Source organism: Sorangium sp. So ce834 (assembly GCF_051521425.1).
GTDB lineage: Bacteria > Myxococcota_A > Polyangia > Polyangiales > Polyangiaceae > Sorangium > Sorangium cellulosum_D.
The window spans coordinates 6502844-6618186 of the sequence record NZ_CP150351.1 but is presented as its reverse complement, the minus strand read 5'-3'; the positions used below and the strand labels follow the sequence as shown (position 1 = coordinate 6618186).

The window sequence follows — 115343 nt, the reverse complement described above, 5'->3', positions numbered from 1 at the left end:
GCCGTCGCGGTCGAGCGCCATCCGCACGCCCGAGCCCGGCGGCGCGCAGGTGTACGTCAGCGCTCTCCCCGCGGCCGCGAGCTGGCGCAGCGCCGCCGCGCCGATCGCCGCGCTCCCCGCCCGGTTCCGGCGGAACGTGCCGTCGCCCTGGTAGAGGAAGCCCGCCTCGTCGCCGTTCACGCGGCCCCTCACCACGAGATCGCACTCGCCCGCGCCGGCGCGCGCGATCAAGAGGTCCACGCGCTGCTCGGCCGCCGTGTCGCCGGCGCCGGCGAGCGTCGCCTGCTGGCCCACGATGGGCGCCAGGTTTGTATCGAACGCGTGCAGATACGAGGTCACCTGCCGGCGCAGCACGTCGCCCGCCTCGCCCGGAGGGAACCCGGCGACCCCGGGCGCCTCGTTGAAGCCGCGCTGATCGTGGAAGCGGAAGATCGTGTCGACCGTCCCGTCGTGGGCGAAGCCGAACCCGCGGATCTGGTCGCCCTGGAACTCGGTGTCTCGATCGTTGAAGCGGGGGTTCTGCACCATGCCGAACATCCCCACCTTCTGATAGACGTTGCGCAGCTGGGCGACCTTGAAGCTCTGGAAGATGAAGTCGAACGTGTAGCGCCCGTCGGTCCCGAAGAAGCCCGGGAATGCAACCCCATGCTCGGCGTTGCCCGCTGGATCGAGCACGTGGCACGTGCTGCACGCGCCGCCCGGCTCGATGAAGAAGGCCTTGCCCGCCTCCTGGTCGGGGGTGAGCGTGTTGTCCAGCCGGCGGATGGGGTTCGGCGGATACATCACCTGGAGGATGAAGTCGGTGAACGCCTGCATGTCCGCTTGAGGGATGGGCGCGCTGCGCCCGAGCAGCCCGACGAAGGCGACGTTGAACTTCTTGAACGCCGCCTCCTCGTCGAAGGTGCCGCTGTCCGGCTGCGCGCTCGGCGCGTCGTTCCCGCCGGTGCGGTCCCCCCGCCAGTGCATCGGGCCGTGGTTGGCCATGCCGCGCAGGCTCTGCGTCGTCATCGGCCCCTTGAGCGCGGCGAACTCGGCGGGCTGGCCGAAGAGCGTTGGATCGAGCACGAAGGGCCCTGGCATCGGCGTGGTCGTCGCGTCGGGGTCGCCGAGGTCCCACGCGAGGCTGTCGACGTCGCCGAAGACATGGCAGCTCGCGCAGGCCGAGTCGCCGTGGCTCGACGAGAACGAGGCGTCGTAGAGGAAGCGGCGGCCGCGGACCACGCTCTCCGGCTCCGGGCTGTACATGGGCACGTGCGCGATCTCGGCCTGGGCGTCGAGGTCGATGACCGCGATGGAGTTGTCGAACCGCGTGAGGGCGTAGAGCTGCTCGCGCGCCTCGTCGAGCACCACGCCGGTCGGCCCGCCGCCGGAGACGGGGATCTGGCGCGCGCGCCTGGGCACGAAGGTGTCGGCTTCCAGCGCCGCGGTCGAGAAGACGCCGATCTTGTCGGAGCCGAGCGCGGCCACGTAGAGCTTCTTTCCGTTCCGCGAGACGGCCATGCCCTGCGGCAGCGCGAGGCTCTTCCGGCTCTCGGCGTTCGGGACCGGGGCGCAGCACGCGCTGTAATCGATGTGCTTGTTCAGGTGCCGCGGGGCCACGCCGCCCGTCGCCGGATCGAGCACCGTGATGCGGTTGTGGTTGAAGCGGCCGCGCACGCTGTGGCCGGCGAAGACGCCGGGGCCCTCGAAGCGCTGCTCGTTGAACGCCTCGGTGTTGGCCACGTAGACGCGCCCGCTCACCGGGTTGACGGCCATGTTGTAGAGGACCGTGCCCACGCCCTGGAAGGCGCCCGCGGGGCCCGCGACCTGCGCGGGCGGGTCGGCCATGGCGTCGAGGACGAAGACGTCCTTGTCGGGCAGCGCGAAGCTCACCTTGTCGTCCCAGGCTCGATTCAGCTCGTCCACCCAGTGCTGGCCGTCGAATTTGACGATGAGGGGCGCCGACGGCTGCGCGGCCCCGGCGGCGTTGGTGGTCGGCGGGGGCAGGCCGAGGCCCAGGTTCACCACGTTGGTCTCGACCACCGTGGTGCGGTTGCCCGAGTGGAAGGCCGCCGCGTAGACGCGCGCGCCGTCGGGCGTGGCGGCGAGCGCGCGCGGCGTGTCGCTGAACAGGGTGACGATGGTCAGCGGCGCGGGGCTCTGGCTCGCCGCGGAGAAGACCCAGACGTCGGCGCGGCCCACGCCCGGCGTGGTGAGCGCCGGGTCGACAGGGCTGTTCTGGCCGCGGTGCGCGGTGGTGATGAAGGCGCGGTCCTTGCCGGGGCCGGCGAAGACGATGTCGCGAGGCTCGTCGCCGACGAGCAGCGTGCGCACCACGCGGGGCTTCCTGGGCCTCGAGACGTCGACCACGCTCACGCTGTCGGAGAGGTGGTTGACGACCCAGACCTCGTCGTCGCTGCGGGCCGCGACCGCGACGGGCTCCAGGCCGACGGCGACCGAGCCGCGGTGCACGAGCGCGCCCCGCTTGACCTTGAAGATCTCCAGCCGGTTATCGGGCGTGTTGACGGCGAAGAGCGTCGAGCCGTCGGGCGAGAGGGCGAGAGGGCGAACCTGGCCGCTCTCGAAGAGGGTGTAGGGCCGGGCGGGGGCGAGGGCGCTCGGGGCGCTCGCGGCTGCTCGGGGTTCGTCCACGGATGCGCCGGTGTCGCCGCAGGCGGCGAGGGCGAGCGCCGAGAGCGACAGGAGAAGGAGCTTCATGATGGGCACCTCGAAGGTTACGGGAACATTCAAGGATACCACCGAAACACAGACACCGAGCAATAGCGCCGAGTCAGAATGAGATTGGATTGTTTGGCAAGACACCTTTCAAGGGCGAGCGCTCCTCGTGGATGGATCGCTCCACAATGTGCTACAGGTCCTCTGCGGTAGGGGCCTGACCCACCGAGACGATGCGGTCGCGAAGACGCCCTGTCGCGGTGGTGAGGGAGGGGGCATGTCGCGGCGCGCCTCGGCTCGGGCGGCGAGGATCAAGCCGCGGCGAGCTTGGCCGGGCGGCGCATCAGCGAGAGGGCGACGTAGACCACGAGCGAGATCGAGAAACCCGAGAACCACGCGTAGTGGTAGAAATCCATCCATGCGGCGGAGACCGTCAAGACATCGATGGTGCCGAGGAAGCCAGGCAAATTGGGCAGGACACCGGCGACGAGGGCGACGATCGCGATGGGGTTCCACCCGTTCGTGTACCAATAGGGCCCCTCCCGCTTGTAGAGCTGGGCGAGATCGAGCTCGGTCCTGCGGATCACGTAGTACTCTGCGATCAGGATCGCGCCGACGGGGCCGAGCAGCGCGGAGTAGCCGACGAGCCAGGTGAAGATGTACCCCGTCGGATCGCTGACGAGCCGCCAGGGCTGCATCAGGATCCCGATGACGCCGGTGATGAGGCCGCCCGTGCGGAAGGAGATCCGCGACGGCCAGAGGTTCGAAAAGTCGTTGGCGGGGCTCACCACGTTCGCGGCGATGTTCGTCGCCAGGTTGGCGATGCTGAGCGCCGCGAGCGAGACGATGAGGACGACGGGGCTCTCGAAGCGAGTGATGAGGACAACGGGGTCCCAGATGGTCTCCCCGTAGATGACGACCGTGGCCGACGTGACGGCGACGCCGATGAACGAGAAGAACGCCATGGTGGGCGGCAGACCGACGGCCTGCCCGAGGGCCTGATCGCGCTGTGAGCGCGCGTAGCGGGTGAAGTCGGGGATGTTGAGCGCCAGCGTGGACCAGAAGCCGACCATCCCCGTGAGCGCAGGGAAGAAGAACCTCCAGAGCTGGCCGTCCTTGGGCTGCCCCGCCGCGAAGGCCGAGGGCTTCTCGAGCATCGGGCCGAACCCGCCGGCGCGGCCATGCGCCCAGAAGAGCAGGAGCAGGCCGAGGGCGACCAGGAGGGGCGCCTTGATGTTCAGCAGGATCCGGATCGACTCGATGCCCAGGTGAATGATCCAGACGTTGATGCCCCAGAACAGCAGAAAGCAGGCGAGCTGGGCCGCGTTGATGCCGAGCGGCGTCGCCGGCATCTGCTCGATCGACGGCATGAAGACGGCGACGATCTTGTAGATGGCCCACCCGCCGAGCCATGTCCCGATTCCGAACCAGCCGCACGCCACGAGGGCCCGGAGCACCGCCGGCACGTTGGCCCCTCGGACGCCGAACGCGCTCCGGCAGTAGACGGGGAACGGAATGCCGTACTTCGTGCCCGCGTGCGCGTTCAGGATCATGGGCAGGAGCACGATGACGTTGCCGAGGAGGATCGTGAGCTCGGCCTGACCCCAGCTCATCCCCTCGGCGATCAGACCCGAAGCGAGCATGTACGTGGGAGTACAGGCGCACATGGATATCCACAGTGCGGCGATGTCCTTCATCCCCCATTTGCGCTGGTCCAGGCGCACGGGCGCGATGTCCTCGTTGATGTAGCGGGAGTCGACCTCCCCTTCCATCCGAGGACCGCCGCTCTCTCTCGCGCGTCGAGGAGCGGGCTGCGCGTCGCGCTGGACGGTCGTGTGCGCCATGGTCCATGACGCTACACGAGTCGATGTGAGACTGGATAGAGGGCTAGCGCGACGGAGGTCGAGGTCCGGCGGGGCCGCGCTTCAGCGCGAACGCGATACCCTCCTTCAGGGTCCGGAGCGTCACGACGCCGCCTACACCGACGCCCAGCTCGACCAGCGTCTGCGCGATCCGCGGCTGGATGCCGGTGAGCACCACCTGCGCGCCGAGGAGCCGCACCGCCTTGGCCAGCCGGATCATCGCGTCCGCTACCTGGGTGTCGATCACCACCACGCCCGTGATGTCCAGGACCACGGTGGTGGCGTTGTGCGCGATCACCCCCTGGAGGAGCGTCTCGAGCGCCGCCGCGGCGCGGGCGCTGTCGAGGAAGCCGATCAGCGGCATCGCGATGACCTGATCCGCCACCGGCATGAGCGGGGCCGACAGCTCGCGGACCATCTGCTCGAGCTTCATCGTCTTCTCCGCCACGCGCAGCTCGAGCTCGGCGTTGAGCCGCCGCACCTCCTCCTCGGCCTGCCGGCGATCGGTGACGTCGACGCCGATCGCCTGGAACTCGGCGCTCGCGCCCCCCTCGCCGAGCGGGGCGCGGTTGGTCCAGTGCAGCCAGCGGATCGACCCGTCGGGGCGCACGATCCGGTGCTCGGTGTGGACGATCGGGTTGTCGGGGCCGAGCTTCGCGAACTGGCGATCGAGGGCCGGCCGGTCCTCGTCGGGGACGAGCGGCGTGAAGTGATGACCGACCAGCTCCTCCCGCGTCTTCTCGAAATACCGGCAGTACACGTCGTTGACGAAGGTCAGCGTGCCATCCATCCGGAAGCGGCAAATGAGCTCGGTCTGGTCCTCGACGATGCCCCGGTAGCGCGCCTCACTCTCCCGCAGGGCCGCCTCCACCAGCCGTTTCTCGGCGAGCTCCCGCTCGAGCTCGGCGTTGCGCCGGCGGAGCATCTCCAGTTCCACCTCCGCTGTACTGCCACTCCTTGCTTCGCCATCGTTCATGATCCAGTGGCCCTTCGAAGCGCCGACGGACGGCGCCGTTCTCCGTCAGCGTACCAAAACCACGGTCGCCGCGGGTGAACTTCGTACGTGCGGTCGACCTGCGCAGCGCCTCCGACCCCGTACGACCCGCATATTCGATCGACGCACGCGAGCGCACCGTCACCCAGCTTCGTGGCTCACGGCGGCCGTCCCCTACCGAGCTTTGTTCGTTTCCTATGTTCGCTGCTTTACCTTCTCAGCCGCGCCGTCCTTCTCGAGGGCTGTCGACGTCGACGACAGCGCCGGTCCTCGCGACAGGGGACGGCGCTGGCCCGAGGACCAGCGCCGTCGCCCGGCGCCCATCCAGCGTGAGCTCCGGGGAGGGGATGGCCCTCCCATCCACCAGTTGGCCGATCCAGTCCACCGACACGAGCAGCCCCCTCGCGGGCCAGCCCCATCCACTCGATGGCCAAGGCCTCGAGGCAGCGGCCGGGATCCCTCTTGTGGAATTTTTGTTCCGGTTATTGCCCATGTTTAGAAAATATGTTCCAATGTCAACATGTCCACCAAGTTCCGCAGCCCCCTGCACGAGATGGCCTCCACCACCCCCACGGACTTCTGGTGCGACTCGTGCGCGGTGGGCGAGCTCAAGTACGCCCTCGATCACGGCGCGGTCGGCGCCACCAGCAATCCCACCATCGTCGCCAGCGTGCTCAGGACCGAGTTCGGCGACTGGAAGGCGCGCGTGGAGGAGCTGATTCAAGCGCAGCCCACGTGGACGGAGGCGCACATCGCCTGGGAGCTGATGGAAGAGATCTCCGTGAAAGCTGCCAGCCTGCTCACGCCCGTGTTCGAGCAGACGGGAGGCAAGAGGGGCTGGTTGTCGATTCAAACCAACGCGGAATTTCACAGGAGCCCCCACGCGCTCGTGAGCCAGGCGCTCCGTTTCGCGTCGCTCGCCCCCAACCTGCAGGTGAAAATTCCGGCGACGGCGGCCGGCATCCAGGCCATCGAGGAAGTGACGGCGGAGGGGGTCAACGTCAACGCCACCGTCTCCTTCACGGCGCCGCAGGCCGTCGCCGTCGCCGAGGCCGTCGAGCGAGGGCTCAAGCGCCGTGAGGCATCCGGACATTCCACGGCCAACATGGTCCCGGTCTGCACCATCATGGTCGGCCGCCTCGACGACTGGCTCAAGGTCGTGTGCGAACGACAAGGCAAGGTGCCGACCCCCGGCACGCTGGATTGGGCCGGCATCGCGGTGTTCAAGAACGCGCTCAAGACGTTCAAGCAGTCCGGATACCGCACGCGCCTGCTCGCCGCCGCCTATCGTCATCACCTCCACTGGTCGGAGCTGGTGGGCGGGGACGTCATCCTCACGATTCCGCCGGAGTGGCAGCGCAAGTTCAACGCCTCCACGATCCCGGTCATCCCGCGCATCGACAACCCGGTTCCGCAGCAAGCCATGGCCGAGCTCTCGGAGCAGCTCGAGGACTTCCGGCGCGCCTACGACCCCAAGGGAATGAAGGTGGGCGAGTTCGACGACTTCGGCGCCACCCGCCGCACGCTGCGCACTTTCCTCGATTCGTATTACGGGCTGCTCAGCTTCATCCGCGACCTGCGCATTCCGAATCCAGACACGTGAGCTGACAGCGCCGGCCGGCAGCTGGAGCGGGTGGGCTGCCGCGTCGCAGCTCGCCCCGCGGGCCGCCCCCGCGTCGCCGTCCCCCTCCGCGACCGCTCGCCTGACGCCTGGCGGTGCGCGGAGCCGTCAGGTCTATCGCTTCGACCTCTTGCCGTTACCGTGGCTGCGCTTGGCTTCCACGGCGCGGCCGAGGCCGACGATGAGCGTGACGGCCAGCGTCATGGTGACGGCGAGCGAGCGGAACATGCCGACCGAGGCTTCCTGTACCTCCAGGCTCACGTCTGCGTGCTCGGCGAGCGGGCTGAGCGGGCTGTCCGTCAAGGCGACGATCTTGACGCCACGCTGCTTGGCTTCACGCACGACCTGCGCCACGTCCGGCGAATACGCCTTGGAGCTGATGGCGATGATGACGTCGCGGTTCGTGGCATGGCCGACCTGCTGCATGAACATGCCGCCCACGCCGTCCACCAGCACGTTGCGCACGTTCATCTGGCTGAAGGCGTAGGCCAGGTAGCAGGCGATCGGGAAGGAGCGGCGGTGCGCCACCACATACACGATCTCGGAGTCCGTGATCAGCTTGTAGGCTTGGTCCAGCAGCGGCCCCATCCGCCTCTGCTGCTGCAGCCGGCGCAGGCCGACGATGTCCGCTTCGACGAACTGGTCGAGCAGCGCGCTGGCGTCGCCCTTGGCCTCTTCGCTCGGAGCGCCCTCGGTGCCGTTGAGGGAGCGCAGGCGCTCTTTGTAGTCCGGCATGGCGTCGGTCAGCCGCGTGCGGAACACGCGCTGCATGTCGCTGTAGCCGGAGAAGCCGAATTCCTTGGCGAAGCGGATGAGGCTGCTGGGTTGCACACCGGCGCGCTGCGAGACCTGCGCGATGGTATCGAGCGCGAGCTCACTGGGATTGTCGAGAGCGTGGCTGGCGATCTGCTGGAGACGTTTGCTCAGGCTGGGGAATTGTTTGATGATCGCTTTTTCCAGCTGATCGTACGTCTCCGGATGCGTAGCTTCGCTCTTCTTCATTCATTTCACCGTAGGCATGGCGAAGCTCGCCCCGACGCTGGCCCCTCGCGGCCAGCGCGACGTGACGGTCTTCAGGCGCGTGAAGAATCGGACACCCTCCGGACCGTGCATGTAGTGATCGCCGAACAGCGAGCCCTTCCAGCCGCCGAAGCTGTGGAACGCCATCGGCACGGGGATCGGCACGTTCACGCCCACCATGCCGATCTGGATGCGCTTGGTGAACTCATCCGCAGCCTCGCCGCTGCTGGTGAAGATGGCGCCGCCGTTGCCATAGCGGTGGGCATTCACCAACTGGATGGCGGCGTCAAGCGTCGGCACGCGGACGACGGCGAGCACCGGGCCGAAGATCTCTTCCTGGTAGATCTTCATGGACGAGGTGACGTGGTCGAACAAGCAACCACCCAGGAAGAAGCCGCTCTCGGATCCGGGAACTTTGAGGCCGCGCCCGTCGACCACCAGCCTGGCGCCTTCCTTGACGCCGAGGTCCACGTAGCCGGAAACCTTCTCGAGGTGCTGCTTGGTGACCAGGGGCCCCATGTCCAACCCCGGCTGGTCGCCGGGTCCGATCTTGAGCGCCTTGATCTTGGGGATGAGCGCATCGACCAGGCGGTCGCCCGTTCCGGGGCCGACGGCGACGGCCACCGAGATGGCCATGCAGCGCTCGCCGGCCGAGCCGTAGGCGGCGCCCATCAGCGCGTCGACCGTGTGGCTCAGGTCGGCGTCGGGCATGACGATCATGTGGTTCTTGGCGCCGCCCAGCGCCTGCACCCGCTTGCCGGCGCGCGTCGCGCGCTGATAAACGTCCTCGGCCACGGGCGTGGAGCCGACCAGGCTGATGGCCGCGACGTCCGGATGCTCGATGAGAGCGTCGACGACCTCCTTGTCGCCGCTCACGACGTTGAACACGCCCGGCGGCAGCCCAGCCTGCGTCCACAGCTCCGCGAGGCGCAGCGACAGCGACGGCACCTTCTCCGACGGCTTCATGATGAAGGTGTTGCCGCAGGCGATGGCGATCGGCGCCATCCACAGCGGGATCATGGCCGGGAAGTTGAACGGCCCGATGCCGGCGCACACACCGAGCGGCTGGCGAAAGGACCAGCTGTCGACGCCGCGCGCCACGCCCTCCGAGTACTCACCCTTGAGCAGCTGCGGAATACCAGCGGCGAACTCGACGACCTCCATGCCGCGCGTCACGGAGCCGCGCGCGTCGTCGAGCACCTTGCCGTGCTCGGCGGTGACGAGCGCCGCCAGCTCGTCCACGTGCCGGTCGATCAGGCTCTTCAGCTCGAACATGACGCGCGCGCGCCGCACCGGCGGCGTCGCCGACCAGCCCGCGAAGGCCTGCTTGGCGACCAGCACGGCGCTCGACACCTCGCCGGCCGTCGACATCGGCACCTGGCTCGAGACGGCGCCGAGCGCTGGGTTGAAGACGTCGCCCCAACGCTGAGTGGAGCTGTCCGTCATCTTGCCGCCTACGTAGTTCTGCAGTTTCTTGATCATGGCTTCATTACCTATCGAGGCTCGTGCCGCGCTATTGGCAGGCCGTCAGGCCTCCGTCCACGTACAGGATCTGCCCGGTCACGAAATCGCTGCCGGGGCCGCAGAAGAACAGCGTCGGTCCGACGACGTCCTCCGGCTCCGCGACCCGTCCGAGCGGGATGCGATCGAGCAGCTTGGCTCGTTGCTCAGGGGTGTTGAGTACATGTTGCGCCATTTCGCTCTGCACGAAGGTCGGCGCCACGCCGTTCACGTTGATGCCATGCGGCGCGAGCTCCACCGCGTGCTGTCGGACGATCATGGCCAGGCCGCCCTTGCTCGACGTGTAGGCCGAATAGCCTTTACCCTGCAGGGCCAGGGAGGCGCGCACGGACAGGATTTGCACCTGGCGCCCGCCCTGACCTTGCTGCACTTGACGCCGCGCGACGGCCTGCCCCAGGAACATGGCCGCCTTCAGGTTGAGGTCGATCACGCTGTCGAAGCTCTCCTCGGTCGCCTCGAGCACGCGCTGCTCGCGATGGATGCCGACGGCGTTCACCAGGATGTCGCAGCGCCCGAAGTAGTCGCAGACCGCGTCGACCGAGCGCCCGATGTCCTTCACCGAGCGGGCGTCGAAGGCGACTCCCCTGGCCTCCGCCCCGGTAGCGAGCACCGAGCCTGTCACCGCGCGCAGCTTGCGCTCGTCGGTGCCGCCCACGACCACCTTGGCGCCGGCGTGGCCCAGGCCGCGCGCGATCGCCGCGCCGAGCACTCCGGTGCCGCCAGGTACATAAGCGACCTTGTCGAGCAGGGTCCTCGAGAACTGGTGCGCGGTGGTCGTCATGGTGGCCTCAATCCAGGTGTAAACCGCCGTTGATATCGAGCAGCTCCCCGGTGATGAAGCCAGCCAGGGGCGACGACAGGAACACAACGGCGTGCGCGACCTCCTCCGGCTCGCAGAAGCGACCGACGGGGATCTGCTCCAGCGTCCGCTGCCGCTGCTCCTCCGTGAGCTGCTCGGTGATCATCTTGGTCTTCACGTAGGCCGGCGCGATGGCGTTCACGGTCACGCCGTGCGGCGCCAGCTCTCGCGCGAGCGAGAACGTGAGTCCGCCGAGCGCGCCCTTGGACGTGGTGTAGGCGGTGCCGGCCGTGAGCCCGCCGGTCTTCATGGCCACCGAGCACATGTTGATGATGCGGCCCCACCTGCGCTCGCGCATGGAGGGCGCCCACTCGCGGCTCAGGTGGTACGGCCCGTCCAGGTTGACGGCCATGATCTTGCGCCACTCCTGCGGAGTGGTCTCCGCCAGCTTGTGATTGGAGAGCACGCCCGCGTTGTTGACCAGGATCTCCACCGCCCCGACGCGCTCGCGCACGTCGGCGCACGCGGCCTTGACCTGCGCCGAGTCGCTCAGATCGAACAGGATCGGGTAGGCGCCATCGCCCAGGGAGGCCGTCACGGCATCGAGCGCCGCGCGATCCGCGTCCGCCAGCACCACGCGGTGGCCTTCGGCGAGCAAGAAGCGCGCGATCGCCGCGCCCATGGCGCCGCCGGCGCCCGTCACCATCGCGACGCGGCTCGGGTTGTTTGTCTTGTCCTTCGTTTCGATTCTAGTTGGAGTCATCTTCTTTGCTCAGCAATCCGCGAGCGCGCCCAGGTAGTCGCGCACGCCCGTATGTTCCAGCAGCCTGCCGTACGTCGGCAGCTCCGCGACATGACCACCGGCCACGAACAGGAAGCGCTCGCAGTGGTCACGCATGATGTCGATGTGAAACGGCTCGTAGGGATGGACGCACAGCATGACCACGCGGCCGCTGGCGCGGAGCTGCTTGAAGAAGCTCAGCATGAAGCCGATGTAACCGTCTTGCGTGCTGAACTGCGGCTCGTCGAAGATGTGCACCAGCGGGTAGTCGGACCCCGCCGGCTGAAGCATGAAATCGGGCTTGGTCTTCTTGACCGAGCGCACCTGATACGACTGGTGATAGTGAATGACCAGGCGGTCACGCTCGCGGTACTTCACCGTCTGTATGTCGCGCCCGCCGCACAAGATTTGACCGCTGGTCGGCACGTCGCTGCCCGACAGCATCTCGAACAGGGTCGTCTTGCCGGCGCCGTTCGGCCCCATCACGCCTATGATCTCCGGCCCTTCGATCGCGAACGAGGCGCTGAGGCTGAACGTCTGCTTCCTGGCGAACAGGCCGCGCGAGTACGTCTTCTTCAGGTTCCGCACCTCGAGGACCGGCGTCGTCATGACAGCTCTCCCAGCAGGCGTGCGTTCTCTAGCAGCGCCTTGGCCGGCCCGTGGTGCACGACGCGGCCGCCGCGGATGACGTACGCGCGATCGCACACCGCCAGCGCGCTGCGCACGTTTTGTTCCACCACCAGCACGCCGATGCCCTCGTCGCGCAGGCGCGCGATGGTCTTCATGACGTCCTGCACCAGCTTGGGCGCCAGGCCTTGCGACGGCTCGTCCAGCAGCACCAGGCCGGGACCGCCCAGCAGGGCGCGGCCGATGGCGACCATCTGCATCTCGCCGCCGGAGAGGTTCTCGCTGTCGCGATCGAGCAGGTACTCCAGCGCGGGGAACAGGCCGAACACCTCCTTCTCGCTCCAGCTGCGGAACGCCGTCTTCTTCTTGCCCAGCTGAAGGTTGGTCCTCACCTTGAGCGCGGGGAAGATGCGGCGATCATCCGGCACCCAGCCGATGCCGGCGCAGGCGATGTCGCTCGTGGCCGCGCGCGTGATCTCGCTGCCGCCGAAGCGGATTGCCCCGCGGCGAGCCGGCGTGAGACCGAGGATGGAGCGCAAGACGGTCGTCTTGCCGGCGCCGTTCGGCCCCAAGAGCGCCACGGCCTCGCCCGTGCCGACGCTCAGATCGACGCCGAACAGCGCCTGCGTCTCGCCGTAGAAGGTCTCGATACCCTGGATTTCAAGCATCCGCCGGCGCTCCCAGCTTCGCCCGGCGCACCCACGGATCCGAGCGCAGCTCGTCGGGCGTGCCCTGCGCGATCACCTGGCCCCAGTGGATCACCGATACGCGATCGGCCAGTCGGAACAAGAAGTCCATGTCGTGCTCGATCATGACGATGGTGAAGCGGCGCTTGAGCGTGAGGATCAGCTCCAGCAGCCGGTCGCGCCCTTCGGCGCCCATGCCTTGCGTCGGCTCGTCCAGGAAGAGCACGCGCGGCTCCGCCGCGACCGCCACGGCGATCTCGAGCGCGCGACGCTGGCCGTAGGGCAGGTCGATCGATTTGCTGTCGAGGCGCTGGCCGAGCCCCACCTGCTCGACGACGCGGATCGCCTTGTCCATCGCGGCCGAGTCGGCGGCGACGCTCTTGAACGGGTTCATGCCGGAGCGGCGCATCTCCGGCACGGCGAACAGCACGTTCTCCAGCACCGTGAACTCGTCGAACAAGCTCATGATCTGGAACGAGCGTGCCACGCCCCTCTGCGCGATCTGCCGCGGCGACAGGCCGGTGATGTCCTGTCCATCCAGCAGCACCTGCCCGCGATCCGGCGGGAAGTGACCGGTGAGCACGTTGAAGCAGGTCGACTTGCCGGCGCCGTTCGGGCCCATGATGCCCGCCAGCTGGCCCTGTTCGAACGACAGCGTGATGTCCTCCAAGACCACCCGGTCGCCGAAGCGCTTGCTCAGGTGGATGGCCTCAAGCAGAGCCATTTTCAGCCTCCGTGGGCAGCCGCTCGGATCCCGCCGCGCGAGATCCGCGCGAGAGCTTGGCGCGGTAATGCTGAAACGCGCCGGCGATGCCCTCGGGCTGGAACAACACCACCGCCATGAAGAGCAAGCCGTACCAGAGCAGCCAGGTCTCGGTCGCCGCGCCGAGCAGGTCGCGCGCGACGATGAACACCAGCGCGCCCAGCACCGGCCCCCAGAAGCTCACGGTGCCGCCGCCGATCAGCACCGCCATGACGATGAAGCCGGAGCTGTGCACGTTCATCACGTCCGGATAGGCGCTCTCTTGCGCCACGGCCAGGAGCCCGCCGGCCAGCCCGGCGAACACGCCGGAGAGCGCGATCACGGCCCATTTCGTGAGCCACACGTCGTAGCCGACGAAGCGCGCGCGAGACTCGTTCATACGGATGGCTTGCAGCGCCTTGCCGAACGGCGAGTGCACCAGGCGCCACAGCGCCACGATCGCGAGCGCCAGGATGGCGAGCACCACGTAGTACAGCGTGGCGTTGTCCTTCAGATCGAGCCCAGCCAGCGCCGGCCGGCGAATGTCGAGCAAGCCGTCCTCCCCGCCCGTGATCGAGTGCGCCTTCATGGCGACGAACCAGAACACCTGCCCGCAGGCGATGGTGAGGAGGGCGAAGTAGATGCCGCGCCGGTGCGCCACGAGCGCCCCGACGAGCGCAGCGCCGAGGCCGCCCGCGGCCGCGCCGAGCGCCAGGCAAACCAGCGGGTTCTGCGACCAGCTCAGGTAAGACAGGCCGTAGGCGTAGGCGCCGACGCCCAGGAACGCGCCCTGGCCGAACGCGGGCAGGCCCGTGTAGCCCATGAGCAAGTTGTAGCCGAGGGCGTACAACATCCAGATCGCGACCTCGATGCCGAGGTACTGGTAGAGCCCGACATGCTCGGCCCAGAGCGGGAAGCTCGCCATCGAGGCCAGCGTGATCAGCATGGGCCTCGTGACCCAGGCTTGCCCGCGATCCTTCCGGCCTCTGGTGGTGACGGGTGTGTAAAGCGGCATCGATCAGGCCTCGAGCGCGCTCTTCTTACCCATCAGCCCGCGCGCGCGGACGCTGAGCACCAGGATGAGCAAGAGGTACATGGACATGACCGACCACTCGGCGGCGTATCCACCGGTGATGCCGACCGTGATGCCGACGAGCAGCCCGGCGAGCACGGCGCCCCAAAAGCTACCGACGCCGCCGAGCACGATGATGAGAAACGAGGGGATCACCGCGTCCACGCCCACGTGCGGGCGCAGGCCCCAGATCGGCGTCAGGACGATGCCGGCCAGCGCCGCCAGACCCGCGCCCATGGCGAACACGAACAGCCGCAGTCGACCGATGTTGATGCCGAGCGCGCGCACCATCTCGGCGTCGTGCGCGCCGGCCTTCACGCGGGCCCCGTAGGGCGTCTTCTCAAGGAACAGCCACACGAGCGCCATCATCACGACGCCCAGAGAGGCGGCGAAGAACCGATACCTGGAGTAGACGAGGTCACCGGCCATGAACGCGCCGTTCACGGCCTCCGGCACCGGCAGCTTCTTCTCGCCCGGGCCCCACACGATGCGAATGCCTTCTTCGAGCACCAGGGAGGCGCCGAAGGTGAGCAGGAGGCCGTACTCGGGTTTCTTCCCGTACGTGCGGCGGACGCAGCGCTCCAGGCCCATGCCCACGACCCCGAGCAGGAGCGGCGCCACGATCAGCGCCAGCGCGTACCTGAGCGCCAGCGGCAGCTCCAGGTACGCGCCGGCCGCCTCGCCCATGAACCCGGGATTGATGATCTCCACCGCCAGGTAGGCGCCGAGCGCGAACAGCGAGCCGTGCGCCAGGTTGATCACCTCCATGACGCCGACGATGAGCATGAAGCCGAGCGCCAGCAGCCCGAACAGAATGCCGAGCGAGACGCCGTTGATCAGGTGGGGCAGCACGGCTTACGGCTCGTAGACGGGCGTCGACTCGAGCGGCTCCAGCTTGCACTTGGCGTCCGCGTCCTTGTCGACGACCTGGCTCGGATCGGCGTGGCTGAGGATCTTGAACAGCGCGTCGGGGTTCTGGGAGTCGAGGTCGGCGGTGGCCAGGTAGATGGTCTGCTGCAGCTGGTGCGTCGCCGGGTTCATGTAGGCGTCGTGGTGCTGCATGCGGTCTCTGGCTGAAATTTTCAGGCCCTCCAGCTCCTTGATCACCGCGTGGTTCTTGGTGGTCTTGGCGCGCTCGACCGCCTCCAGCAGCGAGCGGGTCGCCCAGTAGCCGTTGTAGAACACGTTGCCCGGCGTCTTGATCTTGGACTCGGGGTTGGCCTTGGCGTACCTGGCGTTGAACTCCTTGACCCCGGGCAAGTCGAGCCCCTGGTACCAGGTCGTGCCGAACACGCCGAACAGGTCCGTGCGCGGCAAGCCGTAGATGTCCGGCCAGTCCTGCTGGTTGTTGATCCAGGCGTACTTGTCGCCCAGCTTCATCTGCGCGACCTGCGCGCGCAAGGCCTTCAGGTCGTCACCGCCGACGGCAGCGGCGATGACGTTCGGCGCCTTCTGCTGCACCTTGAGCAGGATCGCGCTGAAGTCACGCGTGCCTTGCGGCACGAGGATCTCGTCGATGATCTCGCCGCCGCTCTCCGTCACCACCTTCTTGGTGGCCTTGGCGGTGTCGTGACCCCACACGTAGTCGTTGGTGAGCAAGAGCCACCTCTTGCCGAACGCCTCGATCGCGCCCTTGGCGGAAGCCTGGGTGAAGTTGCTGCCGTTGGCGTCCCACACGAACTTCACGCGGTGGCAGTTCTCGCCGGCCTCCGTGGCGGAGCTGCTGTTCGTGTTGAGGTAGATGACGCCGTACTTCTGCGCCACCTGCGAGATGGCGTTGGCCACGCCGGAGCTGACGCCGCCGACGAGGAAGGCGACCTTGTCCTGCTTGATCATGCGCTCGGCGACGCGGGATCCCGTCGCCGGCGTCGTCTCGGTATCCATGTGCACCCACTTCACGGGCCGACCGAGCACGCCGCCCCTGGCGTTCGCCTCTTCGATCGCCATGATGATGCCGCGCTTGTCGGAGTCGCCGCTGTTCGCATACTGCCCGCTGGCGTCCGCCGTGATGCCGATCAGGATCGGCGGCTTGCCTGATTCCGCCTGCGAGGACGAGGCGCCCTCGGCACCCGCCTTCTTGCTGCACGCCGCCGCGAGCACGCACAGCGCGCCCACCGCCGCCAGGTTCAGGGTGCGAGAGGTCATTTCCCGAGCTCGACGCCGTTCTGCTTGCAGTGGGAGGCGACCATGTGTCCGACCAGCCCGTCCGAGTAGCCGGAGTTGAGCGCGGACACGAGCGAGTTGAGCACCGCCGGCCCCATCGGCGCCGTGAGCGGAACGTCCGCCACCATGCGGTTGTAGTAGCGGAGATCTTTGGCGGCGTTGGCGAGCGTGAAGTTGAGCCCGCTGAAGTCGCCGCTCTCCAGGATCTTCGGCACGATCAGCTGGAAGATGCCGCTGTTGGCGCCGCCGCTGCCCACCACCTTGGCGAATTTGCCGAGGTCGACGCCCGTGGCCGCGCACGCGCACAGCGCCTCCGCGATCAGCGCCGCGTGCCCCATCGTGATGAGGTTGTAGATGAGCTTGGTGCGGGCGCCGGAGCCGACGTCGCCCATGTAGAAGATGTTCTCGCAGAACGCTTCCAGCACCGGCCGCACCTCAGCGAACGTCTGCTCGTCGGCGCCGACCATGGTGTTCAGCTTGCCGGCCTCGGCGTCCTTCGGGCTGCGCGCCAGCGGTGCGTCGGCGTAGGACGCGCCGAGCGCCGCCAGATCGTTCGCGACGCGCTCGCTCATGGCCGGCTCGCTCGTGGAGCAGTCGAGCAGGATCATGCCTCTCTTGAAGGCGCCCAGGATCCCGTTCTCTCCGTACACGACCTGCTCGACCTGCGGAGCGCCGGTCACGCACAGGATGACGAGGTCGGAGGCTCCGGCGATGGCGCGCGGCGTCTTGGCCTCGCTCGCGCCTTGCGCGAGCAGGTCTTCGATCGGCTTGCGATTCCTGTGAGCCATCACGGTGACGGGGAAGCCCTTGGCCAGGAGGTTCTTGGCCATGCCGTGTCCCATCAAACCCACTCCGACGAACCCGATCTTCTTTGCCATGATGGACTCCTACCAGGGCGCTGATCGCAGGATCTTCGCCTCCACGCGCTCTGATTTGCTCTCGCCAGCGGCTCTGGCCCAGGGAGCTCCGTCGTAGAATATTTGTTCTATTTTGTCAACCGTTAGAACACGGTCCCACAGCTGTTTTCAGAGGGGGTCTGGTACAGCCCCGAGCTTGCCCGCAGAGCTCGTGGCACAGGATGTGCCTGGGCGCTCGCATGGGCGCCGACGGCCTCAGGGCGAGCGCGTGAGCGCCTCTAAATATTCAATAACAATCATGATTTCATGCGCTCATGCTGTTTGAGCTGCAGTGAGTTTGCAACTTTATGCACTTTGATGCGCTCGCCCTCCGCCTACAGCCTCGACCTGCGCCGGCGAATCGTTGATGCCCTGCGCCAATGTCGACAGGAGCTTGGCGAGCGCGTTGCCGCCGCTCCGAACGCCGTTCAGCAGCGCTTGTTAGAATTTTTATTTCAAATTTCCTCGTCTTGGACTACTCGTTCCTGTCGCTGCGTGCGCCGCCGGCTGCGCTCCACGCCGGCCTTCGTTCGAGATCCAGGCAGAGGAGATCGACAAGCGTGCTTCATTCAAAGAGAGTCGTGCGAGCCCTCGTGGTCTGCGCGGGCCTCGTGCCCGCGCTGCTGTCGTCGTTGCCGGCGCGAGCCGAGATCTTCCTGCTCAAGAAGGAGAAGGCGGACGACTGGGAGGTCTCGACGAGCGGCCGCGTCGACGCCTACCTCAACTGGATCGGTGGCGAGACGATCGACGCGGATGGCCTGGGCAACAAGGTCGACCCCGACGACCCTGCCTCGACCGATCGGTACATCCTGGTAGGACCGCAGATCTCGATCCGCGGCAACCCGACGCCCGCTGGCGCCGTCGGCAACACCGTCACTGACACGGATCTGAACACGTTCCGCATCCGCGGCGGGTTCGCCAGCACGATCCTGGCGTTCAACGTCTACAAGCAAGTTTTGCCGGACGTGAAGCTCACCATCAAGCTGGCGTTGTGGGCCGGCATTCAGAACGCCCAGAACAACAACGTGCGCCAGTTCAACGACGCGGCCTCGGTGGACTTCCGCGAGCAGTATGTGGACCTGTCCGGCAGCTGGGGCGCAGCGTGGGGCGGCCGCCGCCTCGGCCTGTTCAATCGCGGCGGCATGAGGATGAACTGGACTCTGATCCACCAGCACGGCGTGGGTCACCCGTGCAACGTGGACTCGTCAGGGGCGGCCACCTGCGGCCACACCGGCGTGGGCTCGATGTTCCCGTCTCGTCACGCGCAGCTCGGCTACGCCACGCCGGAGCTCGCCGGCGTGCAGCTCTCGGTGGCGGCGCTCGACCCGGCCATGATCGACGCCTCCTGGAATCGCACGGTCGCGCCCCGCTTCGAGGGCGAGCTCACCCTTCGCAGGGTGCTGGACGACAAGCCCGTCGTGAAGGACGAGGTCAACGCCTGGATCAATGGCCTGACGCAGATGGTCGGCCGCACCAAGGAGTCGCCGAACAACCCGGACACGCAGGACCCTGGCATTCCAGCGGACGCGGTGCGCAACGTGTGGGGCGCCGGCGGCGGCGCCTGGGGTCGTTACGCCGGCTTCGGCATCGGCGCCACGGGCTGGTTCGGCGAGGGCCTCGGCACCGCGTGGGCGCTCGGCAACACGGCCATCGACAGCGTCGGCGAGCTGCGTACGCATTACGGCTACCTGGCAGCCGCGAACTACCGCGCGGGTAATCTCGAGGTCGCGGTCACCTACGGCTCCACCAACGTGGTGGAGACGGATTGGGACAGGGCCGCCTCGAATCCGGTCAAGATCAGCGTGATCGATGAGGTGCGCGGCATCGGCGGGAAGGTCGCCTACTACATGAACCCTGTGGTGTTCTCGATCGACGGCATGAATCTGAAGCACACCTGGCATCGCGGTGAGACGCAGAACGCCAACGTCGTCAGCGCCGGCGTGCTCGCAGAGTGGTAGCTGGAAGCATCGCGTCGCCTCCGCACACCAGCGTGCGGAGGCGTCATGAGGCGCTCGCCGGTTCGAATCCACCCGAGGCGAGCGCGGGGAGGAGCTCGGCGAGACGATCGAACGTCTCGCGCATGCCGGCCTCCATGCCGGACTGCAGGTGCGCGTCGCGATCGGCCTGGGACTGGTAGACGATCCGGCTCGTCAACGTCGTCTTCCCGTCGCGCTCATCGTACGTCGCCGTGGCGAGCATCTCGTGGCCCGGACCGAGCGGCTCGTAGTTCTCGGTGCACACGACCCGCTCGGGCCGCACGATCTCTCGGTACACGCCCGTGAACCCGTGCTCGCTCCCGTCGGGCGCGCGCAGGACGTAGCGCCACCTTCCGCCCACGCGCAGGTCGATCTCGCAGACCGACATCGTGAGGACCCGGAGGCCGTACCAGCGCTTCACGTACTCTGGCTTCGTCATCGCATCGAACACGATGCTCCGGGGCGCCGCGAACGTGCGGGTGATGACGATCTCCCGCTCTGACCTGACTTCAAGGTTCGTCGTCTCCATCTTCACCCTTTCTCTTCGTTGCGTTGGATCTCGGCCAGAAAATCGTCGAGCTGCTCGAAGCGCTCGTCCCAGATGTCCCGGAAGCGCTCGAGCCACGCGCCGAGCTCGCGCAGCGGCGCCGCGCGCAGCCCGTAGATGCGCTGCTGCGCGCGGGGCTGGACGCCGACGAGGCCGGCGTCCCGCAGTACGCGCAGGTGCTTCGAGACCTGAGGCTGCGGGAGCGGCAGGCGGTCGCAGATCTCGCCGACCGCCAGGGGCCCGGCGCGAAGCAGCTCGACGATGCGCAGGCGGGTCGGATCGGCGAGCGCCGCGAACGTCTGCATCATCGACGATATATATTCCATTTACGGTATATTCTTGTCAAGGAATATACGTCGGAAGGTCCTGGAATTTGGCTTGCGCCAACTATGACCGATCGACGCTTGACCAAATTTCGAAATCAGTCATTTTTTTCAAGGCGAGGAGGGCGAGGGTGGCCGACGGAGATTTCTCGAAGCAGCGGCAGCGGGCCGAGCGGATCCTGGATGCGGCGGCGGAGCTGGTGCTCCGCTGGGGGTACAAGCGCGTCACCATCGACGAGGTCGCCAAGCGGGCGAACATCGGCAAGGGCACGGTCTACCTGCACTGGAAGACCCGCGAGGCGCTCTTCCTGGCGGTCCTCGCGCGCGACGCCCTGCGCATGTTCGACAGGTTCGCCGAGGTCATGCGCGAGGATCCGGCGGAGATCCTGCTCCACCGCGTGATGCGGCGCAGGCTCCTCCTCCTGGAGGAGTATCCGCTGCTGCAAGCGCTGTTCTCCCGCGACACCGAGGTGCTCGGCAGCCTCGTCACCGACAGCACGGCGCGCCCGCTCCAGGCGAACAAGTTCGCTTACCTCCGCGAGTACTGCGGGCTCCTGCGGTCGCACGGGCTGCTGCGCACCGACGTGGATCTGGACGCCCAGATCTACGCGATCAACGCGGCCGTGCTCGGCTTCTACATGATCGATCCGCTGCTCGTGGCCGAGCAGCGGCGGCCGATCGAGGAGCGGGCCGACATGGTCGCCATGATGGTGCGCAGGGCCTTCGAGCCCCCCGAGCCCCCCGATCCCGGCGTCGTGCGCGCGCTCGCGCCCGCGATCGTCGACCAGTTCGACCAGCTACGCGCTCACTACGCGCGGTTCGCACACGGCAACATCACCTCAACGCGGGAGAGCCCCGAGGAGTGATCCGATATGAGCACGACCGACGTGACCACCCAGCCGAGCCAGCCCACGCTGGACGCCTTCCTCACGTGGCTGCGCGACGCGCGCGAGTCCACCCCCGTTCTTCACGACGAGAAGCAGCGCAGCTGGCAGCTCTTCCGCCACGTGGACATCCTCCGCGTGCTGTCCGATCCGGCGACGTTCTCGTCGGACATGTCCAAGTTCATCCCGCCTCAGGCCGACTTCGACCTGTTCTCCAGGGGCAACTTCGTCCGGATGGACCCGCCCAAGCACCGGAAGCTCCGCGATCTCGTCAGCCAAGCGTTCACGCCGCGCGTGGTGGCGGGGCTCGCGCCGCGGATCGCGGCCGTCACCGGCGAGCTGCTCGCCGACGTCGGCGACGCCGAGCGCTTCGACCTGGTCGGGAGCGTGGCCCATCCGCTGCCGGTGATCGTCATCGCCGAGCTGCTCGGCGTCCCCGTCGCGGACCGCGGGGCCTTCCGGACCTGGGCCGACTCGATGCTGTCGCGAGAGAGCCAGGGCCCGGGCGAATTGCCGGATCAGGCCATGATGGACCGCCTCGGGTCGGTGCTCGGCGAGATGAACCGCTACCTCCTGGCGCACATCCAGCAGCGCCGCGCGCGCATCACCGACGATCTCATCGGCCAGCTGGTGCGCGCGGAGGTCGACGGGCACCGCCTGGAGGACGAGGAGATCGTCGGCTTCGTCGGCCTGCTGCTGATCGCCGGGCACATCACGACGACCGCGCTCCTCGGGAACGCGATCCTCTGCCTCGATGAGCACCCCGCCGCCGCGGCGGAGCTGCGGGCCGACCCGGCGCGGATCCCGGCGGCCATCGAGGAGGTGCTCCGTTACCGCTCTCCGTTCCCGCGGCTCGCCCGCCGGACCACGAGGGAGGTCGAGATCGGCGGGGAGCCGGTCCCCGCCGATCAGGTGATCATGCTGTGGATCGCCTCGGCCAACCGGGACGGCGCCCACTTCCAGGACCCCGACACGTTCGATATCCACCGCAAGCCGAACCAGCACCTGAGCTTCGGGCACAGCATCCACTTCTGCCTCGGCGCCCCGCTGGCCAGGCTCGAGGCCAAGATCGCGCTGGAGATCCTCCTCGACCGGTACCGGATGATCGCGGTGGCCCGCGACGATCGCTGCGAGCTCCACAATCCGTGGAACATGATCAGCGCCCGGCGACTTCCCGTGGACGTCCAGCGAAGCTTGCGCTGAAGAGGGGGCAGCGCGCGCCGGCCGAAGCGCTTCCCGCCGGGCCGGCGCGCCCGCCCTGCGTCCGCCCTACAGGAGGAGCTCCGCCCTCGAGGTCGAGTCCTCGAGATCGCGGGTGATCCGGAAACCGAGCTTCTGCGCGACGCGCTGCATCTCGACGTTCTCGGCGAGGATATCGGCGCTGATGCGGGAGAGCCCCTCGTCCCGGGCGATCTGCACGAGGAGGCCGAGGAGCCGCGACCCGAGCCCCTTTCGCTGGTGCTCGTCGCTGATCAGCAGGGCGAACTCCGAGTCGTTGGTGCCGGGCAGCTTGCTCAGCCGGCCCACCCCGATGATCTCGCGATCGGCGCCGTCCGCGGGCGGCTTCTCGACGACGAGCGCCATCTCGCGGTCGTAGTCCACGAAGCAGACGCGCGTCAGCCGCTCGTGCGCGGTGCGCAGGTCGAGCTGCATCGGGTAGAAGTACCGGAGCCGCACGGTGCGCTCGGAGAGCGTCTGGTGGAACTTGACCAGCAGCGGCTCGTCCTCGGGGCGGATCGGGCGGATCGTGAACGCCTGTCCGTCTCGGCCCTTCAGCTCCGTCACGTACTGCGTCGGATACGCGCGGATCGCCGACCGGGGGAGCGCCGACGCGGGGGTGTCCGCCGGGTGCAGGACGACGCGGGCGTCGAGGGCGATCATCCGCTCGGCGCTCACGGCCAGCGGGTTGATGTCGATCTCGCGGATCCACGGCTGCTCGATCACCATCTGCGAGAACCGCACGAGCAGGTGCTCGAGGGCCGCGAGGTCCACCGGCGCGCGGCCGCGCACGCCCTTGAGGGCGCGGTAGATCTTGGTCTGCTCCATCATGCGCCGGGCCAGCGTCGCGTTGAGCGGCGGCAGGGCGAGCGCGCGGTCCTTGAACACCTCGACGAGCTGCCCGCCGGCCCCGAACAGGAGCACCGGGCCGAACTGCGGATCGATCGAGCTGCCGAGGATGATCTCGTAGGCGTCCTTCAAGGCGATCATCGGCTGCACCGTCACGCCCTGGAAGTGCTCCGCGCCCGCCTTCTGCGAGACGCTCTCGTGGATCTCCGCGAACGCCCGGCGGACGGCGTCGTCGTCGCGCAGGTTGAGCTTCACGCCGCCCACGTCGGTCTTGTGCGTGATCGTCGCGCTGTACAGCTTGAGGACGGCCGGATACCCCATCTCCCGGGCGATGGCCGAGGCGTCCTCGACGCGCTGAGCGACGGCGGTCTGCACCGTCGGGATGCCGTACGCCGCCATGAGCTGCTTCGACTCGAACTCATCCATGAGCGTCCGGCCCGACGCGCGGACGCCGGCGACGAGCGCCGCCGCCTTCTCGTGATCGATGTTCTGCGCGCGCTCATCCAGGCTCGGCGTCTCGTACAGGCCGCGCAGGTTGTACGTGTAGCGGTACATGGAACAGAACGCGCGCGCGGCGGTGTCGGGGTACTCGAAGGTCGGGATCCCGGCGCGGTTCAGGATCGACTTGCCCGCCTCCACCTCGGCGCCGCCCATCCAGCTGGCCAGGACCGGCTTGCCCTCGACGTGCGCGTGCTTGCGCAGGGCCTCGGCGGTCTCGGTCGATTGGGTCATGTCCTGCGGCGTGAGGATGACGAGCACGCCGTCGTTGTTCGGGTCCTTGGCGCAGATCTCCAGGGCCTTCTGGTAGCGGTCGGCGCCGGCGTCGCCGAGCACGTCGACCGGGTTGTTGCGGCTCCACGCGGCGGGGAGGAAGCTGTTCAGCTCGCCCAGGATCTCCGCCGAGATCGGCGCCAGCTCGCCGCCGTGGGCGACGAGCGCGTCGGTCGCGAGGACGCCCGGGCCGCCGGCGTTGGTGACGACGCACAGGCGGTTATTGCGGGGCCGCGGCTGCTTGGCCAGCGTCTCGGCCATCGAGAACAGGTCCGCGATGTCGTTCACGCGCAGCACGCCCACGCGCCGGAACGCCGCGTCGAGCACCTCGTCCGAGCCGGTGAGCGAGCCCGTGTGCGAGGCGGCCGCCTTCGCCGCCGCCTCGCTGCGGCCGGGCTTGATCACGATGATCGGCTTGTTCAGGGCCACCTCGCGGGCGGCCGACAGGAACGATCGCGCGTCGCCGATCGATTCCATGTAGATGAGGATGCTGTTCGTCTTGGGGTCGTTGCCGAGGTAGTCGATGAGGTCGCCCCAGCCGACGTCGAGCATCGAGCCGACGCTGACGAACGCGCTGAAGCCGACCTGTTCCTGGAGGCTCCAGTCGAGCACCGCGGTGCAGAGCGCGCCGGACTGGCTGATGAACGCCACCTTGCCCGGCCGCGCCTGCCCCTTCGCGAACGTGGCGTTGAGCCCGCCGATCGGGTTCATGACGCCGAGGCAGTTGGGGCCGATGATGCGCATCTTCCCGCGGGCGCGCTCCATGATCTGCCGCTCGAGCGCGACGCCCGGAGGGCCCATCTCCTTGAAGCCGGCGGAGATGACGATGGCGCCGGGGACGCCGGCGTCGACGCACTCGCCGAGCAGGCCCGGCACGCTCGCGGCCGGCGTCACGAGGACCGCCAGGTCCACCTTGGCGGGGACGGCCGCGATGCTCGGGTAGGCCTTGATGCCGAGGACGCTGGACCGCTTGGGGTTCACCGGGAAGACCGTCCCGCCGAACGGGTTGCTGATCAGGTTCCAGAGGAGGGTGCGGCCGACGGCGCCGCTGTTCTCGGTCGCGCCGATGACGGCGACGTTCCGCGGCTTGAAGATCGGGTCGAGGCTCTGAAATTCCTGACGAAGCACGTCGTGGGCGCGGTCGGTCGTGGGCAGGGGATCAGGCATGACGCTCCTCGGGAGGCTCTGTTTGGCGGTGTCGCCGCGGGTGCTCCTCGGCGCGTCGCCCGGCGGCGACGGCGGCTGTCTTGCCACGCGGCCGGGCTCGGCGCACCGGCCGTCTCGTGGAGGATGCGAGAAGCAGATTCCGTGCCCAGAGCAGGCTCTGCTCGGCCGGCGGGCTCAGCCAGCGAGTTGTGGGGGTTCACCACCGGACCCATCGCGATATGCGCTTGACGCGTGTGTAGCCGCTCCCGTCGACGTGCAGTCCCAAGCGCTGCGCAGACGCTGAGTGGAGGTGTGGACCCCAGCCACCGTCGTCCACCGGACTGTCCGCGTCAGAGCCGAGGCTGTACCTCCAACAGCTGCTGTAATGCTGCGTCACGCGCGAATATTTCACGGAGCAGTTCTCGGGCCAGGTATCGCCGTCGAAGTCCGAGGACGACCAGCCAGCGGCGAACTGAGCTGCGTAGATCTCGGATTCGCCGGATACGAGCTCCGGAGCCTTGAAGTGCAGGGTGTCTGGCTCGATGCCGGCCGACCTCGCGTGGAAGAGCTGGGCGACCTTCCCCTGAATGTCTTCTACCTCGTCGCGGTACTCGGTCCCCTGGTGGTATAACCACCCTTGATAGACGTTGGTGTCGAGCGATGGCTCCCCTTTGCTGCCGAATCGACGGAGGTACGGAATGTCCCAGAAGGCCATCGTGGTCCCCTGGTCCGAGCCGACGCTGTTGTAAAGGAGCGCCCAGCCGCCGCCTTCGGACTCCATGTCGCAGTAGACCGCGGGCGCTTCGGCGGCGCCGGAGGCACCAGGATCGTGAAGGTACACGCCGCTCGGCGAGCCGGCCGGAACCTCGGCGCAGCTCGGATAGATACACCCCTCGTTGACGGTTCCGTCGCAGTTCTCGTCGGCTGGCGTATCGCACAGCTCGATCGCAGGTTGGATCTGACCCTCACATGGGCCATACTCCGTCCCCTCGTCATTGCAGGTCCTCGCCCCCGCCTTGCATAGGCCAGCACCCATCGTCGATGGCGGTCCGCCGTAGCAGAGCTCCTGCGTTCCAGGCTCGCAGATTTTGTCCTTGCCGCCCGTCGCCCCAGCCGCGCCACCGGCGTCGCGATCGAACCCCCGCGTTTTCGAAGAACAGGCCGTGCTCATCGCCAACATAGTGGTCGCCGCGCAGAACGTACGTGCTCTCGGCATGACGCGCAGAAGCATCCCGCACCTCCCCTCGGTACCCACGTGATCACGAGCTTGACGGCGCGGCGTCCTTGACGATCGCTCCGACGCCCGGAGAGCTCTAGAACCACCCAGGTCGGTACCCAATCTTGATGCCGCAGGAGATGGTGCGTTTCCCGAATTGTCTGGCGCTCGCGCAGCGCGGCGCCACGATGAAATCGAGACGGAAGCAGGGATGTCAGGGGCGATGTGTCAGGCAGTGCCAGGGCTTTGTACGATGAACAATGTAGTCAGGCGGTCAGCGCCTCGAACCCGAGCGCGGCGGCGCTGAGCGCCGAGGCGGACTCCCCGCAGTCCTCGCAAGAACCCACGCCCTCCTCGAAAGCGCAGCACGACGACATGATCCCCACGCAGAGCGCAGCTGACGCGTACGAATAACGCATTCGGCCTCAGGCCCGGCCTTCGCCCGGGCCGCCGCGCCGCGCCGCGATCAGGAGCGAGACGGCATCGAGGATGCGCTCCACGCCGAAGTGAAATGCGTGCTCCGGGCTTGACGCCCCTTGATAGGCCTGACCCGCGGATTGTCCGACGCGCGTCGCCACGGGGAACCGCTTCGCGTCGACGACCTTGTCGAGCAGCGGGGCGGTGGCGACCCACCACTCCACGTCCGTCATGCCGCTCTCCTGCCGCGTGCGCCGCGCGCTCGCCTGCGCTCGCGCCGTGCCCTCGACGTGCGTGAGCAGGAGGGTGAGCACCGAGTCCATCTCCACGTCGGTGAGGCCCAGGCCGTCGAGCGGCCGCAGCTCGGCCTCGTACTTGAGCGAGGCGTTCGGCCCGATCACGGGGCGCGCGCTCACGATCTCGAGCAGCCACGGGTGCCGCTGGTAGAGCTCCCAGTTGCGCGCGGCGATGTATCCGAGCGACGCGCGCCACCCGCCCGGCTGCCGCGAGGGCGCGTCCACGTCGTCGTAGAGCTCGCCGCAGACCGTGTCGATCATGAGATCGGTCAGCTCGGCCTTGCTGGGAACATGCGTGTAGAGCGACATGGTCCCGACGTTCAGCTGGTCGGCGAGGTGCCGCATGGAGACGGCCTCCAGCCCGCGCGCGTCGGCGAGCGCGATGGCCGCCGTCACGATGGCGCGCACCGTCAGCCCCGACCTCCCGGGCTTGCCGTGAGAGCCCCAGAGCAGCGCGAGGCTCCTCGCCGGGTCGGCAGCGCGCCCTTCACCCTCGCGCGGCGCGCGCTGGCTGGCCGGCTTCGCGGGGCCCTTCCTCATCGAGACGCCCTCGCGCCCTCGGGCCCGACAGCGGCCCGCCGAGCCGCGCCGTGTGTGGTACACATCACGGAACGCCGCATCGGCGGGAGTATGGGCGGGAGCGAAGCGGCACGTCAACGCAAGACGTCGCCGCCGGGCCGACCGCGGCGCGGCGGCGCCAGCGATGAGAGGCCTCGTGGCGCAGCCGCCTACGCTCGGAGCGCCCGGAGCCACCAGGCCGGGCGTGTCACGCGCGGCTTCCCGTGCCCGGCCAGCGGGTGTAATAGCGGAGCGTGTCTCTCCTCACTTCTGTCCAGCTCCCGCTCGTCGCCGCTCGCCGCGCCTCCAGCGGCGATCCCGGCGGGGGCTCCGGTCCGAGCGGCGCGGGCGCAGCCGGCGGCGGTGCCGGCACGGGCGCCGCCGGCGCAGGGGAGGGGGAGACAGAATGATTCGAGGATGTCAAGTCGAATCACCGCGCCTGCAGCGCGCGACCGGAGATCCCTTGTGCGGGCCGCTCGCCTTCCCGGAAGAGGATTGGGCCATCGATGATGTCTCCACGCCTCGAGGGGCCCGCCTCCGGTCGACCGCGCGCGGCGGCCGGCACCTCCCGAGCTCGGGAGTGACGAGCACGTGAGAGAGGACAAAGGCGGGGAATCCGGGCGGCGCGCCGAGCAGCGCAGAACCTGGCGAGCTGCCGCTTCGGAGAGGCCTTTTCGCGCGCCGCAGGCGGCGCTGGCGCGATGAGGGGCGTGTCGCTCACCTCCTGCCACGGAAGCGCCGATGGTGAGATCAGAACGGACCTTGGCGGGAATAATAACAACGCCTAGATCTCATCAAGTTCGTCGGGTTACTTACGGGCTCGAAGGCTGACACTGTTGGAAGAAATTTCCAGCCGTGGTCGACAGGTCCGCGGCTCCGTTGATTCAACACGAAGCGGACCACTGCAGGCGCACGTCTTCGAGGGATATCGGTCAATGCACAGGAGCGGCCTGCCTCGGCGCCGGATGACACGGCCGGCGCTCGGCGCGGGCGAGCCGACCAACACCGGTCAGCCGCATCAACGAGGAAAACACCGTCATGAGCTATGCACGCATTGCCATCAGGAAGGGTCGAATCGGACCCTCGCTACTCTGCTTGTTGCTCCCCCTGTCGCTCGCCACGTTGACCGCCTGCGGGTCGGACGCCGAGAAGGGCGAGCCGGGCGAGCAAGGCCCGCCGGGCGAGCAGGGGCCGCCGGGAGAGCAGGGGCCGCCGGGAGAGGACGGTAATCCGGGAGAGAACGGCGCGTCGGACGGGCCAGGGGCCGACCCGGGCAAGTACGTCTCGACCGAGGGCGGCGCGGGTCGCTTCGCCCTCGCCGTGAACGGCGAGGTTCCTCCGCTGGTCGTCAGCGCCGACGATTACGAGGGCGTGCGCCGCGTCGTGGACGACCTCGCGGCGGACATCCGGCGGGTGACCGACGCCCCGGCGCAGGTCGAGAACGAGATCCCCGCGTCGGCGACCGAGGTGGTCATCATCGGCACGCTGGGCAAGAGCCCCCTCATCGATCAGCTGGAGGAGAGCGGGAAGCTCGACGCCTCGGCGCTCACCGGGAAGTGGGAGACGTTCGTCACGCAGATCGTCGAGGACCCGGTGGAGGGCGTGGAGCGGGCGCTCGTGATCGCCGGCAGCGATCAGCGCGGCGCCATCTTCGGCGCGTACGACCTCTCCGCGCAGATCGGCGTGTCGCCCCTGTACTGGTGGGACGACGTCCCGCCCCAGAAGAAGCGCGCGCTGTACGTGCTGCCCGGGGCCCACACCCAGGGTGAGCCCGCCGTGAGGTACCGCGGCTTCTTCGTCAACGACGAGAACCCCGCGACCGGCAACTGGGCGGCGAAGATGTTCGGGCCGGGCAAGGCGCCGGGCTTCCCGGGCGGGCTCAACCACCTCTACTGGGAGAAGGTCTTCGAGGCCGCGCTCCGCATGAAGGCGAACTACATCTGGCCGGCCGTGTGGGGCCGGGCGTTCGCGGAGGACGACCCCGAGAACCACAAGACGGCGACGCGCTACGGCATCGTGATGGGCACCTCGCACGAGGCCCCGATGATGCAGGGCATCGAGGAGTGGAATCGCCACGTCGTCCCCGAGGTGAAGGACGCCCAAGGCAACGTCGTCACGCCGAAGACGGACCCGTACGGCGGCACCGGCGACTGGCGCTTCTCCGTCAACGCGGAGGCGCTGAAGAAGCACTGGACCAAGGGCATCCAGCGGATGGCCGACGAGGACATCGAGGGCGTCGTCACGCTCGGCATGCGCGGCCCCGGCGACGTGAGCCTGCCCCCGGAGGACGGCATTCCTCTGATGGAGCAGATCATCGCCTCCCAGCGGAAGATCCTCGCGGACATCACCAAGAAGGACGTGGAGACCATTCCCCAGGTCTGGACGCTCTACAAGGAGATCCAGGGGTACTGGGACGCCGGCATCCGCGTGCCGGACGACGTCACGGTGGTCTGGGCCGACGACAACTGGGCCAACATGAAGCGCCTGCCGGCGCCCGGCGAGCAGCGGGCCGGCGGATACGGCCTGTATTACCACTTCGATTACGTCGGCGGGGGCCGCAACTACAAGTGGGTCGACACGACGCTCCTGCCCAACGTCTGGGAGCAGCTCCACCTCGCCTACAACTACGGCGTGGATCGGCTCTGGGTGGTCAACGTCGGCGACTTCAAGAACGAGGAGCTCCCGCTCCAGTTCTTCCTGGACTACGCCTGGAACCCGGAGCGGTGGCCGGTCGAGCGCATCGGCGAGTGGTACGAGCGGTGGACCGAGCAGCAGTTCGGCCCGGACTACGCGGACATCATCGCCGACATCCTGCACGGCTACTCGCTGCTCCAGTCGGATCGCAAGCCGGAGCTGACGAACCGGAAGATCACGGTCGATTACGACCTCCTGTACTCCGATCCGACGACCCAGCAGCCGGACCCCGACACCGCGGCCGTCACGTACGACGACAGCGCCAGCCCGTTCAGCCTCACCAACTACCAGGAGCTCGAGCAGGTCGCCGGCGAGTGGGAGTCGCTGGCCTCGCAGGCGGAGTTCGTGGCCAAGCTCCTGCCGCACGAGGCGCAGGACGCCTACTTCCAGCTCGTGCTCTACCAGGTGAAGGCGACCGCCAACCTGTACGCGCTGCGCCTGGCGGGCTTCAAGAACAAGCTCTACGCGGCGCAGGGGCGGGCGGCGACCAACGACATGGCCGCCGTCGCGGAGGCGCGGCTCCAGGACGACCTGGCGCTCTCCTACTACTACAATCACGATCTCACCGGCGGCAAGTGGGAGGGCTTCCAGACGCAGCCGCACATCGGCTACGGCGCGCCTGGCAACCCGTCCTGGCAGCAGCCCGAGTACCAGTACAACAACATCCAGGAGTTCATCTGGCCTGAGCTCGTGTCGATCGAGGTCCCCGCGGCGGCGGAGCTCGGCGTGGCGATCGACGGCTCGAGCAACTACTGGACGGCGGGCGGGGGCAGCGAAGAGGAGCCCGTGCTGCCGGCGTTCAGCCCGTACCAGACGGCGCCCGAGCAGTACATCGAGGTGTTCAACCGCGGCAGCGAACCGCTCGAGTACACGATCGAGGCCAAGCTGCCCGTCGACTGCCCCGCCGGCTGGGCCAGCTGGGGCGGCGGCGCCCCGTGCCCGCCCTGGCTGACCATCTACCCGAGCCACGGCGTCGTCGACAAGGAGGTGCGCGCCACGGTGCGGGTCGACTGGACCATGGCCCCCACGACGTTTCCCAACCCCGAGGATCCGTCGCAGCAGCTGCCGCTCCAGTTCCCGCTCGAGATCCCGATCACGGTGAGCGGGTCGGACGGCAGCTCGGTGGTGGTCAAGGCGCACGTCGAGGACCCGAGGAAGCTCGACTGGAAGCCCAACCGCTACATCGAGGCCAACGGCTATGTGTCGATGCAGGCGGAGCGCTACAGCCGCGCGATCGAGACGGACGAGATCTGGTGGAAGCAGATCCCGGACATCGGCCGCACCGGAGACGGCATCACGCCGTTCCCGGTCACGGCGGCGGCCCAGCAGCCCGGCGGCAACTCGCCTCGGCTCGAGTACGACATGCACCTCACCAGCAGCGGCCAGGTGAACGTCTATGTGTACGTGTCCCCCAGGAACAACTTCCAGAACTGGAAGGACGGGATGCAGTACGGCGTGTCGATCGACAACGGCGCGATCCAGCGGGTCAACATGACCCACGCCATCGAGCTCAACGGCAATGGCAACAAGATCTGGGAGCGGCACACCTCGGACAACGTCAACATCATGCGCACCAAGCACACGATCAACGCGCCGGGGGATCACGTCCTGAAGTTCTGGATGGTCCATCCTGGCGTGATCCTCCAGAAGATCGTGGTGGACACGGGCGGCGTGAAGGACAGCTACCTGGGCCCGCCCGAGAGCTACCGGATGGGCAACGGGACGGAATAGTCGCACGTCGGCTGTAAGCGACCTCGGAGGGCCCGCTGCGCACGGGGTGCGCGGCGGGCTCTCGCCGTTTGTGGCGCCCCGCTCTCGGCGCCCGCGAACCCTTTGCCCGGCTTGCGGCTGGTTGTACGATGCCGGCGCTCGCAGCGACGAGACCGCGCGGCTCTGCCCCGGATCTACCCCGGATCGAGGCCGCGCCGCGCGCTCCCGCGCGCCGCCCGAGGAGACCGCAACGATGAAGATGACCTTTCGCTGGTACGGAGAGAACGATCCCGTCAAGCTGGAGTATATCCGCCAGATCCCGGGCATCTACGGCATCGTCTCGGCGATCTACGACGTGCCGGTGGGCGAGGTGTGGCCGGTCGAGAAGCTGGAGGCGCTCCGGGCGCGCATCGAGGGCGTCGGGCTGAAGTTCGACGTGGTGGAGAGCGTGCCGGTGCACGAGGACATCAAGCTCGGCAAGCCGGCGCGCGAGCGTCTGATCGACAACTTCTGCCAGAACATCCGCAACTGCGCGGCCGTCGGCGTGAAGGTGATCTGTTACAACTTCATGCCGGTCTTCGACTGGACGCGCACCGAGATGGCCAAGGAGCTCTCCGACGGCTCGCTGACCCTGGCCTTCGACGCCGGGGCCGCGGCGAGGATCGACCCCGAGCAGGGCATTGCGCTGCCCGGCTGGGACACCAGCTACAAGCCCGAGGAGCTCCGCGCCGTCCTCGGCGAGTACAAGAACGTCGATGAAGAGGCGCTATGGGCGCACCTCGAGCACTTCCTCCGGCGCATCATCCCGGTCGCCGAGGAGGTCGGCGTCCGCATGGCCATGCACCCGGACGACCCGCCCCGGCCGATCTTCGGTCTGCCGCGCATCGTCAAGAACCGCGACGACCTGATGCGCCTCGTGAAGATCGTCGACTCCCCGGCGAACGGCATCACGCTGTGCTCCGGCTCGCTGGGCGCGGACCTGTGCAACAGCATCGTGTCGCTGGTGCACGAGTTCGGCGGCATGGGCCGCGTCCCGTTCGGGCACATGCGCAACGTGGCGGTCCAGGAGGACGGCACGTTCTTCGAGTCCGCCCACCTGTCCTGCGAGGGCTCGCTCGACATGGCCGCCATCGTGAAGGCATATCACGACGTCGGCTTCGACGGCTATGTGCGCCCGGACCACGGCCGCATGATCTGGGGCGAGACCGGCAAGCCGGGTTATGGTCTGTACGACCGCGCGCTGGGCCTAGTCTACCTCAATGGCCTGTGGGAGGCGACGTGCAAGCTCTCGCGCGGGAGCGGCGACGAGGGCGTCGGTCCAGCGTGAGCGGGCAGGGGAGGCCCGCGGATGCCGACCGAGTGCGCTCCTCGTCCTCGATCGCCACGAGCTGCTCGACCACCCTCGGCGCGTGCGTCGTCCTGTCACAGCGGCATCGGGCGCGTGCCAGTCGCGCCCCGACCCGGGTCGGCTCGACCCGCCGCGCTCCAGGGCTCAGGACGAGCCGCTCGCGCCGTCGGGCCTCTTCATGCCCCAGGCCAGATCCTCGCGCACCCAGCCCTTCCCGCCCTTTTCGTCGATGATCTGGAGCCAGCGCCCCTTGCGATCGAGGACCTTGAACACCTCGCCGCGCTCGGCCTGGAACGCGACCTCCGCGGAGGTCGTCGGCGCCTCGCGGATGTTGCCCCGCGTCGCCTTGATCACGATCGTCTTGACCCGGGCCAGCAGCCGATCGGCCACCCACGCGAGATCGCCCTCGAAATCCTTGATCTTGCACCACCCGCCCTCGCGCTCCAGGACCTTGACAGGGTAGTACCGGGTCGCGGTGAACTCGACGGGCTCGCGCGTGGACGGGCCCGCGCGGAAGTTCGCGACCGGGACCTTGACGCTGAGCATCTCGGCCTGCGCCGCGCTCGGGAGCGCGACGACGAAGAAGAACAGAACTGGCACCATCGGCCGGATGTTCACGTTTGCCTCCTCTGTTGATGGTCATGCGGCCGCGACGGCCTTGGCGCGGAGCGATGCTGTCATGGGCTCGAGCCCGGTCGCCGCGAGCGCCCGCGGCGATGCGCACCGGCGCGCGCCCGCGCCGGCCGGCCTCGTCCGAGGCGGGCGGCGCGGCCGCGGCCGCCGTCGTGGGCAAGCGTCGCGCCATCGAGCGGCGTGGCTGTCCCGCCGTCCGCCGTCGCCGCGGGCATGAGCGCGGCGCGGCCAGCGGCGCGGCCGATTCGCGTCGGCGGCGGATGGCACGGAGACGCGCAGCGCCTGGAAGACGTGAAGCGCTGGTCGATGGCTCGCGGAAGACCACCGTGCTACCGTCTGAGCGGAATGAACGCCCGCCTCCACCTCGAGTCGTGTTCGCGGCCTCGCCGCGGCGCGCGCGGCGCGTTCCTTCCCCTGCGCACCCGGCTGCTCTGTCCGAGGTCGCCCGCACGCTCGTAAGGGAGCGGTCTTTCGGCGCTTTTCGCCGGCCGCTCCCGGGATGAAGCGCGGGTGTCGTCGAGCACGCCCGCGTCCGGACGAGCTGGACGGGCGCGCCCGCCGGCCTGCTCGCCCCGCGCGGGCCGCCGGCCGCGGCCTGGCTCGAGTCGACAACACAAGGAGATCCTGCTCATGGCACCTCATACGAACCCCATCATCATCACCGAGTTCGACCGCCAGCGGCTCATGCGGTTGCTCGAAGCGCTCCGCGAACGGCCAGGCGCGGAATCCCCGAACCTGGAGGCGCTCGAGATCGAGCTCGAGCGCGCCGACGTCGTGAAGCCGCACGAGATCCCGCCGAACGTCATCACCATGAACTCCAGGGCCCAGCTCGTGGACCTCGACACGCAAGAGGAGCTCTGCGTGACCGTTGTGTTCCCCGGGGCCGCAGAGGTGAACAGCGGGCGAATCTCGGTGCTCGCGCCGATGGGGCTCGCGCTGCTCGGCTGCCGAGAAGCAGAAGAGGTGGAGTGGCCCACGCCGAGCCGAACGCGCCGCCTCCGGATCGACCGCGTCGTCTACCAGCCCGAGGCGTCCGGTCGCTTCGATCTCTGAGGCCGCTCCGAGCGCCGCACGATCCCCCGTGCCCGGGGCCGGCGCGAGCCCGCGGCGCTGGCCCCAGCACCTCGGCGAGCTCGACGCCCGGGTGCACGACCCCTGCGACAATTCGACTCCTCTGCGACATCGTGTCGCACCGTCCCGCGCGCGGCGCGTCCGCCGCGTCACCGCGCGCGCCCGCTGCCGGACTTCGCGCCCCCCGAGCTCGCTGGCATGTGGGTTGCGGGCGTCATGCGGAAGAGGTGCCATCGCCCATGCCGCAGCTCGACTCCTGGCTCGACGTCACATCCTGGCGGGACGTTCTCCGGCGCGCCGTCGCGTGGGTCATCCACGCCTTGCCCACCGCGCTGCTGCTCCTCTTCGTCACGCTCGTGCTGCTCAAGGGGCTCCACCTCCTGTGCAGGCGCGTCGAGGTGTCGTTGATGAGGCGCAGCCGCAGCGGCGACGTCAAGTCGGTGCGCGAGATCGAGAAGCGCTCCGAGGCGCTGCTCGGCATCATCCGGACGACCGGGAGGGTCGTCATCGGGGTCGTGGTGGCGATGATCCTCCTCGTCCAGCTCGGGGTCGACATCGCGCCGCTCCTCGTGGCCGCCGGCATCGCCGGTCTGGCCATCGCCCTCGGCGCGCAGGAGCTCGTGCGCGACGTCATCTCCGGCTTCTTTCTGCTCCTCGAGAACCACCTTCGGCCCGGCGACGTGGTGATCGTCAACGGAACCTCGGGTGTCGTGGAGCACATCGGCCTCCGCACGGTCTCGCTGCGCGACGACGCCGGGGTGGTACACGTCTTCCAGAACGGGAAGATCGACGCGCTCTCGAACACGACCAAGGAGTGGTCTGCCGTGATGTTCGACGTGGCCGTCGCCACCACGGAGGACGTCGACAGGGCGATGCGGGTGATGCGCGAGGTCGCGCGCGAGCTCCAGGAGGACAGGCGCTACAAGGCGAGCCTCCTCGAGCCGCTGGAGCTCCTCGGCGTGGAGTCGTTCGACGAGCGGGCGGTGGTCGTCCGCGCGCGGATCAAGACGCAGCCCGCCGAGCAGTGGCGGGTGGGCCGGGAGTACCGGAGGCGCCTCGCGAAGGCGTTCGGCGCGCACGGCATCGAGATGCCGCCCGTCGACCGGACGAGCCACGCGGCCCAGGCGAAGCCTCCGCCCAGGGCCGACGCGAGGGCGGCGAACGGCGCGGCGAGCGGCGAAAGCGGCGCGCGGCTCGAGGGAGCCGGCGCGCAGGGGTGACGCGCGCCGCGGCGCGCGGAAGATCCCCGGACGCCGCGGCGCGCAGGCCGAGGCGGCCGGCCGCGCGGTGTCTGCGCGTGAGCTGCGCCTGATTTGCAGCCGGGCGCCCTTCGACCTACCCTGCTCCGCCTTGGAAGGCGAGATCGTCGACCGCAAATACCGCCTTACCCGCTTGATCGGCGAGGGAGGGATGGGCTGCGTCTACGACGCGCGGCAGATCGACTCCGGCGAGCGGGTCGCGGTGAAGCTCATCAGCTCGCAGAAGCGCCGGGAGAGCGGCACCGCGCTCGGCCGCTTCCAGCGCGAGGCGCGCGCCGCGGCCGGCATCGAGACCCCGCACATCGTTCGCCTGCTCGACGCCGGGACGGATCCCGCGACCGGCTCGCCGTACCTCGTGATGGAGTACCTCCACGGAGAGGACTTCGGGCAGCTCTTGCACCGCCTCGGGCCGCTCCGGCCCGACGTGGCGTTGCGCATCGTCGTCCAGGCGTGCCTCGGCCTGCAAAAGGCCCACGAAGCCCGGGTGATCCACCGGGACATCAAGCCGGCGAACCTGTTCCTGGCGCGCTCCGACGACGGGGAGATCGTGGTCAAGCTCCTCGACTTCGGGATCGCGAAGATCAAGCCGTCGGAAGGCGGCGTGACGACCGGGCTGACCACGACCGGGAAGATGCTCGGATCGCCGCTCTTCATGGCGCCGGAGCAGATCGAGGACATCCGCACCGTCGATTACCGCACCGACATCTGGTCGCTCGGCGTCGTCCTGTACGCCGCGCTGGCGGGGAACGCGCCTCATCATCACATCGCCTCGATCGCGCGCCTCTTCGTCCTCCTGTGCACGGAGCCGGCGCCGCCCATCCAGGACGCCGCCCCGTGGGTCCCGCGCGAGATGGCCGCCGTGGTGCACCGCGCGCTGGAGCTGAAGATGGGCGATCGCTTCCAGAGCGCGGAGGAGATGCTCGCCGCGATGCTCCCGCTGCTGCCCGGCGGCCACGCGCTGCGGGAGGAGATGCTCGTGGCCGTCACGGACGAGGAGCGCGCCGTGCTGGCGCCGAGGCTCGACGTCGGCCCCGCGGCGCGCCGGGAGGGTGGCCTGGCGAACGCCGGCGAGAGCCGCCCGAGCGACTCGACGGCGGACGGCGGGCGCGGCCGCGCCGTGAGCGCGACGTCCGGCGCTCCGACGACGAGCGGCGCGGCGGGCGGCGCGTCGGCGAGCGGCGCCGCGGCGCGGTCCCGGGCGCCGGCGGTCCTGCTCGCCCTCGGCGTCGCCGGCGCGATCGCGTATTTGGCGGCGCCGCGCGCGGCGGAGCCGGGCGCCGACGCCGCCGTGGCCGCCAGCGCGGCGGCCAGCGAGGCGGCGAGGGCAGCGCCTGCGGCGAGCGACGTCGCGGCGCCCAGCGCGTCGCCTGCGGCCAGCGCGTCGCCTGCGGCCAGCGCCGCGTCCGCGACGCCGCCCGAGGCGACCGATCCTGCGCCCGTCGCCCTCAGGCGGGTCGTCCTGGCCGTCGCGCCCGGCGACGCCGCCGTCGAGGTCGACGGGGCGCCCGCCGAGGTGCGCGGCGGGCTGGTCGAGATCTCCGGTGTGCTCGGCAGCAAGCATCGTGTGCGCCTCGTCCGCGCGGGGGCCGAGCGGGTGGAGGAGGTCGCCGTGACCGAGAATGGCGCGTCTCCGGCGCGGATCGCCCTCGATGTCCCGGCGGCTCGAGCGACCGGCGCGCCGCCCGGCAGACCGCAGCCGCCGCGCCGCCCGGCGCCGGCGAAGGAGCCGTCGGCGGCGCCCAAGCCGCCGGCGGACCCGCTCGTCCCGAGCACGCTTCAGTAGCCGGCGTCGCCCCGAACCAGGTTGCGGGAAAGGGACAGGGTTCCTGTAAGCTGCGGGCGTCGCAGCCTCGACCATGCGAATCCGGATCTGTCCTCCCCGACGCGCCGCTGCGGCCGTCGCATTGCTCCTCGCCGCGTGGTCGGCGCCGCTCTTCGCGCAGGGCGCCGGACGCGCGCAGCCCGCCGCCAGCAGGCCTTCGGCCGCGGCTCCCGCCGCCAGCGGGCCCGCAGCCAGCGCGCCGTCCACCACGGCACCCGCTGCCACCGCGCCCGCCGCCGGCGCGCCTCCTGCCGGCGCTCCAGCCGCCGCGGCCGCCGCGAAGGCGGACGCCGAGGCCCGCTTCCAGCGCGGCCTGCGCATGTACAGGGCCGAGGCGTGGGAGGCCGCCGCGGCCGAGTTCCTCGAGTCGCGCCGGCTCTTCCCGACGTGGGGGGCCACCTCCAGCGCCGCGCGCTGCTTGCAGAAGCTCGGGCGCCCCACCGAGGCGCTCGAGCTGTTCGAGTCGCTCCTCGCCGACTTCGAGGACGTGCTCCCGGCCGACGCGAAGCAGGCGGCGCTCGCCGAGGTGGAGCAGCTGCGCGAGCTCGTCGGCGCGATCGCGATCGAGGGGGGCGCGCCCGGCGCGGTGGTGCTCGTCGACGGCGAGCGCCGCGCCGAGCTGCCGCTCCCGGCCCCGCTGCGCGTCGCGGCGGGCGCCCACGCGGTGCGCATCCAGAAGGACGGCTTCGAGCCGTTCGAGGCGCGCGTCGACGTCCTCGGCCGAACGACGGCGCGCGTCGCGGCGAGCCTCAAGGCGATCGAGACGCGCGGGCGCCTGCGCATCTCCGAGATCACGGGCAAGCAGCTCGGCGTCGCGCTCGACGGCGTGCGCGTGGGCACGACCCCCTGGGAGGGCAAGGTCGAGCCCGGCGCGCACGTGATCGTGCTGTTCGGCTCCGACGGCTTCGGGACGCCGCCGACCACGGTCTCCGTCAAGGCGGGCAAGGTCGTCGACGCGCCGCTCCGGGCGGTGAAGGCGCGCCCCATCCTCACCGCGGCCGACCCGGTCGAGCTCGACTACAAGAAGGGCGACCCCATCCCCCTCGGGTACCGTCTCGAGACGAACGCGCGCGGCGGGCTCATCTCCGCGGGAGCGACCATCCTCGGCGTGGCCTATACGCCGTTCTCGGTCTCGGGCACGCTCATCGGCTACCCGATCCTCGCCGTTCCGGTGGCCGGTCCGCTGATCCACGCGGCGCGGGTGGCGGACAGCGGGGACGAGGCGATCTTCGTGATCGACGGCGTCTTGCAGGCGGCGGGCCTCGCGATGATCGCGAGCGGCATCCTGGTCCGGAAGACGACGCTCGTGCGCGAGGACGTCGCGCGCTCCGGCCCGCGCCTCCTCGGCGCCTCGCCCGCCCGGCTCGGCCGCGACGGCCTCGGCGTCCAGGTGGTCGGTGGCTTCTAGTTCCACCCACCAGGAGTCGGGCCAGGGATCCGGAGAGAGAGAGTTCAACGCAAAGGCGCAAAGACGCAAAGACGCAAAAAAGATTTGTAGTTTTGCGCCTTTACGCCTTTACGCCTTTGCGTCTTTGCGCCTTTGCGTTGAATTTCTCTTCGGACGCGACGGCGCTCCCGCCTCGCTCCGCCGCTTCCCGCGCGCTCAGCCCGGCGCCGGCGCTCCGTACCCGCCGCCCCCGGGCGTCTCGATCACGAACACGTCGCCGACCCCCATCTCGACCGACCCGATGTGCGGCAGCACCTCGGTCGAGCCGTCCGCGCGGACCACGAGGTTGCGCCCGGGCGCGCCCGCGCCCCCGCCGGCCAGGCCGAACGCGGCCGTCGAGCGCCCGTTCGACAGGATCGACGCCGTCATCGGCTCGAGGAAGCGCACGGCGCGCGTGCCGCCGTCCCCGCCCGGAAAGCGCCCGGCGCCCCCCGAGCCCGCGCGGATCTCGTAACGATCGATCCGCACCGGGAACCGGTGCTCGAGCACCTCGGGGTCGGTCAGGCGCGAGTTCGTCATGTGCGTCTGCACGACGCTCGTGCCCGGGAAGCCGCGCGCTCCGCCGGCGCCGAGCTCGACGCCCGCGCCCGAGCCGCCCGAGATCGTCTCGTAGTACTGGACCCTGTCGTTGCCGAACGTGAAGTTGTTCATGGTCGGCTGGCTGCTGGCCAGCACGCCGAGGGCGCCGTACAGCGCGTTGGTGACGCAGGTCGACACCTCCACGTTGCCGGCCACCACCGCGGCGGGCGGGCGCGGGCTCAGCATCGAGCCCTCGGGGACGATCACCTCGATGGGCTTCAGGCACCCGGCGTTCAGCGGGATGTCGTCGTCCACGAGCGTGCGGAAGACGTAGAGCACGGCGGCCATCGTCACCGCGCGGGGCGCGTTGAAGTTGTTGTCCATCTGCGCCGACGTGCCGGTGAAGTCCACCACCGCCGAGCGGCGCGCGCGGTCGATCCGGACGGACACCGCGATCGTCGCGCCGTTGTCGAGCGGCAGCGTGAAGCGCCCGTCGCGGAGCAGCGCCGGGTCGAGCCGCGCGATCGCGAGGCGCACGCTCTCCTCGGCGTTGTCCTGCACGTGCTTCATGTAGGCGTGCACGGTCTCCAGCCCGAACTGGGCCACCATCGCCGAGAGCTCCTGCGCGCCCTTCTCGTTCGCCGCGATCTGCGCGCGCAGGTCGGCCAGGTTCTGCTGCGGATTGCGCGCCGGATACGGGCCGCCGCCCAGCGCCGCGAGGATCTCGGCCTCGCGGAGCCGCCCGGCCTCGACCAGCATCACGTTGTCGAGCAGGACGCCCTCCTCGTCGATCGTCCTGGAGAACGGCGGCATGGAGCCCGGGGTGATGCCGCCGATGTCGGCGTGATGCCCGCGCGAGGCCACGTAGAACAGCGCGCGGGCGCCCTCGTCGTCCCAGATCGGCGTGACCACCGTCACGTCGGGCAGGTGGGTGCCGCCGTGGTAGGGGTCGTTCAGCACGTAGACGTCCCCCGGCTTCATCCCGGGGTTTCGCGCGATCACGGTCCGGATCGACTCGCCCATCGAGCCGAGGTGCACCGGCATGTGCGGCGCGTTCGCGATCAGGTTGCCCTCCGCGTCGAACAGCGCGCAGGAGAAGTCGAGCCGCTCCTTGATGTTGACCGAGTGGGCGGTGTTCTGCAGGCGCAGCCCCATCTGCTCGGCGATGTTCATGAAGAGGTTGTTGAACACCTCCAGCATCACCGGGTCGACCTCGGTGCCCACCGCGCGGCGCTCGGGGCGCGGCGCCACCCGGGTGAGCGTCATGTGGCCGAGCGCGGTGATCTCGGCCTGCCAGCCGGGCTCGACGACCGTCGTGGCGTTGGCCTCGGCGACGATGGCGGGGCCGTCGATGACCGCGCCCCGCCCGAGCCGCTCGCGCCGGTACAGCGCCGCGTCGCGGAAGGCGCCCTCCGCGAACATGCGCGCGCGCGCGTCGGCCTCGGGGCGGTGCGGGCGCGCCTCGGCGGGCCGCTCCTCCGCGGCGTCGCCCGGCCCGATCGCCTCCACCGACACGCTCTCCAGCACCAGCGCCTTGTCGGGCATCAGGAAGGCGAACCGCTTGCGGTAGGCCGCCTCGAAGGCGGCGCGGATCGCCTCCGCGCTGCCGTACGGCACGACGAGGGCGGTGTCGGTGCCGTCGTAGCGCACGTGCGCGCGCTGGATCAGCCGCGCGCGCTCCGGCGAGAACCCTTGCCCCACGAGCTCGGCCTCGGCGTCGCGGCCGATGCGCGCGAGGGCCTCGCCCGCCGCGGCCAGGCCGGCCTCGTCGAGGCGCCGCTCCACCGCGGCCTCGCGCATCGCGCTCTGGTCGGAGAGGCCCATGCCGTAGGCGGACAGGACGCCCGCGAGCGGGTGCACGAAGACGCGGCGCATGCCGAGGGCGTCGGCCACCGCGCAGGCGTGCTGGCCGCCGGCGCCGCCGAAGCACTGGAGGGTGTACTGCGTGACGTCGTAGCCGCGCGCCACCGAGATCTTCTTCACCGCGTTCGCCATGTTCGCGACGGCGATCTGCAGGAAGCCCTCGGCCAGCTGCTCCGGCGTGATCGGGCGCGACGTCTCGCGGCGCACCTCCTCGGCCATGGCCTGGAAGCGCCGCTCGACGACCTCGCGGTCGAGCGGCTCGTCGGCGCCGGGCCCGAACACGCGCGGGAAGAGGTCGGGCTGGATCTTGCCGAGCATCACGTTGGCGTCGGTGATGGCCAGCGGCCCGCCGCGGCGGTAGCACGCCGGGCCCGGGTTCGCGCCGGCCGACTCCGGGCCCACGCGCAGCCGCGCGCCGTCGAACGTGAGGAGCGAGCCGCCGCCCGCGGCCACGGTGTGGATGCTCATCATCGGCGCGCGCATGCGCACGCCGGCCACCTGCGTCTCGAAGGCGCGCTCGAGCTCGCCCGCGTAGTGCGACACGTCGGTCGACGTGCCGCCCATGTCGAAGCCGATGACCTTCTCGTGCCCGCCCGCGAGCGCGGTGCGCACCATGCCGACGATGCCGCCGGCCGGCCCGCTCAGGATCGCGTCCTTGCCCTGGAACCTGTGGGCGAGCGTCAGCCCGCCGCTCGACTGCATGAAGTAGAGCAGCACGCCCGGCATCTGGCGCTCGACCTGCTCGACGTAGCGGCGCAGGATGGGCGAGAGGTACGCGTCGACGACCGTCGTGTCGCCGCGCGAGACGAGCTTCATGAGCGGGCTGACCTCGTGCGAGGCGGAGACCTGGGTGAAGCCGATCTCGCGCGCGATCTCGGCCGCCCGCCGCTCGTGCGCCGTGAAGCGGTAGCCGTGCATGAAGACGACGGCGCAGGCGCGGATGCCGGCCTCGAACGCCTCCTCCAGCGCGCGGCGCAGCGCCGCGCCGTCGAGCGGCTCGACCACCTCGCCCCGCGCGTCCACGCGCTCGCGCGCCTCGATCACGCGCTCGTAGAGCAGGTCGTGCAGCGCGATGTGGCGATCGAACAGGCGGGGGCGGTTCTGGTACCCGATGCGCAGGGCGTCGCGGAAGCCGCGCGTGGTCACGAGCGCGGTGCGGTCGCCCTTGCGCTCGAGCAGCGCGTTGGTGGCCACCGTGGTGCCCATCTTCACGCACGCGACCTCGGCGGGGGTGATGGCCCGCCCGGGCGGGAGGCCGAGCAGGCGGCGGACGCCCTCGACCGCCGCGTCGGCGTACTGCTCGGGGTTCTCCGACAGCAGCTTGGCGGTCGTGAGCGAGCCGTCGGGCCGCCTGGCCACGACGTCCGTGAACGTCCCGCCGCGGTCGATCCAGAACTGCCATTGGCTCGAGGTCGACGTCATGGATTCCACTCCTTGCCAGAGCACGGATCACGTTGGAACAAGCGAGGAATGAACCGCCGAGGCGCAAAGGACGCCAAGATTCGATCCTCTTCTTGGCGTCCTTTGCGCCTCGGCGGTTCGGAGCTCTGCGCTTTGGGGCTCACAGCGCGGCGGCGGCGCGGGCCGCCTGGTCGTACACGCCGGAGAGCCTGCGCAGGAGCCGCGCGAGCTCGCCGATCTGCCGGTTCTGCGCCTCGTCGGGCTCGAGCGTGCCGATGAGGAAGGCCTCGCGGTGCTCGGCGTAGCGCCTCACGTGCTCGCGGCCCTGCGCGGACGTCGCATAGGTCACGTCCTTGCCCCTGCGGCTGACCTCGACCACGCCGAGGGCCTGCAGCTTCTTCAGCGAGTAGCTGATGACGTGGGTGTCCTCGTTCATCACGAAGCAGATGTCCGACAGCCGCTTGTCGCGCTCGCGGTGGTTCACGTGGTGCAGCACGCGCACGTCGAGCGGCGTCAGGTCCGGCAGCCCGGCGGCGGTCATGCAGTGGACCATCCAGCGCGAGAACGCGCTGTTCGCGACGATCAGGCCGAACTCGAGCTCGCTCAGCTCCGGGCTGCGCGGCGAGACGAGGTGCGCCGACGACACGATGTGCGGCGCGGCGGCCTGGCCCTCCGTGGGCCCGGCGCCCGGGCGACCGCGCGCCTCGCTGCTCGGACGACCCGCCTGTTCCGGGCCGTTCGCCGGGCCCTTCGATGCGGCGCTGCGGCGCTTCGCGGTGCGCCCTCGGGGGTTCTCCATGGCGTGAGGATGGATCTGGATGGCGACATTTTACCAACAAAATATTAACATTTTCACATGTTATTGAATTTGTTCATGATCCAGCCCCTGCGCGTCGCCCGTGCGCCATGCTCCCGCGCGACGCAGGCGTGCCTGGGGGCGCGCCGGCCCCCTGCGGATGGCCAGGCGAGGCCTGAATTACGGAGAGGCGCCTCGATGGATGCGCAAAAACTCATCTCCAAAAAGGGTGTCAGCGGCGTGCCCATGAGGCATGGTGTCGCCCGACCGATGCAGACCAACGCGCATGATGCGCTGTTCAAAGCCGCTTTTTCGCAGGTCGAGCACGCGGCGGGAGAGCTTCGGCAAGCGCTGCCGCCCGAGCTGTCGTCGCGGATCAACTTCGCGGATCTGCGGCTGTGTCCTGGCAGCTTCGTGGATGAGGCGCTGAAGGAGCGGCAGAGCGATCTCCTCTTTTCGGCCTCGATGGGCGAAGCCCGCGTGCTCCTGTATCTCCTGTTCGAGCACCAGAGCACGGTGGAGCCGCTGATGGCGTTCCGCCTGCTCCGCTACATGGTGCGGATCTGGGAGCACCACCTTGCCGAGCACCCGGGGTCGAAGCGCCTGCCGGCGATCGTGCCGGTCGTGCTGCACCACAGCGAGAGGGGCTGGGCCTCGGGGACGTCGTTCGAGGAGCTGCTCGACCTCGACGAGGGCGCGCGGGCCGCGGTGGGCGAGCATGTGCCGCGGTTCCGGTTCGTGCTGGACGACCTCAGCCAGGAGGCGGACGAGGCGCTGAAGGCGCGGTCGATGAGCGCGTTCTCGCGCCTGGTCCTCTGGTGCCTGCGGCACGCGCGGGAGCCGGAGGAGCTGCTTGCGCAGCTGGCGAAGTGGCTCGACCTGATGAATGACGTGCGGCGCGCGCCCAACGGGGTGGAGGCGCTGCGGACGATATGGCGGTACATTCTGGCGACGAACGAGCGCAACGATGCGGACGAGGTCCTGCAGCGGCTCCTGGCCGCGGCAGGAGAATCCTGGAAGGAGGAGATCGTGTCGGCAGCCGATCAGCTGGTGGAGCGCGGAAGGCAGGAGGGGCTGCGGGAGGGCCTGCAACAGGGGCGCCGGCACATGTTGCTGAGGCAGCTCGGCGCGCGGTTCGGCGCCCTGCCCGACGCCGCCGTCGCCCGGGTCAACGCCGCCGACATCGGGGAGCTCGATCGGTGGTCCGAGCGCGTGCTCACCGCGCCCACGCTCGCCGACGTGCTGAGCGAGCCCTGAGGGCGTGTTCTGCCGCCGAGCACCCGGCCGGACCGCCTGATCACGGCCCGCCCGCGTGCACCGCATCCGGAACCGGCGCCCAGCGCTGTACAACCGTTCGCGCGGCGTGGTAAACGCCTGAGCAGGTCTCAGCGCGAGAGAGCCTGCTCGAATGGCCAGCCAGAAACCCTTTCCGCATGTGACCGCCGCCCGCGCGGCGGGGCTGGCCGCGCTCCTCGGCGCGACGGATCCCGCCGCGGCGGACGAGCGCGCGGGGATCGCGGAGCGGCACTTCGAGCGGGCGCGGCGGGCGCGCGCCGCGCGACGCCAGGCGCCCGCGACGCCCGACGCCGGCGCCCCTTCGCCGCCGGGCGGCGCGCCAGCCGCGGAGCGCGCGCGGGAGTACCTGCACGCGGCGCCGACGCGCTCGCCGGTGCTGAACGCCTTCCTGAACGAGCTCGGCGCCGAGCGCGAGGCGCTCGTGCCGGCGAACGTCCACGTCTTCGACGAGCACACGCTCGCGCCGAGGCTCGTCGAGATCGCCCGCCAGCGCGTGGTCTCCATGCTGCTCGCCGTGGGCCGGACCGACGTCGCCCTGACGCTCGCCCAGATGCCGCGGATCGCCAACGAGCGCGCCGCGCGGCTCTTCATGCGGCAGGCGGTCCACGTGGGCGGCGACCTCGGGGCGATCACGCGCGACTACGCGCGGTACTACCGGCGCTCCGGGGCCCCGGAGCGCGACGACCAGCGCGCCGCCTGCATCATGGCCACGTTCGCCGGGCGCCTGAGCGCCATGGCGGCGAAGCTCCTCGGCCCCCACGTGCGCGCCGAGCTGCGGGCGGCGCTGGAGCAGCTCACGTCGCAGGGCGGCGCCCCCGCACGGCGCGCGCGGGCGAGCGAGCTCCGGGCCCCGCAGGGCGCCGGGCGATCCGCCGCCCCGAAGGCGGCGCTCGGCGCAGGCGCGACGACGCGGCCGAGGGGCAAGTAGGCGGCTCGCCCTCTCCTCGGCCGGATCCTGTTGCGAGGGGCCCGTTCGTTTGCTTCGTTGGGTGCGAGGCGCCCCGGAGCACAGGCTCCCGAGGCGTCGGAGACGTCATCCCAGCGAGAGGCCGAGGCTCATGAGTTCGCTCGCAGAAGGCAGTGTCATCGCTGGAAGATACCGCCTCGAGCGGATGCTCGCGCGGGGCGGCATGGGGGCGATCTGGGTGGCCCGGCACGTCCAGCTCGACGCCGCGGTGGCGATCAAGCTCATGGCGCCCGAGTACGCCGCCTCGTCGACCGCGCGGGCGCGCTTCGAGCGCGAGGCGAGGGCGGCGGCGCAGCTCAAGATCCCGAACGTCGTCCACGTGCACGATTACGGGATCGAGGGCGAAACGCCGTTTCTCGTGATGGAGCTCCTCGAAGGAGAGGACCTCGAGACGCGGCTCGCGCGCGAGGGGCGCCTCTCGCTTTCGGCCACGCTGAGCGTCGTCGCGCAGGTGTGCAAGGCCCTGCGCCGCGCGCACGAGACGGGGATCATCCACCGCGATCTCAAGCCGGCGAACCTGTTCCTCGCGCGCCAGGACGACGAGGAGACCGTGAAGGTCCTCGACTTCGGGATCGCCAAGGCCCAGGGCACGCTGCTCGCCGGCAAGGAGACGAAGACGGGCACGCTCGTCGGCTCGCCCTACTACATGAGCCCGGAGCAGGTGCGCCGGAGCAAGACCCTCGACTGGCGCAGCGATCTCTGGTCGGTCGGGGTGATCGCCTATCGCTGCGTCACCGGCAGGCTCCCGTTCCCGGGCGAGGAGATCGGCGAGGTGTTCGTGGCCATCTGCACGGAGGACGTGCCCCTCGCGTCCAGCCTCGCGCCGGAGCTCGGGCCCGAGGTGGACCGGTTCTTCTCGCGCGCGTTCATGCGCGAGCCCGAGCGCCGGTTCCAGAGCGCGAGCGAGCTCGCCGAGGCGTTCAGCGCAGCGGCCGCCTCGCCCGGGGCGGAGCCCGGAGCCCCACGGCCGCCGGCGCCCGCGGGGGGCGCATCTCCGCCGCTCGACCTCCGCGTCGGCGCTCCGGAAGCGAGCCCAGGTGCGATGGGGGTGAGTCCAGGCGCGATGGGGGTGAGTCCAGGCGCGATGGGGGTGAGCGCAGGCGCGATAGGGGTGAGCCCAGGCGCGATAGGGGTGAGCCCAGGCGCGATGGGGGCGAGCCCAGGCGCGATGGACTCGGACGGCGCGTTCCGGTCCACGCTGCCGGCCGCCCCAGGGGCCCTCCCGCGGGGCGCGCCGGGCAGCGGCGCCGACCAGGGCGGCGCACCGGCCTTCCAGGAGACCGCCAGCACGCTGGCGCCGTCCGGAAGCATCCTCGTCGCGCCGCCAGGGAGCGGCCGCCGCGGCTGGATCCCGCTCGCCTTCGGCGCGAGCGTGCTCGCGCTCGGGCTCGTCACCTACGCCGTCCTCCGCGCCACCGCGCCGAGCGACGCGCCGGCGTCGCGGCTCGACCCGGCGGGCTCGCCTGCTTCCGCAGCTGCGCAGCCCGCGACAGCGCTCTCCGCGACAGGGCCCTCCGCGACGGAGCCCTCCGCGACGGAGCCCTCACCGCCGGCCTCTCCCGCCGCCTCCGCCGCGGCGAGCGCGCCTTCCACCCCCACCGCGGCGAGCGCGCCTTCCACCCCCGCCGCGGCGACCAGCGCCTCCGCACCCGCGCCGCCTTCACCGGCCCCCCGGAGAGGCACCCCGCGGCCCGCCAGGCCAAGGAGCGCTCCCGACGATCCCACCGATCACATGTGATCTCCTCCCAGGGGCTCCTCACGCGCTGCTTCGACCGGCGCCCGCTCCGCCCGCCCGCCGGCCGCGCAGCGCGGGGCCCAGGCGCTCGCGCACGAGGTCGACGAACACCCTGACCTTCGGCGACAGGTGCCGCGTGCCGGGATAGACGACGTGGAGCGGCACGTCGGCCGGGCTCCATTCGTCGAGCACGCGCGAGAGGCGCCCCTCGCGCACGTCCAGCTCGCACCGCATGGCCGGCAGCACCCCGATGCCCACGCCCGCGAGCACGATCCGGTGCAGCACCTCGAGGTTGTTCGCCGTCGCCCGCGGCGTCACGCGCACCTCCTCGCGCCGCGCGCCGCGGTGGAGCACCCACCGCGCGCCGGGCGGCTCCCCCGCGCGCGCCCCCGCGGACACGAGGACGTCGTGCCCCGCGAGGTCCGCCGGCGCGCGCGGGGCGCCGCGCCGCGCGAGGTACACGGGCGCCGCCACGAGGTAGCGCGGGAGCGCCCCGAGGCGGCGCGCGACGAGCGACGTGTCGCTGGGCGCGCCGAACCGCAGCGCCACGTCGAACCCCTCGGCGACGAGATCGACCACGCGATCGGTGCAGACCACCTCCACGCTCGCCTCGGGGTGATCACGCAGGTACTCGGCGACCACGCCGCCGATCCACCCGAAGTGCAGCGGCGCCGTGATCCGCAGGAGCCCGCGCGGCCCGTCCTGCATCTGCGTCACCGTCCGATCCGCCTCGTCGAGATCGGCCACGATGCGCGCGCAGCGCTCGTAGTACGCCGCGCCGACGTCCGTGACGCTGAGCTTGCGCGTGGTCCGCCGCAGCAGCTGCGCGCCGAGCCGCGCCTCGAGCTCGGACACCTTCCGGCTCACCGTCGACTTCGGCATCCCGAGCTCGCGCGCAGCCCGCGTGAAGCTGCCCGCCTGGACCACCCGGGTGAAGACAGCGATCTCGTTGAGGTCGGGCAGCATCGATTGTCCCATGGTTGGAACTATTTTTCCTATAGGTCCACACTAATCAAGCCCATGGAACAGTCGTAGGTTCCCTCCAGAACGGGTGGCTCGGCCCGGTCGAGAGCGCGATGCGGCGGATCGGCCGCGATTCACGGCTCGATCCGAGGAGCCCACCTGGAAGGAGACACGCATGTACTTGGTCACGGGTGCCACCGGGAACGTCGGCAAGGAGCTCGTCGAGGAGCTCCTCGCCGCGGGCGAGAAGGTCCGGGTCTTCACGCGCGACGAGCGCAAAGTGGCCCACTGGGGGGCCAGGGTCGACAAGGCCGTGGGCGACCTCGCGCGACAGGACACGATCGCGCCGGCGCTCCAGGGCGTGAGGGCGGCGTTCCTGCTGCCGGTCGCGGAGGCCGACGGCATCGATCACGTCCGAGGCTTCCTCGCGGCGGCGCAGGCGAGCGGCGCGCCCCGCGTCGTCCTCCTGTCAAGCATCAGCGCCGGCGCGCCGGAGGTCGAGCTCGCCCGCCGCCACGCCGAGAGGGAGCACCTCGTCAGGTCGTCCGGGCTCCGCTGGACCTTCGTCCGCCCCGGCACGTTCATGTCGAACACCTTCCAGTGGGCCCGGTCGATCCGGGCCGAGCGCGCGGTCTACAACCCGCACGGGGACGGCAAGACCGCGCCCATCGCGCCGCGCGACATCGCCGCGGTCGCCGCGCGCGCGATGACCACGGAAGAGCTCCTGGGACGGGCGCTGGAGGTGACGGGCCCCGAGCTCCTCAGCACGCCGGAGCAGGTGGAGATCCTCGCGCGCGTCCTCGGCACGCCGCTCCGGCGGGTGGACGTCCCGGTCGACGCCGCCCGGCGGAGGATGATCGAGGCCGGGGCGCCCCCGTCGCTCGCCATGGCCGTCGGCGAGCTCATCGAGCGCATCCGCGCGGGCAAGGGCGCCATGCAGACCGACACCGTCGAGCGCGTGACGGGGCGCAAGCCGAGGACCTTCGAGGCCTGGGCGCGCGAGCACGCGCGGGCGTGGACCGGGGGCTGACGCGGGCGCGCGCGCCGGGCTCACCCGGTCGGGTGGGTGTTCTTGTAGAGACGCAGGCTGTTGCGGATCGCCATCGTCACGGTCATGGGGCCGACGCGCGGCACGAACACGCTCGCCTTGGTCTGGATATCGTCGCTGAAGTTCTTGAAGGTGGAGAAATTGATGCAGAGGCTGCCCTCGCGGATCTCGGCGGCCTGCACGTGGGGGAAGCTCCGCGACGGCACGCCGGTCACCACGATGTCCGCTTGCCGCAGCGCGCTTGCCCGGTCCACCGTCGTCTCGTGCACCTCGTGCGTGTCGCCGGACGAGCTCGGGACGAAGAGCAGGGGACCGTCGATGTCGAACGACGTCACGTGCGCTCCGTCGTGCGCCATCATGCTCGCGAGCGGCCTCCCGACGACCTCGCTGCGGTTGAAGATGCACACGCTCCTGCCCACGAGCGGCCGCTCGCCCTGACCGAAGAAGCCGGCCGCCTCCATCAGCTTGAGGATCGCCAGCGGCGTGCAGGGAAGGATCGCCTTCTGCGTCTTCGCCTCATCCAGGAAACGCTGGTTCCCGTACAGGCAACGTGCCCAGAACGTGTGGAGCCCCTCGATGTCCTTGGACGGATCGACGCTGTCCCGCAGATAGACGTCCTGCTCCGTGCCGAAGATCGGGTAATAGACCATGATCCCGTGCACGCCCGCGTCCTCGTTCGCCGAGCGGATGGCGGACTCCGCGCTGAGCCGCGTGGCGTGGCGGATCTCGAAGCGCACCCCCACGTCCTCGCACGCCTTGCGCGTGTACTCGGCATACGTGTACGAGGGCCCGTGATCCGCCGCGAGCACACCGACCAGGAACAGCGGCTCAGGCAGGGCGGCGAGCTCCGCCCGGATCTCGCGACGGAACGTCTCGGCCACCGCGCTCGGATCGAGAACCCTGGCCGCGCCCGTGTCCCGGCTCGGCGGCTTGTCGTGTGGACCCATCGGGGGGCGGAGACGAGCACGCGCCAGCATCGATGTCAAGGCCGCGGGCGGCCGGCCCCCGCGGCGCGAGCTCGACTCGGACGCTCCATGGCAAGCAGTCCCGCGCCGCCCTCGATCGCGCGAGTGCGGGCGCACCGGAGGGCGCGGAGGAGGACGCGCCGAGACCGGAGCTCCGGTCGAGAGGAGCTCAGGTGAGCGGCCGGCGCGCGCGCTCAGCGGGAGGGGCGCTGCCGCTCCGCGCCCGCGGCCGCCCCCGCGTCGGCGGGCTCTGCGGCGCGGCGGTCGGCGGCCTCGCCGGGGCCGCTCGCGCCGGGGATGTTGAGGACCATTCCGCCCTTGTCGCGCAGCTCATCGACGAAATCCGCGCCGAACACCTCCTCGGGCGTGTCTCCGTCGAGGCCGCCCATGCCCGAGAGCCCCTCGAGGTCCGCGAGGTTCCCGTCGCGGCGCCTGGGCGCGGGGCGCGACCGCAGGACGTCGTCCCGGGTCACGGTCAGCGCCACGACGTCCTCGCGCATCACCTCGATCCACGACGCGGGGAAGTCGGCCTCTGCGCCCGCAGGGCCGCGCACGTGGAGCCGCGAGATGTCATTGCCGGGGTCGTTCGCGCCGATGCCCACGAGCTGCACCTCGGCCTCATCCGCGGTCATCACCCGCGTCTCCGGGCCGAGCTCGACCGTATCGTCGGTGACCCCCAGCGCCTCTTCCAGCGCCTGCCTCTGCTCGGGCGGCTGCGGGACGAGCGAGGTGTCGACCCGGCCCGGCGGCTGCGCCGTCGTCCGCCCCTCGTAGTACCGGGGCAGCGAGAGGAGCTCGTCTCGCCCTCGCCGCAGGCGGAGCTGGCCCCCCGCCGTGCCCTGCACGAGATCCATCGACACCAGGAGCTCTTCGCTCGAGAGCGGCGAACGGAGCACCACATGGGTCAACACGCCCCGTTCCCGGTCGACCAGGACCCGGTCGAGCACGCCCGCATCGAGGCCGCCTTCCGCGATCACGGGCATATCGAAGTCGATCTGCATGGTTCCTCCTAGCGAAGCGCCTCTTGCTCGAACGAGAGCCTTGGACGGCCCGACGCCGATGTCCAGGGGAGCGCCGGCGAGCCTCCGCCCCGGCGCCGGAACATCGCCGGCGCGCGCCGGCCGGCGCGCCGTCCGCCTCGCGCATCGCCGCGCCGATCGCGCGCGCCGCTGGGCGGGCGGCCCCATCCCATGGGCCGGGCTTGCGGGATGTCACGGATAGGGCGAGTGGGAACTCGCGATCTCGATACGCGAGGTGGCCAAAGACCAGCTGTTCTGCGCATGGCCATCGGCCGCGGCTGCGCCGCCACCCTCGATGAGGCGCGAGGCGCTTCACGGCCGCCGCGCCTTCCGACCGGCGCCACGTGCGGGCGCGACGCGCCGCCGTCGCCCCCGCGAGCGCGGGGCCGCCTCCACGAGCGCAGCGCCGGAGGCCTCCCGTGATCCGGATCCGGGGCACAAGGTGGCACAGCCCCCGCGACGACCCGCGTCTATTCCCGCGGAATTGCTGCTTCGATAACCTGGTACATCCCATGCAACCTACGCGCCGGCCGCTGGGGTGTGCCAGCGCCGTTCGGGAGGACTGGATTCATGCGCGCACGCTTCGATGCATTTCGCCGACGCTGGAGCTCACCCCACCTGCTGGCCGCGCTGGCGCTGGCGCTCGCGGGCGCGGGCTCGGGGGCGGCTTGCTCCTCCGATGAGCCGGTAGAGCCGCCCTTCGGCCGCCCCGATCAGCCGCGGAACGGGACGATCGAGGTCGATGAGGCGAAGCTGCGGGGCGTGATCGAGGAGGGCGACCTGCGCCTCCAGATCCCGGTGCGCAACCTGACCGCCGGGGCCACGCGCGGCCACCTGCGCGTGACGCTCGTCGACCTGGGCGCGGACAAGGAACAAGGCACGACCGAGGTCGACGTGGACATCTCGAGCTCGGCCGTGGCGACCGCGGAGGCTCGCCTGCCGGCGCCGGCCGTGAGCGCGCAGCCGGGGCTCGCGCGCTACCTCGTCCGCATCGACGACGGGTCGGAGGAGGGGCTGCTCGTGACGCGGAGCCTGCTGCGCGTCATCCCGCCCTACGACGTGCAGCTCGAGGGGCCGGCGCGCGTGGTGCGCGGGCGCGCGGCGAGCTACCGCGTGCGCGCGACGGACGCCTTCGACCACCGGCCCGTGCCGAGCGTGGAGGTCGAGCTCGCCGTGGGCGAGGGGGCCGCGGCGCGGGAGCTCCGCGGGACGACCGACGCGCTCGGCGCCGCGGTGTTCGAGGTCGAGCCCGGCGAGATCGGCGATCTCCCCGTCTCCGCGCGGGCGCTCGGCTTCGGCGTGAGCGCTGTCGTCGACGAGCGCGTCACCGTCGAGGGCCCCGGCCCGAAGCTGCTCCTCACCACCGACAAGCCGCTCTACAAGCCCGGCCAGACGATCCACCTCCGCGCGCTCGCGCTCGAGCGGGGGAACAACGCGCCGCTCGCCCGCGAGCGGGTCACGTTCGAGGTGGAGGACGGCAAGGGCAACAAGATCTTCAAGAAGCCGATCGAGACCGACGCCTTCGGCGTGGCCGCCACGACGTTCCAGATCGGCTCCATCGTGAACGTCGGCGAGTTCAAGGTGCGCCTCGTGAGCGGCGAGACCACGACGGAGAAGACCGTCACCGTGGGGCAGTACGCGCTGCCGAAGTTCGAGGTCGCCGTGAAGACCGACCGGCCCTGGTACAGCGCGGGCGACACGCTGACCGGCACCATCGACGCGCGCTACTTCTTCGGCAAGGACGTCGCCGGCGGCAGCGTGACCATCGAGGCGGCGTCGCTCGACGTCGGCCAGACGACGTTCCAGCGCATCATGGGCACGCTCGACACCCAGGGGCACTACGGGTTCAGCCTGACGCTGCCGCAGCACCTCGCGGGCCTGCCGCTGGAGCAGGGCGACGCGGCGGTGACGCTCACGATCACGGTCGCCGACACGGCAGGGCAGGAGGTCACCAAGGCGATCCCGGTGAAGGTCGCCGCGGACGTGGCCTCGCTCGTGCTCGTGCCCGAGGCGCGCGAGCTCGTCCCGGGGGTCCCGAACACCCTGCTGCTCTTCGTCACCGATCCGCTGGGAGAGCCCATCCCCGAGATCGATGCGGTCATCACGGCGCCGGACGGCGCTCGGCTCACCGCGCGCACCGACGCCTTCGGCCAGGCCGCGGTGAGCTTCACGCCGCCGGCCGGCGCGGCGGACGGCGAGTTCTCGGTCCGGGCCACGGTAGGTGAGAAGGCGGTGCAGCAGAAGTTCTCGTTCGCCGCCCAGGCGGGCGGCGAGCACCTGATCGTGCGCACCGATCGCGCCGTGTACGAGGCCGGCGAGACGATCGAGGTCGCCATCGAGTCGAGCGAGGCGACCGGCAGCGTCTATGTCGACTGGCTGAACGACGGCCAGGCGGTCGACATGCGCTCTCTCGAGCTCGAGGGCGGGCGCGCCCGCTTCAGCATGCCGGTCGATGCCAGCCTGCTCGGCAATAACCGGGTCGAGGCGTACCTGGTCGACGACGACGGCAACCTGGTCCGCTCGGGCCGCACCGTCTTCGCGCGCGGCGACTCGGCGCTGAACATCACAATCGACGCCGACAAGCCCCTGTACGCGCCGGGAGAGACGGCGACGCTGCGGCTCTCGGTCAAGGACGACGCCGGCAACCCGAAGGTCGCGGCGATCGGCGTGCAGGTCGTCGATCAGGCCGTCTTCGCGCTGGTCGACGCGCAGCCCGGGCTGCTCCGCACCTATTTCGAGCTGGAGGACGAGTTCGCGAAGCCGAGCTACCAGATCCGCGGCCCCTCGGCGAACCTCCAGAACCTCCTGTTCAGCGCGACCGCGAGCGAGGATCCCGCGCAGGCCGAGGCCGCGCAGCGCACGACCCAGGCGTCGCTCGCCGCGCTCGCCGGCACGTCGGTGACCGGCCTCCAGGCGCGCACCTGGCCGGCGGTGCTGACGAAGGTGAAGGCCGAGCTCGAGCCGTTCTACGAGCGCCAGCGCGGCGCGCTCCGGCCCGTGCTCGCCGAGGCCGCGGCGGGCGCCGTGCAGGACCTCCGGGCGCTCGGCTGCGACCCCAGCCAGTACTACTGCGACGGGCAGGGCGAGTACGCCACGGCGCTCGCGGGCCGGACGGCCGAGCGCCTCCGCGCCTTCGACGTGTGGGGAAACGCGTACCGGGTGAGCTCCAGCTGGAGCGGGCTCACGGTGCTCTCGTCGGGGCCCGACGAGGTCGCGCAGAGCGCGGACGACGCGACGATCGCGTTCGAGTTCGCCGATCTGGGGGTGGACGTGCCCGCGCCGAATTGGCCCGAGGCCGCCGAAGGCGACGGCGACTGGGCCAACGGGGGCGCCAGCGCCGGGGCGGGCGGCGGCGTCGCCGGGGACCCCGGCGGCGGCGGCGAGAGCGGGCCGCGCGTCCGGCGCGAGTTCCCGGAGACCCTGTATGTCAACCCGAGCGTGATCACGAGCTCCGACGGCACGGCGACCCTGAGCATCCCGCTCGCGGACAGCATCACCGAGTGGCGGCTGTCCGCGCTCGCGAACTCGGCCGACGGCAAGCTCGGCGGCGTGCAGAGCGGCTTCAAGGTGTTCCAGGACTTCTTCGTCGACGTGAGCTTCCCGGCCACGCTCACGCGCGGCGATGAGGTCGAGTTCCCGATCGCCGTCTACAACTACCTCGAGACGCCGCAGACGGTCGATCTCAGCCTCCAGCCGGGGAGCTGGTATACCGCGCTCGGCGCGACCACCGCGCAGGTGTCGCTCGGGCCGGGCGAGGTGCGCGGCGTGCGGTTCCCCGTGCGCGTGGACACGGTGGGCGTCAACGCGCTCACGGTCACGGCGCGGGGCACCGAGGGCGCCGACGCCGTGGCGCGCACCGTGCGCGTGGTCCCGGACGGCAAGCCGTTCGCCGAGAGCAAGTCCGGGATGGTCGAGGCGGGCAGCGTCACCCACGCGCTGTCGTTCCCCGAGGGCGCGGTCGCCGGCTCGAACCAGCTCTATCTCGAGATCTACCCCGCGTTCCTGTCGCAGGTCGTGAGCGGCATGGACAGCATGCTCCAGGTGCCGTCGGGCTGCTTCGAGCAGACCACCTCGACCACATGGCCCAACGTGCTCGTGACGCAGTACATGAAGCAGACGGGCCAGATCACCCCGGAGATCCAGATGAAGGCCGAGTCGCTGATCTCGGCGGGCTACCAGCGCCTGCTCACCTTCGAGCACGCCGGCGGCGGGTTCTCGTGGTTCGGCGAGCAGGACGGGCACCCGTACCTGTCGGTCACCGCGTTCGGCGTCATGGAGTTCACCGACATGATCAAGGTGCACGCCGTGGACGAGGCGATGCTCGCCCGCACCGTGGCCTGGCTCGCCGGCCAGCAGAAGGCGGACGGCACGTGGGAGGGCGATCAGACCGAGTTCTTCAGCTTCCACACGGGCACGCTCCGCAACAGCGCCTTCGTGCTCTGGGCGCTCGCGAGCGCGGGGTACCAGGGGCCCGCGATCGCGCGGGGGCTCGAGGTCCTGGGCAGGTCGTTGCAGCCGGCGACCGACGACCTGTACACGCTCGCCATCGCGGCCAACGCGCTCGCCGTGGCCGCCCCCTCCGGCGCGCTGACCGACCGGGTGCTCGACGCCCTCGACGAGCGCAAGACGGCCGAGGGGGGCGCGATCTTCTGGGACGACGGCGGCACGCAGACCGCGTTCTATGAGGTCGGGAACGACGCCAAGGTCACGACCACCGCGCTCGCGGCGCACGCGCTGCTCTCCGCGGACGCGCACCGGTCGAGCGCCGACGGCGGCGTGAAGTTCCTGACCGAGTCGAAGGACGCGAATGGCAACTTCGGCTCCACCCAGGCGACGATCTGGAGCCTGCGGACGCTGCTCCTCGCCGCGAGCAAGGGGAGCGAGGGCGCCGTGGGGTCGCTGAGCGTCGCGGTCGACGGCGAGGCGGTGAGCACGGTCGCCCTGCGCGAGGACCAAGCCGACGTCATGACCACGGTCGATCTCACGCACCTCGCGACCACCGGCGCGCACGACGTCACGCTCGCGTTCGAGGGGGAGGGGAAGCTCAGCTACAACCTGGTGAGCCGTCACCACCTGCCCTGGAGCGCGGTCCCGAGCGACGGGGGAGGGCCGCTCTCGGTCAGCGTGAGCTACGACAAGACCGCGCTGTACGTGAACGACATCGTGACCGCGTCGGTGGACGTCCGGAACACGACGAGCTCGGCGCAGAGCATGGTCCTCGTGACGGTCGGGCTCCCGCCGGGCTTCCAGGTCCTGACCGAGGATCTCCAGCAGTACATCGCCGCGGGCCAGCTCTCGAGGTTCGAGATCACGGGCAAGCAGCTGATCCTGTACGTGAAGGAGATCCCCGCGGGCGGCGCGGCGAGCTTCGATTACCGGCTGCAGGCGACCATGCCTGTCCGGGCGGAGGACGGCGGCGCCGAGGTGCACCCGTATTACCAGCCGGAGCAGCAGAGCTTCGCCGGAGCGCAGGTGCTGGAGGTGAGGGGGGAGTGAGCGGCTGAGCGGGCGAGGCGCTGGCCGCGGTGGGCGGCCAGCGCTCGCGCGCGGATCAGGGGCAGGCGACGCGCCAGGCGTCGAGATCGAGCCGCTTGATCAGCGTCGAGAGCCCGAGCGGCTTCGTGGCGGCGCAGACGGCGTTCGCCTGCGACGCGGCGACGTACTCCGCGTGGAAGACCGCCTTGCCGGCGCGGATGAACGGCGTGAGCATCTCGCACTCGCCGTACGCGTGGCACTCCTCGTTGAGCGCCCAGTCGAAGTGCCCGACGAGGTCTCTCACCTGATCGAGGTCGTTCTTCAGGCCGATGGACAGCCCGCGCGCGTGCGCCTCGGCGGCCAGGAAGCGGTTGTAGTCGAGCTGCGTCGCCGCGGTGAGCGGGAAGCCGGAGCCGTTGGTGTAGCCGTCGACGTTGTCGGGCTCGACGCCGTCGCAGCGCTTCTGCACCGCCAGGTCCAGCCGGGCCTTCATGACGTCGCGCACGCCGGCGCTGCGGGTGTCGAGCCACCGCTCACCGGGCCACCCGTCGAGCGGGTTGCCGAGCGCCGCGGCGGGGAACTTCGACGCGTCGCTGCGCCAGTCCTCGGAGCTCCCCGCGCTGAAGTAGCAGATCACCTTCTTCCCGGCCGCGCGCAGGGCGTCGATGGTCGCCTGCGGCGCCTCGAAGAGGTCGATATCGTACATGGCGACGTTCAGGCTGGTGTCGATGGTGCCCGTGAGCTGCCATTGCCACGTCGTCCCCGGGGCGGGCACCCAGACGCCGCCGCCGCCGCCGCCGGAGCCGCCGGAGCCGCCGGAGCCGCCGGAGCCGCCGGAGCCGCCGGAGCCGCCGCTGCCGCCGGAGCCGCCGGAGCCGCCGCTGCCGCCGGAGCCGCCGCTGCCGCCGGAGCCGCCGCTGCCGCCGGAGCCGCCGGAGCCGCCGCTGCCGCCGGAGCCGCCGGAGCCGCCGCTGCCGCCGGAGCCGCCGCTGCCGCCGCTGCCGCTGCCGGTCGCACCGCCGCTGCCAGTCGAGCCGCCGCCGGTCGCGCCCGTGAGGACGAGCTGGTCGAGCTGCGAGCTGTCGGCGGAGCTGGTCGTGGCATACCGGATCTTGAGCGCCCCGCCCGACACGAACCGCGCATGAGGCGCCGGCAGGCTCAGGCTCGCGCTCGTCCAGGACCAGTCGCCCGCGAACGCGTTGTCGCCGATCGGGACCCACGCGCCGGCGGCCGCGTCCCAGGCCTCGAAGGTCCAGCGCATCGCCGACTTCTTCGGACCGCGGTAGTTGACGCCCAGCGCGAGCGACGAGAGCTGCGCCGCCGACGTGCCGGCGGGGAGCGCGTACTCGCACATCGCGCTCGTCCTCGGCGCGAACTCGACGTACTTGGTCCACACGTCCTGCTCGCCCGTGAGATCGGCCGTCGCGAGCGCGGCGGCCGTCTGCCCGGCGCCGGTGCTGCCGCGGCTCACCGTCAGCTTCGAGCACGCCATCGTGAAGGCCCCGCTGACCGCGTCGCCGCTCGCCGCCGACGCGACCTCCGCGTCGACGGCTGGATCCGCGCCGCACCCGGCGGCGGCGAGCGTGGCGGTGAAGCACACGACGGCGTGGGCGCGGCAAAGCGCGCTGCGGATCGCGAGGGCGGACGCCGGACGGCTGGAATAAGTCATGGGTTCTCTCCTGGTTCGTGGGCTCGTGAAGCTCGGCGCACGTCGGCGCAGGGCGTCTCGCGACGCTCCGGTCCCCGCGATGGCTCCCGGCGACGGCGGCTCCCGCGTCGTCTCCGTGCGCGCCGGAGCGGCATTGCAAGGCGGGGGCCAGCGCGCGGCCCGCGCCTCTCCCCGCGATCTCGCGCCCGCGCCGCGCGGCGCCGTCGCTGAGGGTTGCGCAAGCTTCGTACACGTGCGCATCCTTCGAACGGCATGGCGGAGCGAGATCCTCGTCGACAGCCGGCCCCTCCGTCCGGCGAGGCGCCGCCGCCCCTCGCGGCCGAGGTCGCGACCGAGCTCGAGGCCGCGGAGGGCGCCGCCGATCGGACGCCGCAGGGGCAGGCGTCGCTCATCGTGCGCACCGGCGACGGCGCGGCGCGGGTGATCGACCTGACCGACGGCGACGCGGTCGCGATCGGGCGCGCGCCGGAGTCGACGGTCTGCGTGGACGACCCCCGCGTCTCGCGCAACCACGCGCGCATCGCGCGGCGGGGCCACGCCCTCGAGCTCGTCGATCTCGGGAGCCGCAACGGCACGTCGGTGAACGGCGCCGCCGTGCGCGGGGGCGAGCGGCTCCTCGCCGGCGGCGACGTCGTCCGCGTCGGCCCGGCCGAGATCGTCGTCGCGATCGCCGCGCCAGCGCTGCCCTCGCGGCCCGCGCCGGCGGACGCCGCGCCGGCCGGGGTGGCGGACGCGCTGTCCGGCGCCGGCTTCGTCGTCGCGGACGAGGCGATGGTGAAGGTCTTCCAGGTGGTGCAGCGCCTCGCGCGCGCCCAGACGACGGTGCTCGTCCTCGGCGAGACGGGCTCGGGGAAAGAGGTCGTCTCCGAGCAGATCCACCGCGCGAGCCCGCGCGCCGGCGGCCCGTTCGTCCGGCTCAGCTGCGCGGCGCTGCCCGAGACGCTGCTGGAGAGCGAGCTCTTCGGCCACGAGAAGGCCGCGTTCACCGGGGCGGATCGCCGCAAGATCGGCTATTTCGAGGCCGCGCAGGGCGGCACGCTGCTGCTCGACGAGGTCGGCGAGCTGCCCCTCGCCATGCAGGCCAAGCTGCTGCGCGTCCTCGAGAGCCGGCGCGTGGCCCGCATCGGCGGCACGCAGGAGATCGAGCTCGACGTGCGCGTCGTGTGCGCCACGCACCGGGATCTCCAGGCCGAGGTGGCGGCCGGGCGGTTCCGGCAGGATCTCTACTACCGCATCAGCACGTTCGTCCTCCGCGTCCCGCCGCTCCGCGAGCGGCGCGCCGAGATCGCGCTGCTCGCGCACCGCTTCGCGCGGCAGGTCGCCGAGCGCATGGGGGAGCCGGCGCCGCGGTTCGCGCCCGCCGCGATGCGGGTGCTCGAGGCGCACGCGTGGCCCGGCAACCTGCGCGAGCTGCGCAACGCGGTCGAGCACGCCGTGGTGCTGGCCGAGGACGGCGTCATCGAGGTCGAGCACCTGCCGGCCTCCGTGGCCGGAGCCGACGCGGCGCCGGCGAGCGCGGGGGCCCCGGCGAGCGCGGGGGGGCCGGCGAGCGCGGGGCCGCCGGCGAGCGCCGGGCCGCCGGCGGAGGACGCGCCGATGCCGGCGCGCCTCGCCGAGCTGGAGAAGAAGAGCATCGAGGACGCGCTCGCGGCCGAGGGGAACAACCAGACGCGCGCGGCGAAGCGGCTCGGCATCTCGCGGCGCGCGCTGCTCTACAAGCTGGACAAGTACAACCTCCGGAGGTGAGCGCCGCCGATGGAGCGCGAGGGCCCCCGGAGGGCGGGGCGACGTTCCCCGGGAGATGGTCATGAGGCGAGTCAACCAGGGGGGTCCCTCCAGCTGCCCTGTCGGCGGCGGATCCTTTGAAATCGTCAAAGAGCTGAACTGAAGATGATCGGGCGGATCAGGCCGTGTCGAGGAACAAGGCGATGGCGTCCGCTGCGCGCAGGGGGGATCGCAGCTCCCAGCGGACGAAGTGGTGGTCGTACTGGCGCTGCCTGGTCAGATCGAGGCGGCACAGCCCGTCGGGGTCATCGACGATCAGCTCTGCAGGCGGGTAGCCATCGAGGCGCGTGAGCGAAGGTGGCCGCGAGGTGCCGGCGCCGTGATCTCGCCACCAGGCCACGAAGTCGTGCGCGAGCGGCACGACCTCCGGGAACGCGCGCCCCGGCTCGCGGAGGACGGCCTCCTGCACGCGGAGCGCGGTCTCGAGCGCGGGCGACCGGGCGATCCCGTGCTGCTCCTCGACGTAGCGCGCGACGTCCTCGTAGAAGGGGCGCCATCCGCCGACGTTGAGGTTCCAGGGGGAGTAGCGGTCCACCCAGGCGAGGGCGGGATATGCGGCCGGGGACGTGGCGAGATTCTCGAGGAGGCGGAGCAGGAAGTCCGTCGCCTGGATCCCGTGATCCCACTGGAGGTACCGGAGCACGTAGAACAGCACGCCGGACGCCTCGTAGAGGCGATACGCCTCGTACAGCCGCTTCATCGTCCGGAGGTCGTCCCGCGTGAAGCTGAAGGTCGCGACGACCTCGTCCAGCTCGTCCGTCTCGATGCGGTACTTCTCCCGGTACGCGGGGTCGGCCATCGGGCTGTTCACGAGCACGCGGGTCATGTAAGCCCGCGCCGGAACGCCGCGATCGATGCAGTGCTGGAGGTCGCGCGCGAACGAGTCGACCGTGGCGCCGGGAAGGCCGAGCAGCAGATCCGTCGAGATCGGCAGCTTGAGCCCGCGGAACACGTCGATCAGCTCCTCGTACCGCCGCGTCTTGATGTTCGAGCGCCGGACGATGCCGAGCGTCGCCGCGTCGGTCGTCTGCACGGCGATGATGCCGTCGGCGGCGACGTCGGCGTCGCGGAGGATACGGATGATCTCGGCGACCCTGGCGGTCGCGTTCTTGGCGTAGTTGACCCCGAACTGGCGCGGAAAGCCGTGCCGCCGCCGCGCGTCCGCCACCATGCGGGCGATCTCGACGTCACGCTCGAGGATGCCGAAGTTCGCGTCGGTGCACATGATGACGGGGATTCGGTTGGCGGCGATCCACTCGATCTCTGCACGGACGCGCTCCATATCGAACGTCTTGATCTTCTGCTGGGTCGCGTGGCCCCAGTCGCAGAAGGTGCAGCCGTAAGGGCAGCCGCGGTTGGTCTCGAGACACGCGGCGAAGAACTCGTCCATGCGCAAGCCGTCGAAGGAGCCCGCGAGGTAAGCCGAGGGGAAGACATTCACGTCCGCCGTGCGCGCGCGATCGGCGGTCCGCAGCGCGCTCCCCGACGCCGGGTCGCGGATCGTGAGGCCGGCGACCTCGCGCAGGTGGTGCAGCCCGGCCGCGGGCCGGCCCGGGAAGGGCGCGAGCGCCTTCAGGATCTCCGCCGCGCTCGACTCGCCCTCTCCGCGCACCGCCACATCGACGTGGTCGTGCTGGGCGAAGAAGCGGCTCGCCTCCGCCTCGTACGCGGGCACCGAAGGGCCGCCGTGGACCGTGACGAACTCGTGGCTCGCCGCCTTGAGCGCCTTCGAGATGCGAAGGTGGGAATCGATCGTCCACGCGTAATCGGAGAAGAGGACGACCCCCGGCCCGTTCCGGAGCACGGCGTCGCGCACGGCGGCCGGGGTGAGGAGCAGCTCCGGGATGATGTCATACGATCGCGAGAGCGCGCCGCCCTCGTAGCGCCGGACATGGGCCAGGATCAGCCCCAGCGCGAGCGGAAGGTACGCCCGAGGCTCGTGGTTCTCGGCAGCGCAGACGAAGTAGACCGGCGTGCGCTCCGGGGTGCGCCGCGACGGGGACGCCTTGACGGACGCCGAGAGCTGCTCGAGCTCGTCCGCGAACCGGATCTTCTGCTCGGCGCACGCGACCCTCACGTCGGCGAGCCGGCTCGGCACGACGCGCGCGCCGTGATCCGCCTGCGCGGCGACGAGGAGGCCGCGCTCGACGAGCAGCTGCAGCCAGGCGCGGGCGCCGGGCGCTCCGTCGGCGAGGACCGCGTCCGGATCCGCCGCGTTCACGAACGACGCGAGCACGGCGACGGCGTCGGGCGGTAAGCGCACGTACCGCCGGGCCGGCACGCTGAAGGCCAGCAGGCCGTCGGGCCCTGGTCGCATCGCGAAGTTCCAGGGGAGATGGAGGCGGCCGGGGATGGACCGCGAGGTCGGCCCGAGGTCATCGTCGCGGCGTTCGATCTCCGAATCCGGCGGCGGAGGCCAGCCGCGATCTTCACCCCCCTCGACGCACAGTCCGGATCGCACGAGGCTCTTCACGGCCGCGTCCCACGCCGACGCGTCCGCCACGGCCGCGCACGCGGGCTCCCAGCGCGTCCGCCCCGACGCGAGCTCGGCGAGGACGACCGCGTTCGTGCGAGTCAAGAGGACGCGGTTGCGCGCCCCCGGCACCCATCCGACCAGCTTCCTCGGCTCGCTCGGGTGTGGCGGTGGATGCAGTGCGACGATCAGGTTGGGTGAAACGCCAATCCGACGGCTATCCATGACGTCCCTCGCAGCTCGACATGTGTCCCTTGGCTGACGCGCGCAGGCGCGCTCGCGCGACGAGCGATCACGCCGGCTTTCGCGGCAGACTGACGATGAACTCGGTGAACTCGCCCTCGATCGACTCGAACCGGAGGCTGCCGCGGTTGCTCTTGACGACGATGTCATACGAGATCGAGAGTCCGAGGCCGGTGCCCTCGCCCGGGCGCTTCGTCGTGAAGAACGGGGTGAACAGTCGATCGCGGATGCCCACCGGCACGCCCACCCCGTTGTCATAGACGCGGATCTCCGCAGCATCGCCGGCCACGCGGGTGGAGACCCGAATATGCGGCGCGTATCCCGGGCTGCCGGCCCCCTTCTTGGTGTTCACCGCGTACCCGGCGTTGTCGATCAGGTTCAGGAGCACGCGGCTGATCTCCTGGGGCACGAGCAGGAGCGACCCGATCGACGGGTCGAGCGCGAGCTCCAGCGATACCTCGATGGGCGGCGTGCGAGAGCGCAACCCCTGTGCGGCGAGGGAGGCGAACTTCTCGACGAGCCCGTTCAGATCAGTCTCCCGGCGCTCTCCCTGACCGCCGCGGGAGTGCTCCAGCATCGAGCCGATGATGCCGTCCATCCGGCGGCCGTTGTCCTGGACGCGGGTCATGGTGAGCGCGACATCATTCAGGGTCTGGCGCAGGCGGCCTCGCGACGCCGCGTCCGCGCCGGCCGCCTCCTCGCGATCGAGCTCCGCCATCGCCTCCTGGAGCATGCTGTCTGCCAATCGCGCGAAATTGTTCACGAAATTGAGCGGGTTGCGCAGCTCGTGCGCGACGCCGGCGGCGAGCGTGCCGAGCGACGCCAGGCGGTCTTGCACGATGAGGCGGTCCTGCGCCTCGCGCAGCCGGCCCATCGCGGCCACGAGCTCTTCGTTCTTCGCCGAGAGCTCGCGCGTGCGCTCCTCGACCCGCTGCTCGAGCGTCCGGTACAATACCGCGTTGTCGAGCGAGATCACCGCCTGCGTCGACAGGAGCAGCAGGATCTTGATGCGACCCGGCGTGAACGCGCCTTTCATGAGGTTGTTCTCGAGGTACACCATGCCCTTGCGCTCCGACTGGCGCGGGAGCGGGAAGCACAGGATCGACACTACCTCGTGCCGGACGACGTACGGGTCGCGCCGGAACTGCGGGCTCGACATGGCGTCATCGATGACCAGCGGCTCTCCGGTGCGCGCCACGTAATTGATGATCGACTCGGGCACCCCGCGGCGCCCCCGCGCGTTCAGGGCCTCGCTCCCCGACGGCGGCGCCACGCTCGGCTGCTCCTCGTCGAGGCTCTTCTCGGCCTCGACGATCCACTGCCCGCCGCGGTCGCGCAGGAGCGCGCCCGACTCCGCGCCGCCGGTCTCGATGAGGAGGGCCATGAGGCGCGTCAGCAGGCGGTCCCGGTCGACTTCACGCGAGATCGCCTGGGATGCGTTGATGACGCTGACCAGGTCGAGCACGTTCAGATCCCACTCGCCGCCGCGCGTGCCGGTCAGCGTGACGGGGCTGAACGTGACGCTGGCCACGCGCGGGACGAGGTGCGGGAGCTCGCGCTCGAGGGCCTTGGCCTTGGTCACCGCGCCCCAGCGCAGGTAGGCCTCGTGCGCCTCGCGAAAGCGGCTGCGCGCGGCGCGCACCTCGCGCCTCTCCAGCAGAAACCGCGCGGAGAGCTCGCAGGCGAGCGCCTCTTCGTGGACATAACCGCTCGAGCGCGCCAGCGCGACGGCGCGCTCGAAGGCCGTGCGCGCGTCGCTGCCGCGCCCCTCGACGCGCGCGCGCTCCGCCTGCACGAGGGCGAACTTGTGCGCGATCGTCTGTGGACAGTGCAGCAGCGCGAGCTCGAGCGTCCGCTCGTGGCCCGCGACCCGCTCCAGGATCTGCGCCCTCTCGGCCTCGTCCGAGCGCTGGAAGAGCGCGAGCCGGGCCAGCGAGTCCCACAGCGCCAGGACCGGCTCCCACAAGGAGTTCGCGGCGACCGCGGCGTAGGGCTCGCGCGCGCGGGCATGCTCGACGGCGCGCTCGAAATCACCGAACAGGTAACAGAGCATCACCTTGAACAGGTGGTAGTTCCCCAAGCCTCCGTCGTCGACGACGTGCGGGAGCCGGGGCTCCTCGTCAAAGAACCGCCCTGCGAGGCGGGGCGGGTCGGCCGTCTCCTCGAACAGGTTGCGCGCGACCTGATGGACGACATCATGCCAGTTCTTGATGATGCTCTGGCGGAACCGGACCGCGACCTCGGCGTAGCGCTCGAGGTCGGCGACCACCTCGCTGAGCAGATCGCCCGCGAGGAACCGTACGATGCACAGGCTCGTGGCGGCGCAAGCGGCGTTGTACGGGCTGCCGGCCTCCAGGCCGTACCGATACGCGTCGAACAGGTGCTGCACGACGCCGTGGAGCGGCAGCGTCCAGTGGATGAGCTGGCAGTGAGCGTAGATGGTAACGAACGCACGCATGCCGCTGTCGCCGAGCGCGTCGGCGAGGGCGACCGCCGTTCGGGCGAAGCGGGTGGCCCGGTCGATGTCGCCCGACTTGGCGAGCAGCACGCCGTAGAACGTGTACGCAAAGGCGGAATCGGCGGTGTTCCCGTGAGCTATCGAGATCTGGATCGCCTTGCAGACGATCGGCGCGACGAGGGGATGCGACGTCGTGATGGCCAGGAGGACCATCCGATTCAGCAGCTCGAGGGCGGTCCGCGCCGCCTCGTCCGTGCAGGGCGGGAGCTCCACGAGGCTCTCGATGGCGCGGCCGGCGAGCGCCTCTTCCGTGCGCCGCATCTCGTCGGCCACCGCCTCGGGCGTCGCCGGCGACGGCAGCGGGAAGCCGACCCGCGCGAGCAGGTCCGCGAGCGTGTCGATCGCCTCGGCCATCCGGCCCTGAGCCAGGAGGATCTGCGCCTCGATGCGGCGCACCCGCGCCTCCTCGACCGGCGTGCGGGCGCGGCGGAGGAGCGCGGCCGACAGGGCCTGTGACGTCTCGAACTCGGCGCAGCAGAACGCCGCCTCGACGCCGCGGTCGTGCAGGTCGCGCGCGAGCTCGCCGCGCTCCCAGCTCTGCTCCGACAGGAGCGCGATCCCCGCCTTCGCGTAGCGCAGCGCCGGCTCGGTAGCCGCGGCGCCGAGCGCCTTCCTCGCGGCCCGCAGGTTGAGGAGCGCCAGCTCCTCCACCTCGACCGGATCCGAGATCGCCCCGACGCCCCGGTTCAGCTGATCGACGACCTCGAACAGCCGCTCCTCGCCGGCGCCGAGCTGGTCGAGCAGCTTCCGCCCGACCTCGCGGTGCAGCCGCGCGCGGCTCGCGTCGTCCAGCGCGGCGAGCGCGGCCTCCTGGACGCGGTCGTGCGCGAAGCGGAACTGGAGCTCGGGCCCCGCTGCAGCTTCCACCGGGGAGTGAACGCGGTCGAGCGGGATCACGAGGCCCTCGGCGACCGCGTCCCAGAGCGCGCGGCCGACCTCGTCGACCCGGCGCGCGGCCACCCTGGCGAGGGTGCCGAGATCGAAGCGGCTGCCGACGCACGCCGAGATCCGGAGCAGCTCCTGGGTCTGGCCAGGGAGCCGCCCGAGGCGCGAGGAGAGCAGGTGAACCACGTTGTCCGTGACGCCGCGCCGCCGGATCGCGTCCGCGTCGAAGCGCCACCCCGCGGGCGACGGCTGCAGCAGCCCGTCGGCGCGGAGAGACATGATGAAGGCGCGCATGAAGAACGGGTTGCCGCCGGTGCGCGCGAGGACGAGCTCGGGGAGCGCCTCGATCTCCTCGGGGGCCGTGCACAGCGCGTCGCCGAGGAAGCGCCCGATATCCTCCCGGGTGAGCGGCGACAGCGCCAGCCGCTCGACGTGAGATCCCTGCGCCTCGATCTGCGCCACGGTCGCGCGGACGGGGTGGGACTCTCCGACCTCGCTGTCGCGGTAGGCGCCGAGCAGGAACAGCGACTGATCGCGGGCCATGTAGATCAGCTCGTGGAGGAGCTTCAGCGAGTCGACGTCCGCCCAGTGGAGGTCGTCGATGAGGACGCAGAGCGGGTGCTCGGGCCGCGCGAACAGCGAGACGAGCTGGTAAATCGCCTCGTGGAAGCGGTTGCGCGCCTCGTCCGGGGGCAGCGGCGCCGGGGGCGGCTGCTGGCCGATGACGGCGCAGAGGGACGGGCACACCTCCGCGAGCACGGCCGCGTTGGACCCGAGGGCGCCGACGATCCGGTCTCGCCAGGCGCCGAGCTGCACCTCGCTCTCGGTGAGGATTTGGTGGACGAGCCCCTCGAGCGCCTGCAAGAAAGCGCTGTAGGGCGCGCTCCGGATCTGGTCGTACTTGCCGGCGATGAAATACCCGCGGCGGGCGGTGAGCGGGCGGTGCACCTCCTGGATGAGCGCCGTCTTGCCGATGCCGGTGTAGCCCGACACGAGCATCAGCACGGCGCCGCGCGTGGCCCGCTCGAACGCGCGGAGGAGCTGCTTCGTCTCGGCGTCGCGGCCATAGAGCCGCTGGGGGAAATGGATGCGCTCCGGGCGGTCTACGGTGCCGAGCGGGAACGGATCGATCGCGCCGGCGCGCCTGAGCCCGTCGAGGCAGCGAGCGAGATCCGCGCGGAGGCCGGCCGCGGAGCGGTAGCGCTCGTCGGCGTCCTTGGCCATGAGCTTCAGGATCACCGCCGCGACCGCCTCCGGGACGGAGGGGTTGAGCTCCGCGGGCGAGGGCGGCCTCCGCGCGATGTGGCAGTGCACGAGCTCCAGCGGATCCTCCGCCACGAAGGGGCGCCGGCCGGTCAAGAGCTCGAAGAGCGTCACGCCGAGCGAGTAGAGATCCGCCCGCTCGTCGATCGCGCGGTTCATCCGTCCGGTCTGCTCGGGCGAGATGTACGCGAGCGTCCCCTCCAGCGCGCTCAGGCCGCCGAAGCCCTGGTGCTCGGTCGCGAGGACGGTCGCGATGCCGAAGTCGATGAGCTTGATCTGCCGTGTCTCCGGGTGAATCAGGAGGTTCGACGGGTTGATGTCCTTGTGCACCACGCGCCGCTGGTGGATGTGGTCGATCGCCTTCGCGAGCGCGATCGAGAGATCGAGGAACTCCTCGACCGGCAGCTTCCCTGCCATCCTCGCGGCCCTGAGGGCGACGCCGCCGAAATCCTCCATGACGATCCCGAAGCGGCCCCGCTCCTCTTCCAGCCCGTAGGCGCGCACCACATTCTCGCCCTCGCAGCTCGACAGCAGCGCGTGCTCGTGCCGGAACGCGGCGAGCCGCCGCGGCGGCGGGTGATCCTCCTCGAGCACCTTCACGACCACCCGCGCCCCGTCCGCGCGCCGCTGCGCGCGGTAGACGGCCGTGTGGTTGCCCATGTGGAGAAGCTCGTGGACGTCGCAGCCAAAGATACTGGTCAACATGAAAGCTCCGGGGCCCGGCGCAGGTGGAACGAGTCGTGCGCCATCTCGTTCGAGCGCTCGCGAGACGGGGGCGAGCGCGCTGCGGAATCTACTCCAGGTTCTGCTCGGGCGAGTCGGGCACGTCCGGGTCGGGCAGCGGATCGTAGCCGGGGTCGGCGAACGCGGCGCCGAGGTGCCAGGGCCCGTCGGGCGCGAGCTCGGCGGGACGCATGATCGAGGGGACGTCCTCCGGGCGGATACCCCACGACGCGATCAGCGGGTCCGGGTCGCGCAGGAAGTCGTCGAGGCGGAATGGATCGGTGCTGAGCTCGGTCAGCAGTTGGAATGCGGCGTTCATGGCGTTCTCCTGGGCTGGATGCTGCGGGGGCGATGGCTCCGCGATCGATCGCGTGGTCCTCTGCGGGTCTGTCAGGGGCGGCCTATCTGGGGTTTGGCTCTGAGCTCGGCGCGCAGCGGCTCCCATGCAGGGTCGCGGCTCACGATCGTGATCGCCTGAAGATCGTTGAGCTCAAGGATCTTCGCGAGCTTCTTTCGCGCCTCGGTCAGATCTCCTGCCAGGCAATCGAGCCCGCCGCTCATGGCCAGGAGCCGAGCATCCATCCCGTTCACCGCCACGCGCGCGCGCTGGACCGCCGCCTTCACCGTGGGATCGTGGATCGCGGGATCGCCGGGCTTGCGGACCCTGGCGCCGGCGCTGTCGAGCAGCTCGATCTGCCTGAGTCCATTGGCCACGAAATAGCGCGCGAACGTCTCGTCGCTCTCGATCTGCAGGGTCTGCCACGCGAATCGCACACCCTCGTTAAGTATCTGCCTCGCGCGCTCTCGCAGCTCGCTCGTCTTCTCATTAGTTCCGGTCTTCTCCGAGGCCACCCGCAGCTCGCCGCCCGTGTAGATGGACATCTCCATCATCGCGCGGACCATCGTCAGCTCCCGATTGAGCCCGCTCATCTGCGCCATGCCGATGTCGCACATGGACTCGCTTCTGTACCCGTCCGGGCCTTTCGATCGTTCGTCGGGCCCGGGCATCTCGTCGTGCGCGCGCGTCGCGCGCAGGATCGCGCGGAACAGGTACACCCAGCCATAGTTCGGGTTCAGCAGGAGCGCCTCGCTGAAGTCCTTGTCGGCGCGGTGGTACTCCTTGTTCTTGATGTCCTCGCCTTCGAGCCTGAGGCTGAGTCTCTCGTCGAGCTCATCGCGCTCGATCTTCGGGAGCGTGCGGACAATGTCCGTTCTGATCCAGTAATGTGTCGTGTAGGTAGCGCCGCGATGCGCGAGGACCCAGGGATTCCTGGGCCCACCGCTGCCGAGAGCCTCTGTGAACAGGGCGAGCGCGAGCTCGCATAGAACGTTCCACCAGATGCTCCTGCGCTTGAGCTCGGGCTCGAGCTGGACATTGCTGTTCGCCCGATGCTTGAGCTCGCTCCTCAGGTGGGCGTTGTCCTCCGCGGCCTGCGCGTCGCTCGACGACGTGGCGGCCATCGCCCACAGGCGGTAGAGCTCGCCCTTCTGGGCCAGAAACCACGCCCAGTTGTTCGTCTTGTAATGGTCTTCCACGCCCTTGTTGTAGAAATCCTCTGTCGCCCCCTTGAAGTCACCGAGCGCGGCGCGGGCCGACGCCCGGTGCGCGTACGCCCACCAGTAGTTGTGCTTCGCGTTGATGGCCTCCGTGAAGCACGCGATCGCTCCCGAGTAGTTGCCTTCCTGCCGCAGGGTCTCCCCGAGGAGTGCGGTCCTTCTCGCGTCGCCGCTCATGCTGCGCCTCCTGCCAGCTGCTGGAACGTCATCTCTCGCAGAGGTGGCACGGCCGCGTCGCCGCCGGCCGCCACCCGCTCCCACATCGCTCGGTCGACCGGCGCCGCCGCGACCGGGGGCACATAGAGGGTCGACACGTCGGTCACCGGCGCGCTCGCGAGCTCGTCGAGCCGCTGGCCCACCATCTTCGGCGGCTCGATCGGGTGCGTCGACGCGTCGTAAACGATCGCCTCGTGCGAGCGAGGGTACCGCTCGCACAGCACCTCCGCGAGCACGCCGAGCCCCCGCCGGATACGGTCCGTGGCCGCGGGGTCGAAGACGTGCGGATTGCCGATGAGCGCGATCTGCGACAGCACGAGCGGCGTGTGGACGTCGAAGGGGCGTCTCCGGAGCAGGAAGTCGGTCGCCTCGTAGGCCGCGCAGCCCTCGTGGCCGGGATCCAGGCCCAGATCGGCGAAGAGGCAGTCGAGGAACGACACGCCGGGCAGCATGCGCGCGCTGTGCCCCTCGCTCCGCGCGCGCCGGATGACGTCGTGCGCCGGCGTGGAGAAGACGCCGGGGTGGCCATAGAAGATCGCGCAGACGCGCAGGCCGCGGCGCACCTCCTCGAGGATGTCGTCGACGATCCGGCGGTAGATCTCGCGGCGCGGCGGGCCGTCGCTCGCGCCGTAGCGCAGCGACTCCGCGTCGACGCGCAGCGAGCGTAACCAGCGCGCGGTCCCCCCGTCGGCCACCGCGAACAGCACGCGATCTGCGGCCTCGATGGCGCGGCGGGCGGCGAGCGTGGTTTGCCCCGCCCACTGGATGCCTGTGCCGACGACGACGAGCGAGCCTTTGCCGTGCCGTTCGGCGATGGGTTTCGTGCTGTCTGCGGGTTGTGCCAAGGGAGTGACCTCGCGGCGTGGTGGACGGAGTGATCCGGTCGTCGACGCGGCTTTGCACGCGACGTACCACCCCGGCGCGCCCCCCCGGCGCGCGGCGAGCGCGGGGCCGCCGCTGACCGAGGCGCGCGAACGCCGCCTCTCCGGAGGCCCGACGTGCCCCTCGACGCGGGCGTGCGTCGATCCGCGCCGGTCCGACATGTCGTCGCCGTGTCGGCCGACATGTCGGCGGCGATGGATCGTTGCCGTCGGGCGCCGGCGCTACACCTCGACGGTCGGCAGCTCCGCGAGCGAACGCGGCGCCGGCTCGCTCCGCACGACCCGGTAGACCGCCGTCGGCTCCGCCCTCGGCCAGACGCCCCGCGCGCCGGCGGGCTCGAGCTTGATCTCGCGCCTGGCCCCCGCGCAGACCGCGTCGTCGACGAGGATCTCCCCGGGGAGCGCCGCCCTCGCGAGGTGCGCCGCGGCGTTCACCGCCTCCCCCAGCACCGTGTAGCCGAGCTGGCCGCACGCGTGCGAGCCGACGCCCGCCGCGAGGACGTTGCCCGTGGAGAGGCCGATGCACACCCCGTGCGCATACGGCGAGTCGTCGCCCGCGCGCTTCGCGATCGTCTCCATCTGGGCGCGCACGGAGAGGCACGCGTGGAGCGCGCGGTCGAGGTGATCCGGCCCATGGAACACCGCCATCACGGCGTCGCCGATGAACTTGTCGATGACCCCGCCCTGCGCCAGGAGCTCCGGGACGATCACCTCGAAGTTGGCGTTGAGCACCCGCGTGGCCTCGGCGGGCGGCCGTTCCTTCGCGACGCGGGTGAACCGATTCACGTCGACGACCGCCACGGTCGCCTCGAGCGCCTCGCTCGCCGCCGCGCCCGCGGGCCCGAGCGACCGGAGTCGCTCGATCAGGGCCGCGCTCGTGAACTTTCGCAAGAGGTCGTTCTCCTCGTTCGAGCGGGCCTTGCGCCGGTGCTCCTCGACGTGGCGGAGGGTCTTCGCCAGCGTCGCCTCGAGATCCTCGAAATTGATCGGCTTGAACAGGAAATCGAAGGCGCCCCGGTTCATGGCGCGGCGGATGTTGGTCATGTCGCCGTACGCGGACACGATCACCGTCCTCGCCAGCGGGTTCACCTCGGGGATGCGCTCGAGCAGGGCGAGACCGTCCATCACCGGCATGTTGAGATCGGTGACGACGACGTCGATGTCCGGATGCCGCTCCAGCGCGTCGAGGGCGAGCTGGCCGTTGTTGGCGAAGACGAGCTCGTAGGCGGCGCGGCCGGTCCTCTTGCGGAAATGCAGCTGGAGCAGGAGCTGGACGTCGGGCTCGTCGTCCACGATGAGGATCTTGGCGGGCCGGGTCTCGGCGTCGCAGATCGCGGCGAAGGCCGAGGCGAGCTCGCGGGCCGACTGGAACCTACGAGAGCGATCCTTCGCCAGGGCGCGCTCGAAGAAGCGGTCGAGCTCCGGGGGGTGGGCGACGTCGAGGGACGACGGCGTCGGGAATGGATCGGTGCAGATGCTGACGATGACCTTCCGGACGTCCCCTGTCGGAAACGGGAGCTGGCCGGTGAGCGCGCGGTAGACGATGACGCCGAGCGACCAGAGATCGGTCAGAGGGTGGGGGACGGCGCCGCGGACCTGCTCGGGGCTCATGTACGCCGGGGTTCCGAATCGGGTGCTGTACCGGTCGACGGACGGATCGTCGCTCCCCTCGTGGAGGGTCCACCCGATCCCGAAATCGAGGATCTTCACGGACTCGCCGTACGCGCTCCGGGCAAGGAAGATGTTCGCGGGCTTGAGATCGCAATGGACGATGCCCGCCGCGCTCGCGGCGTCGAGCCCCGCGCTGATCTGCCGGAGCAGGGACAGCACGGCCGCGGGCGGGAGCTGGTGCACCCGCGCGAGCCGCGACTCGAGGTCCTCGCCCTCGAGCAGCTCCATGACGATGTACGGCGACCCTTGATCGATGCCGTAATCGTGTACTTGGACGATGTGCTCATGACGGACCCGGGCGATCGTCATCGCTTCCTTCGCGAAGCGACGCTGCGCCTCGTCGGAGGCGACATCCCCGGCGGCCATCAGCTTGATCGCCACCGTCCGGCGGAGCATCTGATCGAAGGCCTCCCACACGACGCCCATGCCGCCGTGGCCGATCTCGCGCCGAAGCGCGTACCTGCCCCCGATCATGTGGTCCTGCATAACAAGTCAGAACACCTACGCGCCTGGGGACCGCCGGTCAACGGGCAGCGCGGCCGCCAGGGCCGCCCCGACACAGCCGCAGAGATCGACCGCTTCAGCGCGCAGATCCCCCGCGCCGCGCCGCGCGCCAGGCGCGATCGAGGTGGTCTGATGTGCGCGCCTTGGGCGTAACGGGTGTAGAGCCATTCGCGCCGACAGTCACCCACCCGCCTTGCAAACATTTTCGGTGAGCGCGTATCCTCGCACACGATGGTGGTGGCGCAGCCAGGGGTGACGACGCTCGGGGCGATGACGACGCAACACCCGAGCTCAGCGGCGTTGCCGAAGGCAGGCGCGCGCCTCGTCCCTGCCCTCACCATTCTCTATCACCCTCGCCTCGAGCGCGTCGGCGAGCGCGCCGTCCTGCGGGACATCGCCGTTCGGGACGCGGTCGAGCTGTCGCGGATGGCGCCGTGCTTCGCTCCGCCGGGCTCGGTCCGCGGCGCGCCGCTCGAGGACGTCTACCTCAGCCGCAGGCCCCTGCGCTTGCTCGCGCTACCCGGCCGCCGAATCCGGCTGGAGGCGCCCGGGAGCCGCATGCGCGTCGCGGTGCAGGGCGCTCCGCTCCAGGCGGTCTGCGATCTTTCCGAGGGCGACGTGGAGCAGGGCGTCATCATCGAGCTCGCGGACCGGGTCGTCCTGCTGCTCCACATGGCGGATCCGAGCCCGCCCGAGCCGGGGGATCGCCTCGGTCTCGTCGGCGACAACGACGCGGTGGAGCGCGTCCGCTGGGATATCCGCCGCGTCGCCAACCTCGAGATCGCCGTCCTCCTCCGCGGGGAGACAGGCACGGGGAAGGAGCTCGTCGCGCGGGCCATCCATGAGGCCAGCGAGCGCCGCGGCCGGCCGTTCGTCGCGGTCAACATGGCGGCGATCCCCCCCTCGCTCGCGGCCGCAGAGATGTTCGGCGCCGAGCGGGGGGCGTACACCGGCGCCGTGCAGAGCCGACCCGGGTATTTCAGCCTCGCCCAGGACGGGACGCTCTTCCTCGACGAGATCGGCGAGGCGCCGCCGGACGTGCAGGCGATGCTCCTGCGGGCGCTCGAGACGGGCGAGATCCAGGCGGTGGGCGCGCAGCAGCCGAGGAAGGCGCGCGCGCGCCTCATCGCCGCCACCGACGCGGATCTCGAGGCCCGGGTCGCCGAGGGGGCCTTCCGCGCCCCCTTGCTTCACCGCCTGGCCGGCTACGAGATCGCGCTCCCCCCGCTCCGCCGCCGCCGGGACGATATCGGCCGGCTGGTCGTTCATTTCCTGCGCGAGGAGATCGAGGCCGCGGGCGAGGCGCGCCGGCTCGGCTCCTCGGCGCCGGGCGAGCCGCCGTGGCTGCCGGCGCCCGTCGTGGCGAGGCTCGCGCGGCTCGACTGGCCCGGCAACGTCCGCCAGCTGCGGAACGCGGTCCGACAGATGGTCATGGGGAGCCACGGGTCGGCGAGCCTGGAAGCGATGCCGGTCGTCGAGCGCCTGCTCGAGCGGCCGCTCCCCGAGCCGCGGGCGGGCGCCGACAGGAACGGCGAGGCCGCGCCGGTGCGGTCTCCCTCGGACCGGGCGCAGGCGGAGCCTGCCGTCCGCGGCGCAGAGCCCCGCGGCAGGGGCAAGGGCGCGGGGTGGCGCAAGCCGTCCGACGTGCGCGAGGAGGAGCTGCTCGACGCGCTCCGCCGCAGCCGGTGGGATCTCAAGGCGGCAGCAGAGCTGCTCGGGGTCTCGCGGACATCGCTCTACGCGCTCGTGGAGAGTTGCCCGCGCGTCCGCCGGGCCAGCCAGCTTCCGCACGACGAGATCGCCAGCTGCTACAGGGAGTGCGACGGGCGCATCGACGCGATGGTCGATCGCCTCGAGGTCTCGAAGCGCGCGCTGCTGCGGAGGATCCGCGAGCTGGGCCTCGCATAGACCCGGGCGGACAGGATATCATTTCGAGGAGCTGCCTCCTGGAAGAGCGACGCCAGCTCGACAGGTCCTCCGCCCGTCGTGGCGGCCGCGCTCACGCCGAATTCGCTCGCGGCGATACGGCGCTCGCCTCGAGCTGGATACGGCTGTCGCATACCGGGCGATCGCGTCCGGATGGGAGCTACCCGCTGCAGCAGCGGAACCCGATCGTGTGATCCGTGTCGGCGCGCTCCCGCACGTCGCGCGCGTCGCACCGGAGCTCGTCGAGCGAGCCCCCGCTGTCGAACGCCCCGCCCCGCGTCCTGCAGAGATCGCCCGGGCCGGTGTCGTCCGAGCACGCGTCTTCCCACTCGCGGACGTTGCCGCTCATGTGCTGCAGGCCGAAATAGCCGCCCTCGCACGCCATGCTGTCGTCGTCGCCGACCGGCACGGTCGCCACCCCGTCACCGTTGCAATGCTCCGTGTCGAGCTCGCCGGTCGAGTGAGGGAGCGTGCCTCGGTGGCTGCACGCCTCGAACCACTCGCCCTGCGCCGTGTCGCCGCCGTAGGGCAGCGGGCCGCCGTGGATCTCGCCGCAGAGGCGCTTGCCCAGGCTCTTGCAGTACGCGCGGGCGTCGCACCAGTCGACGCAGGTGGCGGGGTGCCCATCGTCCTCGCTGCGCGTCTTGCACACGTCGGGCGCGCCGGGCCCGGTGTCGAACGCGAAGCTGTCGTTGAACAGGCAGAACGGCTCCTGCGCGGCGACGTCCGGCTGCGTGGCGAGGAAGGCGCGGTAGGCCGCGTTCGACACCTCGGTCTGGTCGATGCAGAACGAGCTCTCGATCGTCACCATGCCGACGGGGCACTGGCAGACCTCGGCGACGCACGAGGCCGTCGCGCAGTCGGCGTCGGCCTCGCAGGGCTGGCCGTACAGGCACGAGGCGTTCCCGGCGCCCGGCTCGCAGGTGAGGCCGTGCAGCGGGCGCACGAGCGTGCACGCGGAGGCGAGGGCGGCCGCGAGCGCGGCCGCGGCGGCGTGGGCCGGCCGGAGGCGCATCAGAAGGCCCCCTCGATGCCCGCGGCGGCGCCGGCGACGAACGGCCGCAGCGCCGGTCCGGGCGCGGCGGCGCCGGCGTTCGGCGGCCTCGCCGCGGCCGGCCGCGTCAGGTAGAGCCACGCTGCGGCGCCGAGGGCGACGACGCCCACGCCGAGGCCGACGTCGGCGATCGCGTGCTGGACGCGGATGGCGCGCACGTCGTCGCCGGGGCAGCGCGGGGCGCACGTGGCGCGCAGGTCGGCCTCGGCGCTCAGCGAGAGCGCGCCGGCGACGGCGAACACGGCGAGCCCCGCGGCGCCGAGGGCGCCGGAAGCCCACACGAGCCCGGGGACCGCGGGCTCCTCGGGCGGGTCGGGCGGCGGGGCGGACGGCGCGGCTGGCGGCGCCGACGATGCGGCCGGCAGGGTGGGTGACGCGGGCGATGCGGCCGGCGAGGCGGGTGACGCGGGCGATGCGGCCGGCGAGGCGGGTGACGCGGGCGATGCGGCCGTCGAGGCGGGCGTCGGTGTGGCAGGCGGCGCGCCGGCCGAGGAGGCGCCCAGGATCACGGTGATGGCGCGGTTCTTCTCGCCCTCGCGGATCAGCACGCGCTCCTCGACCGCGGGCCCCGACGCGGGCTCGTACCGGAAGGTGTGCGGGCCGGGATCGACCGGCAGCGCCTTGCCGTCGAGCGCCGCGGCGAGGGGGCGCCCGTCCACGAGCACGCGCACGTCGAGCCGCTCCCGCCCGTGCGCGTCCCTCGCGGCGATGACCACGGTGGGCAGGCTCTTCTCGACCTCGGCGAGCCATGGCCCGCAATCGGCCACGGCGGCCGCCGGGCAGGTGGGCTGCGAGCACGCGATGAGCGCCTCCCGCGCGGCGAGGAGCTTGCCGTCGCGGCGGAGGCCCTGCGCGCGCTCGTAGGCGGCGGCGCACGCCCGCTTGTGAGGCTGGGCGTGGGCGCGGGCGCCGGTGAGGGCGAGCGCCGCGGCGATGGCGACGGCGACGGCGAGCGGGCGCGCGGGCCGCGCGTGGGCGGGAGAGGAGGCGTTCATCGGGTCACATGCACTCGGGCTTGAGCCGGCGTATGCCGGCCTTGTCCACGGTGTAGGGCGGAGAGCAGCGCTGGGCGTCGGCGCCGGCCGGCCGCGGCGTGGGCGCAGGGGCGCGCGCGCCCGCGGCGGTGCGCGCCGGCTTGCGGGCGGGCGCGGTCGCGGCGGCGCCCGACGCCGACGGCGTGCTCGGCGCGCTGCCCGGGCTCGACGCCGGCGGCGGGCCCGGAGCGGCGGGCGCGGCGCTCGTGATGTCCGGCGCGCCGGGCGCCGGCGGGGCCGCGGCCGACGGCGCGCCCGACGCACCGGCGCCGGCGGGCTGCATCGCGGGCGCGTGGGCCGCGCTCGCCGCGTTTTCCGGCCCGGGCGGGCCGCGGCGCGCCCACTGTACGGCGAGCGCCGCCGCGCTGCCGAGGAGCACCGCGCCCAGCAGCGCGAGGACCGGCCGCGCGCGCCTCGACGTCGCGGCGGGCGGAGCGTCGCGCGGCGCGCCGTCTCCCGGGGAGAGCGCCACGGAGAGCCCGCTGGACGTGGCGGACCCCGGCGGGGGCACCGCCGCGAGCGCGACCTCATCGAGGGCGCTGGTCGGGATCGCGGGCGCGGTCTCGGCCAGCCCGCCTGCGCGCGGGCCCGTCGACCTGCGTTCGTCGCGCCCGTCCTGGAGGTCGCGCCCGCTCTGGAGGTCGCGCCCGCGCTCGCTGCCGGGCTCGCGCCCGCTCTGCATCCCGGGCTCGCTCGACCCGCCGCGCGCTGGCGCCCCCGCGCCGGCCATCGCCGCGCTGCCGGGGGCCGCCGCCGAGGCGCCCTCGATCTCCGCGACGCGGGCCGCCCGCCGTGCGAGCGCGTCGCCCGCGAGCTCTTCCACCCACTCGCCCACCGCGCGCGGCGACGCGAGCGGGACCGCGTCCTCGACGGCGATCGCGAGCTCGCGGGCGGTCGGGTAGCGGCCCTCGGCGTTCCGCTCGAGCGCCCGGAGGACGATCGCGTCGAGGGCCGGCGGCACGTGGGCCGCGAGCGCGCTCGGGGGCGGGATCGGCCGCTCGAGCACGGCCCCGAGGATCGCGGCCTCGTCGACGCCGTCGAACAGCCGCTGGCCCGCGAGCGCCTCCCAGAGGACCACGCCCGCCGCGAACACGTCGGTCCTCCGCGTCACCTCGCCGCAGAGGAGCTGCTCGGGCGATATGTAAGCCAGCTTGCCTTTGATCTGCCCGCCGCGGGTGGTGCTGAGCCGCCCGCGCGCCTTGGCGATGCCGAAGTCGAGCAGCCGCGCCGTCCCGTCGACGCCGACGAGCACGTTCTCGGGCGAGACGTCCCTGTGCACGATGCCGAGCGGCTCGCCGGACTCGCTGCGCGCCTCGTGGGCCGCGTGCAGCCCGTGGAGCGCTCCGCACGCGATGCTCGCGACGACGGGGATCGGCGCCGGCGCGCCGCGGTCGCGCGCCGCCCGGAGCAGGCGCGCCAGCGACTCGCCCCGCACGTAGTCCATGACCAGGAACGCCTCGTCCTCGGCGATGAGGAGGTCGAGCGTGGCGACCACGTTGGGGTGCTGGATGCGCGCGACGATGCGGGCCTCGTCGCGCAGGCTCTCGGCGATCTCGGGCGCCGCGGCGAGCTGGGGGTGCAGCCGCTTGACGGCCACGGTGCGCGCGAACCCCGCCTCGCCGACCAGCCGGCCGAGGTGCACGGACGCCATCCCGCCGGACGCAATCGGGCTGTAGAGCAGATACCGCCCGATTCGCCTCGGATGCGACGGCTCCGACCACATGCCGGGGCGATGATACACGAGCGCGCACGGCGCCGCCGCTCGCCAGGACGGCCTCGCCCGCCGATGCGCCCGCGAGCCCTGCGGATCCGATCTCCTGGATCGAGCGCTCTCGCCCGCGGCGCTCGCCGCGAGGGTCGAGCGGGTGGGGGAGGAGGGGGCGGTGAGCGCGCTCCGGAGCCCGCCGAGGCGGGCCCCGGAGGCGCGCAGCGAGCAGGAGCCTGCGCGCGCGAAGCGCCGTGACGAACAACACGGTTCGGCCCCGCGGACCCACGGCGCGAGGAGGCCATGGGCGCGCTCGGCGGCGCCGCGAGCAGGGCAGCTCGGATCAAAAGGGAGTGGTGATGTTCTGGTGAAACGTGAGCGTCACGACGCCGATGCCGGGGATGTACCTGGTCATGACCGGGCCCTCGCAGGCCATGTCCCAGGATGTGTCGAACCTCCAGGGGAAATACCGGATGTGGAGGACGCCTGTCGGCGAGACGTCGATATCGAGCTCATCGGCGCGCTCGGCGTCGAACGGCTGGTGCGGACTGGCGGCGACGATGCGATCGGAGAACAGCTGATCCGCTCGAGGGGATGGTGCTGTATGCCCGGCCGGCGCTGTCCGGGCGGCTCGCCGCGCTCGCGCGCGGGCGGGGACGTCAGCCTCGCAGCGATGTGCTCGGCTCGACGAAGCAGAGGCGGTAGCCGTCCGGGTCGGTGACGACGACCTCCCGGGTATGCCACGGCTGGTCGCGCGGACCGTCGACGGCGGCGCCGGCGGCCGCGGCGCGCGCGGCGATGGTCTCGATGCCGAGGTCGCCGGTCGCGCTGAAGCAGACGATGACGCCGAGGCCGCGCTGGCCGGCCAGCGAGACCCCCGGCGGCGTCGCCACGAGGAAGAGATCGGCATAGCGCGCCCAGCGCAGGTGAACGAACACCGGATCCTGGTGAACGCGGGTGAAGCCGAGGAGCTCGAAGAACGAGGCGGAGCGCTCCGCGTCGACCACGAGGAGCTTGACGTAGGCGGGCATCACGTAGGGATCGTCGCTGTGCATGGTGGCTGGGCGCGAAGGTGCGCCGCGCCGGGCCGGAACGCAAGCCGCGCGCCTCGGGCGGCGCAGGCGTCCGCGGGGCGCGCCTTCGGAGGCCCCGGCGGCAGATGGTCCCCCGGCCCGGGCCGGCGCGCCAGACGCGGCCGAGCATCGGTGTCGATCGAATGTGTGAATGAAATTGTGTGGTCTCCGTAATGCCCCCTCGACACCGCTCGTGACGACGCGCGCGATGTCGCAAAGTGTCCGTTCGAGCCCTGGTGTGGTATCGGCGGCAGTCATGTATTTCCGGCTTGATCAGCTCGCCAAGAACATCCTCCGGGACTTCTTCGTGCTCGTGGGCGCAGCCGAGACCGAGGTGGAGGTGCCGGCCGGGGACGCCCAGCGGATCGACGTGTGGCACGTGCCCGATCCGGCGTTATTGCGCGCGCACCCCGAGATCGAGCCGGGCCTGCTCCGCTCGATGGCGGCCGAGGCGGGGATGGTGGAGGTGTTCAGCGCCGCGCCGGGCGCGGCCGAGCTCCACGGCTGCATGCGCAAGCGCTACCAGTGGCACCACACGCTCGAGTTGCGAGCGGAGCGCGCGCTCCAGCTGCCGTCGGCGTGGATCGTGAGCGCCGGGCGCCCGGACGGGGTGCTGCGCGACTTCGGTTTCGTGCAGGACGCCTCCGGGCTGGAGGGCCTCTATGCGGGGCCGGCGCCGGGGTGGCGGATCCATGCGGTGGTGATCGCGGAGCTGCCGCGCGTGCGGGGGACGGTGCTGCTGCGCTTGCTCGGCGCGCCCCGGGTGCGCCGAGCGGCGCTGCGGGATCTCGCGGCGCTCCCCGGGGACGCGTGGGAGCGCCGGGTGGCGATGCCGTGGCTCGTTCGGTTAAGCTTCGAGATGCCGGAGCAGCTCCTTCCAGGGCTGTCCTCCGAGGAGAGGGATTTCATCATGGAAACCCGGGAATGGTTTGAACAGTTCACCGCGCGGAAGGTCGAAGCGGGGGTGGAAGCGGCGCTGAAGGAGGCGCTGAAGGAGGCGCTGAAGGAGGCGAAGAAGGAGGCGGAGAGGGAGGCGGAGCTGCGCGCGGAGGAGGCGAAGAGGGAGGCGGAGCTGCGCGCGGAGGAGGCGAAGCGGGAGGCGGAGCTGCGCGCGGAGGAGGCGAAGAGGGAGGCGGAGCTGCGCGCGGAGGAGGCGAAGCGGGAGGCGGAGCAGCGCGCGCGGCTTCGGTTGACGGCGCCGATGTGCGAGCTCCGGCTCGGCAGGCCGCTCGCCGAGGCGGAGACCGCGGCCCTCGGGGAGCGGCTCGCCCGGCTGCAAGAGACCCGGGTGGCGGAGGTGATGCTCTCGTTCTCGGCGGAAGCGCTGGCGACCTGGCTCGCCGATCCGAACGCGACGTAGCGCAACGGCGCCGGGCGACAGATCCGCCGGACCCGGATGGACGCCGGCTGACGCGGCGCGAGCTACTGGGCCGGCTGGGCCGCCTGCGCCGCCGGCTCGACGACGCAGCGGATGCCGAGGAACCCGCAGCGGTACGTCGCCTCGAAGCCGCCGGGCCGCGCCGTCCTGACGAGCGGCGGGATGCCGTCGCGCCAGCTGCCGCCGCGGGCGACGCGCATCTTGCCCCTGCCGTCGTTGGCGCTCGTCGTCCACTCGAAGACGTTGCCGGCCAGGTCCTGGATGCCCTGCGGGCTGGCGCCGGCGGGGAAGCTCCCCACGTCGCATGCGGTCTTGCGCACGGCGCCGCCGCCGGACCAGCAGAGCTGATCCTTCGGGGCCTCGCCGCCCCACGGGTACGGCCGCGCCTCCTCGCCGCCGCGGGCCGCCCACTCCCACTCGTCGTCGCGCGGCAGCCGCTTGCCCTGGGCCGCGCAGTAAGCCTCGGCTTGCGCGAAGTCGACGCAGACCATCGGCTGCTTCTCCTTCCCGGCGACGCCGTACGTCGACGCCTCCTTGGCGCAATTCGCCAACGTATCCGTGCACTTACCCGCCTTGACACACGCGGCGTAGGCCTCGGCGGTCACCTCGGTCCTGTCCATGCAGAGGTCCGCCACGGTGGCCTTCACCTTCAGCGGGCCCATCACGAAGCTGCCGCCTGGGACCCGGGCCATGCCGTCCGGACATCCGTCCGAGGGGGGCACCGCCGGGGCGGAGGCCTGCCCGCTGCCGGCCTGCGCAGCGGCCGGGTCGCCGCCGGCCTGCGCGGCGGTCGCGCTGGCGCCGGCCGGCGCCGGGGCCGCGTCGGATCCGGGCTGGGGCGACACCGGGGCCGTCGCCGCGCCGCCGGAGGCGCTCGCCGGCGCCGCCTGCGCGGCAGGCGAAGGCCCGGCGGGCGGGGGCGCGGCCGGGGAGGCGCCGCACGCGGCGGCGAGGACGCCGCACGCGACGGCAGGGAAGAGCAGCGCGGAGAGGGCGAGGGGCGTGCTGTCGGATCGCATGGTGTCTCAGGAGGCGGTCACGGTCGGCGCCGGCTCGTCGTCGAGCCATTGCTCCTGGACGACGATCGCCGGCAACAAGGTGAACGGCCCATCGTAGCCAGGGCCGAAGGTCAGGATCTGGATCACGCGCCGATCGCCGCGGCGGATCGGGAACATCACCTCGCCGCCGCGGGGGAGCTCGCTGCCGCCGCGGGGCGGATCGATCCAGAAGGCCACGCCCTCGGTCTTCCCGCCGAGCAGCGAGATGGCCGAGACGGTGAGCTCGGGGCAGCGGATGCGCAGCCACTCCCTCATCCGGTAGGCGCGGCAGCCCGCGGCCGCGGGGCCGGTGCGGGAGAGGCGGACGCGCGGCGCGGCCTTCCACTCGGCGGCCGTGGGCTGCTTCGACGGCTCGGCGGGGAACGGCTCGGCGTCGAGGGGCCGCTCCTCGCCGGCGTCGGTCGCTGCGGCCGAGCGCGCGCCGTCCTGCTGCGCGCTCGCCGGGGCGGCGGCCGAGCGCGCGCCGTCCTGCTGCGCGCTCGCCGGGGCGGCGGCCGAGCGCGCGCCGTCCTGCTGCGCGCTCGCCGGGGCGGCGGCCGAGCGCGCGCCGTCCTGCTGCGCGCCGGAGGTGCCGGCTGCCGCGGCCAGGACGCCGGCCATGCCGGCGGCCGTCCAGGCGATCCACGCGAAGCGCAGCCTCATAACGTCTCCAGGAACGCCACGAGCGCCGCCCGATCCTCGGGCGACAGGTGGCTCGTCTTGCCCATCCAGTCGGCGTTCTGCTCGATCAGCTCCGCCAGCGTGCCGGCCCGCCCGTCGTGCAGGTAGGGCGGCCGCCCGCCCACGAAGCGCAGCGACGGCGTCTTGTACTCGGGGCGCGGATCCTCGTCGTAGCCCCGCAGCGGCGGCCGCTTCGGCATCGGGTACGCCATGCGATCGGTGTAATCGCTCGCGGGCACGTGGCAGCGCGAGCACTTCGCCTCGTCGCTGTGGAAGATCTCCCGGCCGCGCTTCACCCGCTCGTCGGGCGCCCCCTCGCCGCGCGGCGGCGTCACCAGGCCCCGGCGGAGGAACATCGCGAGGTACGTGGCCCTGGCCGCGAGGCCGGCCGGCGTGTGGTCGATCGGCAGCCCGCCCCAGCGGTGCAGCCCCATGCCCGTCTGGAGCCTGCCGACCAGATCCTCGCTCTCGCCGTGCCAGCCGTACGGCCCGGCCGCGCCGACGTTGCCGGCGAGCATCGGCGTGCGCCGCGGAAACCCCTTCCTCTTGGCGACCTCCGGGATGTTCTCCGGCCGGCCGACGAAGTTCGCGTGCTCGCCGTCGGCCGTGCTGAAGGTCGCCTCGCGCCAGACGTACCCGTCGTCGCGCCCGTCGGGGTGGCACCCCGCGCAGCCGAGATTGCCGCTCACGGTGCCGTCGAGCGCGTTGTAGAAGAGCCGGCGCCCCTTCGCGACCTCGGGGCCGAGCGGATCGTCGGCGAGGTGCACGAGCGCCGCCGGCCCCTCCGCCGCGGGCGCCGCGCCGGGCGCTCCCGTCGCGCCCGCGCCCGCCGGGGCCGCGGCCGAGCCCGCCGGCGCCGCGATCGAGCCCGCCGCCGGATCGTGCAGCCGGAGCGCCGCCACGTCGCCGGTCGAGCGGCAGAACACCCACGCCGTCGCCTCGTCCGCGGACAGCGCGAGGCCGGTCGGCGCGCCGCACGTGCCGGCCACGCGGATGTGCGGGTCGTAGCGGCCGCCGACCGGGTAGCTCTTCACGATCGCGAGCGTCGGATCCACGGCGGTCGCGTCCACCTCGAGCACGAGGTCGTCGCCCTCGCCCGCGACGAGCAGCGTGCGCGCGCGCTCGCGGTAGACCGCGGCGCGCGGCTGGGTGACGGGCGTGACGCTCGCGCCCGGCAGGGTGATGACGCTCTCCGGCGTGATCACCTGCTCGGCGAACGCCGACCGGAGCACCGGCAGGTTGCCGTGGTGCGGCGGGGCGAGCGGCTCGTCCCGGCCGGTGATCAGCACGTCCACGGTCGCCGCGCCGAACCACGCGGCGTGGCCCATGGCGCCGAGCGCGTGCCGCGCCGCGAACAGCCGCCGCCCGTCCTCGGAGAGCGCCAGCGCATAGCCGAGCGACGCCGCGAGCCGCTCGCCCGACGGGGCGCGCAGCGGCGACGCGGGCAACGCGACGCGCCGGACCCTCGGCGCCCCGCCGAGGTCGTCGATCCGCGTGAGATCCGCGCCGACGAGGTGGCTCACGTACGCGGCGCTGCCGTCGGGCAGCACGGCGACGCCCCGCGGCTCGCGCGCCACGTCGACCGTCCACCTCGCCTTTCCGGCCTCGAGGTCCACGGCCGAGACCTTGTGCGTCCACGCCGACGTCACGATCGCGGTCTTCTCGTCCGGCGTCACCGCGATACCCCACGCGTCGGCCGGCAGCGGGACGCGGCCGACCTCGACGAGACCGGCCGACGCGTCCGGCCGGAAGATGAGCAGGAGCCCCGGGTCGCGGACCGTGGCGAGCACGCGCGCCTCGTGCCCGCCGCGCCCGCCGAGCGCGAGCACCTGCGCGGGCCGCCCCGGCGCGGGCACGCCTGCGCCGGGGCGCGCGGGATCGAGCGGCAGCGGCACGACGCGAACGACGCCGTGATCCTCGTCGGCCACGTAGAGCGCGTCCTCGCGCGCCGCGCGGGCGAGGGCGCCCCCCTCGCGGACCGGCGCGCGGGCGGGCTCGGCGCCGGGCGGCGCCGGGGGATCGGCCGGCGCGCCCGCGCTGCCGGCCGGGGCGCCCGCGCTGCCGGCCGGGGCAGCGCCCGCGTCCGCGCCAGGGGAGGGGTCGCGGGAACAGGCGCTCGCTGCGAGCGCGAGGAGTGCGGCGAGAGAGCGTGTCGCGGGGCGGCGCAAAGGGATCGCCGGATCTTCGCCCGCCCTCGCGTCCCGGGTCAACGGCGCGGCGGCGGGCCGCAGCACGCCGGCGGCGGGCCGATGCGCGGCATCGAGCGCGCGCCGCTTCCCCAGGGCGCCGGGGAGCGCCGTCCGGCCCAGACGAGCGACGTGCAGCGCTCGAGCGCCGCGACCGAGACGAGCTCCACGCGGCGTTTGATCCGTGAGCTCGAGCGAGCTATCGCCGCTGGGTATGGAATCAGCATCTCTGTCGGAACATGGCGGCTCGGACGGCGCCGACGCACCTCGGTTGATGGAGGTGAACGGCGCCCGCCTCGCCTATGCAGAGCAGGGGCAGGGCGCTCCGGTGGTGTTTTTGCACGGGGCGGCCTCGGATCATCGGATGTGGGACCGTCACCGCGCCATCGTGGGCCAGCGGCACCGGGCCATCGCTTACAGCCAGCGCTATTTCGGGACCGGCGCGTGGGACACGAGCTGGCCCCCGTTCGGCGTGCAGACGCACGCGGACGATCTGGCCGCGTTCCTCCGCGGCCTCGACGCGGGGCCCGTCCATCTGGTCGCGTGGTCCTATGCCGGTCACGTGGCCTTGACCGCGGCGCTGAGCCACCCCGAGCTGCTGAGGAGCGCTTTCATCTACGAGCCCGGGGTCCCCTCGTACGTCACCGATCCCGCCGAGCTGCGCGCGCTGGGGGACGACCTGAACGCCATGTTCGGCCCCGTCTTCGGGGCGGTCCAGCGCGGCGACAGCCGAGAGGCCTTGAGGCTCCTGCTCGACGGGTCGGGCCAGCGCCAGGGATACTTCGACGCTCAGCCCGCGGAGCGACAGGCCGTCAACCTGGACAATGCGCGGACCATGCCGCTCCTCCTCTCGCAGCCTCAGCCGCCAGCCATCACCCGCGAACAGCTGGCGAGCCTGAAGGTGCCGGTGACCGTCGCTCATGGCGAGCTGTCGCGGCCAGCGTTCAGCGTGGTCTCCCGCGCGGCGGCCCGCTGCATCCCCGGGCAGCACCTGGTGGCCCGCGGGGCCACCCACATGTGGCCCGAGGAGGACGCGCCGGCGTTCTGCGCCGCGGTCATGGACCTCCTCCGGGATCGCTGATCGGCCGCCGGCTCGGCTCCGACGTCGCTTGCGGCGCGCCCTCGCGTCAGGCGACCATGCCCGCTCCATCCCTGACCCGCCCGGGAGGTCCTCGATCCATGAGCGAACGGCTGAACCTGATGTCCCCCGCGATGCTCGCCGACCCGTACCCCACGTACGCCCGGCTGCGGCGCGAGGCCCCCGTGTGTCAGGTCGACCCGGGCGGCTTCTGGGCGGTGACCCGTCACGACGACGTCATCGCCGTCCTCAAGGACCCCGCGCTGTTCTCGTCGGAGGGGTTCCGCGCCGCCACAAAGCCCGCGTGGCTCGGGCACAACCCGTTCGGCGACTCCATGCTCGTCCTGGATCCGCCGGCGCATGGCCGCCTGCGGTCGCTCGTGAACCGCGCCTTCACGCCGGCGGCCATGGCCCGCCTGGAGGCGCGCGTGCGCGCGTTCGCCGAGGACATCGCGGCGCGCTTGCCGCTCGGCCAGCCGGTCGACTGGGTGGAGTCGCTCGCCATGCCGCTCCCCGCGAGCGTCATCGGCGAGCTCCTCGGCCTCGATCCCTCCCTCCACGCGCGCTTCAAGCGCTGGACCGACGACCTCACCAGCATCAGCCCGGTCACGCCGGACATGACCGCGCGCATGGAAGAGATCCGCACCACCGTGCGCGAGGCGGAGCAATACCTGACCGAGGTGCTGGCCAGCCGCCGCCGCGCGCCCGCCGACGACATGGTGACGGACCTCCTCCGCGCTCAGGTCGACGGCCAGTCCCTCACCGACGCCGAGCTGATGAGCTTCCTCTTCCTGCTCCTCGTCGGCGGCCTGGAGACCACGGTGCACCTCCTGAGCCACAGCGCGCTGCAGCTCATCGCGCACCCGGAGGTGCTCGATCGCCTGCGCGCGGATCCGGCGCTGATCCCGAGGTTCATCGACGAGGTCCTGCGGTACGAGCCGCCGGTGCGATCGGTGTACCGGCTCGCCATGGCCGACGCCGAGATCGGCGGCGTGCGCCTCCCGAAGGGCGCCAAGGTGCTCGTGATGATCGGAGCCGCCAGCCGGGACGAGGCGCACTTCCCGGACGCGCACCGGTTCGACATCGACCGGGGTGGGGTCACGCACCTGCCGTTCGGGCACGGCATCCACTTCTGCCTGGGCGCGCCGCTCGCGCGGCTCGAGGCCCGCCTCCTGTTCACGGCGCTCTTGCCGCGCGTCCGCCGCCTCTCCCCGGCCGGGTCGCCGGAGTGGCGGCGCGCCCTCTCCATGCGCGGGGTGACGTCGCTGCCGCTCGTGGCGCACCCGGCCTGAGCGCGCCGGGCGCGCTCACCAGCGGGTCCAGCGCGAGATCCGCTTCACCCGCGTGTAGGGGCTGCCGTCGTCCGAGAGCCCGAACGACGTCGCGCTCAGGGTCCTCACGTGCGGCCCCCAGCCATCGTCCTCGATCGGCGCGTCGTCGTCCGCGCCGAGGTTGTAGACGAAGCAGTGCCCGTAGTGCTGCGTGACCCCCACGTAGGAGCTCGCGCAGTTGCCGTCGCCCTTGGTGTCAGCGTCGAAGTCCGGCGACGACCACCCGGTGGCGAACTGCCACGTAAAGAGCTCCTCCTCCCCGGAGACGCGGATCGGCGTGAGAAAGTGCATGTCCGCCGTATCGATGCCCTCGGCCGTGGCGCGCATGACCTCGGCCACCGTCCCGGCGATGTCCTCGAGCTCGTCGCGGTATTCCCGGCCAACGACGTACAGGGAAGGCTGGTAATGGTTGCCGTCGATCGACGGCTCCCCCTTGGCGCTGAGCCGGTCGGCATACAGGATCTTCCAGAACGCGAGCGTGGCGCCGTCCGCCGCGCCGACGCTGTTGTAAACGAGCGCCCACCGATCGCCGTCAGCCGCCTCACCGCAGTAGGCCTGAAACTGCTCCTGCGGGCCGGATCCGTCGGGGTCGAGCGTGTAGACGCCGCCCGGCGCGCTGGCCGGGACGGCGCCGCACCGCGCGTAGACGCACCCATCGCTCACCTCGTCCTCGCACCCCACGGGGGCTCCGCCGCCTCCGCCGGAGCTCTCCCCGCCCGCGCCACCGCCGTCCATCAGGTGAAACGGCTTGTCGAGCCCGGCCACGGCCGTGCACCCGCAGGCCATGAGGCACGCCGCCGCCCACACCCATGTAGCGGACCCGCTCGTCATCTCCCTTCCTCTCCCTACCGCATCATGCCGTCACGCCCTGCAGGCGGTGCGCCGCGCGGCGCGGACGCTACCGTCTCACCTGCGGCCTTGCAAGCAGCGCACGCGGATCCGCCGGCCGCCCGAGAGTGCGCGAGCGAGCCCGGTGCGGGGGAGACGCCCGCGAAGGCCGCCGGCGCCCACGCCGCGGCGGCCTGCTCGGCCGGCCGGCCCCGGCGCGGCGCCGGGCGGACGCCGCGTGTCCCGCGTCGCTCGGGACGCGGCCATGACCTCTGCAAAGGATCTCGGAAGAGACGAAGACAAACCGACAAGGCGCCAAGAGCGCCAGAGACGCGAAGACTGCAAATCGACCCTCGACCGCCGGCCCAGCGAGGGTGGTCCGTCCCGGCGCCGGCTCGCTGCCGCCCGGCAATCGACATGCTCGACTCGAATGCAGAAAAAATATCCCACAGAAACTTGAATGAAACACGCACCCATGCATCGTCCTTAGCGCATCATGGGGTCATTCCCAGCAAAGGACGATGGAATGAAGAGACGAGAACCTTCGCGTGAGGAACCGAGCGAGGCGCCCCTCCGCCGCCGGCGCTTCCTCGGCGGCGCCCTCGGGCTCGGGGGAGCGGCGCTCCTCCCCGCCTGCGGCTCGCGCTCCGACGAGCCGGGGCCGCCGGCCGCGAACGCCGCGCCGCTCGTCGCGACCGCCGACAAGCCGGAGGTGTCCGATCTGCGCTTCGGCATCATCGCGCTGACCGACTGCTCGCCGCTCGTGATCGCCCACGAGAAGGGGTTCTTCAAGAGGTACGGCATCAACGCGACCATCGTGAAGAGCGCGAGCTGGGCGGCGATCCGCGACGCGCTGTCGAACGGGGACCTCCAGGCGACGCACATGCTCTTCGGCATGCCGCTCGCCTCGACGATGGGGCTCCTCGGGTCGCCGAAGAAGCCCATGATCATCCCGTGGCTGCTCAACCGCAACGGCCAGGCGATCACCATGAAGAGCGACCTCAGGGGCAAGGTGGCCGGGGATCCCAAGGCGCTCCGGCCGTTCGTCGATGAGGCGAAGGCGAAGGGCGCGCCCATGACCTTCGCCATGACGTTCCCGCCGGGGACGCACGCCATGTGGACCCGTTATTTCCTCGGCGCGGGCGGCGTCCACCCGGACAAGGACGTCGCGCTCGTGACCATCCCGCCCGCGCAGATGGTCGCCAACATGAAGGTGGGGAAGATGGACGGGTTCTGCGTCGGCGAGCCGTGGGGCGCGAGGGCCATCGCCGATCAGATCGGATACACCGCCGTCACCACGCAGGAGCTCTGGAAGGACCACCCCGAGAAGGTGTGCGCGTTCACCGCGGAGTTCGCCGACAAGAACCCGAAGACGGTGAAGGCGGTGCTCAAGGCCCTCCACGAGGCGAGCGTCTGGCTCGACAAGCTCGACAACCGCCCGGAGCAGGCGGACATCGTGTCGAGGCCCACGTACATCAACTGTCCTCCGGAGCTCATCCTCGGCCGGCTGAAGGGGCAGTACGACTACGGCGACGGCCGCAGGAAGGAGGACAAGGATTACATGATCTTCAGTGACCGGAGCTGCAACTACCCGCAGCCGAAGTACGCGCTCTGGTGGCTCAGCCAGTTCCGGCGCTGGGGCATGGTGGAGGGGAAGCCGGACTACGAGGGCGTCGTCAAGCAGGTCATGCGCCCCGACCTCTACGAGGAGGCGATGAAGGAGCTCGGGGTCGCGCACGGCGGCCCAGACGACCAGCCCGAGACGCTGTTCGACGGCGTGACGTTCGATCCCAAGGACCCCGAGAAATACGCGATGTCGTTCCCGGTCAACGCCCTGAAGGGGTGAGCCCCAACATCGCCGGGAGCCGACGGGAAGCGCGGCGGCGGCGGAGGAGTGCTGCATGAGCGAGGCGAAGGCGATCTCTCCCAAGATTCGAGTCGACCACATGATCCTGCCCCTCTTCGGGGTGGCGTGCGTGATCGGGCTATGGGCCGCCGCGAGCAGCCTGTGGGCCCAGACACTGCCCTCTCCGCTCAAGACGTGGGAGGTGAGCAGGCCTTACATCTTCGAGCCGTTCGAGAAGCGGGGAGAGCTCGACCAGGGCATCCTCCGCTTCACGTGGTACTCGCTCCAGCGGGTCGCGAAGGGATACACGCTGGCGATCCTGCTCGGGACGCCGATCGGCTTCTTCCTCGGCGCCTCGAGGCTGTTCAAGTCGAGCTTCGATCCGATCATCCAGATCCTCCGCCCCGTCTCCCCGCTCGCGTGGCTCCCGCTCGGCCTCGTGCTCTTCCAGAAGCCGGACCCGGCCGGCGTCTTCACCATCGCGATGTGCTCGATGTGGCCGACGGTCCTGAACACCGCGCTCGGGGTGCGGTCGATCCCGCAGGACTATATCAACGTCGCCCGGGTGCTCCGGCTCTCCCGCATGAAGACGCTGCTCAAGGTGCAGCTGCCCGCCGCGCTGCCGTACATGTTCACCGGCTTCCGGCTCAGCCTCGGCATCGCCTGGCTGGTGATCGTGGCCGTGGAGATGCTGACAGGCTCGCCCGGCGTCGGCGGCTTCCTCTGGCAGGAGTACAACAGCCTCATCTACGAGCACATCATCCTGTGCATCATCACCATCGGGGTCGTGGGCTTCCTCCTCGACGCGCTCATGAGCCTCGTCGAGCGCAGGCTCAAGCTGGCGGGAGGGTGACGGCGATGGCGCTCGTCAAGCTGCGCAACGTCGACAAGAGCTATGGCGCCGGGGCCGCCCGCACCGAGGTGCTCCGGGACATCAACCTGGAGATCGAGAAGGGCGAGCTCGTCGCCGTCGTCGGCTACTCGGGGGCGGGGAAGACGACGCTCATGTCGCTCATCGCCGGGCTGGAGCGGCCGGACGCCGGCGTGGTGACGCTGAGCGGGAGGCCGATCGAGGGGCCGGGGCCCGACCGCGGCGTCATCTTCCAGAACTACTCCCTCTTGCCATGGCTCACGGTCTACGAGAACGTCTATCTCGCCGTGGACCAGATCTTCTCGGCCTGGCCCGCGGAGAAGAAGCGCGAGCACGCCGAGCGCTACATCGCCATGGTGAAGCTCACCCCGGCCCGCGACAAGAGGCCGGCGCAGCTCTCCGGCGGCATGCGCCAGCGCGTCTCGGTGGCGCGTGCGCTCGCCATGGATCCGGAGATCCTCCTGATGGACGAGCCGCTCGGCGCGCTCGACGCGCTCACGCGCGCCACGCTGCAGGACGAGATCGCGCGGATCTGGCGGGCTACCCAGAAGACCGTGCTCCTCATCACCAACGACGTGGACGAGGGCATCCTCCTCGCCGACCGGATCGTCCCGCTCAGCAAGGGCCCGGGCGCGACGCTGGGCCCCAGCGTGATCGTCGATCTCGATCGACCGCGGGATCGCAAGGCCCTCAACCACGATCCGCGCTTCAAGGAGATCCGCGGCGCGGTCATCAATTACCTGCTCGGCCCGGGCGCCGGGCCGAGCGCGGGCAAGGGCGTGTCCGACGCAGCGCGGAGCGCGGAGGCGGTCGCATGAAGAAGTATCTCGAGATCTGGAACGTCACCAAGACCTTTCCCACCCCGAACGGCCCTGCGGTCGTCGTCCGCAACTTCGACCTGAACCTGAGGAAGGGCGAGTTTCTGTCCCTCATCGGCCACTCCGGCTGCGGTAAATCCACGGTGCTGTCGATGGTCGCGGGCCTCAGCGAGATCACGAGCGGCGGCATCGTCCTCGCGGGCCGGCAGATCCACGGGCCCGGCCCGGACCGCGGGGTCGTGTTCCAGTCGCCGTGCCTGCTCCACTGGATGACCGCGCTCGAGAACGTCCTGCTCGGGGTGGAGCAGGTCCACCGGCAGAAGAGCAAGCAGGACTGCCTCGAGATCGCGACGCACTACCTGGAGCTCGTCGGGCTCGAGGAGTCGATGCACAAGAAGCCGCGCGAGCTGTCCTCCGGGATGCAGCAGCGCGTCGGGCTGGCGCGCGCCTTCGCCCTGTCGCCCAAGATGCTCTTGCTCGACGAGCCCTTTGGCATGCTCGACTCGCTGACCCGGTTCGAGCTCCAGGAGGTGCTCATGAACCTGTGGGCCGAGGACCAGAAGACCGCGCTGATGGTCACCCACGACGTGGATGAGGCCCTGTTTCTGTCGGACCGCATCGCGATGATGACGAACGGCCCGGGGGCGCGGGTGGGCGAGATCCTGGAGGTGCCGTTCCCCCACCCCCGGGACCGTCAGGCGGTGCTCGACGACCCCATGTACTATCCGCTCCGAGAGCGGCTGATCGCGTTCCTGGAGGGACAGGCGCACAAGGACGAGCCAGCCACGGACAGCGCGCAAGCGCCTGCTCGGGAGGCCGCCGTGAAGACGGGACGGTTCTGGACCGCGCTCTGGAAGGGGAGCAGGTCGTCGGCGTAGCCCCGCGGCGCCATCGCCGCTTTTTTTTTTTTGTGAGCGCGCTCGGCGTCGAACCTCACCGAGGCGCCGTGTGCGGGCGCGCTGACCGTTCAAGGCAGAGCTCGCCGCGTCGCGGAGCGTCGCATCGCGCCGCTGTGCGCGATGCGCACAACGAGGCTCACCATCTCCGACAAAAGTTAGGGATACGGTCGCCCTAGAGAACAAAAGCCACACGGACAAGCTGCAGTTGCGCGAATGTATCTTTCTCCGATCGCGTCGGTTTCAACCAGCGTTCGAGCAGGGGAAAGTGTATGCGCGTGTCTCGAATCTTCGCGGCTGTCGGTATGGTATGGCTCGCCGCCGCGTGCGGCTCGACGGGCGGCACAGGTTCAGGCGGGGGAGGCGGCGTCTCCGCCTCGTCGGGGACCTCGACTGGCACCGTTGCTGAGGGCAGCGGGGCCTCCGGCGGGGCCAACGCAAGCAGCGCGGGGGTGGGCGGCGCGGGCGCCGCGACCGGCTCCGGGGAAGGCGGCGCGGGCACCAGCGGCGACGGTGCAGCTGCGGGAACGGGCGGCGCGGGCGCGGGCGCGGGCGGCGCGGCCGCGGGAACGGGCGGCGCGGGCACGGGGGCCGGAGGCGCGGGGACGGGCGGCGCGGGCGGGCCTGACACGGGGGTCGAGGTGCCGTCCTGCGAGCCCTACGGCGCCGCGTGCGCGAGCTCCGGCGACTGCTGCTCCGGCATCTGCGACGGCGCGACGAGGACCTGCGCCTCGCCCCTCAGCGTCTGTCTGGGGCCGGGCGCGGTCTGCGACGAGGCCTCCGACTGCTGCAGCCTCAACTGCACCGCGGGCAGGTGCGGCGCGGCCGCCTGCCTCGTCGACGGGTCCGACTGCACGGAAGGCGGGCCCGCCTGCTGCAGCGGCATGTGCGTCGGCGGGACGTGCAGCGACGTCAACGGCGACGCCGCGTGTCAGACCGGCGGCAACCTGTGCACCGAGGACAGCCAGTGTTGCTCCCGGCTCTGCGGGCGCGACGGCCGCTGCGTCCTCAACGCCTCGTTCTGTGTGCAGCGCAACGATGTGTGCACGAGCAACAGCGACTGCTGCACCGGCGTGTGCGTGAAGCGGAGCGCGTCCGACGCCGCGGGCTACTGCGGCGAAGAGCCGGACGCGCCGAGCCGCTGCAACAGCGGCGGCATCGACGGCGCCGTCTGCGACAGCTGCGGATTCTGCTGCAGCCGCGTCTGCGCGCCGTACGGCCCGACCGGGATCTCCGTCTGCCAGCCGCCGAGCGGCTGCCGCGTGAACGGCGCCCTGTGCAGGCGCAACGAGGACTGCTGCGGCGGCGACCCCACCGCCGATCTGCCGGGCGCCGGAAACGTGATCTGCGACACGTCGGGCGACCCGGCGGGGGAGATCGGCCGCTGCCGCAACCCCAGGATGTGCACGCCCCAGGGCGGCGTCTGCCACTTCAAGGACAGCTATTGCTCCGATACCTCGACCAGCGCTCCCAACAACTGCTGCAGCTACCTGGGGCACGCCAGCAACTGTCGCCTCGACGCCCTCGGCGTGCCGCGCTGCAACGCGCTGACGGAGTGCCGCGAGGCCGGCGACGACTGCGCCTCTTCCGACGACTGCTGCGACGGCGCGCCGTGCGTGCCGAACGCCGACGGACGGCGGCAGTGCTATGGCACCCCTGGAGAGCCGACGCCCCGGTGCGTGACGGAGGGTGGACCCTGCACGAACAACGGCGACTGCTGCGTCGGGACGACCTGCGAGCTCGATCCGGGCTCCGGCTCGGGCACGTGCACGCCCCCGAGCTCGTCGTCGGCCACGGGCGCCGCCGGCGGCAGCACGAGCGCGACCGGCGGCGCCGGCGGCGCGGACAGCGCGAGCTCGTCGTCGGCCACGGGCGCCGGCGGCGGCAGCACGAGCGCGACCGGCGGCGCCGGCGGCTCGGGCGGCAGCACGCCGGTTTGCGCGGAGTACGGGCAGCTCTGCAGCGCGACCTCCGACTGCTGCAACGCCGGGGCGGTGCAGTGTTACAACGGCATCTGCCGCATTCCTCCGGGGTGACGCGGCGTGCGAACGCGCTCACCCGTGCCGATGCACCCGTGTCGAGGAGAATGGATATGACCGGCAAGATTCGCGCGATCTGCGCTCGCTCCCTGTTCCTGACGTCCCTCGGGCTCCTCGGCTGGGCGCTCGCGTCGGGCTGCTCTGGATCGACGAGCGGGACGCGAACGAGCGGCGACGCCTCCGGCAGCGGCGGCTCCGGCGGAGTCGCCTCCGGCGGGGCGGGCTCCGGCGGAACGGCCGGAGACTCCTCCCTCGGGGGCGGCGTCTTCGGCTCCGGGTCGGGCGACGGCGGCCCGGGCGGAGGGGACGGCGGCGGAGATTGCGGCGGCCAGCAGGTGGACGCAGCGCCGCGGGAGGTCCACCTCGTGATCGTGCTCGATCGTTCGGAGAGCATGACCAAGGGCTGGGAGGCGAGCGACCGCTGGACGATGGTGAAGGGCGCCCTCGGCACCGCGCTCGACGCGATCGAGGGCAGGATGTCCGTCGGGCTCCAGCTCTTCCCCACCGACGATCACTGCGGCATGGATCCGGGCACGGATCTGAGCGTCGCGGTGGCTCCGGGCGCGACCGCGGTCCCCGCCATCAAGGCCCGGCTGGAGGCGACCGCGCCCGGCGGCGCGACGCCGACCGCGGGCGCCCTGGAGCGCGCCCTGCGGTACCTCACCGAGGGCGCCGGCAGCGCCCTCGAGGGCGACAGGTACGTGCTCCTGGCGACCGACGGCGGCCCGAACTGCAACCAGGATCCGGCGATGACCTGCCCGGCCACGACCTGCACCACGAACATGGATGGCGACTGTCCGGCGGTCGTCGAGAACTGCTGCTCCGGGGGCGCGGCGGACGCGTGCCTGGACGACGCGCGCACCGTGCAGCAGGTGAGAGACCTGCGCGCGGCCGGCATCGAGACGTTCGTCGTCGGCATCCCCGGCACGACCGCCTACGCCGATATGCTGGACGAGCTCGCCACCGAGGGAGGGACGGCGACGTCGGAGAGCTCGCCGCGCTACTTCGAGGTGGTGGACGCGGCGAGCCTCGGCGAGACGCTGACGAGCATCACCCGCGATCTCGTGAGGAGCTGCGAGCTCGCGCTCGAGACCGAGCCGCCGGACCGCGCGAAGGTCAACGTCACCATCGATGGTGAGGTGCTGCCGAAGGCGGGCGACGACGGCTGGGATTACGACGATTCGACGACCCCACCGACCGTCGTGATCAAGGGCGCGACGTGCGAGCACGTGAAGTCCGCGGGGGTCGAGAGCGTCCGTGTCGAGTTCGGTTGCCCCACCGTCGAGGAGCCGCGCTGACCTGCGCCGGCGACGCGCCCTCCCGGAGCGCCGCGCAATCCATCCGCCGCTGTCCCAGAGAGCCGGCCCACATCGCACGGCGCGTCGCGCCAACGACGCACCGTGCCAGCCCGACCGGCGCGCGCTCGAATCGCACGCGAGGATGAGATCCGTCCCGGTCGATATTCGTGAGCGCGCCAGCAGTACTTGTTGATCGTGAGCGAATTCACGGACCCGGACTCGCTCAGGATCCGCGGGGGGAGCGGTCTAGACAGAATCCGCCCAGAGTGCGATTCTGCTAGGCCACCGTCCGTCCTTTCTGCTCGGCCCATGCGCTGCGCAGGCCGAACAGTCAAGCGCCCTCGCGAGGTGAGATGCTCTCCGTAACCTGCACCGTGAGCCAGCAGATCTATAGCGACGCGAGCATCGAGGTGTTCGAAGGCACCTGGGGCGACGAGCGCAAGCCTGCTGTCTTCAAGGTCCTGAAGAGCGAGTTCCCGAGCTCGCGCGAGCTCGCGTCGCTCAGGCACGAGTACAACGTCCTCTGCGAGCTCGACGTCGAGGGCGTCGTCAAGGCGTACGGGCTCGAGAAGCACAAAAACGGCCTCGCCCTCGTGCTCGAGAGGCCGAGCAGGACGACGCTCCACGACATCCTGCGCGCCGGCCGGCTGGAGCTCAAGCCGGCCCTGACGATCGCCCGCTCGGCGGCCCGGGTCCTCGACGAGATCCACCGCCGCAAGGTGATTCACAAGGACGTCAAGCCGCACAACCTCCTGGTCGACCCGGACACGCTCAAGGTCCATTTCGCCGGCTTCGGCATCGCCACGCTCCTCCCGCAGGAGACGCAGCAGGCGGTGAGCCCCGAGGCGCTCGAGGGGACGCTCGCGTACATGTCGCCCGAGCAGACCGGCCGGATGAACCGCGTGATCGACCGCCGCACCGATCTCTACTCGTTCGGCGTGACCCTCTACCAGATGCTCACCGGCGTCCTGCCGTTCAACGAGAGCGATCCGATGGATCTCATCCACGGCCACATCGCGCGCACGCCCGTGCCCCCGCCCGAGCGGGTCCCGGGCGTGCCCGAGGCGGTGTCCCGGATCGTGATGAAGCTCCTCGCCAAGAACGCGGAGGACCGGTATCAGAGCGCCTTCGGCCTGTTCGCCGACCTCGACGCGTGCCTCCGCCAGCTCTCGACCGCCGGCGCGGTGGCGCCGTTCGCGCTCGGCCAGCGCGACATCCCGGACACGCTGCGCATCCCGCAGAAGCTCTACGGCCGCGCCGAGGAGGAGCGCGCGCTGCTCGCCGCCTTCGAGCGCGCCGCCGGCGGGGAGGGGGAGCTCCTGCTCGTGTCGGGGTACTCGGGCATGGGCAAGTCGGCCCTCGTGAACGAGATCCACAAGGCCATCGCCCAGCGAGGCGGCTATTTCACCGCCGGCAAGTTCGATCAGCTGAACCGCGGCGCGCCGTACACCTCCCTCGCGCGGGCCTTCCGGGAGCTCATCCGGCACATCCTCACCGAGCGGCCGGAGCAGCTCGCGCGCTGGAGCACGGAGCTCGCCCGCGCGCTCGGCACGAGCGGCCAGCTCCTCGTCGACCTCATCCCGGAGCTCGAGTGGATCGTCGGCCCGCAGCCGCCGGTCCAGAAGCTCCCGCCGGCGGAGTCGCAGGGCCGCTTTCACGCGATCTTCAAGGCGTTCGTCCGCGTCTTCGCGACCGCCGAGCACCCCCTCGTGCTCTTCCTGGACGACCTCCAGTGGGCCGACCCCGCCTCGCTCAAGCTGCTGGAGGTCCTGGCCACGGATCCGGAGCGCGGCTATCTGCTCGTGATCGGCGCCTACCGCGACAACGAGGTGTACGCGGCGCACCCGCTGCGGGTCGCGCTCGGCGAGATCGAGAGGGCGGGCGCGCCGCTCTGCGAGCTCAGGCTGCGGCCGCTCGCCCTCGGCGACGTGGTCGAGCTGCTCTCGGACGCGCTCTCGGCGGCGCGCGACGAGGTCGAGCCGCTCGCCCGCGTCGTGTTCGACCGGACCCAGAGCAACCCGTTCTTCGTGCGGCAGTTCCTGGCCTCGCTCCACGCCGAGGGCCTGCTCCGCTTCGAGGCGGGCGCGTGGACGTGGAACATCGAGAGCATCCGGCGCCGCACGGTCACCGACAACGTCGTCGAGTTCATGGCGCGCAAGATCGAGGAGCTCGATCCCGAGCTCGTGCGCGTCCTCCGGCTCGCGGCGTGCATCGGGCACGAGTTCGACCTGCGCACGCTCGCGGTCATCAGCGAGCGACCGCCGCACGAGACCGTGGCCGCGCTGTGGAAGATCCTCCAAGAGGGCCTGATCGCGCCCGTGGACACCGACTACCGCCTCGCGCACGCGACCGACGGCGACGCGCGGGCCGGCGTCGACTGGCGCGTCACCTACCGCTTCTTGCACGATCGCGTCCAGCAGGCGGCCTACTCGCTCATCGGCGAGGATCGAAAGAGGGAGGTCCACCTCAGGATCGGGCGGCTCATGGTCGCGAGCAGCGAGGGCGCCGCGCGGGAGGAGGCGCTCTTCGACATCGTGAACCACTTCAACATCGCGGCGCCGATCGTCACCTCGCCCGCCGAGCAGGCCACGGCCGCCGAGCTGAACCTCGCCGCCGGCAGGCGGGCCAAGGCGGCCACCGCCTACGAGGCCGCGGCCGGCTATTTCCGCGCGGGCATGGCGTTTCTGCCCCGCGGCGGCTTCGACGACCACTACGAGCTCGCCCTCGCGCTCCACCGGGAGCGCGCCGAGGTCGAGTCGCTGTGCGGCGCGTTCGAGGAGGCCGAGCGGCTGTGCGCCGCGGCGCTCGAGCGCGCCCGGACCGAGATGGACAAGGTCTCGATCCACCTCGTCCAGGCGAATCAATACCTGCTCCAGTGGCGCAATCACGAGGCGACCCTGGTCCAGAAGGCCGGCCTCCGGCTCCTCGGGTGCCCGATCCCCGAGGACCGGGAGGAGGTCGCCGCGCTGCTCGCGCAGGAGCTCGAGGCGGTGCCGGTCCTCCTCGGAGGGCGGAGCATCGAGGAGCTCGCCCACGCCCCGAGGACGACGCGCCCCGAGCTCCCGGTGACGCTGGAGCTCCTCGTCAACCTGTTCTTCGGGGCCTACAACTCGAGCGATCAGACGCTCGCGAACCTCGCCATCGTGAAGATGGTGACGCTCTCGCTGCAGCACGGGAACAGCGACATGTCCGCCTTCGGATACGTCGCGTACGGCATGGTGGTGGGCCCGCTGCTCGGCGAGTACGAGACGGCTTATCGATTCGGCAGGATGGCCATCGAGCTCGCGGACCAGCTCGACAACCTCGTGCTCCGGGCCAAGACCTACCACATCTTCTCCGCGGACGTGCACAGCTGGACGCAGCCCCTGCGGAGGGCGGATCCTTATTACGACCGCGTCTACGATCTCGGGCTCCAGGCCGGCGACTGGACGGCCATGGGCTACATGATCAGCCAGAGCGGCTCGGACCGGCTCACCTACGGGATGCCGCTCGCGGAGCTCTCGCAGCTGACCGAGGTGCACCTCGCGTTCCTGCGGCGCGCCCGGAGCCACGACATCATCGATATCCTCCTCGCGGGCGTCATCCAGCCCATGAAATGCCTGCAAGGGCTCACGAGGAGCCGGCTCAGCTTCGACGACGGCGCGTTCGACGAGGCGTCCTACACGGCGAAGCACGGCGGCTCGCCCTACCACATGGGGTGGCTGTATTACGCCAAGATCCGGAATGCGTACCTGTTCGGCGACCGGGCGAGCTATCCCGATCTGATGCAGAAGCTCGCCGTGATCGAGGGCGCGCTGCCCACGCACGCGAAGGTGCCCGAGGCGACGTTCTATGCGGGGCTCATGCGGATCGCCGCGCTGGAGGGCGCGGAGGGCGAAGGGCGGCGGGAGCACGAGGAGCAGCTCGGGCGGCTCCTTGGGCGGATGAAGCGCTGGGCGGACGCCGGGCCGGACAACGTGCGTCACAAACACCTGCTCTTGCTGGCCGAGCAGGCCCGCGTCGAGGGGCGGCGCGCCGAGGCCATGGACCTCTACGAGCAGGGCATCGAGGCCGCGCGGCAGGCCGACTACATCAACAACCAGGCGCTCGGGAACGAGCTCTACGGCAGGTTCTGGCTCGCCCAGGGCAGGGCCGAGTTCGCCGGCACCTTCCTGCGCAGGGCCGTTTACCTGTACGAGCGCTGGGGGGCGAGCGCGAAGGTCGAGGCGCTGCGCGAGGAGCTCGCGCCGGCCGCCCCGTCGGCCGCGGATGGGGCCGTCGCGCTCTCGCCGACGAGCACCGCGCTGCCGGGGCTCGTCGCGGGGGAGAGCTTCGACCTCGCCACGGTGCTGAGGACCGCTCAGGCCATCTCGAGCGAGATCGTGCTGGACAAGGTGCTCGATCAGGTGCTGCGCAGCGTGATCAAGAGCGCCGGGGCGAGCCGGGGGTTCTTGATCCTCTCGCGCGGCGAGGTGCTCACGGTCGAGGCGATGATCTCGGTCGACCCCGACACGGTGAGCCTCGGGCTCGCGATGCCCCTGGAGACGCGCCTCGATCTGGCCCGCGCGGTCGTGCACTACGTGGCGCGCTCGCGCGAGGCGCTCGTGATCGGCCGGGCGGAGGACGACCCGCGCCTCGCCGGCGATCCGCACGTGATCGCGCGCCGGCCGAAATCGATCCTCGGCTTGCCGCTGCTCCACCAGGGCCGGCTGAGCGGCGTCCTGTACCTCGAGAACCACCTCGCCGAGCACGCGTTCACCGCCGATCGCATCGAGCTCTTGCGCCTGCTCTCGTCGCAGGCGGCGGTGGCGGTCGAGAACGCGCTGCTCTACGCGGATCTGGAGGCCGTGAGCGCCGAGCTCCGGGCCGCCAACGAGCGCCTGGAGCGGGAGGTCGAGGAGCGCACGGAGGAGCTCTCGCAGGCGAACGAGCGCCTCTCGGCGCAGAGCGAGGAGCTCCGGGACGCCAACCTGCGCCTCCTCCACGAGCTCGGCGAGCGCGAGCGCGCCGAGGAGGCGAGGGCCCAGCTGCAAGAGGAGGTGATCCGGTTCCAGCGGGAGAAGATCTCCGAGCTGTCGACGCCGCTCGTGCCGATCACGAACGACGTGATGGTCATGCCGCTCATCGGCACGCTGGACGAGGAGCGCGCGGAGGACGTGCTTCAGACCTTGCTCGACGGCGCGATGAGGAGCAGCGCCCGCGTGGTCATCATCGATGTCACGGGGCTCAAGGGGGTCGATCACCGCGTGGCGAACGCGCTCATCAACGCGGCGAACGCCCTCCGGCTGCTCGGGACCCAGGCCGTGCTGACCGGCATCCGCGGCGAGGTCGCGCAGGCGCTCATCCGGCTCGACATCGACATGTCGCGCATCGCGATCCGCGGCACGCTGCAGAGCGGGATCGCCTACGCCATCGGCCGATCCGGCGCCCTGAGGACGTCGGGGACGCGCGCCTAGGGATGGCCCGGAGGTCCGTCCGTCGAATCGTGTAGACACGTCCGGAGCGGATGGCGCATCATGAGTCCGCCAGTCCGCCGGGGGGTGCCTGCTTCATCGTGCGCCGTGCGGCGGCACGAGGCGTCTGGATCCGTCGAGTCGGGCGGCTCCGCGCGGGTGGAGGGGTGAGGCGCATGATGAAGAGCATCGGACGGTTCATCGTCGGGGTCTGCGTGGCGGCGGGGCTCGCGGCCCTGGGCTGCGACAACAGCGGCGCCGGCAGCGCGCCGGGCGCGCCGGGCGCGCCGGCAGAGGGCGCGAAGCCGAAGCTCGCTTACATCACGAACGGGGTCGCCCCGTTCTGGACCATCGCCGAGAAGGGCGTCATCGACGGGGCGAAGGAGTACAACGCCGAGGTGAGCGTCGTGATGCCGAGCGACGTGAACGACCAGATGCACCGGGTCGAGGACCTCTTGATCCGCGGCGTCGACGGCATCGCGATCAGCCCGATCGACGCGGAGAACCAGGTCCCGCTGCTCAACAAGGCGGCGGCCAAGACAAAGCTCATCACGCAGGACTCGGACGCGCCGAAGAGCGACCGGCTCGTGTACATCGGGATCGACAACTACGTCGCTGGCCGGATGGCGGGGCAGCTCGTGAAGGAGGCGATCCCCGGCGGCGGCAAGGTGGCGATCCTCGTCGGCCGGCTCGAGGGCGACAACGCCCGCAAGCGCCGCCAGGGCGTGCTCGACGAGCTGCTCGATCGGAAGGACACGAGCGGCGGAAACGACCCGCTGAACCAGGAGCTGAAGGGGGCGAAGTACACGATCATCGCGACCCTGACGGACCAGATCGACGCCGCCAAGGCGAAGAGCAACGCCGAAGACATGATGTCGGCGCACCCGGACCTCGTGGGCCTCATCGGCCTGAACGCGTACCACACGCCGGCCCTGCTCGAGGCGGTCAAGCAGGCCGGGAAGATGGCCTCGATCCAGGTCGTCGGCTTCGACGAGCAGGACGCGACGCTGCGCGCGATCCAGGACGGCGAGGTGGTCGGCACGGTGGTGCAGAATCCGTACATGTACGGCAAGGAGTCGGTGCGGGTGCTCGCGGCGCTCGTGCGGGGCGACACCTCCGTCGTGCCCCCGGGCGAGTTCATCTCCCTGCCGGCCCGGCAGATCCGCAAGACCAACCTGGCCGAGTTCTGGGCGGATCTGAAGCAGAAGGCGGGCAAGGCCGAGTGAGCCCCGGCGGGCCGCGCGGCGCCGCCGGACCGACCCCCTGACGCGAATGACAGCCTCCTCGCCCGACCCGGACAGGGCGCCGCTGCTCGAGGCGCGCGGCCTGACCAAGCGCTTTCCCGGCGTGCTCGCGCTCCATGACGTTCACCTCGCGCTCGGCCGCGGCGAGGTGCTCGGCATCGTCGGCGAGAACGGCGCCGGCAAGAGCACCCTCATGAAGATCCTCGCGGGCGTCGAGGCGCCCGACGCCGGCGAGATGCGCCTCGACGGGCGGCCGGCCGCGCTCGGCTCGGTGCGAGAGGCGCTCTCCCGCGGGATCGCGCTCATCCACCAGGAGCTCAACCTGGCGGAGAACCTCGATATCGCCGCCAACATCTTCCTCGGCCGCGAGCCGCGGCGGGGCGGCTTCATCGACGAGCGCAGGATGGAGCGGGACGCGCGGGCGATCATGGCGCGGGTCGGCCTCGCGTGCTCGCCGCGCGCGCTCGTCGGCGGCCTGTCGCTCGGGCAGCGTCACCTCGTGGAGATCGCCAAGGCGCTCTCCGCGAACGCCCGGGTGCTCATCATGGATGAGCCGACGTCGTGCCTGTGCCCGCCCGAGGCCGAGGCGCTGTTCGACGTGGTGCGGGAGCTCCGCGCGGGCGGTATCGGCGTCGTGTACATCTCTCACCGCCTCGGCGAGGTGACGGCGCTGTGCGATCGCGTCCTCGTGCTGCGCGACGGCGAGAACGCGGGCGAGCTTCCGCGCGACGAGATGAGCCACGATCGCATCGTGCGGCTGATGGTGGGGCGCGATCTCTCCCAGTTCTATCCGCACGTCCCGCACCCGCCGGGCGAGCCGGTGCTCGAGGTGTCGGGCCTCAGGACGCCGCGGCACCCCGAGCACGCGCTCTCCTTCACGGTGCGCGCGGGCGAGATCGTCGGCGTGGCGGGGCTGCTCGGCGCGGGGCGCACGTCGCTGCTGCGGACGCTGTTCGGCGTCACGCCGGCGGCCGGGGGCGCCGTCCGCGTGGCCGGGCGGGCGTTCACCCCGCGCACCCCGCGCGACGCCATCGCCGCCGGGATGGGCCTGGTCCCGGAGGATCGCCAGCAACAGGGCATCATCCTGGAGATGGCGATCCGGGCGAACGTGAGCCTGCCGAGCCTCGGCGCGGCGCACCGCTACGGCGTCCTCGATCGCGCGGGCGAGCGCCGGATGTCGGCGCAGATCGTGCGCGAGCTCGGGGTGCGGACGCCGACCGACGTGCAGCCGGCGCAGCACCTCTCCGGCGGCAACCAGCAGAAGGTGGTGATCGGAAAGTGGCTGTCGATGTCGCCGCGCGTGCTCCTGCTCGACGAGCCGACCCGCGGCATTGACGTCGGCGCAAAGCACGAGATATACCAGCTGATGGAGCGATTGGCCGCGAGCGGCATGGCCACCTTGTTCGTCTCCAGCGACATGGAAGAGGTGATGGGGATGTCGGATCGGGCGCTGGTGATGCACGAGGGGCGCATCGCCGGGGAGCTCGGCCGCGCCGAGCTCCGCGAGGAGGCGATCATGCGGCTCGCGACCGGCAGCGACGCCGCGGCGTGACCCGGCGCCATCGGGCGGGATCGAGGCCAGAGGAGCATGCCTGTGACGACGACTCGTGATCTCGGGGCGCGCGATGACGCGCCCGCCCCGCTCGCGCCGAGCACCCGGCGCAAGGTGCTCGGCGTCTTCTGGCTGCTCGTCGCCGTGTCGCTCGGGACCGCGCTCCTGAACGGCAGGTTCCTCCTGGCGGACAACCTCGAGAACCTGATCCGGCGGACGGCGCTGTTCGGCATCCTCAGCATCGGGGCCGGCTTCGTGATCATCACGGGCGGCATCGATCTGTCGATCGGCTCGGTCGTGGCGCTCGCCGGCTGCATGCTGCCGTGGCTGCTCGCGGTCCAGCACTGGTCGCCCGCGCTGGCGGTGCCGGTGCTGCTCGGGATCTCGCTGTGCATCGGGCTCGCGCACGGGCTGCTCATCACGAAGCTCCGGCTCCAGCCGTTCGTGGTGACGCTCTGCGGGCTCTTGCTCTACCGGGGCACCGCGCGCGGGATCTCGGGCGATCAGACGCAGGGGTTCGGCGTCGGGTTCGAGTCGCTGCGGTACCTGTCGGTCGGCAGCCCGTTCGCCATCCCGGTGCCGTTCCTCTCGTGGATCTCGGAGGGCCGCTTCAGCCCTTATGCGGTGAACCCGTTCACCGGCGCGAGGACGCGCCTCGATCCGATCACGTGGATCGACATCCCGATGCCGTTCCTCCTGTTCCTCGGGATCGCGGTCGCGGCGTCGATCTTCCTGAACCGCACCATCTACGGCCGTTATCTGATGGCGCTCGGCCGCAACGAGCAGGCGGCCCGCTACAGCGGGGTCGACACCGACAGGATGACGATCCTCGCCTATGTCCTCTGCTCGGTGCTCGCCTGCTTCGGGGGCATGCTGTTCGCGCTGGAGGTCAACTCGGCCCAGCCGGTCGATTTCGGCAACTTCTACGAGCTCTACGCCATCGCCGCGGCCGTGCTGGGCGGCTTCAGCCTGCGCGGCGGCGAGGGGGCGGTGATGGGCGTGATCCTCGGCACGGCGCTGATGCAGGTGCTGCGCAACTCCATCAACATGCTGGGGGTCCCGACCCAGATCGAGTTCGCGGTCATCGGCGCCGTCATCCTGATCGGCGTCATCGCGGACGAGCTGGCCAAGCGCTACGCGGCGGCGCGGCGCAAGGTGGTTGGCTCGTGAGCTCGTGGGCCGGCGAGCCGCCGGCGCGGCCATCCGATCATGGCGCCTCGATGTCGAACTTCGTCACGAAGTCGCCGCGACCGAGCTGATGTCCGCTCTCCAACTCGACGTCGTCGAACGTCCTTCCCAGCACGGCGACATGCCCTTCGGGATCGACGGCGAGCCGATGGAGCATCTGGAGGCTACCCACGACGGTCCTGCTCTGCGAGATGGATCCATCCGCAGAAAGCTGCACGACGAAGCCGGCGCCATCGTCCGCGTCCGCGGTGAGCTCCCCGCCGTCGACGTCCATCGTCCCGCCGAACATGCCCGCAATGAAGGCCCGCCCATCAGGCCCGATCCCGAGGCTCTCCGCTCCTGAGAGCTTGCTGCTGCCGAGGAGCCGGCTGAGCTGGTGGGCGCCCTCGGCATCGAACTTGGCCACGTACGCGCTGCGCCGACATTCGACGGTCTCCAGCAGGCCGCCGCCCAGATCGATGCCGCACTCGGTGGAGCCCGCGATGAGGGCGTCGCCGCTCGGGTCGATCGCCAACCCTTCGCTGATGGTGCCGTTGTTGGTAGCTTCCCATCGTTTGCTCCAGCGGTGGCTTCCCGCTGCGTCGAGCCGTACGAGGAACAGCCCGGAAGCGAGTCGATCGTCCGGTCCGAGCGGACCTCCTCCAAAGTCGACGGAGCCGCCTTGACCTCCCGTGATGATCACCTCTCCGGAAGAGTCGACACCGAGCCCACGGATGTTGACGGTGCCCACGAACTGCTTGCTCCACAGGTGCTGCCCCGCGGCGTTCAGCTTGGCCACGAAGGCGGGCCGCTGGCCGTCGCTCGTGTTCGTCAACGACACTCCACCGAAGTCGATGGTGCCCTCGAAATCGCCTGCGAGCACCACGTCGTCGGTCGTCGGATCGACGGCCATGTAGAGGAAGAGCGGAACCATCCCGGACGCGCCGCCGAGCCGCTTGCTCCAGATGTGATTGCCGGCGCCGTCGAGCTTCGCCACGAAGAGGGATCTGCCTCCGGTGAGCGTCGCGCCGCCGAGGTCCATCGCGCCAGCGAATGTTCCTCCGAGGAGCATGTTGCACCGGGAATCGAACGCGATCCTGTCGCCGCGCTGGTCGCTCCGGTCGCCGAAGACCTTGCTGAAAACGTGGTTCCCCGCGGCATCGAACTTCGCCACGACGACATCCATGCCCCCTCCGGGCGTTAGCTCGCCGCCGCCGAGATCGATACGCTGTTGCGCTATCCCCGTCATGCCGAGGTTGCCAGAACGATCGAATGCGATGGAGTTCAGCTCCAGCGTCAAGATGCCCTTGTCGAAAGGCCGTGCCTCGACCGGCGGACGGCACGAGTCCACGGGGAGCTCCGCGCCGCCGCCGCCGCCGCTCCCGCCGCCATCGCTCCCGCCGCCGCCGCGCCCCCCTCCGCCCGCGGCGAGCGGGGCGGCGCCGCCCCCGCCGCCGCCGGGTGACGCGGCGCCCGCGCCGCCGCCGCTCGGGTCCACGATCGTCTCGGCGCACGCGCCCAGCCCCAGCACGGCCGCCCCGAGCCCACACCACGCCTTTCGCATCGCCCATGCTCCTTGCGTCGATCCACGTCGCCGGCTCCGACCCCGGGACGGTACGGGACGCGCCTCGCCGCGTCGACACGATGCGTAAATGGCATCGTCGCGGTCCTCGCCTGGAGCCCGGCATGGCGGCGCGCGAGGGCGCGTTGTTTGCGTGCTAAGCTGAAAAATTGCCGGCGTTCCACGCGGCGCAGGAGCGAGCAGAGCGCAGGGGGCCGCTGTAGCGGATCGCCTGCACCACGTGGAAACATCAATCAAGTCGCTGGCTTACGGCAGCCGTGGAGAGCCCTCACGCGGCGGCTGCCCGGGTGGAAAGGGGATGGCGTGATGCGGAACCGGATTTCTTGTGTTGCTATAATTTTTCATCTGACGCTGGGGCTCGCGGGCTGTGCGGTCGGCGCGGACGAGGCCTCGTTCGAGGCGTCGGCCGTCCCGTTCGAACAGGGCGGCGAGGCGCCGGCGAGCGATCTGAGAGCCGCCGGCGCCGGCCTCAGCGCCGCGGGCGCAGGGGCAGCGTCGGTGTGGGGACCTGCCGAGAAGTCGTTCCTCGGCACGTCGACGACCTCGGCCTCGCGGGTCTACTTCACCGGGTACCGGGGCATCGTGTCCGAGGTGTTCTATCCGGTGCTCGACACGGTCAACACCGTCGACCTGCAGTTCATGGTGGGGGACACGGCCAAGACCTTCGTCGACGAGGAGAAGCAGCAGAGCTACACCGTCACCCAGCCGGACAAGCGTTCCATGCGGTGGCAGGCGGTGACCAGCAACAGCGCCCACAACTGGCGGATCACCAAGAGCATCTTCACCGATCCGGGGCGCAACGCGCTGATCCAGCGCGTCCAGTTCGACGCGCTGAACGGCAGGAACGTCACCCAGTTCAACCTCTACCTGCTCCACAACCCGGCCATGGACAACTCCGGGGGCGGCGACTCATCGAAGACCGTGACGGCGGGCGGGCGCACGATGCTGGTCGCCTCGGAGAACAGCCGCTTCTCGGCGCTCGCCGCCTCGCAACCGTGGAAGACGCTGACGAGCGGCGGCCTGCCGATGGTGTCGAGCGGCTTCGTCGGCGAGACCGACGGCTGGACCGACCTGCTCGGCGGCACCGCCGACAAGACGATGAGCTGGCGCAACGACCTCGCGAGCGGCGGCAACGTGGCGCAGATGGGCTGGGTCGACCTCGGCGCGAGCGCCGTCACCAGCGTCTCGTTCGACGTGGTGCTCGCCTTCGGCGCCACCGAGGCCGAGGCGACGACCACCGCGAACGCGACGCTCGGCAGCAACCTGACCACCCTGCGAACGACCTACGACAGCGGGTGGAACGGCTACGCGAGCGGGCTCAACAACCAGGGCGGCACCGCCGACGACCAGTATTACCTCGCGGCGATGTCGCTGAAGACGATCCAGGACAAATCGAACGGCGCCATGATCGCCGGGATGGGCACGCCGTGGGGCGAGAGCAACGGCGACGCCAACAACGGCGGGTATCACCTGGTCTGGCCGCGCGATCTGTTCAAGTTCGCCAGCGCGCTTGTCACGGCCGGGGACACGGCGACCGCGACCTCGGTGGTCAATTACCTGTTCAACACGCTCCAGCAGTCGAGCGACTGCGGGATCGCCGAGTACAACGCGCCGAGCTGCCCGCAGGGCTACAGCCGCGTCGGCCGCTTCCCGCAGAACGCCTGGGTCAGCGGGTGGCAGTACTGGCAGGGCACGCAGATGGATGAGCAGGCGATGCCGATCATCCTCGCCTGGCGCCTCGGCCCGTCGGCGTACAACCCGCTGTGGTCGAAGATCAAGAAGACCGCCGACTACATCGTCAACACCGGCCCCTGGACCCAGCAGGAGCGCTGGGAGGAGAACTCGGGGTACTCGCCGTCGACGATCGCCGCCGAGATCGCCGGCCTCGTCTGCGCCGCCGCGATCGCGCGCGACAACGGCGACACGACGAGCGCGGCTCGCTACCTGGCCGCCGCCGATTACTGGCAGCAGAGCGTCGACCGCTGGACGTTCACGAACACCGGCTATCATGGCGACGGCAAGTATTACATCCGCGTCAACCCGTCGGCGCGGGGCAACACCGGAACCGGGCCGCAGGTGTATAACCCCGTGTCCGGGCCGGACGCGGCGATCTCGTTCACGAACGGCAACGGCGGCGGCACGCACGACCAGCGCTACATCGTCGACGGCGGATTCCTCGAGCTCGTGCGGATGGGGGTGAAGCGCGCGGACGATCCGTCGATCCTCGCGACGCTGCCGGAGTACGACAGCATCCTGAAGCGAAACATCGCCGGCAAAGGCGACGCGTGGTTCCGCTACAACTACGATGGATACGGCGAGAAGAACGACGGCACCAACTTCGACGGCACGGGCGGCCGGGGCCGGCTGTGGCCCATCTTCACCGCCGAGCGCGGCATGTTCAAGATCGCCACCACGGGCGTCGGCGCCGACGGCAATCCGTTCCTGACCGCGGTGAAGGCGTTCTCGACGCCGCAGGGCTTCATCCCGGAGCAGGTGTGGAGCGAGACGACGAACGTCACCGGCTGGATCGTCGACAAGCCGGCGAACGCCACGGCGGGCACCCCGACGAGGTCGATGAGCCCGCTGAACTGGGCCATGGGCGAGTACATCAGCCTGCTGGCGTCGATCCGCGCGGGCAAGGTCGTCGACGTCCCGTCGGTGGTCTGCAGCCGCTACAACGCCTGCGTCGTGCCGCCCGCGTCCGGCCAGGCGAGCGTCGTGTTCAACGTGAACGCGAGCACCGTGGTTGGCCAGTACATGTACGTCACCGGCAACACCGCGGCGCTGGGCAGCTGGAATACCGATCTTGGCATCCCGGTCGATCCGCGCAGCTACCCGGTGTGGACGAACCGCGTCAATCTGCTGGCCAGCAGCGCCCTGCAGTACAAGTACTACCGCAAGAACGACAATGGCTCCGTCACCTGGGAGAACCTACCCGGCGGGGGCAATCGCACGCTGAGCACCCCGGCGTCCGGCGGGACGCTCACGCGAAACGACACCGTGAGCTGGTAAGGCCAGGCGGTGCGGGCGATACCCCTCAGGGCTGCATGAGCCCGCGGATCACCTGCTCGGCCTGCTCGACGAGCGCCGCCACGAGCTCGGCCGCCGGCCGCGGCCTGGCGAGGGCGGCGCTCTGCCCGGCCCAGAGCGACAGGGTATCCTCGCGCCCCGCCGCCGCCGCGGCCCGGCGGATCGGCTGCGTGAGCCAGTTCTGGACCGGGTACTCGGGGATCTCGTGCTCGTGCGGCGTCAAGGCGTCGACGAACGCGTTGGGGATGCCCCGCGCGGTGCGGCCGGAGAACACGCGGGTGAGCACGGTCGTGCGCGCGCGCGGCGAGGCCAGCGCGCCGCGGTGGCCGGCGCTCGCCCCCGACTCCTCGCAGGCGAGGAACGCCGTCCCGATCTGCACCCCGCCGGCGCCGAGCGCGAGCGCCGCCGCGACGCCGCGGCCGTCGGCGATGCCGCCCGCGGCGGCCACCGGGGCCCGCACCGCGTCCACCACCTGCGGGACGAGCGACAGCGTGCCGACCAGCGACTCCCGCACGGGCCGCAGGAACGCGCCCCGATGTCCGCCCGCGTCGCTGCCCGAGGCGACGATGACGTCGACGCCGGCCTGGTCGAGCGCGATCGCCTCGTCGACGGTGGTGGCGGTGCCGATGACGGCGATCCCCCGCGCCTTCGCCCCCTCGATGACCGAGGCGGGCGGGACCCCCATGACGAAGCTCAGGGCTTGCGGCCTCGCCTCGAGCGCGGCCTCGACCTGCTCCTCGAAGCGCGGGGCGAACGCGCCGGGCACCTCGGGGTCGGGCAGGCCGAGCTGCCGCAGCATGGGGCGCAGGCGCGCCACGTGCCGCTCGAGCTCCGCCGCGTCGATGGTGGCGGGCTCGCCGGGCTGGGGCACCCAGAGGTTCACCGCGAACGGGTGCGGCGTGAGCCGCCGGAGCTCGGGGACGAGGTCGCCGATCTGCGATGGCGTCAGGGCGTGCGCCCCGAAGGAGCCGAGCCCGCCGGCGTTCGAGACGGCGGCCGCGAGGGCGGTGGTGGACAGGCCGCCCCCGAAGGGGCCCTGGATGATCGGGAGACGGAGGCCGAGCTGTCGGGTGAGGCGGGTATCGGTCCACATGGCAGCGCTCTAGGTGGGGCAGAGGGTCGAGGCGTCAATCGGGCACTCCAGCGTGCGGAGCCACGCGGCGGCGAGCGCGTCGACCGCGGCGGCGCCGGCGCTGTCCGTCGCTGCCTTGATGGCGTCGATGAGGTCCTGCGTTCGCGCTGCGGTCCCCACGTTCGCCCTGTAGAAGTCGCCGAGGGCCTGGTCGAGCGCGCCGACGCCGATCGCGCCGGCCACCTCGCGGAAGAAGAACGCGCCCTTCATGTAGGGCACGGACGACCAGAGCGGATCGTTCAGGATGTCGATCTCGTTGCAGGTGTCCGGCAGCGCGATGGTGTTCCTGCCGCCCGCGGGGTCGCAGACGTCCTTGAGATCGCACTCGTACGCGCGCCAGACCTCCACGCCGAGCTCCTCGAGCGCGCGGGCGGCCAGGTACGAGGCGGTGCCTTCGGAGAGGACGAAGTCCTCCCAGCAGGCGATGCGCACGCCGTTGCCGAACCAGCCGTGGGCGGCCTCGTGCGCGTTGACCTCCTCGCGGTCGAGGGAGCCGCTCGAGAGGTGCCAGAAGGGGTGATGTTCCATGCCGCCGTAGTCTCCGCCGCCCCAGTCGGCCGAGACGGTCCCCACGCGGTCTCCGAAGGGGTAGGGGCCATAGGTGGTCTCCAGGAAGTCGACGACGTCGACGAGGTGCTCCGTGCCGATCGCGGCGTCGACCTCCTGGTCGGGCAGGTGCCACACGCTGACCCGGGTGCCGGCGGTCGTGGCGCCGAGCGTGAGCTCGGTGAACGCGGCGACGGCGATCGCGGGCATGTACGAGGGCGCGTCGGTGGGAATGGTCTCCGGATAGATCGCGGTCATGCCCTCCGGCACCCCGGTCACGCGCATCGTGAACCGCACGCCGTCGGCAGGATCGGATTTGCACGGAAAGAGGTTGCCGCAGAAATAGGGCCAGAGGAACGACACCCCCGCATCCGGCATCCACCCGTCGAAGCCGTCGTGGGGCTTGAACGCATAATCGATGATGACGGTGGCGTCGCTCCCGGTCGACGGCACGCCGACGTGGAGCGCGCCGGCGCCCACGGCGTAGTCGAGGTCGCCCGATGGAGCCGCGACCGACACGATGTCGAGGTCGCCGATCTCGAACGACGCGGCCGTGCTGTCCGACGCGGCGAGCACGATGGTCGCCCTGCCCGCGAGGCTGGCGAGGTCGAGCTCGAGGGCCGTCGAGAGAATGTCGCGCGTCCAGTCCTCGGCAGCAGGGCCGCCGCCGGAGCCGTCTGAGCCGCCAGCGCCGCCGCCGGAGCCGCCAGTACCGCCGCCGGAGCCGCCAGTACCGCCGCCGGAGCCGCCAGTACCGCCGCCGGAGCCGCCCGAACCGCCATCCGAGCCGCCGGAGCCGCCAGCGCCGCCCGAACCGCCATCCGAGCCGCCGGAGCCGCCAGCTCCGCCGCCGTCGCCACCCGAGCCGCCGTCGCCACCCGAGCCGCCGTCGCCGCCCGAACCGCCGTCGCCACCCGAGCCGCCGTCGCCGCCCGCGGTGCTCGAGCTGCTCGTCGCGCCAGCGCCGCCATCACCGCCGCTGCCGGCGCCGTCGTCGTCGCCGCAGGCCGCCGTCGTCGCGAGGGTCGCCGAAGTCACGATCCATAACCAGAGGGGAGTGCGCCGCATGTCTTCGCTCCTGGAGCAGGAGCGCGCATGCTAGGCGACCGCGAATCGCGCTCGAAGAAAGCTGCGTCGATTCAGCTCCTCTCGACCGGAAGCGGCAGCGTGAAGAACACCCGCGTTCCCCGGCCGAGCTCGCTCTCCACGCGGATCGTGCCGCCATGGCGCTCGACGAGGTTCTTGCAGATCGAGAGGCCGAGCCCCGTGCTCTTCTCGCCGCCCGTCGTCCGGGTGCTCGTCCTCCGGAACTTGCGGAACAGGCCGCTGATCTCCTCCGGACGGATGCCGAGGCCCTGATCCTCGATCACCACCTCGACCGCCTGGCCGAGCCGCCGCGCGCGCACCGTCACCGTCGTGCCCGGATGAGAGAACTTGAAGGCGTTGCTGAGCAGGTTGCTCAAGACCTGCTCGATCCGCTCGGCGTCGCAGCGGACGGGCGGGAGATCGGCGGGCGCGTCGACGACCAGGGCGATCCCCTTGCGGCGGGCGCCGTGCTCGTTCAGCGATATCGCCGCCGCGATGAGGCCGCGCAGGTCGGCGTCCTGCAGGCGAAGCGCGACGTTCCCGTGCTCGAGCGTCGTGATGTCGAGCAGATCCTCGAGCAGCTGCAGCGCGAACTCGGCGTTGGCCTGGATCTTCAAAAGGTGGCGCCGCGCGTCCTCGCGCCCGGCGGAGGCGCCCCCGAGCTGCATCGCCGAGAACCACTGGATCGCCGCGATCGGATTGCGCAGATCGTGCGCGGCGATGCCCACGAGCTCATGGCTCCGCTGGCTCTGCTCGGCGAGCCGCTGGTTCTCCCGGCGGAGCACCTCGGCCCTCGCCTCGAGGCGATCGAGGCGCCGATTGCGGTCGCAGAGCCGATCGTGCTGGGCGAACGCGTCCCGCACGACGGCGGCGAGCGCCGGCGGATCCCACGGCTTGGAGATGAACCGGTACACGCCGCCGTCGTTGATGGCCTGGATCGCCGCGTTCGTGTCCGCATAGGCCGTCATGAGGAGCCGGATGGTCTCCGGAAACTCGGCCTTCACCGCCGCGTAGAGCTCCGTGCCGGTCATGCCCGGCATCCGCTGATCGCTCAGGACGACGGGGATGGCCCGAGCGCGCAGGAGCGCATGACCCTCTTCGGCGCTCTCCGCCGTGAGCACCTCGTAGTCGCGCCGGAGCTCGCGGCGGAGCGCCTTCAGGGTCTCGCGCTCGTCGTCGACGATGAGCAGGGCGCGGCGCTCGCCGGGCGCTCTCGTCATCGATCGGGCTCCTTCGGCAGCGTGATCGTGAAGGTGCTCCCGGCCCCCGGGGTCGAGCGGACCGAGAGCGTGCCCCCGTGCTGATCCACGACGATCTTGTGCGAGATCGTGAGGCCGAGCCCCGTGCCCTGCCCGACAGGCTTTGTCGTGAAGAACGGATCGAAGATCCTGCCGAGGACGTCATCGGTCATCCCGGCGCCGTTGTCCTCGAACT

At 71.1% G+C, this 115343-nt stretch carries 78 protein-coding genes (2 of these 78 running past the window's edge); 32 read left to right on the top strand and 46 right to left on the bottom strand.

The window, feature by feature from the left end:
• The 3 genes from WMF20_RS23920 to WMF20_RS23910 form a co-directional block, all read right to left on the bottom strand.
• Nucleotides 1-2697, bottom strand: partial view of a hypothetical protein gene (locus WMF20_RS23920; RefSeq protein ID WP_437616918.1) — the 5' portion only. The gene continues 69 nt to the left of window position 1, outside the view; the window shows 2697 of its 2766 coding nt (coding positions 1-2697); the start codon lies at nt 2695-2697; the stop codon falls past the left edge of the window.
• Between the two features lie 269 nt (nt 2698-2966).
• Nucleotides 2967-4499 carry an NCS1 family nucleobase:cation symporter-1 gene (locus WMF20_RS23915; RefSeq protein WP_437616917.1) on the bottom strand — a complete coding sequence of 511 codons (1533 nt, stop codon included), beginning with the start codon at nt 4497-4499 and terminating at the stop codon, nt 2967-2969.
• 43 nt (nt 4500-4542) lie between these two features.
• A complete protein-coding gene (locus WMF20_RS23910) occupies nt 4543-5442 on the bottom strand; it encodes a PAS domain S-box protein (RefSeq protein WP_437616916.1) in 900 nt (299 codons plus the stop codon).
• A gap of 589 nt (nt 5443-6031) precedes the next feature.
• On the opposite strand from WMF20_RS23910, the gene WMF20_RS23905 reads away from it, so the two are divergent.
• On the top strand, nt 6032-7114 hold the full coding sequence (locus tag WMF20_RS23905; protein WP_437616915.1) for a transaldolase family protein: 1083 nt from the start codon (nt 6032-6034) through the stop codon (nt 7112-7114).
• A 132-nt stretch (nt 7115-7246) separates the two neighbouring features.
• Here WMF20_RS23905 and WMF20_RS23900 read toward each other — a convergent pair whose 3' ends face one another.
• From WMF20_RS23900 to WMF20_RS23850, 11 genes are all read right to left on the bottom strand, one after another.
• Entirely contained in the window at nt 7247-8134 is an 888-nt protein-coding gene (locus tag WMF20_RS23900; RefSeq protein WP_437616914.1) for a MurR/RpiR family transcriptional regulator, read from the bottom strand.
• Nucleotides 8135-9634: a CoA-acylating methylmalonate-semialdehyde dehydrogenase gene (locus tag WMF20_RS23895; protein ID WP_437616913.1), complete on the bottom strand. Its 1500-nt coding sequence runs from the start codon at nt 9632-9634 to the stop codon at nt 8135-8137.
• Between the two features lie 31 nt (nt 9635-9665).
• Nucleotides 9666-10454 carry an SDR family NAD(P)-dependent oxidoreductase gene (locus tag WMF20_RS23890; RefSeq protein WP_437616912.1) on the bottom strand — a complete coding sequence of 263 codons (789 nt, stop codon included), beginning with the start codon at nt 10452-10454 and terminating at the stop codon, nt 9666-9668.
• Between the two features lie 7 nt (nt 10455-10461).
• Nucleotides 10462-11235, bottom strand: coding sequence for an SDR family NAD(P)-dependent oxidoreductase (locus WMF20_RS23885; protein ID WP_437616911.1), 774 nt, complete (start codon nt 11233-11235; stop codon nt 10462-10464).
• Between the two features lie 9 nt (nt 11236-11244).
• Nucleotides 11245-11862 carry an ATP-binding cassette domain-containing protein gene (locus WMF20_RS23880; RefSeq protein WP_129576492.1) on the bottom strand — a complete coding sequence of 206 codons (618 nt, stop codon included), beginning with the start codon at nt 11860-11862 and terminating at the stop codon, nt 11245-11247.
• Nucleotides 11859-12548 (bottom strand): ABC transporter ATP-binding protein, encoded by a 690-nt coding sequence (locus WMF20_RS23875; protein WP_437616910.1) that lies wholly within the window; start codon nt 12546-12548, stop codon nt 11859-11861. Before WMF20_RS23875 ends, WMF20_RS23880 begins: the two co-directional genes overlap by 4 nt.
• Nucleotides 12541-13290, bottom strand: a complete 750-nt coding sequence (locus WMF20_RS23870; protein WP_129576490.1) for an ABC transporter ATP-binding protein — start codon at nt 13288-13290, stop codon at nt 12541-12543. Before WMF20_RS23870 ends, WMF20_RS23875 begins: the two co-directional genes overlap by 8 nt.
• Nucleotides 13277-14254 (bottom strand): branched-chain amino acid ABC transporter permease, encoded by a 978-nt coding sequence (locus WMF20_RS23865; RefSeq protein ID WP_437616909.1) that lies wholly within the window; start codon nt 14252-14254, stop codon nt 13277-13279. Before WMF20_RS23865 ends, WMF20_RS23870 begins: the two co-directional genes overlap by 14 nt.
• A 72-nt stretch (nt 14255-14326) precedes the next feature.
• Complete coding sequence (locus WMF20_RS23860) at nt 14327-15232, bottom strand: branched-chain amino acid ABC transporter permease (protein WP_437616908.1); 906 nt, start codon at nt 15230-15232, stop codon at nt 14327-14329.
• Between the two features lie 3 nt (nt 15233-15235).
• Nucleotides 15236-16525 carry an ABC transporter substrate-binding protein gene (locus WMF20_RS23855; protein ID WP_437616907.1) on the bottom strand — a complete coding sequence of 430 codons (1290 nt, stop codon included), beginning with the start codon at nt 16523-16525 and terminating at the stop codon, nt 15236-15238.
• Nucleotides 16522-17421, bottom strand: coding sequence for an NAD(P)-dependent oxidoreductase (locus tag WMF20_RS23850; protein WP_437616906.1), 900 nt, complete (start codon nt 17419-17421; stop codon nt 16522-16524). The genes WMF20_RS23855 and WMF20_RS23850 overlap by 4 nt, the downstream gene beginning before the upstream one ends.
• 629 nt (nt 17422-18050) lie before the next feature.
• Here WMF20_RS23850 and WMF20_RS23845 point away from each other — a divergent pair.
• A complete protein-coding gene (locus WMF20_RS23845) occupies nt 18051-19397 on the top strand; it encodes a porin (RefSeq protein ID WP_437616905.1) in 1347 nt (448 codons plus the stop codon).
• Between the two features lie 43 nt (nt 19398-19440).
• Here the strand turns inward: WMF20_RS23845 and WMF20_RS23840 are convergent, their stop codons facing one another.
• Entirely contained in the window at nt 19441-19944 is a 504-nt protein-coding gene (locus WMF20_RS23840) for an SRPBCC family protein (RefSeq protein ID WP_437616904.1), read from the bottom strand.
• 2 nt (nt 19945-19946) lie between these two features.
• A complete protein-coding gene (locus tag WMF20_RS23835) occupies nt 19947-20270 on the bottom strand; it encodes an ArsR/SmtB family transcription factor (RefSeq protein ID WP_437617161.1) in 324 nt (107 codons plus the stop codon).
• Between the two features lie 146 nt (nt 20271-20416).
• Here WMF20_RS23835 and WMF20_RS23830 point away from each other — a divergent pair, with 146 nt between their 5' ends.
• Together WMF20_RS23830 and WMF20_RS23825 are read left to right on the top strand one after the other, a co-directional pair.
• A complete protein-coding gene (locus tag WMF20_RS23830; protein WP_437616903.1) occupies nt 20417-21151 on the top strand; it encodes a TetR/AcrR family transcriptional regulator in 735 nt (244 codons plus the stop codon).
• A 6-nt stretch (nt 21152-21157) separates the two neighbouring features.
• Nucleotides 21158-22372, top strand: a complete 1215-nt coding sequence (locus WMF20_RS23825; RefSeq protein ID WP_437616902.1) for a cytochrome P450 — start codon at nt 21158-21160, stop codon at nt 22370-22372.
• 66 nt (nt 22373-22438) lie between these two features.
• Here WMF20_RS23825 and WMF20_RS23820 read toward each other — a convergent pair whose 3' ends face one another.
• From WMF20_RS23820 to WMF20_RS23805, 4 genes are all read right to left on the bottom strand, one after another.
• On the bottom strand, nt 22439-25174 hold the full coding sequence (locus WMF20_RS23820) for a bifunctional acetate--CoA ligase family protein/GNAT family N-acetyltransferase (RefSeq protein WP_437616901.1): 2736 nt from the start codon (nt 25172-25174) through the stop codon (nt 22439-22441).
• 196 nt (nt 25175-25370) lie between these two features.
• Entirely contained in the window at nt 25371-26384 is a 1014-nt protein-coding gene (locus tag WMF20_RS23815) for a fibrinogen-like YCDxxxxGGGW domain-containing protein (RefSeq protein WP_437616900.1), read from the bottom strand.
• A 251-nt stretch (nt 26385-26635) separates the two neighbouring features.
• On the bottom strand, nt 26636-26788 hold the full coding sequence (locus tag WMF20_RS23810) for a hypothetical protein (RefSeq protein WP_437616899.1): 153 nt from the start codon (nt 26786-26788) through the stop codon (nt 26636-26638).
• Between the two features lie 6 nt (nt 26789-26794).
• Nucleotides 26795-27622 (bottom strand): TetR/AcrR family transcriptional regulator, encoded by an 828-nt coding sequence (locus WMF20_RS23805; RefSeq protein ID WP_437616898.1) that lies wholly within the window; start codon nt 27620-27622, stop codon nt 26795-26797.
• 1113 nt (nt 27623-28735) lie between these two features.
• Here WMF20_RS23805 and WMF20_RS23800 point away from each other — a divergent pair.
• Together WMF20_RS23800 and uxuA are read left to right on the top strand one after the other, a co-directional pair.
• The gene (locus tag WMF20_RS23800) at nt 28736-32065 is read left to right on the top strand and encodes a glycosyl hydrolase 115 family protein (protein WP_437616897.1); all 3330 of its coding nucleotides are present in this window, start codon (nt 28736-28738) and stop codon (nt 32063-32065) included.
• 232 nt (nt 32066-32297) lie between these two features.
• Nucleotides 32298-33371, top strand: a complete 1074-nt coding sequence (gene uxuA, locus WMF20_RS23795) for a mannonate dehydratase (protein ID WP_437616896.1) — start codon at nt 32298-32300, stop codon at nt 33369-33371.
• 165 nt (nt 33372-33536) lie between these two features.
• Here uxuA and WMF20_RS23790 read toward each other — a convergent pair whose 3' ends face one another.
• Complete coding sequence (locus tag WMF20_RS23790) at nt 33537-34010, bottom strand: SH3 domain-containing protein (protein ID WP_437616895.1); 474 nt, start codon at nt 34008-34010, stop codon at nt 33537-33539.
• A 645-nt stretch (nt 34011-34655) separates the two neighbouring features.
• Here WMF20_RS23790 and rnk point away from each other — a divergent pair.
• From rnk to WMF20_RS23770, 4 genes are all read left to right on the top strand, one after another.
• Nucleotides 34656-35078 (top strand): nucleoside diphosphate kinase regulator, encoded by a 423-nt coding sequence (gene rnk, locus WMF20_RS23785; RefSeq protein ID WP_129576477.1) that lies wholly within the window; start codon nt 34656-34658, stop codon nt 35076-35078.
• Between the two features lie 257 nt (nt 35079-35335).
• Nucleotides 35336-36316, top strand: a complete 981-nt coding sequence (locus tag WMF20_RS23780) for a mechanosensitive ion channel family protein (protein WP_437616894.1) — start codon at nt 35336-35338, stop codon at nt 36314-36316.
• 130 nt (nt 36317-36446) lie between these two features.
• On the top strand, nt 36447-38138 hold the full coding sequence (locus WMF20_RS23775; RefSeq protein WP_437616893.1) for a protein kinase domain-containing protein: 1692 nt from the start codon (nt 36447-36449) through the stop codon (nt 38136-38138).
• Nucleotides 38139-38211: 73 nt separating this feature from the next.
• Entirely contained in the window at nt 38212-39585 is a 1374-nt protein-coding gene (locus WMF20_RS23770; protein WP_437616892.1) for a PEGA domain-containing protein, read from the top strand.
• A gap of 195 nt (nt 39586-39780) precedes the next feature.
• On the opposite strand, the gene WMF20_RS23765 is transcribed toward WMF20_RS23770, so the two are convergent.
• Entirely contained in the window at nt 39781-43428 is a 3648-nt protein-coding gene (locus tag WMF20_RS23765; protein ID WP_437616891.1) for a hydantoinase B/oxoprolinase family protein, read from the bottom strand.
• Nucleotides 43429-43567: 139 nt separating this feature from the next.
• Entirely contained in the window at nt 43568-44206 is a 639-nt protein-coding gene (locus WMF20_RS23760; protein WP_129576472.1) for a winged helix DNA-binding protein, read from the bottom strand.
• A 267-nt stretch (nt 44207-44473) separates the two neighbouring features.
• Between WMF20_RS23760 and WMF20_RS23755 the strand changes: the two genes are divergently transcribed.
• From WMF20_RS23755 to WMF20_RS23745, 3 genes are all read left to right on the top strand, one after another.
• Nucleotides 44474-45460, top strand: a complete 987-nt coding sequence (locus WMF20_RS23755) for an Rpn family recombination-promoting nuclease/putative transposase (protein ID WP_437616890.1) — start codon at nt 44474-44476, stop codon at nt 45458-45460.
• A 151-nt stretch (nt 45461-45611) separates the two neighbouring features.
• Nucleotides 45612-46427 carry a hypothetical protein gene (locus WMF20_RS23750; RefSeq protein WP_437616889.1) on the top strand — a complete coding sequence of 272 codons (816 nt, stop codon included), beginning with the start codon at nt 45612-45614 and terminating at the stop codon, nt 46425-46427.
• A 130-nt stretch (nt 46428-46557) separates the two neighbouring features.
• Nucleotides 46558-48204, top strand: coding sequence for a serine/threonine-protein kinase (locus WMF20_RS23745; protein ID WP_437616888.1), 1647 nt, complete (start codon nt 46558-46560; stop codon nt 48202-48204).
• An 18-nt stretch (nt 48205-48222) separates the two neighbouring features.
• Here the strand turns inward: WMF20_RS23745 and WMF20_RS23740 are convergent, their stop codons facing one another.
• Nucleotides 48223-49179 carry a LysR family transcriptional regulator gene (locus WMF20_RS23740; RefSeq protein WP_437616887.1) on the bottom strand — a complete coding sequence of 319 codons (957 nt, stop codon included), beginning with the start codon at nt 49177-49179 and terminating at the stop codon, nt 48223-48225.
• Between the two features lie 160 nt (nt 49180-49339).
• On the opposite strand from WMF20_RS23740, the gene WMF20_RS23735 reads away from it, so the two are divergent.
• Nucleotides 49340-50194: an SDR family oxidoreductase gene (locus tag WMF20_RS23735; RefSeq protein WP_437616886.1), complete on the top strand. Its 855-nt coding sequence runs from the start codon at nt 49340-49342 to the stop codon at nt 50192-50194.
• Between the two features lie 20 nt (nt 50195-50214).
• Here the strand turns inward: WMF20_RS23735 and WMF20_RS23730 are convergent, their stop codons facing one another.
• Entirely contained in the window at nt 50215-51159 is a 945-nt protein-coding gene (locus WMF20_RS23730) for a bifunctional methylenetetrahydrofolate dehydrogenase/methenyltetrahydrofolate cyclohydrolase (protein WP_437616885.1), read from the bottom strand.
• A 212-nt stretch (nt 51160-51371) separates the two neighbouring features.
• Entirely contained in the window at nt 51372-52178 is an 807-nt protein-coding gene (locus WMF20_RS23725) for a hypothetical protein (RefSeq protein ID WP_437616884.1), read from the bottom strand.
• A 588-nt stretch (nt 52179-52766) separates the two neighbouring features.
• Between WMF20_RS23725 and WMF20_RS23720 the strand changes: the two genes are divergently transcribed.
• The gene (locus WMF20_RS23720; RefSeq protein ID WP_437616883.1) at nt 52767-57692 is read left to right on the top strand and encodes an MG2 domain-containing protein; all 4926 of its coding nucleotides are present in this window, start codon (nt 52767-52769) and stop codon (nt 57690-57692) included.
• Between the two features lie 55 nt (nt 57693-57747).
• On the opposite strand, the gene WMF20_RS23715 is transcribed toward WMF20_RS23720, so the two are convergent.
• Nucleotides 57748-59340, bottom strand: coding sequence for an endo alpha-1,4 polygalactosaminidase (locus WMF20_RS23715; protein ID WP_437616882.1), 1593 nt, complete (start codon nt 59338-59340; stop codon nt 57748-57750).
• 252 nt (nt 59341-59592) lie between these two features.
• Here WMF20_RS23715 and WMF20_RS23710 point away from each other — a divergent pair, with 252 nt between their 5' ends.
• Nucleotides 59593-61086 (top strand): sigma 54-interacting transcriptional regulator, encoded by a 1494-nt coding sequence (locus WMF20_RS23710; RefSeq protein ID WP_437616881.1) that lies wholly within the window; start codon nt 59593-59595, stop codon nt 61084-61086.
• Nucleotides 61087-61243: 157 nt separating this feature from the next.
• On the opposite strand, the gene WMF20_RS23705 is transcribed toward WMF20_RS23710, so the two are convergent.
• The 6 genes from WMF20_RS23705 to WMF20_RS23680 form a co-directional block, all read right to left on the bottom strand.
• Nucleotides 61244-63703 carry a B12-binding domain-containing radical SAM protein gene (locus WMF20_RS23705; RefSeq protein WP_437616880.1) on the bottom strand — a complete coding sequence of 820 codons (2460 nt, stop codon included), beginning with the start codon at nt 63701-63703 and terminating at the stop codon, nt 61244-61246.
• Between the two features lie 187 nt (nt 63704-63890).
• Nucleotides 63891-69212 (bottom strand): AAA family ATPase, encoded by a 5322-nt coding sequence (locus tag WMF20_RS23700; protein ID WP_437616879.1) that lies wholly within the window; start codon nt 69210-69212, stop codon nt 63891-63893.
• An 88-nt stretch (nt 69213-69300) separates the two neighbouring features.
• Nucleotides 69301-69549, bottom strand: a complete 249-nt coding sequence (locus tag WMF20_RS23695) for a hypothetical protein (RefSeq protein WP_437616878.1) — start codon at nt 69547-69549, stop codon at nt 69301-69303.
• 71 nt (nt 69550-69620) lie between these two features.
• Nucleotides 69621-70964 carry a hypothetical protein gene (locus tag WMF20_RS23690; RefSeq protein WP_437616877.1) on the bottom strand — a complete coding sequence of 448 codons (1344 nt, stop codon included), beginning with the start codon at nt 70962-70964 and terminating at the stop codon, nt 69621-69623.
• Entirely contained in the window at nt 70961-71848 is an 888-nt protein-coding gene (locus WMF20_RS23685) for an SAM-dependent methyltransferase (protein WP_437616876.1), read from the bottom strand. Before WMF20_RS23685 ends, WMF20_RS23690 begins: the two co-directional genes overlap by 4 nt.
• A 258-nt stretch (nt 71849-72106) precedes the next feature.
• A complete protein-coding gene (locus WMF20_RS23680) occupies nt 72107-74041 on the bottom strand; it encodes a protein kinase domain-containing protein (RefSeq protein ID WP_437616875.1) in 1935 nt (644 codons plus the stop codon).
• A 288-nt stretch (nt 74042-74329) separates the two neighbouring features.
• On the opposite strand from WMF20_RS23680, the gene WMF20_RS23675 reads away from it, so the two are divergent.
• Nucleotides 74330-75967 (top strand): sigma 54-interacting transcriptional regulator, encoded by a 1638-nt coding sequence (locus WMF20_RS23675; protein WP_437616874.1) that lies wholly within the window; start codon nt 74330-74332, stop codon nt 75965-75967.
• A 178-nt stretch (nt 75968-76145) separates the two neighbouring features.
• On the opposite strand, the gene WMF20_RS23670 is transcribed toward WMF20_RS23675, so the two are convergent.
• Genes WMF20_RS23670 through WMF20_RS23660 form a run of 3 tightly spaced genes read right to left on the bottom strand, consistent with a single transcriptional unit; the run spans nt 76146 to nt 79796 of the window.
• Nucleotides 76146-77000 carry a formylglycine-generating enzyme family protein gene (locus tag WMF20_RS23670; RefSeq protein WP_437616873.1) on the bottom strand — a complete coding sequence of 285 codons (855 nt, stop codon included), beginning with the start codon at nt 76998-77000 and terminating at the stop codon, nt 76146-76148.
• Entirely contained in the window at nt 77000-78034 is a 1035-nt protein-coding gene (locus tag WMF20_RS23665; protein WP_437616872.1) for a hypothetical protein, read from the bottom strand. The genes WMF20_RS23670 and WMF20_RS23665 overlap by 1 nt, the downstream gene beginning before the upstream one ends.
• Before the next feature lie 4 nt (nt 78035-78038).
• Nucleotides 78039-79796: a serine/threonine-protein kinase gene (locus tag WMF20_RS23660; protein ID WP_437616871.1), complete on the bottom strand. Its 1758-nt coding sequence runs from the start codon at nt 79794-79796 to the stop codon at nt 78039-78041.
• Between the two features lie 356 nt (nt 79797-80152).
• Between WMF20_RS23660 and WMF20_RS23655 the strand changes: the two genes are divergently transcribed.
• Entirely contained in the window at nt 80153-80359 is a 207-nt protein-coding gene (locus WMF20_RS23655; RefSeq protein ID WP_437616870.1) for a hypothetical protein, read from the top strand.
• A gap of 78 nt (nt 80360-80437) precedes the next feature.
• Here the strand turns inward: WMF20_RS23655 and WMF20_RS23650 are convergent, their stop codons facing one another.
• Nucleotides 80438-80833, bottom strand: coding sequence for a VOC family protein (locus tag WMF20_RS23650; protein WP_129576459.1), 396 nt, complete (start codon nt 80831-80833; stop codon nt 80438-80440).
• A gap of 169 nt (nt 80834-81002) precedes the next feature.
• On the opposite strand from WMF20_RS23650, the gene WMF20_RS23645 reads away from it, so the two are divergent.
• Complete coding sequence (locus WMF20_RS23645; RefSeq protein WP_437616869.1) at nt 81003-82211, top strand: hypothetical protein; 1209 nt, start codon at nt 81003-81005, stop codon at nt 82209-82211.
• A gap of 62 nt (nt 82212-82273) precedes the next feature.
• Here the strand turns inward: WMF20_RS23645 and WMF20_RS23640 are convergent, their stop codons facing one another.
• The 3 genes from WMF20_RS23640 to WMF20_RS23630 are packed head-to-tail and all read right to left on the bottom strand — an operon-like array spanning nt 82274 to nt 86115.
• A complete protein-coding gene (locus tag WMF20_RS23640; RefSeq protein WP_437616868.1) occupies nt 82274-83248 on the bottom strand; it encodes a formylglycine-generating enzyme family protein in 975 nt (324 codons plus the stop codon).
• 6 nt (nt 83249-83254) lie between these two features.
• Nucleotides 83255-83929, bottom strand: coding sequence for a hypothetical protein (locus tag WMF20_RS23635; protein ID WP_437616867.1), 675 nt, complete (start codon nt 83927-83929; stop codon nt 83255-83257).
• On the bottom strand, nt 83926-86115 hold the full coding sequence (locus WMF20_RS23630; RefSeq protein ID WP_437616866.1) for a hypothetical protein: 2190 nt from the start codon (nt 86113-86115) through the stop codon (nt 83926-83928). Before WMF20_RS23630 ends, WMF20_RS23635 begins: the two co-directional genes overlap by 4 nt.
• Nucleotides 86116-86347: 232 nt before the next feature.
• Here WMF20_RS23630 and WMF20_RS23625 point away from each other — a divergent pair, with 232 nt between their 5' ends.
• Both WMF20_RS23625 and WMF20_RS23620 read left to right on the top strand, forming a co-directional pair.
• Nucleotides 86348-87214 (top strand): alpha/beta fold hydrolase, encoded by an 867-nt coding sequence (locus WMF20_RS23625; RefSeq protein WP_437616865.1) that lies wholly within the window; start codon nt 86348-86350, stop codon nt 87212-87214.
• Nucleotides 87215-87312: 98 nt separating this feature from the next.
• Nucleotides 87313-88503 (top strand): cytochrome P450, encoded by a 1191-nt coding sequence (locus WMF20_RS23620; RefSeq protein WP_437616864.1) that lies wholly within the window; start codon nt 87313-87315, stop codon nt 88501-88503.
• Between the two features lie 15 nt (nt 88504-88518).
• Here the strand turns inward: WMF20_RS23620 and WMF20_RS23615 are convergent, their stop codons facing one another.
• Nucleotides 88519-89373, bottom strand: coding sequence for a fibrinogen-like YCDxxxxGGGW domain-containing protein (locus tag WMF20_RS23615; protein WP_437616863.1), 855 nt, complete (start codon nt 89371-89373; stop codon nt 88519-88521).
• A gap of 523 nt (nt 89374-89896) precedes the next feature.
• Here WMF20_RS23615 and WMF20_RS23610 point away from each other — a divergent pair.
• The 10 genes from WMF20_RS23610 to WMF20_RS23565 all read left to right on the top strand — a co-directional run bounded on the left by WMF20_RS23610 (nt 89897) and on the right by WMF20_RS23565 (nt 106536).
• A complete protein-coding gene (locus tag WMF20_RS23610) occupies nt 89897-91216 on the top strand; it encodes a CmpA/NrtA family ABC transporter substrate-binding protein (RefSeq protein ID WP_437616862.1) in 1320 nt (439 codons plus the stop codon).
• A 55-nt stretch (nt 91217-91271) separates the two neighbouring features.
• Nucleotides 91272-92069, top strand: coding sequence for a nitrate ABC transporter permease (gene ntrB, locus WMF20_RS23605; RefSeq protein ID WP_129576453.1), 798 nt, complete (start codon nt 91272-91274; stop codon nt 92067-92069).
• A 5-nt stretch (nt 92070-92074) separates the two neighbouring features.
• Nucleotides 92075-92905 (top strand): ABC transporter ATP-binding protein, encoded by an 831-nt coding sequence (locus tag WMF20_RS23600; RefSeq protein WP_437616861.1) that lies wholly within the window; start codon nt 92075-92077, stop codon nt 92903-92905.
• Nucleotides 92902-93783: an ABC transporter ATP-binding protein gene (locus WMF20_RS23595; protein WP_437616860.1), complete on the top strand. Its 882-nt coding sequence runs from the start codon at nt 92902-92904 to the stop codon at nt 93781-93783. The genes WMF20_RS23600 and WMF20_RS23595 overlap by 4 nt, the downstream gene beginning before the upstream one ends.
• Before the next feature lie 470 nt (nt 93784-94253).
• A complete protein-coding gene (locus tag WMF20_RS23590) occupies nt 94254-95837 on the top strand; it encodes a hypothetical protein (RefSeq protein ID WP_437616859.1) in 1584 nt (527 codons plus the stop codon).
• Between the two features lie 56 nt (nt 95838-95893).
• The gene (locus WMF20_RS23585) at nt 95894-97138 is read left to right on the top strand and encodes a vWA domain-containing protein (protein WP_437616858.1); all 1245 of its coding nucleotides are present in this window, start codon (nt 95894-95896) and stop codon (nt 97136-97138) included.
• Nucleotides 97139-97491: 353 nt separating this feature from the next.
• Nucleotides 97492-102573: an AAA family ATPase gene (locus WMF20_RS23580; RefSeq protein WP_437616857.1), complete on the top strand. Its 5082-nt coding sequence runs from the start codon at nt 97492-97494 to the stop codon at nt 102571-102573.
• 173 nt (nt 102574-102746) lie between these two features.
• Nucleotides 102747-103796, top strand: coding sequence for a sugar-binding protein (locus tag WMF20_RS23575; RefSeq protein WP_129576449.1), 1050 nt, complete (start codon nt 102747-102749; stop codon nt 103794-103796).
• Nucleotides 103797-103842: 46 nt separating this feature from the next.
• Nucleotides 103843-105366 carry a sugar ABC transporter ATP-binding protein gene (locus tag WMF20_RS23570; protein WP_437616856.1) on the top strand — a complete coding sequence of 508 codons (1524 nt, stop codon included), beginning with the start codon at nt 103843-103845 and terminating at the stop codon, nt 105364-105366.
• A gap of 36 nt (nt 105367-105402) precedes the next feature.
• The gene (locus WMF20_RS23565; protein WP_437616855.1) at nt 105403-106536 is read left to right on the top strand and encodes an ABC transporter permease; all 1134 of its coding nucleotides are present in this window, start codon (nt 105403-105405) and stop codon (nt 106534-106536) included.
• Nucleotides 106537-106573: 37 nt separating this feature from the next.
• On the opposite strand, the gene WMF20_RS23560 is transcribed toward WMF20_RS23565, so the two are convergent.
• Nucleotides 106574-108097, bottom strand: coding sequence for a hypothetical protein (locus WMF20_RS23560; RefSeq protein WP_437616854.1), 1524 nt, complete (start codon nt 108095-108097; stop codon nt 106574-106576).
• Between the two features lie 465 nt (nt 108098-108562).
• Between WMF20_RS23560 and WMF20_RS23555 the strand changes: the two genes are divergently transcribed.
• Nucleotides 108563-111127, top strand: a complete 2565-nt coding sequence (locus tag WMF20_RS23555) for a glycoside hydrolase family 15 protein (RefSeq protein WP_437617160.1) — start codon at nt 108563-108565, stop codon at nt 111125-111127.
• Between the two features lie 25 nt (nt 111128-111152).
• On the opposite strand, the gene WMF20_RS23550 is transcribed toward WMF20_RS23555, so the two are convergent.
• The 4 genes from WMF20_RS23550 to WMF20_RS23535 all read right to left on the bottom strand — a co-directional run.
• Complete coding sequence (locus tag WMF20_RS23550; RefSeq protein WP_437616853.1) at nt 111153-112238, bottom strand: NAD(P)H-dependent flavin oxidoreductase; 1086 nt, start codon at nt 112236-112238, stop codon at nt 111153-111155.
• Nucleotides 112239-112247: 9 nt separating this feature from the next.
• Nucleotides 112248-113891 (bottom strand): M1 family metallopeptidase, encoded by a 1644-nt coding sequence (locus WMF20_RS23545; protein ID WP_437616852.1) that lies wholly within the window; start codon nt 113889-113891, stop codon nt 112248-112250.
• 71 nt (nt 113892-113962) lie between these two features.
• Nucleotides 113963-115129: an ATP-binding protein gene (locus tag WMF20_RS23540; RefSeq protein WP_437616851.1), complete on the bottom strand. Its 1167-nt coding sequence runs from the start codon at nt 115127-115129 to the stop codon at nt 113963-113965.
• A protein-coding gene (locus WMF20_RS23535) for a sensor histidine kinase (RefSeq protein ID WP_437616850.1) crosses the window boundary here: on the bottom strand, nt 115126-115343 show its 3' end. 1057 nt of this gene lie beyond the right edge of the window; 218 of the gene's 1275 nt are visible here — the last part of the coding sequence; the start codon falls outside the window, past its right edge; its stop codon occupies nt 115126-115128. The genes WMF20_RS23540 and WMF20_RS23535 overlap by 4 nt, the downstream gene beginning before the upstream one ends.

Bases quoted from the DNA above. Each gene is read 5' to 3' on its own strand.
- WMF20_RS23625 (WP_437616865.1), top strand. From the start codon at position 86,348: ATGGAATCAGCATCTCTGTCGGAACATGGCGGCTCGGACGGCGCCGAC.
- WMF20_RS23750 (WP_437616889.1), top strand. From the start codon at position 45,612: ATGGCCAGCCAGAAACCCTTTCCGCATGTGACCGCCGCCCGCGCGGCG.
- WMF20_RS23735 (WP_437616886.1), top strand. From the start codon at position 49,340: ATGTACTTGGTCACGGGTGCCACCGGGAACGTCGGCAAGGAGCTCGTC.
- WMF20_RS23690 (WP_437616877.1), bottom strand. From the start codon at position 70,964: ATGAGCGGCGACGCGAGAAGGACCGCACTCCTCGGGGAGACCCTGCGG.
- WMF20_RS23765 (WP_437616891.1), bottom strand. From the start codon at position 43,428: ATGACGTCGACCTCGAGCCAATGGCAGTTCTGGATCGACCGCGGCGGG.
- WMF20_RS23915 (WP_437616917.1), bottom strand. From the start codon at position 4,499: ATGGCGCACACGACCGTCCAGCGCGACGCGCAGCCCGCTCCTCGACGC.
- WMF20_RS23585 (WP_437616858.1), top strand. From the start codon at position 95,894: ATGACCGGCAAGATTCGCGCGATCTGCGCTCGCTCCCTGTTCCTGACG.
- rnk (WP_129576477.1), top strand. From the start codon at position 34,656: ATGGCACCTCATACGAACCCCATCATCATCACCGAGTTCGACCGCCAG.
- WMF20_RS23760 (WP_129576472.1), bottom strand. From the start codon at position 44,206: ATGGAGAACCCCCGAGGGCGCACCGCGAAGCGCCGCAGCGCCGCATCG.
- WMF20_RS23610 (WP_437616862.1), top strand. From the start codon at position 89,897: ATGAAGAGACGAGAACCTTCGCGTGAGGAACCGAGCGAGGCGCCCCTC.
- WMF20_RS23715 (WP_437616882.1), bottom strand. From the start codon at position 59,340: ATGACTTATTCCAGCCGTCCGGCGTCCGCCCTCGCGATCCGCAGCGCG.
- WMF20_RS23660 (WP_437616871.1), bottom strand. From the start codon at position 79,796: ATGTGGTCGGAGCCGTCGCATCCGAGGCGAATCGGGCGGTATCTGCTC.
- WMF20_RS23810 (WP_437616899.1), bottom strand. From the start codon at position 26,788: ATGCGTTATTCGTACGCGTCAGCTGCGCTCTGCGTGGGGATCATGTCG.
- WMF20_RS23570 (WP_437616856.1), top strand. From the start codon at position 103,843: ATGACAGCCTCCTCGCCCGACCCGGACAGGGCGCCGCTGCTCGAGGCG.
- WMF20_RS23650 (WP_129576459.1), bottom strand. From the start codon at position 80,833: ATGCACAGCGACGATCCCTACGTGATGCCCGCCTACGTCAAGCTCCTC.
- WMF20_RS23680 (WP_437616875.1), bottom strand. From the start codon at position 74,041: ATGCAGGACCACATGATCGGGGGCAGGTACGCGCTTCGGCGCGAGATC.
- WMF20_RS23725 (WP_437616884.1), bottom strand. From the start codon at position 52,178: ATGCAGATCGACTTCGATATGCCCGTGATCGCGGAAGGCGGCCTCGAT.
- WMF20_RS23730 (WP_437616885.1), bottom strand. From the start codon at position 51,159: ATGGGTCCACACGACAAGCCGCCGAGCCGGGACACGGGCGCGGCCAGG.
- WMF20_RS23550 (WP_437616853.1), bottom strand. From the start codon at position 112,238: ATGTGGACCGATACCCGCCTCACCCGACAGCTCGGCCTCCGTCTCCCG.
- WMF20_RS23855 (WP_437616907.1), bottom strand. From the start codon at position 16,525: ATGACCTCTCGCACCCTGAACCTGGCGGCGGTGGGCGCGCTGTGCGTG.
- WMF20_RS23615 (WP_437616863.1), bottom strand. From the start codon at position 89,373: ATGACGAGCGGGTCCGCTACATGGGTGTGGGCGGCGGCGTGCCTCATG.
- WMF20_RS23805 (WP_437616898.1), bottom strand. From the start codon at position 27,622: ATGAGGAAGGGCCCCGCGAAGCCGGCCAGCCAGCGCGCGCCGCGCGAG.
- WMF20_RS23720 (WP_437616883.1), top strand. From the start codon at position 52,767: ATGCGCGCACGCTTCGATGCATTTCGCCGACGCTGGAGCTCACCCCAC.
- WMF20_RS23640 (WP_437616868.1), bottom strand. From the start codon at position 83,248: ATGCGATCCGACAGCACGCCCCTCGCCCTCTCCGCGCTGCTCTTCCCT.
- uxuA (WP_437616896.1), top strand. From the start codon at position 32,298: ATGAAGATGACCTTTCGCTGGTACGGAGAGAACGATCCCGTCAAGCTG.
- WMF20_RS23850 (WP_437616906.1), bottom strand. From the start codon at position 17,421: ATGGCAAAGAAGATCGGGTTCGTCGGAGTGGGTTTGATGGGACACGGC.
- WMF20_RS23880 (WP_129576492.1), bottom strand. From the start codon at position 11,862: ATGACGACGCCGGTCCTCGAGGTGCGGAACCTGAAGAAGACGTACTCG.
- WMF20_RS23560 (WP_437616854.1), bottom strand. From the start codon at position 108,097: ATGCGAAAGGCGTGGTGTGGGCTCGGGGCGGCCGTGCTGGGGCTGGGC.
- WMF20_RS23895 (WP_437616913.1), bottom strand. From the start codon at position 9,634: ATGATCAAGAAACTGCAGAACTACGTAGGCGGCAAGATGACGGACAGC.
- WMF20_RS23905 (WP_437616915.1), top strand. From the start codon at position 6,032: ATGTCCACCAAGTTCCGCAGCCCCCTGCACGAGATGGCCTCCACCACC.
- WMF20_RS23695 (WP_437616878.1), bottom strand. From the start codon at position 69,549: ATGAACGCCGCATTCCAACTGCTGACCGAGCTCAGCACCGATCCATTC.
- WMF20_RS23700 (WP_437616879.1), bottom strand. From the start codon at position 69,212: ATGTTGACCAGTATCTTTGGCTGCGACGTCCACGAGCTTCTCCACATG.
- WMF20_RS23540 (WP_437616851.1), bottom strand. From the start codon at position 115,129: ATGACGAGAGCGCCCGGCGAGCGCCGCGCCCTGCTCATCGTCGACGAC.
- WMF20_RS23820 (WP_437616901.1), bottom strand. From the start codon at position 25,174: ATGCCTGATCCCCTGCCCACGACCGACCGCGCCCACGACGTGCTTCGT.
- WMF20_RS23835 (WP_437617161.1), bottom strand. From the start codon at position 20,270: ATGATGCAGACGTTCGCGGCGCTCGCCGATCCGACCCGCCTGCGCATC.
- WMF20_RS23620 (WP_437616864.1), top strand. From the start codon at position 87,313: ATGAGCGAACGGCTGAACCTGATGTCCCCCGCGATGCTCGCCGACCCG.
- WMF20_RS23780 (WP_437616894.1), top strand. From the start codon at position 35,336: ATGCCGCAGCTCGACTCCTGGCTCGACGTCACATCCTGGCGGGACGTT.
- WMF20_RS23645 (WP_437616869.1), top strand. From the start codon at position 81,003: ATGAAATTGTGTGGTCTCCGTAATGCCCCCTCGACACCGCTCGTGACG.
- WMF20_RS23755 (WP_437616890.1), top strand. From the start codon at position 44,474: ATGCAGACCAACGCGCATGATGCGCTGTTCAAAGCCGCTTTTTCGCAG.
- WMF20_RS23865 (WP_437616909.1), bottom strand. From the start codon at position 14,254: ATGCTGATCACGCTGGCCTCGATGGCGAGCTTCCCGCTCTGGGCCGAG.
- WMF20_RS23740 (WP_437616887.1), bottom strand. From the start codon at position 49,179: ATGGGACAATCGATGCTGCCCGACCTCAACGAGATCGCTGTCTTCACC.
- WMF20_RS23565 (WP_437616855.1), top strand. From the start codon at position 105,403: ATGCCTGTGACGACGACTCGTGATCTCGGGGCGCGCGATGACGCGCCC.
- WMF20_RS23840 (WP_437616904.1), bottom strand. From the start codon at position 19,944: ATGGAGACGACGAACCTTGAAGTCAGGTCAGAGCGGGAGATCGTCATC.
- WMF20_RS23910 (WP_437616916.1), bottom strand. From the start codon at position 5,442: ATGCTCCGCCGGCGCAACGCCGAGCTCGAGCGGGAGCTCGCCGAGAAA.
- WMF20_RS23875 (WP_437616910.1), bottom strand. From the start codon at position 12,548: ATGCTTGAAATCCAGGGTATCGAGACCTTCTACGGCGAGACGCAGGCG.
- ntrB (WP_129576453.1), top strand. From the start codon at position 91,272: ATGAGCGAGGCGAAGGCGATCTCTCCCAAGATTCGAGTCGACCACATG.
- WMF20_RS23600 (WP_437616861.1), top strand. From the start codon at position 92,075: ATGGCGCTCGTCAAGCTGCGCAACGTCGACAAGAGCTATGGCGCCGGG.
- WMF20_RS23635 (WP_437616867.1), bottom strand. From the start codon at position 83,929: ATGAGGCTGCGCTTCGCGTGGATCGCCTGGACGGCCGCCGGCATGGCC.
- WMF20_RS23890 (WP_437616912.1), bottom strand. From the start codon at position 10,454: ATGACGACCACCGCGCACCAGTTCTCGAGGACCCTGCTCGACAAGGTC.
- WMF20_RS23670 (WP_437616873.1), bottom strand. From the start codon at position 77,000: ATGCGCCTCCGGCCGGCCCACGCCGCCGCGGCCGCGCTCGCGGCCGCC.
- WMF20_RS23815 (WP_437616900.1), bottom strand. From the start codon at position 26,384: ATGCTTCTGCGCGTCATGCCGAGAGCACGTACGTTCTGCGCGGCGACC.
- WMF20_RS23825 (WP_437616902.1), top strand. From the start codon at position 21,158: ATGAGCACGACCGACGTGACCACCCAGCCGAGCCAGCCCACGCTGGAC.
- WMF20_RS23710 (WP_437616881.1), top strand. From the start codon at position 59,593: ATGGCGGAGCGAGATCCTCGTCGACAGCCGGCCCCTCCGTCCGGCGAG.
- WMF20_RS23665 (WP_437616872.1), bottom strand. From the start codon at position 78,034: ATGAACGCCTCCTCTCCCGCCCACGCGCGGCCCGCGCGCCCGCTCGCC.
- WMF20_RS23745 (WP_437616888.1), top strand. From the start codon at position 46,558: ATGAGTTCGCTCGCAGAAGGCAGTGTCATCGCTGGAAGATACCGCCTC.
- WMF20_RS23870 (WP_129576490.1), bottom strand. From the start codon at position 13,290: ATGGCTCTGCTTGAGGCCATCCACCTGAGCAAGCGCTTCGGCGACCGG.
- WMF20_RS23900 (WP_437616914.1), bottom strand. From the start codon at position 8,134: ATGAAGAAGAGCGAAGCTACGCATCCGGAGACGTACGATCAGCTGGAA.
- WMF20_RS23770 (WP_437616892.1), top strand. From the start codon at position 38,212: ATGCGAATCCGGATCTGTCCTCCCCGACGCGCCGCTGCGGCCGTCGCA.
- WMF20_RS23675 (WP_437616874.1), top strand. From the start codon at position 74,330: ATGACGACGCAACACCCGAGCTCAGCGGCGTTGCCGAAGGCAGGCGCG.
- WMF20_RS23595 (WP_437616860.1), top strand. From the start codon at position 92,902: ATGAAGAAGTATCTCGAGATCTGGAACGTCACCAAGACCTTTCCCACC.
- WMF20_RS23580 (WP_437616857.1), top strand. From the start codon at position 97,492: ATGCTCTCCGTAACCTGCACCGTGAGCCAGCAGATCTATAGCGACGCG.
- WMF20_RS23545 (WP_437616852.1), bottom strand. From the start codon at position 113,891: ATGCGGCGCACTCCCCTCTGGTTATGGATCGTGACTTCGGCGACCCTC.
- WMF20_RS23575 (WP_129576449.1), top strand. From the start codon at position 102,747: ATGATGAAGAGCATCGGACGGTTCATCGTCGGGGTCTGCGTGGCGGCG.
- WMF20_RS23885 (WP_437616911.1), bottom strand. From the start codon at position 11,235: ATGACTCCAACTAGAATCGAAACGAAGGACAAGACAAACAACCCGAGC.